Origin of the sequence: Mycoplasmopsis alligatoris A21JP2, from assembly GCF_000178375.1 — a bacterium.
GTDB classification, from domain to species: domain Bacteria; phylum Bacillota_I; class Bacilli_A; order Mycoplasmatales; family Metamycoplasmataceae; genus Mycoplasmopsis; species Mycoplasmopsis alligatoris.
On record NZ_ADNC01000007.1, the window covers coordinates 1 to 115,343 of the forward strand.

The following is a 115,343-nucleotide window of genomic DNA, read 5'->3' on the forward strand; positions in this document are numbered from 1 at the left end:
ATAAAGATGGCAACAATGTTGAACAATCACTTTTAGGTTTAACAGATTTGCCAAAAAGCAAAAAAATAAATTTTTTTACAGGAATTTTAATCGTTATCGGTTCATCAATGGGAGCAGGTATATTTTTTAAATCACAATCAGTTTTAGAAAGTAATAATTACTCGCTATTTTTAGCAATATTCTCCTGAATAATTGCATCATTAGCGATTGTTTTAATGGGTATTTCACTGCTGGATATAAGTGCAAAGAACAAAGGAAATTTATCTATTGTTGGATGAAATCATCGCTTCAATACATGAATGACTTATCAAATGTCAAAAAATTTTACGCTTTATATAAATATAACTTTAACTTATTTTTTTATGCCACTTTATGCAATAATGTCTTTTCAAGATGGAGCCAGAATCTTTGGTTTTTATAACTTTAACACTCAAGCTGATTGGGCAATATGAACAATTATTATTTTAGTCATAAGTGCCTATTTTATAGTCACTTCTGGTCTAAAGGCAAAATTAGCAACAATTCAAAATGCAATAACACTCGGTTTTAAAATTTTTGCTTTAGTAGCAACAATAATTGTTGGATTTAGCATTTTTATTATAGAAGTAAAAAATGGTAATAAATTGGACATACATTGATTTAAAAAAATAGAAATTTCTGACCCTACAAAACCAATGAGTTTTTCAAATATTATGCCTTTTGGTGGACTTTTTATTTCTTGAGCCGGAATCTTTTTTGCTTATGATGGATTTTATGTTTCAACAGGAATTAGTAATGAATTAAAAGATCCTAAAAAAACACCTAAAGCATTATTAATTGGTTTAAGTGTTGTAACTATTATTCATTTAATTGTTGCTTTAGCTATGTCACTAAATGGAAGAGGTGATTTTAAAGAATACTCTAACTTTTTATCGAAAAATAATTTAGCTTGAATTTATGGCTTAATCAACTTGTCTATAGGAATAGGTGTAATTGGAATAATTAATGGTTTTAGTCTTTGAATACCTCGTTTTATTGAAGAATTAATTCAAATGCATGATGTACCTTTTTATAAAAAATTAGTTAAAAAAACTAATCAATCTTATCCAGTAGTTGGAGTTGTTTACTCACTTGTTTTAATTTTACCAATCGTTTTAATTTTTTGTATTTTAGGAGCAACTTTATATTATCCGAAAGAAGATCCAAGTGGATATTATCAACTATACGGTAGTGGAATGAGTAGTTTATACAATTTTGCGGATTTAATGTCAAATTGAATTTCTTTATTAGTTTTTGCTTTTATGGCTATAGCTTTTTTTGGAGCAATTTTAGAATCAAGAAGAACACCAAAGAAATTTTCAAAACGTTTTAAAGTTGTCAATATTATTGTCACATTATTCTTATTTGTAGTTGTTTTTGTAAATTTCTTATATCCAATAGTTGATTTAATTTTAATAATTAGTCAAAAAAATACACTTCAAGAAGAAATTTATCAAATAGCTTTTCGCGGACGTTTATTATCATTTCTAACTTTAATATTATTTTTAGCGATTATAATTTTACCTCCAGTTTTTATAAATGTTTTCAAGAAAAAAAGATCAAAAATCATAAAAAATAACCAATAATTAACTTTAAATTTCTTCTTATATTTTTTTAAAAATGCTTTAAAATATATGCATATAATCAATGCAAGGAGCAACTATGAAAACAATGATCGATTTAGCAATAGAAGTTGTAAGTTCAGACAAAGATAGATGATTTACATTTGAAGAAATTTTTGAGCATGTAGAAAACAATTTAAGAGAGTCTTGAACAAATAATTTTGTTAACGAAAAAAATGATTACGAACAAATCAAAACTAAAAAATTAGGTGAACTATATCGTTTTTTAACTGTTACAGGTAGCTTTAGCAGAAATTCAGATGGTTTATGAAAAATAAATGTTCATAAATTTAATTAATTAGTTACTACAAATAGGAGAAAAAATGGCATTAGTAAACGCAAAAAAAATGCTTGCAGAAGCAAAAAAAGGAAAATACGCAATTCCTCACATTAACATCAACAATTTAGAATGAGCAAAGGCTGTTTTATTAACAGCACAAGCTGAAAAATCACCAGTTATTATTGCAACAAGTGAAGGTGCTTTAAAATACATGGGAGGATTTGAAACTGTTTCAGGAATGGTTAAAGGATTAATCAAGGATTTAAACATCACAATCCCTGTAGCTTTACATTTAGACCACGGTTCATACGAAGGTGCTTTAAAGGCTTTAAAAACAGACTACACATCAATTATGTTTGATGGAAGTCACTATAAATTTGACGAAAACTACTCAAAAACAGCTGAATTAGTTAAACTAGCTAAAGAAAGAGACATGTCATTTGAAGCTGAAGTTGGTACAATCGGTGGAGAAGAAGACGGTATCGTTGGAAATGGAGAATTTGCAGATCCAGAAGAAGCTAAAAAAATGGCTTCATTAGGAATTGATGTTTTAGCAGCAGGAATTGGGAACATTCATGGTCCATACCCAACATCATGAAAAACATTAAGTTTTGAAACTTTAGAAAAAATTTCTAAAGCTGCAGGAGTTGGAATTGTTTTACATGGTGGATCAGGAATTCCAAGTGACCAAATTAAAAAAGCTATTAGTTTAGGAGTAACAAAAATTAATGTTAATACTGAATTACAACAATCTAACCATAAAGCATTAAGAGCTTACATAGAAAGTGGTAAAGATTTAGAATCTAAAAACTTTGACCCACGTAAATTATATAAAGATGGATTTGATGCTATGTGTCAAACTGTAAAAGAAAAAATTTATGAATTTGGTTCAAACAACAAAGCTTAATAAATAATAATTAAAATCGCTTAGGCGGTTTTTTACTTTTTTTGTTCACTTTAAAATACAAGAGAATATTATAATATGAAAAAAATATATTTATTATTATTGATATTTGGATCACTATTTTTTGTTTCCTGTCAAAAACAAATAAGTCCAAATACAACACTTAACACAAAAAATAAATTTTATAATGAACCACAAAAAGAATTAATAAAAGTACTTGAAGTATATGATGGCGACACTTTACTAGCTATAAAAAATGACAAACAAATAAAAATAAGATTATATGGTCTTGACACGCCAGAAACATTAAAAGAAACTAATAAAAATTACCTTGCTAAACTCGAAAACATATACGCTTTAAAAGCTAAAGAATATTTATCATTTCTTGTTCAAAATACAAATTTTGAATTATTTTTACAACAAATCAGCACTGATCATTACGGAAGAATTGTAGGTGTTTTAAGCGATTTATATGGTACAAATATAAATCTTAAAATAGTAGAAAATGGCTACGGTATAGTTTATTACATAAATAATAAAAAAAATAGTAAGTATTTTTCTACTAAAAATAAATATCAAGAAAATTTTTACTATCAATTAATTAAAGCGCAAAATTTAGCTAGATTAGATCATATACAAATATGGCAAGAAAAATACCTAAGTGATGTTTTTTATAAAAGAACAAACATAAATTTTGATTAAAAAAAATATTGGATAACCAATATTAATTTCTTGAAAATATTCCTAAAAATCTTATTAAGTAATACAACATCATTACATAATTGAAGAAAAGTCTAATTCCAAAATAAACTGAAATTTTTACCATTTGTTTTTTATCGTGATAAATTGCTGTTTCAAATTCTCTTCTCATTACATAAAAATCTATTGATGTTCCTAAACAAATAAGAATTAAACCAACAACTGTAATTAACATGTGTAAAGAAGGCCCATAAATAAAGAATGATACAATAACACATATTAAAAACACAACTCCTAATACCATTGAAAGTCTTGAAATTTTTGTAATATCTATTAATTCATAGTATCCAATAATTCCAAAAATACCCATAATAACTACTGGTGCTGCAAACAATAAAAAGGTTCATTGTAAATTTAAATTAGGAAGATAAAATGCTAATGAAGTCCCTATTAAAAAAGCTAAAAACGGTACTGAAAAGAAAAATCCTAGTAATAAGAAAAAGAGGTTCATTCGACTTCCAAATATAGAAACCACAAAAAATGAAATTAACCCTATAATAATTACTACTAAAAAAGCTGTAGGATTTTTTGAAATTGTTTCTGTAAATCAACTGTTTGTTGCTCAATAAAAAAATGTTAGTAGTCCAATAAAAAATAAATAGTCCTACTGATAAAACTAATGCTACTAAACCATAAAATGATTTTGTAGAAGTTCTAATTAATCTTGCTTCTGTCATATAAGTATTTTACTATATGTATAATAAAAATTAAATTTTTAATAGAATGAAAATTATACTTTTTTCCTTTTTATAGGCTTTTCAAAAAAGCAAAAAAAAAACGACTAATCGTTTAATTCTGTGCGCGGGAAGGGACTCGAACCCTTATGCCGTAAAGCACTAGAGCCTAAATCTAGCGTGTCTGCCAATTTCACCACTCGCGCTTGTGCTTATTTATTATATATTAAAAATTAATAATTCAAAATGATTAAATAGAGTTTTTTATTCAAATTTATCTTCTATAAATTAATAAAAAAAAACAAAATTTTAATATGAAAAAAATTTCATATGTAGTGTATTTTTAATTCAAAAAAAATTAGCAATTATGAAATTTTTTTATTAAAGCAACATAAAAAATAATTATTTTTTCTTAAGAATAGTAATTACAATGAAAAATATCATTTGTTTTTATGTATTAATTATATTTAAAATATTTGAAAATATCTATTTTAAAACACTCAAAAATATTTAAAAATAATGCCTTTATTCTTAAAAGTAAAATAATAATGAAACACATAAATGTTTCTTTGGAGAAAATATGAAAAAAAATAAGAAATCAATTATTCTTACAATTGGTTCAATAATTTTTGCAGGAGCTTTTCCTTTAATTGCTCTTTCTTGTGGAACTACTGCAAGTAAAGATAATAACGCAGGAAATAAAGACAACAATGCAAACAATGATGTTGATAATAAAGACAATAATTCAAATACAAATGTTGAGACAGATATAAGAAAAACACCATTTGATTTTGCATCATTAGAAAAATCAATGTCAGAAAAATTAACTGCACTTAAGATGTTAGATGAAAAAAATGAAAAAGAGAAAGCAGCTGCTAGAAAAGTTTTAGCAGATAAAAAAGAAGCTGAACAAAAAGCATTATTGGCAGAATTTTTTACTCAAAAAGACGGTTTATTAGAAGAAGCCATGAAACGTGAATATACAATTAATCCTAAGCCGCAAGCAATTAAGTATGAAGATAAGGCGTTTTACTTAACAAAAAATGTGGATGTTACTATTAGCGAAAAAATTAAAGATAAATATTTAGAAAATTATTTAGGAGAAACCTTTAAAACTAGGGGATTGGTTAAATCAACAACTGCTAACGAAAAAAATACAAAACTTATTATTGTGGACACAGAAAACAAAACTGAATTAGAAAAATACAAAGCAGATGCAACTGTAGACTTTACAAAAATAGATGCTTATTCTTTAATCATTAAAGAAGGAAAAATTGTTTTATTTACAAAAACTAAAGAAGGTGCTTTTGCTGGACTTTCAACATTGCAATGAATTTTAGAAGACTCTAAAAATGCAGCGGTAAGGCAAGTAGTTATTAATGACTATGCTGATACAAAAATAAGAGGATTTATTGAAGGTTTCTACGGAGTACCTTGAACTTGAGAAGGTAGACAATCATTAATGAAAATGTCTTCTAAATATAAGACAAATTCATACATTTTTGCTCCTAAGGATGATCCTTATCATGCCGGGAAATGAGATGAAAAATATCCTGAAGATCAACTTAACGATATTAAACAGACAGTTGAAGTCGGACATAACAATGGTGTTGAATTTACATGAACAATGCACCCTTGAATAGGAAAAGATAACGTTATTGATCTTAGAAATAAATTCGATGAAGAAATGGTAAAAGTTAAAGCCAAATACCAACAATTATATGACGCAGGAATTAGACAATTCGGTGTTCAAGCAGATGATGTTGGTAATCAACCAGTAGAATTAATTGCTAAAATGATGCATCAATTAGTTAAATGAGGAAAAGAAGATGGTAGAAAAGTTAAACTCTGAACATTCTGTCAACCTAAATATGAAGGAACAGGTAATACATGAAGTGGTTCAGCAGAAAGTTTAAAAGAATATCAAGAAAAGCTTCCAACTGAAGATCTTTACATGTGTTTTACAGGAACATCGGTTTTAGCGCCGGTTACCAAACACTCAACTGATTGATTTAAAAATAACTCAAGTGCAAAAAGACAAGTAATGTTTTGATTAAACTGACCAGTTAACGATCCTGATTACACTGCTATTAATTTAGGACCAGGTACAATGCTTGAAGGTGATGTTGATCCAAGTTCTTTAGGTGGAGTTGTTACTAATCCAATGCAAGAGTTTGAAATAACAAAAGTTGCGGTAAGTGCTATTTCAGCTTATACATGAAATATTAAAGGTTTTGATGCTTGAAAAGTTTGAGAAAACTCATTTAAGAAAATAGAACCAAACGCAGCTGAAGCATTTAAACAATTATCAAGACATATTACTTCAACAAAACATCCTGATGGTAAAAGCTATTGAGGAGTTAACATCAATGATGAGTCAAAACATATAAGAACTGAAATTGAAACTATTAAAAATAATGTATCTTCATCAACTAATTTAGATCAAACAGCACTTAAAAAACTTCTTGATGACATGAAAAAAACTCAAGATGCTTATGAAGAATTTATGAATAGTTCTCAAAATGAAAGACTTATTAGTGAATTAAAATTATTTGGAAAATCGCTTAATTATTTAGCAAAAAGTATTGAGTTAGGATTAGAAGCTTATAAATCATATAAAAAAGCTGAAGCAGTTAGTGATCCTAATAATGAGCTTAAAATTTTAACAAATTTACAAGCTCAATATTATGCAACTCAAGCAATAGAATTATTCGATTTATCTCAACATATTGAAAGATTTGATTTATTGCCTGGTTCTAAACCAGTAGGACAAAGAAAATATGTTAAACCAGGTAGAGATTACCTAATTCCACTAGGTCAAGCCATAAAAGATGCAGTTTCAAAATTTTTAACAGCAACTAAATTACCTGACAAATCATTTGTTGAAGAAGGAATTATAACAGGCGGAACCTTAACAAGTTCATTTGATAGCTTCCATGAAAACAAAAACTTAACATTTGGTAATGATGGCAATCCAAAGTCTTCTACTTGAGCAAATCGTTCAGGAAAAGCTGAAGATTTTTATCAATTAACCTTTGAACAACCAATAAACATTTTTAAAGTTAATTTATTTACAGGAAATGCTATAAATGAAGATGGTGACTGATTTACAGATGCTAAATTAGTATATTCATCTGATGGAAAAACATGACAAGATGTTCCAAATGGACAAGTTAATCGACTAGAAAAAGGTAAAGATAATAATAGAATTTTAAATATAAATATTAATAATGTAAAAGCTCTTAAAGCTGTTGCACTTAAAAATGATAATAACTGAATAGCGCTAAGAGAATTTAGCGTTTATGGAATGTTGGCTACAAAATTTGACAATAGTTTATTTGCAAATAAAGAAGTAAATCAAGGTGTTATTTCTAACATCGAAAATAAAGATAAAGTTGGTGGATTTATTAAAAAAGGAAATGTCTTTACATACACCCCTACAAAAGCTAACGAAGATATTACTTTAAATAAAAACGATTATTTTGGACTAAAACTTGACTACATTTCAAAAATAAAAGGTTTAACATACAAGTTTAATACACCTTCAAAAGATTTAAAGGTTCAATATTCACATGATCAAGCAGTGTGATTTAACCTTCCAGGTTCAACTGCAACAAGCGATAAGTTTGCTCGTTATGTTAGAGTTATCAACCAAGGAGAAACACCACTAAAATTTAAAGTAGAAAAATTTGAACTTGAATTAGTTGATCAAAACAATTACTCAATAACATCAAGTGATAATAAAAATGATGAAGCTTCTTTCTCTAAATTAACAGTTAATGCACCAACACCATTTGTTTCACACAATAAAACAGGATGAATTCAATACAGATCTTCATCTTTAAAAGAAGCTGAATACAATAAATTATATTTAGTTCAAGAACCAATTCAAATATCAAATGCAATTGTAACAGCAGAAGTTTACAACAAAGAAACAAAAGAATATAAAGAAGTACTTTTAGGAACTTTAAATAAAGCTATAAATATCTTTAAATTACAAAATCCAAATGAATATTTACTATCATGAAAAGTAACTTATAAAGATACCGGATTAACCTTGCTTGAAGTAATAAAAGAAAAAAATAACGATCCAGTAAAAACTGATAAATTAAAAGCAATGCTAGAAGAAATAAAAACACTAAATCTAAAAAACTTAAGTGAAGAAGAAAAAATTAAATTTGAATTAGCTAAAGAAAGAGCAAGCCAATTATTAAAAAATGATATCGGTGATCAATCAGAAATAGATTCAGTTTATCGTGAATTAAAAATCTTATCAATTAAAGGAAAATAATATTTTTAAAATAGACCATCTGGTCTATTTTTCATTATTTTTAAATGCTGTTTTATTTAAGAATTCATGAAAATTTTTCTAATTATCTGCGTGCATTTTTATTTGTAAATGACTTAAGTTTTTTACTGTTTTTTAGTGAAATTTTGTTTAAAAATACAATTAAATTTTTCTAATAAATATGAAATATTTTTCATAATTGATGTATTAAAAATTCAAAAAATTTTAAAAATTTTTATTTTATTTAACTAAACATATATTTGAATAGATATTTTTTTCAAATATAAATAAAAAATATGAAAAAATATTTATTTTTTAAGGAATTAATTATATTCATCTTAAAAATAAATTTACTAATAATTTCAATCAAAAAACTATTAAGAAAAATGCTTGATTCTTAAAAGTAAAATAATTATGAAACATAATCAGTTTCTAGGGAGCAAAAATGAAAAAAACTAATAAAATATAATTCTTTCAATTGGATCTGTTGCTTTAAGTACAGCATTTCCAATTATTACAATTTCATGTAAAAATAATTCTAATTCTTCTAACGATACTATAGTAGATAAAAAAGAAAATGATTCTAAAAATAATGAACCAGATCAAAATGATAAAGATAATAAACAACAAATAAAAACAGAAGATGAATCTAGCTTCTTTGAGCATAAAAAAGAATGATTAGAAGAAGCGATACGATACCAGCATACAATAAATCCACAACCGCAAAACATAAAATATGAAATGAACGCTTTTTATTTAACTAAAAATATTAATGTTTTCTTAGACAAAAACATAAGTGATAAGCATTTAGAAAATTATGTAGAAACAACTTTAAAAATTAAAAATTTAAATAAAGCTAATAAGTATGATGACAAAAATACAAGTTTACACATTATTGCCAATAATGATAAAAGCCCAGAAACGGCAAGCATACTTCACAAATATAAAAAATATGTAACAGTAAATTTTAATAAAATAGACGCTTATTCATTAATAATTAAAGATAACAAAATTGTTTTAATTGTTAAGGATAAAGCAGCAGCTTTTTCTGCTTTAAGTACAGTACAATGAATTTTAGAGGAACTAAAAAATTCTGCGCTTAGAGAAGTTATTGTAAATGACTATGCTGATACAAAAATAAGAGGATTTATTGAGGGTTTTTATGGCGTTCCATGAACCTGAAAGGGTAGACAATCGTTAATTAAAATGTCATCTAAATACAAAACAAACTCATATATTTTTGCTCCTAAAGACGATCCATATCATGCTGAAAAATGAGATGAAACATATCCAAATGAATCTTTAGCTAATATCAAAAAAACTGTCGACATAGGACATGATAATGGAGTTGAATTTACTTGAACAATGCACCCTTGAATTAATAAAAATAATGTAATTGATTTAAGTAATGACTTTAATAATGAATTAATTAAAGCTAAAGCAAAATTTCAGCAATTATACGATATTGGAATAAGACAATTTGGAATTCAGGCTGATGATGTAGGAGGGCAGCCGGTTAATTTAATTGCCAAAATGATGCATGAACTAGTAAAATGAGGAAAAAGTGAAGGCAGAAAAGTCAAACTTTGAACATTTTGTCAACCAAAATATGAAGGCACATGACTTTCTTGAAGTGGATCGTTTTTAGACCTAAGAAAATATCAAGATCAATTACCTAAAGATGACTTATTTATGTTTTATACTGGTACGTCAGTTTTAGCTCCTGTTAGCAAATATTCTACTGAGTGGTTTAAAAACAATTCCGATGCAAAAAGATCATCATTATTTTGATTGAATTGACCTGTAAATGATCCAGATTATACCGCAATAAATTTAGGTCCTGGAACAATGCTTGAATCTGATGTTCAAGCAGATTCTTTATCCGGAGTTGTAACAAATCCTATGCAAGAATTTGAATTATCTAAAATTTCAATTAGTTCTATTTCATCTTATAGCTGAAATATAAAAGGATATGAACCTTGAAAAGTATGAGAAAATGCATTTAAAAAAATAGAACCAGATGCACATGAAGAACTTAAACAACTAGCAAAACACATTACTTCAACAAAGAATCCTGATGGTGGATATTGAGGAGTAAATATAGATGATGAATCAAAAGATATAAGAGAAGAAATTGAAGTTCTTAAAAATAATATATATTATTCAGAACTATTAAACTCTCATGCTTTTAAAAAAATAAGTCAAGATATGATTAAGACAAAACAGGCTTATGTTAACTTAATGTCTAAATCTAAAAACGACCAATTAAAAAGTGAAATCAAACTTTTCGGACTATCGTTAAGCCAGTTAAGTGAAAGTATAGATCTTGCTTTAAAAGCATATCAAGCTAAAAAAGAAGCTGATCAAATTAATACAAATAACAAATTAAAAGAAGCTAAAATGAGTGAAGCTAAGTTTTATGCTTCTAAGGCACTTGATTTATTTAACTTATCTCAAAAAGTAGAAAGATTTGATTTACTTGAAGGTTCAAAACCTTTAAATCAAAGAAAATTTGTAAAACCAGGAAGAGATTATTTAATACCATTTGCAAAAATATTAAAAGAAGCTATTTTAGAATTTGGTTCTGAAACTAAATTAGCTCAAAATTCTTTTAAAGAGTCTGGAATTGTAAATACGGGTAATTTAACTTCATCATTTAGTGAATTTTATAACGATAAAAAACTTAATTTAGCTACAGATAATGATACAAAAACTGCAACCTGATCTAATAAAAGTGCTAGCTCAGAAGATTTTTACCAATTAAATTTTGATTCTGCAACTAATATTACTCAAATTAAATTATTTACTGGAAGTGAGCATAAACAAGATTCAAATTGATTTAAAAAAGCAAAAATAATTTATACAAGTGATAATAAAAATTGAATTGATGTTCCTAATGGAATAGTTGACAGATTAGATTCAGGTATTAATAATAATAGAATTTTAAAAACCAATTTGTATAACGTTAAAGCTTTAAAAGTAGTACCTTGAGAAAACGATGCAAATAAAATAGCGCTTAGAGAATTTAGTATAAATGGTAGATTAACTGATAGTTTTGATGTAAACTTATTTGAAAATAAAAATATAAATCAAGGTCTTTATTATAACGGCGAAAACAAGGAAAAATTAGGAGCTTTTGTTAATAAAAACAATTTATTTACTTATGTAGCAACAAAAGAAAATCCTAATATTTCATTAAGTAAAAATCAATATATTGGTTTAAAATTAAATCATATTTCGTTACTTAAAAATGTTGAATTTTTAGCAACAGGGAATAAAGATAAACTTAAAGTTCAAATTTCTGAAAACGAAGTAAATTGAACTGATCTAAATAACACTGACACTGCAAAAAATAAACTTGCTAAATATATAAGAGTTACAAATGAAACTGAAGCAAAAATTGAATTTAAAATTTCTAAATTTGTCATTGAATTAGAAAATAGTGATAATCAGATTATCACTTCAAGTAATAAAAATGATCAAATAAATTATGAAAAATTAACAAATAATTCAACTCCTTTTATTTCAGATTCAAAACAAGGATGAATTGAATATAAATCAACTTCACTTATTGAAGCAGAACAAAATAGATTAATTTTTGTTCAAGATCCTAATAAAATATCTAATGCTTTAGTAAGTGCACAAGTTTATAATAAAACCACAAAAAAAACTAGACAAGTAAACTTAGGGTACTTAGATAAAATCTATAATATTTTTAAACTTAAAAAAGAAGATGATTTGTTATTATCCTGAAAAATTACTTATGAAAATGACCAATTGACCTTGGTACAAGTTATAAAAGAAAAAGATAATTCTCCAGTAAACATTGAAAAATTAAAAAAATTAAGTGATTCATTAATGACAATAGACACATTAAAAATAGAAAAAGACAAACTTAAAAGAATTCAAGAATTAAAACAAAGAGCAACACAATTATTAAAAGAAGATATTGGTGATCAAAGTGAAGTAGATAACATTTTATGAGAACTAGAATTTTTAAGTGTTAATCTAAAATAATAAATAAAAAATAGATCTCAAATCGATCTATTTTTATATATTTTGCTTATTTAATTACGTCAAAAAAATAAAAAAAACTAGCTTTGCTAGTGTCTGGTGCCGTCTATAGGACTCGAACCTACGACCTACTGATTACAAGTCAGTTGCTCTACCAACTGAGCTAAGACGGCGTGGTGGAGGATAGGGGACTCGAACCCATGACATTCGCCTTGTAAGGGCGACGCTCTCCCAACTGAGCTAATCCTCCAAAAAAATGGCAGTCTGTACGGGGATCGAACCCGTGTATGCATGGATGAAAACCATGTGTGTTAACCGCTTCACCAACAGACCAAATATGGCGCCGATTAATGGGATTGAACCAATGACCAACTGGTTAACAGCCAGCTGCTCTACCGCTGAGCTAAATCGGCGTGATTTGCTTAATTATTATAACAACAAAAAATAAATATCAAATAAATTTTTTATTTTTTTTTATTGTGATTTTTTAAGTTTAATTTTTCATAAAAAATCACTAATTATTTTAATTAAGAAAATATTTTTAAGATATATAGATTATATATAATAAAGGAATAAAAGAGGTGAATATGATTAAGAAAAAGTTTATTTTAAAAAGTTTATTAACAAGTACTGCTATTAGTCCATTTATATTTATAGCATCTTGTTCATCATCAAATATTAATACTGATAACTCAACAAACAAGTCTAACGAAAAGAATTCAGAAGTTAAAAAAGAATTAGAAAATTTTGATATTAAAATAGCATATTCAGGACACGAACCACAACCTACAGTTTATGCCAACGAACCTTTAACTAGTGATTTTAAAAGTAATTTAAGTGATGAAATTTTAAGCAAATATAAATTTGAAGTTATAGGATTATTAAATCCTAATGCTAAAGAAGGAACAGTTGAAGTAAAATATAAACTTGTAAATTTAAAAGATTCAAACGACTCTATTGAAAAAGTTCAAGTTGTTGGAGGTTTTTTTAAACATCCATTTGGCGTTTTTAGAAATGGTGATATAAGTAGCAATCACAAATTAGCAATTACAGAAGGTGAATTGTTAAAATACACTTCTAAAACAAGACTTGAAAGATTTAATGAAGACAATGCTAAATATATGGAATTGTTAAAAAGACAAGATAGAGCTGCATATTTAAAAAACGATTTAAGTGATGAGCAAATAGCAAAATTAGATAAACAAGCTTTTGAAAATAATCAAGAAACGTTTAAAAACGCTATGTACAAGGGATTTTCTGTTCCTTATTTAGATAAAAGTGGTAAAGCAATTGGTCTAAATTTAAATATGAGTGTTCAAGTTGGAAAAGGTCCTTCGCTAATTGATGAATATGTTGATGAGCCTTATTCTTTAGGTTTAGCTAGAACTCTACCAAGTAAAACGTATAAACAAATTGGTTTACAAACTTATTCATTATATTTTAACAACCCAGGGGTATCTGCACAACATGGAACAACTTGAATTTTAGACTTTAAAAAACCAGAAGCTGGTAAATACCCAACAACATGATACTTTGCTACTAATGTGCATGTGGCTGATGGAATGAAATTTGTTGATGATAAAAATTATCCAACTCGTTCTAAAAAAGTTAAAACTAATACAGTTCAATTTTTAAGATTAAAAAACGATGTTGGAACTAGAACTACTTTTAGACCAACAAGATTTGGTGATGAATATGAAAACTGAGCATTTGGCGTTGAGAATAATCCTTTTAAAACAATTTATATGGGATTAAACTTTTTAAAATCTTCACCTAAAGAATATTTAGCACCAGATTCTCCTTTTGCAGACACCGAAGAAATGGCTGATTTTGCAGTTTTTGAAGTTGACTTTACAAAATTTAACTTAAATGAAGTACGAGTTTATACTGCTGGAAAAGAAGTTGCAAAGAATTATAAAACTCATGAAGAACTAGCTAAGGATATGACAAACGATTATGCTACCAAAACTAACGAACATATTAAGTTTTTATCTACTTCGTACTTAAAAGATTATGACAAAATCGGTCGACCTTTTGCAAATCATCCTAAAGATCCTGTTTTTGCTAAAAATGGAAATAAAGTAATTGATGGACTATTTGCTTTAGGTTATCCTATAACCGGATTAGGTTCATGATTAGATTTCTTTCTTGATAAATATGAAGATGCAAATGATCTTTCAGAAGCAAATAATTCATTAAGCTTATGAGTAAATGGTTATAGAAAATGATATAAAAAACTAGGCACAAGTGAAACAGCAGCTAATACTGGACTAAAAGATGAAGAACTTGACAAAGGAAATACTTTATCAACTGAATTAGGTTATAGAAGCTTTATTACTAGACCTGGAATTTTAGACATGATGATTGGTAGTCCTTTTAGTAATAAAAGTCCATATGAATATCCAGCTGATGAAGATAAAATAAATGAATTGCCAGATTCATTTGCTACTACAGACAAGCCAAATAATTTTAAAAATCGTTACTTATCTTATGGTATAAATTACTTTTTAAGACACTTTGCAGCTGGTGGTGGCGCAAGTGGAACTAGTGTTAGAAATCAAAAAAACGAACTAGTAGGAATTGTACATAGTTCAAGTCAATCGGCTCGAACATCGTTAGCATCAGCATTTAGAAGTGAAGGTGTAACATATAATGGTTATTATGGACCATATCAAATGGAAGAATATGATTTAATTTATGGTGGTGGAAAAAATCAAAGAAGCTCATATCGTGAAGCTTTACAAAAATTATATGGAGATTCATATCAAACCAATTTATTTGACAAAGGTTTAAAACTAGAAAATGTTCCTCAAGAGTTCAAATTGTCTGATAAAAAAATAAATCCTAGTGAATTTGATAATTCCATTTAAAAAATCACTTTTTACCAAAATAGCTTTAAGACAGCAAAATATGTAAATTTAAAAACTAGAAGTTAAAAAAATACCTTCTAGTTTTATTTATAAAAAATATTAAACAAAACTTAAGATTTATGAAAAATTATAAACCTATAAAACGTTTATTTCAAAATTGTCTTATCTGGCTATTTAAGCAAATTTTATTTTTAAAAATAAAAGCAAAAATATATAATACGCTTAAATATAAGAGTTATGAGGTAGATATGAAATTTAAAAAGAAAAATATTTTAACTTTAATAAGTGTTGGAACTTTATTGTCGGTTTCAACTTTATTTGTTGCTTGTTCAACACCTGATACAAGTGCAACTAATAATGGAAAAGAAACTGAAAAGCAAGATGGAAAAAATGAAAAATTAAATTCAGGTGTTGCAAATAATCAAAATGAATCATCAGAATTTAAAGACTTGAATGTTGATATTGAATACAAAGCATTTGAACCTATTCCACAATTGTATGCAAATGAAACTACGACTTTTAATTATCAACCAAAAGCAGATGAAAAAATTTTAAAAGATTATGATATTTCAATTATTGGACTATTAAATCCTAGTGCAAAAAATGGAACTGTTGAAGTTAAATATAGAATAACAAGTAAAAAAGATAATACAAAATTTATTGAAAAAACTAAATTAATTACTGGTTTTATGACAAATCCTTTCGATAAGTTTCGTGGTGAAGATATTAGTTCAAATGATAAACTAAATGTATCTGAAAAATATAAATATGCTTCTAAAACAAGATTACAAAGATTTGATGAAGATAATGAAAGATATATGAATTTACTAAGAAGACAAAGAAGTTCAACATATACAGAAAATAATTTAAAGCCAGAAACAATAAAAGAATTAAATGAAATGGCTTTAAAAAATAATCAAGATACTTTTGAAAATGCAACATACAAAGGATTTTCATTACCTTTTTATGATGAAACAACAAAAAAAGCAACTGGTTTAAGCGTTAATAAATCAGGAGAAACTGGAAAAGGACCTTCAAAAGTTGATTCATATTCAGATCAAGAATTTGCAGGCGGATTAGCAAGAACATTACCTAATGAAATCTATAAAAAAATAGGTTTACAAACTTTTTCACTATATATTAATAATCATGAATCAGGGAACAAATACAAAGCAAATTATGGAACAACTTGGATCTTAGATTATCAAAAAAGAGAAGATAATAAATACCCAACCAAATGATATTTTGCTACAAATGTTCACGTTGCTGAAACTATGAGATTAAAAGATGAACCTTTATATAAAACCAGAACTGGAGAAACAACGAAAACTATTCAATTTTTAAGATTAAAACCCGATACTGGAATTAGAACAACTTTAAAAACTAGTGCATATGGTGACATGTATGAAAATTTTGCTTTTGATACTGTTAATTCAAAAAATGAATCTGCTTTTAAAACAATTTACATGGGGCTAAACTTCCTTAAAACTTCTCCTAAGGATTACTTAGAACCTAACTCTCCATATAAAGATACTGAAGAATATGCTGATGTTGCTATTTTCGAATTAGACTTTGAAAAAATTGATTTTGGTTCTGTAACTGTTGCAACAGCAGGACATAATAATGGTAAAAAATATACTAGTGCTGAAGAATTAGCTAAAGATATGACAAATAATTATGCAAATACTCCAGATGCTCAAATTAAATTCATTAAAAATTCATATTTAAAAGACTATGACAAGATAGCTGTTCCTTTTGCAAACAATCCAGTAGATCCTGTTTATAAGAAAAATCCTACTAAAGAATATGATTCATTATTTGCTTTAGGTTATCCTGTAACTTGAAGTGGTTCATTCTTAGATTACTTTTTAGACCAATATGCAGATGAAGCTGACTTAAAAGCTGGTAAAACTTCTGTAAGTTTATGAGTAAACGGGCGTAGAGGTTGATACGGTAAAATGGGAAAATCTGAAACATCTGCAGCTTCGGGAGTTGATGAAAAAGCAGCATCAAGAGGAAATTATCTATCAACACAAATTGGTTATAGATCATTTATTGATAAACCAGGTATTACTGATATGTTGATTAGTTCTCCAGTTAGTGGATATCATCCTTTTGAATACCAAGCAAATGAAAGTAAAAAGACTGATTTACCTGAAGAAGCTAATGGAGTCAAAAAACCTGATGGATTTAAAAACAGATACTTAAAATATGGAATTGATTATATGCTAAGACACTTTACTCCAGGTGGTGGTGCAAGTGGAACAAGCGTTAGAAACCAAAATAATGAAGTAGCTGGAATTATTCATACCGTTAATCCAATGGCATTAGTTGCTTTAGCAGATGCATTTAGATCTGAAGGAGTTGATTATGGTGGATATTATGGACCATATGAGATGGAACAATATGATTTAATTTACGGTGGAGGAAAAAATCAAAGATTTTCTTATCGTGAAGCTTTAAAAGAAATTTATAAAGGTAAAAAAATAACAACAAATCTATTACCAAATGGATTAGAAAAAGAAAATATTCCTGAAGATTTTAAGTTTAAAGATAAAGTAAAATCTTCATACAACCCAGAAAATAATTAATTTAAAAAGGTGCATTGCACTTTTTTGATTGCCTTATTTATCTATAAACAAGGAAAATAAAGAAAAAAAATTAAAATATTTTAAATATTAATGATAATTTTTATAGTTTTAAAATACTAAGTAATATTTTATATAATAAAAAAAATAAATACTTTAGATTAAGTAAGGAGTTTTTATGAATAAATCAAAGAAAAAAATATTAGCAATTTTTAGTGCATTAACTTTGAGTGCATTACCTATTTTTGCCATTGCATGTACAAGTGAAAAATTAGATACTAATAGTTCAATAACAGAAAAAGGCGAAGAGTCAAAAGAAACCAACTCTTCAACTGAAGGTAAATCAGGAAACACAAGTGAACTTGAAAAACTAGATCTTAAAATTAAATACAATAGTTTTCAACCAATAGCTTCATTAGATCCAAGCGAACCTTTAACAACTGATTTTAAAATTGATGCACCTGAAGATATTGCTTCAAAAGTAAAAGTTGAAGACATTAGATTGTTAAAACCTGACTACAAAGAAGGTACTTTAGAAGTTCACTATAAACTTGTTGATGCAAAAAATCCAAAAAACTTTATTAATAAAGTCGAAAAAATAACTGGATTTATTAAGAATCCTTTTGGTGTTCCTAAGGGCGCTGATATTAGTGGAAATCACAAACTTGATCCAAAAAGTTTAACTTCTTATGCTAAAAAAACTCGTCTAGAACGTTTTGATTTTGATAATGAAAATTACATGCCATTTATTACACCTAGAGAAGGTGGAACCGGTAGTTCAGTTTATACTAAAAATGATTTAACTGAAGACAAAATAAAAGAACTAGATAAAAAAGCAAGAGAAAATAATCAAGATTCTTTTAAAAATGCTAAACTGAAAGGATTTTCTATTCCTTTTGTAGATGAAAAAGGCGAAACTAAAGGGCTAAACGTCAACATCGGTACAGAAGTTGGAAAAGGTCCATCATTAATAGATTCTCACTCTGATGAAAAATACTCACTTGGTTTAGCTAGAACTCTACCAAATGATTTATATAAACAAGCTGGTTTACAAACATTTTCACTATATATTGTTAATCACGATAAAGGAAATGAATTTACAAGCAATTATGGAACAACTTGAATACTAGATTATCAAAAAAGAACTGATGGAAAGTACCCAACGAAATGATATTTTGCTACTAATGTACACGTTGCTGAGGCAATGAATATACAAAATGAAAAAATTTATAACACTAAATCAAAGGATAAATCATCAACTTCTTTCCAATTTTTAAGATTAAAAAATGATGTAGGAACTAGAACTACTTTTAGAACTAGTGCTTACGGTGAACAATATGAAAATTGATCATTTGGTAATGAAAAAGATGCTTTCAAGACTATATATATGGGATTAAATTTCTTAAAGTCATCTCCAAAAGATTATTTAGAACCTAATTCACCTTATAAAGACACTGAAGAATTTATAGATTTTGCTGTTTTTGAAGTAGATTTTGAAAAGCTACCAATTAGTCCTACAGTTTGGAGCGCTGGTAAACCGGTAGAAAAAAAATATACTAGTCATGAAGACTTAGCAAGAGATATGACTAATAACTATGCTGATGATAAAAATAAAGATAAACAAATTAAGTTTTTAAGTAACTCTTATTTAAAAGATTACAACAAAATTGGAGTACCGTTTGCAAATAACGATGTTGATCCAGTTTATAAAAAAGATCCTAATAAAACTTACGATTCTTTAATAGCAATTGGTTATCCTCTTACACAATCAGGTAATTTTGCAGATCACTTTTTAAGACCATATATTGATGAAGCCGACCTAAATGCCGGAACTCATTCGGTTAGTTTATGAGTTAATGGTAGAAGAAAATGATATGACAAAATGGGTAAAAGCGAAACAGCACTAGCATCTAGCGTCAACGAAAACGAAGCTTCAAAAGGAAATTACTTATCTAGTGAGATTGGATATAGATCAATAATTAACAAACCAGGATTATTAGATTCAATGATCTCTAACCCGTTTGTTAATAAAGGACCTCACACATACCCAGCATCAACAGAAAATAAAGGAAAACTTCCTGATAATTATAATAATAGCCCTAATGCTCCTGAAGGGTTTAGAAATAGATACTTAGGATATGGTTTAAATTATATGATCAGACACTTTGCACCGGGTGGAGGTGCTAGTGGTACCAGTGTTAGAAATCAAAACAATGAATTAGTTGGAATACTTCATGTTTCTCACTCTAGCGCACTAACAAGCCTAGCAGCAGCATTTAGATCTGAAGGATTAGACTATAACAAGTATTATGGGCCATATAACATGGAACAATACGATTTAATTTATGGTGGAGGAGAAAACCAAAGATTTTCTTATCGTGAAGCTCTTAGAGAAATGTATAAAGAAAACAAAGAGTTAAAAACCGCTTTATTCCCTGATGGTCTAGACGATTCTAAAATACCAGCTGAATTTAAATTTAAAGACAAAGTAAAAGCTTCAGACAATCCTGAAAAATAATACAAATTAAGATGTGCTTAGCATCTTTTTTGTTTATTAGTGATAAAATAAAAACACTATGAACCAAGACAAAGAATATGAATTAAATAAAAATTTTTATTTAGCACAAAAAAACTTTTTAAATGAAATAAATAATGACATCGCAAAAGAAAATAATAAAAAATATATTAAAAATTTAAAAACAAAAAAAGATGCATGAGTAGAAAAAAATAAAAAACTAATTTTATTAGTTGAAAAAAATAATAGTCCGGAAGACTTAGAAAAGTACATAAAAGACTATCATAAAGTTAAAAACGAATATTTAATACAACAATATATGTGATTAATTATTTTAATTGTTGTTATTGTTGCATTAATAATTGGTTTAGCAACTTGGTTGCTTAAAATTTAAGAAGTAGTTCTACTTCTTTTTTTGTTAAATATCTTCATTGACCAGGTTTTAATGTTTCATCTAGTTTTAAATTATTAAATTCAATTCTTTTTAAAAATGTTACATTTAAGTAATGAGTTTTAAACATTCTTTTTACTTGGTGAAATTTTCCTTCTTTAATTGTTAAATAGCATTTATTGTCAGAAATTATTAGTAATTTAGAAGGCAATACTTTGTCGTTTTTATCTATAATAAAGCCATTTAAGAAAATTTCTACTAATGAAGTGGGAATCTTTTTATCAACTTCGACATAGTATTTTTTTTCAACATGATGTTTAGGAGAAAGGAGCTTGTGTGAAGATTCTGTATCATCACTAATTAGTAATAATCCTTCAGTATCTACATCTAAACGACCATATGCTATTAAATTCTTTCGTTTAGCATCGCTTACTAAATTAAATAAACTAGGATACAATTCGTCCTTATGTGAGGTTATATAATTTTGTGGTTTGTTTAACATAATATAAACATATTCATCGGTGTTATAGGCTATTTGGTCAATTACTAATTTTTCTACTTTAAAGTTAATTGAATCACTTGTTACTAAATTATCATTAATAAAAACCTTCTTTTCTTTTAGAAGTTTTTTAATTTGGCTACGAGTTAAATCAGTAACATTAGAGATAAATTTTTCGAGTTTCATAGAATAATTTTATCAAAAAGATGCCTGCACTTAAGCAGACATCTTATTTAAATTATGAAAGGTATTGTAATTAAAATAGCTATAAAAAATGTTATTAAGATAAAATATCATCCTAAATTCGATTTGTAAGTTTTAGCTTTTAATTCTTGCTCTTCAACTTTTTGTTTGGCTATTTTATGTGCTCTTAGTTCGGTTGGATTCATTTTTTTCATTCTTAATTCATCACTTCTTTCTTTAGAGTTTTTTCTACCTTCTTTAAAACGGCTAATTGAGTTTCTTAAAAAACCTCATTTAAACATTAAACATAATAAGTCAAGTAGAAATGTAACCATTAAAGAACTAAATAATGAATCAGAAAATTTTAATTTCGAATAAAAATGTGAAAGAGTTAATATAATAGCAAATAATATCAAGAAGAAAAGAACTATAAAATAGGTATATTTGTATTTTAAACCAAATTTTACATAATCAATAATCCGAGAAATCCCAAACTTTTTCATTAGTCTTTTTTAAGTCCTGTTGCTCTAAAGTGATCAGCTTTTAATCATTGATCAATTTGTTTGCTTGTTCCATAAACAAAGTGTTTTGGTTCAACTTCTTTTTGCTCAGGAACGTTTGGATAAACTTGTTCTTCTAAGTATGATAATTCAAATGAAACGTTTTGGAATTTTTCTGTTGCATTTGAAATTTTTGGAATAGCTTTAAATAAGTTGTTTGTGTAAGGGTGGATTGCTTTTTCATAGATTTTATTAGTATCTCCAGATTCAACAATTTTTCCTAAGTGCATTATTTGAACTTTATCAGCAACATATTCAATCATACTTAAGTCATGAGCTATAAAAACCATTCCGATATTTTTTTGTTTACATAAATCTTTAAGTAAGTTAACAACTTGGGCTTGAATTGAAATATCTAAACTAGCTATTGGTTCATCAGCTACTATAACTTTAGGGTTAGTTATAAGCGCACGCGCAATAACAATTCTTTGTCTTTGCCCACCTGAAAATTCATGAGGGTAACGATAAGCAAATTGTTTTAATAAACCAACATCTTCAAGCGATTTATAAATAGTATTTTTAATAAATAATTTTTTAATTGAATTAACTGAAAAAATTCTAAACATTCTTTGCCCTGAAGCTGCAACTTTAGAATTGCTTAGATTTCTTAGTGCTAAATCAATTTCATGAATTCCTAATAATTTAGAAATATTATTTAAATCAGTATTTATATATTTTTTTTCTATGTCAAATGATTTGATCGAATCAAGTCTTTGTAGAACGTTTGTTTTGTAAACATTTAATTCTATTTTTAATTGTTTATAAGTTTGAGTGTGCTCATTTTTTCTAAAGTATTTTACTAAACAGAATTTTTTGTAATTTCCGTTTTTATCACTTAAACAAGCAATTTTGGCAGGATTAATATAACTTTGTTCGAAAAATTTAATGAATTTTTCATGCGTTTGTTTAAATCTTTTATCAAGTGCATCTAGTTTAATTTTGCACTCTTTAATCATTTGTCTTTTTGCTTCTACTTCACTTTCAAGTTGAGCAATTCTTACTTTGAATTTTTCAAGGAATTTTTCTAGTTCCTTATTATGAACTACTTGTGCATCTAGTAATTTAGCTTTTGAAGCTCTTAACTGATCTTGATTGATTGCAGGCACTGAAGTATTTTTAAGTTCATTATTTAATTTTTCAATCTCTGAACTAGCTTTATTAATCAATTCTGAAAAATGTTTTTTTCTTGTATTTGAAAGTTTTAAAAATTTTGAAATATTAAATTTAAAGTCTTTTTTAGTGATTTCTGACATTAATTTAATAGATTCATATTTAGACTCATCAACTTTTAAATTTTTGTCATAAAACACTTTTAAGTATTCTTCAAGCTCATTTGCAAATTCTTTAACTTCTTCAAATGATAAATAGTTTAAAACTTTTTGTGATTCGTGAGTAGTAACTTTTGCTGCTCTTGAAACTATTTCTAGTTTTTTCGAGTGGAAATAATAGTTTAATTCTGTTGAACTTCAAGCATTATTCTTACGATATTTTGTATCATTTTTGTATACATCAATAAAGCTTTTAAAAGCATTTTTGTTGATAATAAGTAAATCTTTTTCTTCTTGTTTTAATTTTTTAAGTTCTTCTTTTTTAGTTTCTAAAAGTTCTTCTTTTTGAATATGTTCACGTGATTTTGTTGATAATTTTAAATTAAGTTCATATTCTTCTTTAGCTTTAACCAAGGCTTCTTCGTCAAAATCAAGATCGACTTTGAAACGATATTCATTTTGTTTTTTTTCAAAAAACTTAACAAGTTTATCAGTGTTTGTATAAAGTTTATTAATAACTGTTGAATTATCATTGTTTTTTTCTTCTAGATAACTATAATAAGCATTAAAATTATCGTCATTGCTTACTGAAGTACTAAATTCTAGAGCATCAAATTTCTTATTTCACTCTTGAATAAACTTTTGGTGTAAGTTTGTAATTAATGTTAAGTTTTCTAATTCTCATTTTTTAGCATGTTCTAAAAATGAGTAATGAAAGTTTTCTTGAATATCTCCTCAATCTTTTTTAATATCCTTAATTTTGTCACTAATAACTCCATTAACAACTAAAGGTTCTTTTAAGATTGAAAATATTGTTTTTTGACCATTAAGTGATGCATGTGGATCTTGGAAAATCATTTGAATATTTTTATGCATAAATTTTTTTCTTGCACGAGTAATTCTTTTACCTGAAATTATTTTTCCATTAAGAGTAATAAATCCGTCAACATCATCATATAAACGTAATAATGAACGACCGACTGTAGTTTTACCTGAACCACTTTCTCCAATAAGTCCAACTATTTCCCCTTCGTGGACATTAAATGAAATACCGTCAACAGCTTTATTTATTGTTGAACGATTAATAAAATATTTTTTTAAGTTTTCAATACCTAAAACTACTTTTTTATCTGTTTTCATTAAATACCTTCTTAAAGATTGCAAGTCTTGTTTTTAACTCTTCCGTAAGTTCTACTTTTGGAGCATCCGGATGCAACAATCATGTTGCAGCAGAGTGGGTTGGGGAAATTTCAATAAGTGGTGGTTCTTTAACATAATCAATTTCTAAGGCATAATCATTTCTAGGAGCAAAAGGATCACCTAATGGTAAATTGGTCATATCTGGGGGAGTTCCTTTAATTGAATAAAGTCTATCTTCTTTATTTTCTGGAATAGCAGAAATTAAAGCTCAAGTATATGGATGTTTTGGTTCGGTAAAAATATCTTTTTTAGTACCACGTTCAACAATTCTTCCAGCATACATAACATAAATATAATCACAGAATTTAGCAACAACAGAAATGTTGTGACTAATTAAAATAATTGCTATGTTCATTTTTACTCTTATTTCTTCAAATAAGGCTAATACAGAAGCTTGAACAGTTGGATCAAGAGCAGTTGTAGGTTCATCAGCTATGATTAAATCTGGTTTTAAAGCTACAACCATTGTTATTACAACTCTTTGTTTCATTCCACCACTAAGTGTGTGTGGATACATATCAAAAATTAATTCAGCATTTCTTATTCCAAATTGTTTTAAAAGTCCAACTAAATATGTTTTCTTTTCTTCTTTAGTTTTTTCTTTTCAATCATGATTTTTATTCAACGCATCTAAAAGTTGTTTTCCAATTTTACGAGTTGGATTAAGTGAGGTTAAAGGATCTTGAGGAATATAACCTATTTTGTGTCCTCTAACTTTTTGTCAATCCTTATTAGTTTTTAATTTGTTTAACTCAACATCACCAAGAGTCATTTTTTGAGCACTAATAAAAGTATTATCATTTATGTTTAAAAGAGCCTTAGAAGTAACTGATTTACCTGAACCACTTTCTCCAACTAGACCTACTATTTCTCCTGGTTTAATTTCTAAATCGACACCTCTTACAATGGTGACAAATTTATCTTTTTTAATTTTAAATGAGACTTTTAAGTCTTTAACATTTAATAATCATTTATTTACTTGTGACATAAAAGTCTCCTTATTTTATTTTAATTACTTTTGGATCAAGTGCATCATGCACTCCGATTGCTACAAAGTGTAGCGAAACTGAAATCGATAAAAGAATAAGCGATGGTAATAATAATATTCACACGTTGTTTATCGCTTCAGAAGTAGCATTAGATAATAATGCTCCTAAGTTAGCATCATCTGATTTAAAGAATCCTAAAAATGCTAGAGATGACACTGACATAATTATGCTTGGTATTGAGTGTACATAATTAGTTGCAATTTTACCAATAATTGCTGGTAAAGCATGTTTGTAAATTAATCCTGGTTTTGAACGACCAATCGATTGAGAAGCTAAAATATATTCTTCGTCTTTTACTGTTATTATAAACATTCTTGTTGAACCAACACTTCCGGTTCAACCAACAAAAACTAAAGCGGTTCCAAGTGTTAAATCACTTGTACCAAATAGTGTTGCAAAGATTAATAATCAAATAAGTGTTGGAGGTGCAACGAAAATATCTATAAGTCTCATTATTACAGTATCAATTCATGTTCCAACATGGAATCCTAAGTAACTTCCTACTAAAACTCCAATTAGTGTTTGTAATGTGGCCACAATAATTGCAAGTCTAATTGCTTGTCAAGTACCAACTCATGAACTTGTTCAAATATCAGTTCCATTTTCGTTAGTCCCTAAAAATGTTTGCAAATTAATATCTGGGTTTAATTGTCTTAATTTAGCTACAGCAGCGGCAGTTTGTTCAAAAGTAGAGTTTTGAGCAACGCCTGAATTACTTAGTAAAATTGACATTGTATTTGCTTCATAAAAACGATAAGCATTAATTTCAAGATCTTTTGTAATAGGATCAACTTTAAAACCTATATTGTTTCCACCTAAAATTTCTTTAAAGATAAATCCACCATAATAGTTTGGATCATTTCATAGCTTAACGTTTCTTTGTCATGTAGGCAAGTCAACTAGTAAACTATATTTAACAAATGAATCATATTTTGGTGGTAAGTGTTTAACAAAGATAGATGATCCACCTGTATAATCTGAACCATCTAGAAGTTTTAAATCTATTGATTCGTATATAGGTTTTACAGCATTATATTTAGCTGAGGCAGTAACAATTATTGATGTTAAAAGCACAATTAAGAATAGTACTAAACAACCCATTATTACTCAGTTTGTTGCAAAACGTTTAAAGATTTCCACAACCATTTTTTTAGGTTTTCCAGCAACGTTATTAAAATTTTGATCGTTTTGTGGAATATATTTTTTTAATGAACCTTCAACTAGCGAGTCAGAAAGGTCATATTTTTTATTAAATTCTTTTTTTGTCATATTTCCCTTTCTTCCTATGCGCTAGGTGATTTAGCCAATTCAGCAAATTTCTTTCTTCTTATTTGAGTAGCTTTTAATTGTTTTACAATACTATGTTTTGAAGCTGCTGAGTATTTAATTCTAGGATCAAGAAAGGCAAATGATAGATCGACTAAAATTGCTGTAAAGACTCCTAAAATTGTAAAGAAGAATGTATTAAACATAATTAAGTTTATTTCTCCAGTAGGAAAAGCTGCGGCTATTATTTTTGATGAACCTGGAACTTTTCAATATGTTTCTATAACTATTCCCCCACTTAATAAACCAATATATGATGGAATAATCATCGCTGCTAAAGGTATAGAAATATTTCTTAAAACGTATTTAAAGAAAATTTCTGCTTGACTTAAACCTTTAGATTTAGCTATTAAAACATAATTAGAAGTTAAAACTGTAATTACTTGGTTTCTTGTATATGTAATGTATCCACTTAATGAACCTAAAACAATTATAAATATAGGCGGTAATCAAGAAAGTAAAATTCTTCCTCATCCATCTGTAGCAATTGTTTGATCACTTGGAACATAGAAAATTGGCGGAATGTTTTGTGTCAATAATATCGAAATTAAAATTGGCGCAATAACAAACGATGGCAATGCTATAAAGAAAAGTGAGAAGGCATTTATAGCACTATCAAATATACTTCCTCTTTTATAACCAGCAAATATTCCTAATGAAATACCTAAAATAGCTGAAATTACAAACGATGGAAGAGTTATAATAACTGAATATCTTAAAAATCTAAAGAAGAAATCTGGAATATTTTTAGCTCCTGCTGCTTGTAATAAAGACTCGTTAAATGGTAACCCAAAAGGGGTTTTTTCATGAAAAATGTCATTTATCCAGTAACCAAATCTAATAATTGGATTTTCCTTAATAAAAGTTCATTTTCCACCTAAGTAGACGTCTGGATTGTCTACATCAGGAATTAAGTGAAAATTAATAGACTTAATAATAAATTCACGTTCAGCATCAGGTCTTGCAGTACCTGTTTCTAAAAACTGTGTTGCAAATGTATTAGTACTAAATTGTGCTACTAAAATGTAAACTACTAAAATAATAATAAAAATTGTTAGTATTGCAAAGCCTATTCTTTGTAAAATGTACTTAATCATTTTTTCCTTTCATAATTAATAGAAACAACTAACCAGGGCATGGTTAATTGTTTAATGTTTTTACTAAACTACCTTGTAATCAGCATAAGAAGTAAATCTATCGTATGCTACAGGTCTTACGTAGTTAGGGTTAACAACTACTTCAGTGAATAATTCACTTAATGATGTATGTGATTGGTTTAGAGAAACTCCATAGAAGTTACCGATTTCCTTTGCCAATTGGATTAATTCATCATTTGTATTAGAAATTTGGTATTTTAATCAGAATTGAGCTGATAAGAAGTAACCATCTTCTTTGTCATATAATTTTTCATCTTCTTTTGTTAAATCTACTAATTTACCAGTTTTTTCATCAATTTTATTTCTTCCTAAAGCATGTCCTAAATTATCCATATCAGCTTGATCTAATGTATATCATTTCTCAAATGGTACTGATAATTTTTTACCTTTTAGTTCAGTTTGAAGTGCTTTAGCAGCTCTTACCATTGCTGGATAAGCAGCAAATTTAGCTTCTACATCTGGTTTAGTTGCAATTAAAGCAAATGTTGCAAATAATTCTGATTGTCATGATGAAGCATCAAATCCTCCACCAAGTCCTTCATAGTCGTAACCTCAACCTAATAAGTTAAATGCAGTTTTACCTGATTGTCACTTAACGTCAAAGTCATCTCTATTATTTATTTTTGTAAATGTAAATTTCAATCTTGGATCTAATTCACCATAAACTCTACTTAATAATAAGTTTGCAGCATTTTCGAATTTTTGATCAACTGCTAAAAATCTAGCTGGGAATGTAATTTCTACATTTTTACCAGCAAATTGTTTATTTTCTTCATAAAACTTGTCTAAAAGCTTTTTCATTTCTGCTTTTACTTCAGCAAAAGCTGCAGATTTTAATTTATCATTTGCTCCAGCATTAACAGCTGTTTCTTCTGATTTTCTTAAATCTAATTCATCGTTATTAGCGTATGAACCAAGTTTTACTTTTTTTCCTGTTTCATCTACAGCAAAGTAATTATTGATTACTTCTAGAGCATCACGAGGTGTTTTATATTTTGCAGATTCTTGATCTTTACCATTAATTTTAGCTTCTGTTGCATAACCAAAGTTTCATGGTCTTGTTGGAATACCGGTTGTAATTTGTGTTGCAAATCCGGCTCAGTTAGTTGCAAGTGATAAAAGCGTTCTAAATGCTCTACCTCTACCTGCTGCTGTATATTCTAAAAGATTTTTTTCTGTTCCTTTAGCCATTTTACTTAAATCATCAACGTTAAATAATAATTTAGCAGCAACTTCATTAATCATAGGTTGTGCATTAGCTAATTTTTCATTAACTGCTGGTCTAGGCACAAGTGCTCATCCTGAACGATTTGTGTATGATGAAGTGTTTTTGTCTTGGATATATGTTAATCCAAAGTTTACAGGATCTCTTTTTATAAGATCTTGGTTAGCTGGTTCTTGTCTTGAAAACGAAATTACTGAAACGTCTCCTGATCTATAAGCATTAAATTCGTTTGATGCAAATTGTTTTGCATCAGCTGCTGTTTGTTGGTATCATTCTTGTAATTCTAATAAAGATTTAGGATCTTCAGCATATTCTTTATCTCAATAATTTTTATTTAATTTTGCTGATCAGTATCTTTGTGTTCCATTAAATGGTTGTCCTAAAAACTTACCTGCAAATAAAGTATTTTTTGTTGTCATACCATATCAGTAGTATCCAGCATCTTTAACTAAACCTTTTGTTTTTTGCAATTCTGCATGAACGCTATTAAAGTCAACATTTGCCTTATCTGATTGTAATCCTTTTGCATCACCATATCCTTTTTTAATATATTGACTAGGCGCTGCTACTCACTCATATGAATCTGTAACATTGTTTAAGAATAAATCTCATTTTTGTACTTGTCCTTCAGTACCTTGGAATGTTACATATTCTCTATTATCTTTTGTTGAAACAAATTGGTCTCTTGCTTTAACTTTAGAAGCATCAACTCCATATAATCCTAATAAATATTCATTAGCATATGTTCTACCTTCTGCTAATCAACCAGGATAATCTACTAATTTTTTAGATGCTGCATCTTGTTCTTTAGATCCACCGTTTTCACGTCTAAATTCTTGACCATATAGTTGTGATCTCATGTATCCTATATAAATATCATCTGCTACAACTCTTGTTCCTGAATCTTTTCCATCATATGTAGATCAAACAACATCTTTTCTCATTCTGAATTTAATATTTTTTGTTGTCTTAAGTGCTTCATTAAATTCTTTAGAGTTAATTGATTTAGGGTCTTTTGATAATAATCTAACATATGGGTTAGCAAAGTATCCTTTAGCATCTGGTTGTTCTTCTAAATGATCAACAGCATCCGATTCATAAACAGTTTCTTTACCGCTAGCATCAACTAAAATTAATGCATCAGCTAAGTCTAATTTATATTTTCAAACAGCTGGTCTTAAAACGTATTTATTTGTAACAACTAAACCTTCGGCAGAAGTTGTACTGTTTGTTGCTATGGCTGCTTCACCATAGTTTTCAACCATTAATAATCTTGATGTAGTTGCATCTTTTAAAGGAATTTGGAAAGATCCATATGAAGATGACATATCTCAAGGTAGTCCAGCTGGTTTAAATTCAGCATTTATTTCTCTTTTATAAATTCTATTTTTAGCTAATTTATCAAGATTTCCTAATCCTTTAACAGTACTTTTCTGTGGATTTAAAATATTTGATAAAACTTTATTTGTTTCTGCATGTGGGTTAGCTTTTTCTGGATCAACAGTTGTTATTGAATCTGTAGTACCTGAGCTTGTTTTACCTCCGCCACATGATACAACTGCTGCTACAGTTCCAGCACTTAATAAACTTAATGCTGAAAGGGTTAATATTTTTATATTTTTTTTCATTTCTTTTCCTTATTTTGTTTTTTTACTTTTTTTCATAAATAATTTGTTACCTAGTTTTATTCATTCTTCAACTAAGCCTTCTAGATAGTTAAATCCGTATTGATAAAAACTATCATCATTTAAATCTATACCGATACTTTTTAAGATCTCTAGTGGATAATCTGAACATCCAGAACTTAAAAATTTATCTATATAAACTTGTAGATATTTTTGTCCTTCATTTTTATATTTTTCATAAAAGTACGAGGCACTTAATTGACCTATGGCATACTTATAAACATAAAAACCGTAATAATAATGAGGCACATAAATCGATCCAAATTGATCAATTTCATTGTATTTTAATTGTTTTTTACTTGTTGAGTATTTCTTTTGATTTTCAAAATAAATTTTACTAATTGAATCTCAACTATTGGCTGGTTTTCCTTCTTCAATGGCTTTGTACAAGTCATATTCGTAATTAGCTCATTCAATTTGTCTTCAAACTGTTCCTATAAATCCACTAATAATTGTGTCTAAAATTTTAAACTTTAATTTATCATTATCAGAATGTTTTAGCATGTAATCAAATAACATTGATTCATTAAAAATTGATGCAATTTCAGCTAGAAAAATTGGATATTGACTAAGCTCTAAAGGTTGCCTTGTGTCTGAATAATATGAATGTAATGAATGTCCTAATTCATGTGCTAGAGTTTCAACTGATGATAAGTCTCCATTAAAATTCATTAAAATATATTTTTTATCTAGTCCATAACTACCACCAATTGAATAAGCACCACTGCGTTTAGAATTAACACACATAAAGTCAATTCATGACTCATTCATCGCTTTAGTAATTTGCTCAGAATATTCTTTACCAAATGGCAATAATGCCTTTGTAACAAGCTCTTTTGCTTCTTCAACACTATAATCACTTTTAACATTAACTAGTTCTCTAGATGAATCTCACTTATTAAATTTTTCTTTAAATTTAGCCTCATAAAATTTCTTGTGATAAGCTCTGTATTTAGTTAAAATATGTTTTCTTTTTGATACTTGATCAAATAAGTTTAATAAAGATTGATTAGTCATTTTATCATTTGACGTTAACATCTGCACCGTTGAATCATATTTTCTAACTTTTGCTTCAGTTACTAATTCATTAAAATGTTGATATAAAACGCTAGATAAAGAAGCTTTGTGTTTTAAATATGCTTTAGCATGATTTAAATAAGTATTTTTTCTTACTAATCCATCTGAATGTTTCATTAAAGAAACTCGATTAGCTCTTGTTAGTTTTAATTTCTTACCTTTTGAAATTTTAACATAACCATAATCAAGTTCACTATTGCTTAAAATGCTAAAAATTTGATATGGAGAAGGATTTCCAATGCTTGTTTTAATAACATACTCTTCTACTTCGTCACTTAATTTATGCTTAAAGTTTTCAATATTGTCTTCAATAAAACGTTTATAGTTTTTTAACCTTGAATCTTCTTTTCATACTTTCATTTTTTCAATATGTTTAAAAAACCTATTGTTTTCACTACCAAGTTTTTTGGCTAATTCAGAATTTAATAATTCTCATTTTTGCTCATACGCTAATCATTTAGCATCAACTAAATTAGTATTTAAATTGTTTGAAATGTAGTTAGAAATCCGGAATTCAAGTTTTGTTACTTTGTTTGCTAATTTTAAACTTTCTAAATACTTTTCTAACGTTTCATACTTAAAATCTTTATTTAATATTTGTTCATTAACAAGCTCTTCATATTCCTTTAATAAATCATCAAGACTCTTACCTTCTAAAATGGCTTCTAGATCTCATTTATATTTTTTAGGTACATCTTCATATTTTTGATACTGTTTAATTTTCAAGTCGCCTCCTTATTTAAATTAAAAAAAGTTTTGTGGTATTGCTGCTTAGCACCACAAAACTTATTTATAAATATAAAAATAAGATTGTAATACTATAGCACCAATGGACTTAGTCCAGAGAATAAGAAACTTTTATGTTTTCTTATCAATTAAAATAAATGCCTTTATTTTAATTTCGGCTTTTATACCCTTTCAATAATCTCAAAGCGTGCCCGCTAAATTGTTTACTATTGTTAAAAGCTCCTCTATAGTTTTTTTAATTTTACTTTTAACAATTTAATAAATAATGGCTACAGTTTTTAATCTGCAGCCAAGTTTATATATTGTAAAAGTATAAATTTTATAATATGTAAATCAAGGCCATGATTAAATAACAACTACGTAGAATGAATCAGTAATCATCTTAATATTGTTTTTAATCATAACGTTTTTAAACATAGAATTATTATACACATAAAAAAATTAATGAAAAAAATATTTTTTTAGTTCCTTATATGCGCGCTTTAAATATATATTTATAAAGTGCATGCATTAAATTTTTAAAAAATTATTTTTTATTTGAAATAAAAAAATAGCATTAAGCTATTTTCTGGTACAAATTTCTTGTAAATGGCGCGCCCGAGAGGAGTCGAACCCCTAACCTTTTGGGCCGTAACCAAACACTCTGTCCAATTGAGCTACGGGCGCATTTTAAAGCATAAGTATAATACCAAAATATAAGTATATTAATAAAAAAACATCTATAAAAATTTTAATTTCCATATTTTGCTAAAAATAAGCAAAATAGAACAATAATTAAATTTAAATTAATTAAAATTGATTAAATAAAGTAGTTAATAAATATCTTTATTAAGATAATTATGTATAAAAAAATCATAAATTTTCAAGTCTAAAATTAAGTTATATAATTGAATGGTAAAAATAATAGGAGATTATATGAAAGTAAAATTATTAAAAATGTTAGGAGTACTAGCTACAATGCCTATTGCAATAAGTGCAATAGCGTGTAGTCCAGAAGCAACTAATAATAAAGAGAATACGTCTACAGACAAGGATAAAAAAGAAAATAAAGACAATGCTGGAGCATCAACAAATACCAATACTGATGCAGCAAATGCAAATAAAGAAGAAAAAGAAACAACTGCAAAAGTTGAAGAAGATAAAAGAGCGCAAACTGATATAGATGCTATTGCAAGTAAAGTTAGTTTAAAATTAACTGGAGATATTTCTGAAGATATTGATTTAGATTATTTATTAAATAATTTAGACAAAGCAAAATTAGATGGAACCTTTGAAAATAACTTTACTCCATTAGAAGTTAAAAATGTAAATAAAGCTGAAAAATCACTAGAAGTTGTATTCCAGCTTATGAGTTTAACAAAAAAATATGCTAGTGGATTAAAAGCTGGTTCAGCACTTATTTCAAAAGAAGTTACTCTAAAAGTAACTGATGTAACTTTTGTTAAAGGTAAAAATTCATTAGCAGATGAAACTGAACAAAAAGCACTAGATGAATTGGCTAAAAAAGTTAAAGTAACATTTACTAAACCTGTTCCTAAAACAATTAACTTAGAATATATAAATAATAATTTAAGTAATTTAAAACTTGAAGGTAATGAAGGCAAATCAGTTATTTTTAAAAGCGTCGGTCAAGTAGATGCTGCTAAAAAAACTGTTGCTTTAAAACTTACACTTGCTGATTATTCTAAAACATATAAGAGTGGTGATAAAAAAGATTCACCTTTACAATCAAAAGAAGTTGAATACGTTGTTCAAGGTGTAAACTTTACTGATGCACCAGCAACTGACGCTTCAAAACCAGTAGAATTATCACCTGATGATAAAAAATTACAGGAAGAAATTGATAAAGTGGCAGAAAAAATAATAGTAACAATCAAACAACCCGTTAAAAAAGAACTAACAGTAAGCTACTTAGCATCAAATTTGGATAAATTAGAAATTAAAAATTTCGACAATAGCAAATATACATTTTTAATAGGGAAAGTGGAAAATGTTGATGTTTCTAAAAAAACAGCTACAATTACAGTTGCTATAGCTGACTTAGTTAAAAATTATAACTCTGGTGAGTTAAGAGGGCGTTCAATAACTTCAAAAGATTTAGTGCTAAATTTAACAGAAATTAAATTTATTGATAGCACAACCGAAACAACACCAACCACAAGTAATGATAAAAATGAATTTGAAGCACTTAAAAAATTAAACGAAAAAACAGGATTTAAAAAAGAGGGCTTATTAAGTATCGAAAACTTTAAATGAGAAGAAATTTCAAAACTTGAAACAAATAAATTTATAGAGGTTAAATACGAAGGGAAACAATTTAAAACAGAAGCCGGAGTAGTTCTTACTGATGTTTTAACTGGTCATACAGTTGTTCCAGAAAAAACATATAATCACAAAACTAAAGCTGAAAATAAAGCATTGTTATACAAAATGTCAAATGATGAAGTTTATATAATTTATAAAACTTCACCTGAAGTAACCTTAATTAATTATGTGCATGCATTTAATTTAAAATAATTTAAATATTGGTCAAAGACCAATATTTTTTTTAAAAATTCACATATAAAAAATTTCTAAAAGATAATATATAATAAAAATATCTTTATTAAGGAGAAAATATAATATGAAATTATGAAAATTAATTGGAGTTCTTGCAATAGCTCCATTAGCAGTTATAGCAGTTTCTTGTGCAAGTAAAAACACAAATACTACTACAAATGAGCCAAATAAGGAAAAAGAACCGGTTGCTAAACCTGATACCGCTGTTAAACCTAATCCAGGTGCTTCTACAAGCACTCCTGGTGATAATCCTAACTCAAGTAAGGATGATAAAGCAGTATTTGATGCTATTCCAAAAAACAGAAAAGCTGTTTGAGGAACAAATCAGTTGGACCAATCATCTGTTTTATGAGATGAAATTAAAAAATTACCGAAAAATAAATTTATAGAAGTTGTTTATGAACCAGGTGCTCAATCATTTAACTTTATTTACAATGGTACAAAATTATTACAAGCAGCAAGTGCACATGGTGCAGTTCATGAAACACTTTATGCTTATAATTCAACTAAAGAAAAAACTGCTACATTGTATATTGAAGGAAGTAAAATCACATTCTTTGGTTCATTATCACCAAATGAAAAAGCTTACCAAGCTTTCTCAACAACACAATTAGATTTTAATTAAACAGCAAACGCTGTTTTTTTAATGCATTTATAAATATGCTTATATAATTTTGATATTATTTATATTAAAAGAGGTAAACATGGATAAAAAATATGAAAAATTAGCAAAAACACTTGATACATTTATGAATATTGAAGCTATGAGTAGATACGAAGAAGTTGTAGTCCAAGAGATATTAAAACAAGTTGATACAAGTAAATTTAATGTATCAAGAGATAAATTAGGATCTGTTATTTTACACAAACCTTCAAAAGTAAAAAATGCACCTAAAGTTATGTATGCAGCACACATGGATGAAGTTGGATATTTAGTAAGAAACATTTCAAAAGAAGGAATGTTAATGGTTAGTCCAGTTGGAGGAATTTGACCAAGTACAGTAATTGGAACAAGAGCTAAAGTTGTTACAAACAAGGACAATAAAGAATTTTTAGGAGTTTTTGGACATACATCAGTGCACATTTTAGAAAGAGAAAAAGTAACTAAAGCTATGACTAATGATGAACTTTATGTTGATTTAGGATTCTCAAGTGAAAAAGAAGCTAAAGAAGCTGGAATTGAAATGGGTGATAGAATTTACATGTCAGGTGAAACTTTACATTTTCCTAACAACATTATTGCTGGAAAAGCAATGGATAATAGAGCAGGAGTTACATCATTAGTACACATAGCTAATAATGTAGCAAATCTTGACCTAGCTGTTGATTTATATTTGGTAGGGACAGTACAAGAAGAAGTAGGATGTAGAGGAGCTAAAACATCAGTTTCTTTAATTAATCCTGATATAGCTTTTGCTGTAGATACTGGTGCAAGTCATGATACACCAAATTGTATTACTGGAATTCCTAAATTAGGCTATGGAGCAGCCGTTTTAGTAAAAGATTCAGGTACATTAATGGATCCTTTATTGGTAGAAAAAGTTATGGAAGTTACAAGAAAAAATAATATTCCTGCATATAAATATATTGCTGAAGGTGGAGGAACTGATGCTGCAAACTTACAGTTTGGACAAGGAGGAGTTGCAACATTAACCCTTTCAATTCCACAACGTTATTTACATAGTCCAATTGGTTCAGCTTCATTAGTAGACATTCAAGCTGTTATTGATTTAGGAACAGAATTTGCTAAAGCTATGAGTCCTGAAGAATTCAAGAAAATGCAGTACAAATAAATTATTGAATGATTAATAAAAATCACTCGTATATGCGAGTGATTTTGTTAATTAAATTTTAAATTATGATCTGGATTTCTATACTCTACTTTATAACCTCTAGAAGTTAAATCTTCAAATAAAGCTTTATTTTCTGGATCAACAATAATTCTAGCAAACATTCCACGACCCATTTCTTTATAGAATGTTTCAAGATTTTGAGTTCCTTCTGAACTTAATTTTCCTTTTCCGGATAAATAAATTCCATCAACTTTTACTCCACCTCTAAATTTAAGTCTTTCTTCACCTGGATTAGGAGGTCCTTCTAAATGCATAACTTTGTAGAATTGGCTATCGTTCATTTCTTGAACATCGATTTCAAAGTTTTTTTGATCACTATATAAAATTAAACGTCTCATTTTTCTATCAAAACGCTTTCCTTCTTTAACAAAAGAAAATTGCATTCCTTTTAAACTTTTTAAATCAGGTATTCTTGATAAATCAAGTCCGGTAGCATAAGAGTTACCGCCTTCATTGTGATCTGGTTTTAGTCCCGGACCAAATCCACCTTGGAAAAATGGTTCATTATTTCTTACAAATAAAGCCATTCTTAAGCCTAAATTAATTTCTCTAAAAGCATCTTCTGCGCCTTTTTTATAGTTAACCGGGTCAAATGCAATTGAGTCCATTGTTATTACTGTAGGAATTTTAGCTCCTCTTGGATAATCAGACGATACATTATAGTCTAATTTATTAATAAAAGCTACATTTCTAAGAGCAAATGGATTGAAACTTCAATCATCTAAAAGTGAGTTTCCACTTGTGTACAAGCTTAATTCGTCAATTTCTTTATCCTCTAAAGCTAAAATTGCAGAGGTATTTGTACTTTCAAAAAATAACTCAAGTTGTGGTAATTTTTTAGGTAAGGTTTCAAAAATTTTGTAAAACTTTTGTTCACTATCTTTAGCTCCAATATTAAAAATTCTATATGAAGTAATTTTTTCTCCAGAAGCATTTAGTTTTTTAATAAGCTCAAGAGTTTTAGCATAACCTTTTGAATTACCTGCATTAATTTCAACTACAATACCACCATTATTTTTTCCAAATTCTGGTTTGTCGTTAGTTAATTTAAAGAAATTTATTCCGTCTTCTTCTGGTTGAACATCATATTTTTTACCATACTCTTCAGAAATCATAACTTTATTTCACCCTGGATAAGTACCTTCTAAAACCGATCTAGGACTTCTTGTGTAATATGAATCATACCCAAAAGTTCTTTTTTCTTTGTTATCACGAGTCATTCTACTTGTAACAGCATTATAACCTGGTAAAGGACTAAATGCATAAGAATCAAATTCACCATTTGCATTAATATAAACGTTATCAGGGCTAGTAGTCATTCCTTTTGCTAAGTAATCTTCAACATTTTTTGAAGCTTGTATTTTGTTTCAATCAACATTACTTAATAATCAACCATATCATTGGTATTTAGCGTTTTTATATTCTTCTTTTTTCTTATCAAATTCTTTTTGAGATTCAGTTTTTAAAAAATCTTTTATATCAGCTCTATTTAAAAATGCTTCATAAGATTTAAATTTATCTTTAGCACTTGGATTTTGATCCAATCATCTTTCTACACTAAAAGTTTCTGATTCTTTTTCATTAAAAACTCTAAAGGTATTATTTACTTCTCATTCAATTTTATCAACGACTTTCTTTTTATTATCTCCTCTAAAGCCTTCTGTAACTTCAACTTTGTTAATATCTGGAATTGTATTATTAATATAATCAACTCTATTCGTAATTCTATTTTCTACATCGCTTTTGTATTTAACACGCTCTGGTTGTTCAGTGATGTTAGCATTTAATTTCAATCCATTATATTCAATAATAATGTCTTTAGGTTTAGGATCAGGTCTAGATTTATCAAGCGCTACTTCTTCTTCAGGTTCTTTATTAATTGGTTCTTCTTTTTCTTTTTCTTTTTCTTTTTCGGCCGGTACTAAGCTTAATTTGTCATCATCCTTAGGATCATCTTTTAATTCTTCTTTAGGTTTATCAATTGGAACACTACTTACAAGAGTGTTAGAATTATACGGATCTTCTTTAGGTACAATAACTGGTTTTGGTTCATTATCAGTGATTAGTTTTAAATGATTGTCTATATTTGAAATAGAATTATAAGCATCAACTGCTCCATTTTCAATTAAACTATTTTGTGGTATAACACGAAAAGCAACATTTAAGTTGACTTTATCACTATGTATTTTTACATAGAATGGAATTGCTGCTACTTGAGTTACAACAATTGGACTAACAACTGCAGCTGTTATAATAAAAATCTTTTTCTTTTTAGCTTTAATCATATTAATACCTCTTGATAATTTTCTATATTATATAAAAATCAACCTTAAAATATTAAATTGAAAATTATTTATTTATAAATAAAAATTAAAGATAAAAGCCTATAAAACTTTTATCTTTAATGGAATTTTTTAGCAAAATTAATTGATTGGAAGAGTCTCATCTTCTGATATAAATTTTACTTTATATCCCATGCCTTTTAATTGATCAAGTAATGCTTGATTATTTTTATCAACTAAAAGGACTAATGAGCTATCAAAATAAGTACGTCCTACATGTTTAATAAATGTTTCTAAATTACTTGAACCAGCTCCTTGTAAAGTTCCTGTTCCACTTAAGTGAATATTTTTGACTTTAGGACCAGAAAATCTCAATCTTTCTTCACCTGGATTAGGCGGTCCTGGAATATACATAACCTTATTAAATTGACTATCAATCATTTCTTGAACACTAATTTCAAAAGTTGGTTTGTCACTATATAAAGTTAAAATTCTAACTTTTCTATCAAATTGTTTTCCATCTTTAATAAATGAATATTGAAGACCTCTTAAACTTTTCATTTCTGGTACTCTTGATAAATCTAAACCTACTGGATATGAATTCCCACCTTCATTGTGATCTGGTTTTAGACCTGGACCAAATCCACCTTGGAAAAATGGTTCATTATTTCTTGTAAATAATGCCATTCTTAAAGCTAAATTCATTTCTTTGTATGGATCTTTTTCACCTTTTTTATAGTTAACTGGGTCAAAAGCTATAGCATCAAATGTAATTCTTGTTGGTATTCTAGCACCTGGTCTATAAGACTTGGAAACATTATAATCTAAAGTATTAACAAATGCTACATTTCTAATGGCAAATGGATTTATACTTCATTCCGGCAATAAACTGTTTCCTGTTGTGTACAAGCTTAATTCGTCAATTTTTTTATTTTCTAAACCTATAAGTGCTGCTGTGTTTGTACTTTCAAAAAATAATTCTAATTGTGGCAATTCATCAGGTAATTCTTTCATAATATCAAGGAATTTTTGACTACTATCTTTAGATCCCATATTAAAAATTCTATAAGAAGTAACTTTTACATTATCACGTTTTAAACTCTTAACAAGATCTAAAGTCTTTTTATAACCAGATGCATTTGAAGCATCTAATTCAACAACTAATCCATTGTTATTCTTTTCAAATTCCTTGTTATCATTTTTTAATCTAAAGAAATTAATTCCATCAGTTTCAGGGTTTACATTATATTTACCTTTAAATTCGTCATTTGCCCTAATTTTTTCTCAACCTTCATATGTACCATCATAAATAGATTTAGGTGATCTTGTATATCAATTGTTATAACCAAAAACACGTTTTTCTTTATTGTCTCTAGTCATTCGATTTGTAACTTTATTGTAACCCGGAAGTGGACTTGAAACGTGTGAATCAAATTCACCATTTTCATTAATATATGCACCATTAGGTTGAATAATGTCTCCTCTTGAAAGTGCTTCTAGAGCATTTTTTGAAAGAGGAATTTTACTTCAATCGATGTTTGCTATCATTCAACCATATAGTTGGTATTTTTGTTCAGGTTTTGAAAATTCTTTTTTCTTGTCTGGATAAATAGGTCTGGCTTGATCGAGTAAATAATCAGCAAAATTTGGTTTGTCAAGTAAATTTTTCTTTAAAACATTGAAATAATATTCAACATTTGGATCACCATTTACTTTAAATCAACCTTCAACACTAAACATGCTAGATTGGGGAGTTCCTATTATACTTGCAGTTCTTGCAAACTCACCTTTAATTTTATCTCTTACTGCTCCTAATGTTTTTTTAACAAATGGTTCAGTTACAACAACATTTAAAACATCAGGTGTAATATCAGCTATATACTCAACTCTATTAGCAATTTTGTTTTCAATGTCACTTTTGTATCTTGTACGTTCTGGTTGATCACGAACTGTAACTTTTAAATCTTCTCCATCAACATTTACCGTAACATCTCTAGGTTCAGGATCAGGTTTTGTTTTTTCAAGTTTTTCTCCTTCAACAGGATCTTTATTAACTTTTTCTTCTTCGTCCTTTTTTTCATCTTTAGCAATAATTGCTACTTCTTCATCAGGTTTTGGTTTTTCTTCAACCGGTTGTGGTTTAGGAGTAATACTTGTAACAATACTATTTGCATGTGGATCGATTTTTGGAGTAATTGGTTTAACCACTTCATCTTCTTTAATTAATTCTAAGTGATTATCAATATTTGAAACACTATTATCTGAAGATACTTTTCCATCTTTTATTAAAGATAGTTCTGGAATATAACGAGCTTGTACAGTAATATCTACTTTGTCTGAAAAAGACTTTATATAAAATGGAACCGAAATTAAATTCGGAACAATTACTGCGGCTGCTATAGTGCTAGCTACTATAATTAATCTTTTCTTTTTTGCTCTTATCATTTAAACCTCTTCTAATTTCATTTATTATATAAAAAACACAATTAAAATAGTGTTTTGAAAATAATTATTTAAAATAAAAATAAAGATAAAAAATTTAGTTTCTTTTATCTTTAATACATTTTTTATGAATAATTAGTTAATTTTTAAAGAATCATCCTTAGTTATATAATGAGCGTTATAACCCATTCCTTGTAATTGTTTTAATAAAGCAGCGTTGTTTGGATCAACTAAAATTTTGGTATTTGTATTGAAATATGTACGACCAACTTGTTTAACAAAGGTTTCTAAATTAGATGCACCTTCGTCTTTTAATGTGCCTGAACCTGATAAATAAATATTTTTAACACTAGCACCAACAAACTTTAATCTTTCTTCACCTGGGTTAGGAGGACCGGGAATAAACATTACTTTGTGGAACTGACTATCAATCATTTCTTGTACACTTATTTCAAAATTAGGAGTGTCACTATATAAAATTAATTTTCTAACTTTTCTATCAAATTGTTTTCCGTCTTTTATAAATGAATATTGAAGACCTTTTAAACTTTTCATTTCAGGAATTCTAGATAAATCAAGTCCGGTAGGATATGAATTGCCACCTTCATTATGATCAGGTTTTAGTCCTGGACCAAATCCGCCTTGGAAAAATGGTTCATTATTTCTTGTAAATAATGCCATTCTTAAACCTAAATTAATTTCAGAATAAGGATCAGATGTTCCTGGTTTATAGTTCTGTTTGTCAAATGCTACGGCATCAAAAGTTATTCTTGTAGGAACTCTTGTACCTGGTCGATAATCACTTGAAACGTTATAATCTAAAGTGTTAACATAAGCAACATTTCTAAGAGCAAACGGATTAATACTTCAGTCAGGAAGTAAACTATTTCCACTTGTATACAAGCCTAATTCGTCAATTTTTTTGTTTTCAAGTTTTATTAATGAAGAAGTACTTGTTGATTCAAAAAATAATTCTAATTGAGGTAAAACATCAGGTAAAGCTTCCATTATAGGAATAAATGCTTGATTCCCATCTTTTGAACCCATATTAAAAATTCTGTATGATGTTACTTTTGTACCATTCTTTTTAAGAGTGTTAATTAATTCAACCGTTTTAGCATAACCTTTTGGATTAGCAACATCTATTTCTACAACTAAACCATTGTTATGTTTTTGAAAATCAGGATCGGTATTTGTTAATCTAAAAAAGTTAATTCCATATTCTTCATTATTAGGAATAATGGTTTTAAATTCAGTATTTGCAGAAGTTTTGGTTCAATTTTCAAAAGTTCCTGCATATAAACTGTCAGGGCTTCTTGTGTATCATGACTTATATCCAAAAACACGTTTTTCTTTATTATCACGTGCCATTCTGTTAGTTGTTTTATTAAATCCAGGAATAGGTCCAGTAACTCTTGAGTCAATTTCACCATTTTCATTAACATAAGATTCACTAGGTTCTATAATGTTTCCTTTTGCCAATTCGGCCTTTGCCCTAGGAGATAAAGGAATTTTTCTTCAGTCAATACTATCTATTAATCAACCATAAAATTGAAATTTTTTATTTTCATCTTTATATTTTTCGCGCATTTCTTTTAGTTTAGGTCTTTCTTCATCTTTAAGAAAATCTGCAATATTTGGTTTGTCTAATAAATTCTTTTTTAACAAATTAAAGTTATATTCTGCCATTGGATTTCCATTAACTTTAAATCACTCTTGCGCATTAAATAAACGAGATTCAGGAGTTTTAAAAACACTAGCTATACGTATAAAATCACCTGAAACTCTATCTCTAGCAGCTCCTAAAGTTTTTGCAACAAATGGTTCAGTAACAACAACATTTAATAAATCTGGTGTTATATCGTTAATGTATTCAACCCTATTAGCAATTTTATTTTCAATATCACTTTTGTATTTAGTTCTTTCTGGTTGTTCTCTTATTGTCGCATTCAATTCTATTCCATCAACAGTAATTGTTACTTCTTTTGGTTTAGGATCTTCTGCTTTTTCAAGTTTTTCACCTTCTACAGGATCTTTATTAACTTTTTCTTCTTCTTTTTTTTCTTCAGGAGCTGCAACTATTGAAACTTCCTCATCGGGTTTTGGTTTTTCTTCAACTGGTTGAGGAGTTGGTGTAATACTAGTTATTATGTGATTAGCATGAGGGTCAACTTTTGGTACAACAGGTTTAACCACTTCATCTTTTTTAAGTAATTCTAAATGATTATCAATATTTGAAATACTATTTAAAGTATCAACTTTTCCATCCTTAATTATTGAATTTTCAGGAATATGACGAGCAATAGTTGTTACATCTAGTTTATTACTTAGTTGTCTTAAATAAAATGGAATACCAATAGCTTGTGGAATAATTGCTGCCCCTGCAACAACACTAGCAATAATAATTAATCTTTTCTTTTTAGCTTTTATCATTTTAAACCTCTAGTTAAATTAACTTTATTATATTAAAAAAGTTAACAATTTTAGAGTTGCTTCTAAAATATTTAAAACGTTTATAATGCTTTGTGTTTTTTACATATTTAGCTGTGACAAAGAAAAAAACGGTTTATTCCAAACCGCTTTTATTTTTAAATTGTAATTTGATTGGACATCCAGTAAAATCAAATGTTGATCTTATTTGATTTTCTAAATGTCTTTGATATGAAAAGTGTAAAAACTTTTTATTGTTTACATAAAAAACAAATGTTGGTATTTTGTCAAGAGTTTTTCTTACAAAATAAATATTTAATCTACCACCATTATATGGTGCAGCAGGTTGAATCATTTGAGTTTCCATTATAAATTTTGATAATAAAGCTGGTTTAATATCTCTATTTAAATTTGTTCTAACTGTTTCAATTGTTTTTATTAATTTATCTAAACGTTGGTTAAATTTAGCTGAAATAAATACAAAAGGAACTCATGGTACAAAATGAAATTTAAATCTTAAATTTTTTTCATATTGTGCCATTGTATTAGTTTCTTTTTCAATTAAATCTCATTTGTTTATAACAACAACAATCGGTTTATTATTTTCTAAAGCATAACCAATAATTCTTGAGTCAAAATGACTTATTTGACTAGTAGAATCAACAATAATTAATGATAAATCTGCCTCATTTAAAGAGTCCATTGCCCGCATTAGTGCATAATGATCAACACTTTCAACTAAACGGCTTTTTTTCATAATACCCGCAGTATCAATAATATTGTATTTTTGACCATTTATTTCAACAATAGATTTAACCGAATCACGTGTGGTTCCGGCTATTTCGGAAACTATTGAACGATTTTCTTTTGCTAAATTGTTTAATAATGAACTTTTCCCAGCGTTAGGTTTTCCAATAATAGAAAGTTTAAATTCTTTATCTTCTTGTGCTTCTGAAAAATCTAAATATTTTAAACATTCATCTAAAACTTCACCAACTCCTTCACCATGTAGTGCAGAAATTGCAAAAATATGATCGCTTCCAAGTTTATATCAAGAATAATCAAATTGTTGATTTGATTCTAGTTTATTAGCAACTGTAATTATATGTTTGTTACTTTTTCTTAGTATGTTCATGATAAATAAATCATCATTTGTAATTTCGCTTGTTCCATCAAATAAGAAAATTATGACATCAGCTTCTTCAATAGCAATTTTTGCTTGTATTTGAATTTGCTCTTGAAAAGGTTTGTTTTCAATCTCAATTCCACCAGTATCAATGAATTTTAACTGTTTTCCAACTCAGTCAACATTTTCGTATAAACGATCACGAGTAACACCTGGTTGATCATAAACTATTGAAACTTTACGTCCAATTAATCTATTAAAAAAAGTACTTTTACCTACATTAGGTTTTCCTATTATTGCAACTTTATTTTTCATTATTTGCCTTTACTATAGTTAAATCAACTATTCTAATTATTTCTAAAACTACTTCTTCAAAACTCATGTTTGTACAATCAATTAATGTTGCATCTTCTGTTTTATGTAAAGGATCTACTTTACGATTCATGTCTTGTTCATCACGTAATTTAACATCTAATAAAACTTCATCATAGCTAGTTTTAAATCCCATTGTTTCATTTTGTAGTTGTCTTCTTTTAGCTCTTTCTTGTGCATCCGCTCACAAGAAAATTTTAACTTCTGCATGTGGCATTAATTTAAATGTTGTATCACGTCCATCAATAATAAAACCTTTGTTTGCTTTAGTCATATTTTGAATATAACTTACAACAAATTCACGAACTTTTTGATATTTTGCAATTGTTGATGATCCATGTGAAATATGTTCAGCTCTTATTGCATTTGAAACATCGCGACCATTAATTCAAACACTTTCATCAAGTTTTAATTCAATTTCGACTGATTTTAAAGTTTCAGTTACACTATTTTCATTATCTAAATCAACATCGTGCATGATTGCATTATAAGCAATTGCTCGATACATACTTCCGCTATTAATAAATGTGTATTCTAAACGTTTTGCAATTTCTTTTGAAACAGTTGATTTACCTGCTCCTGCTGGCCCATCAATAGCTATATTTACTTTTTTCATACAATCCTCTCAAACAATAATTTACATTATATTAAATTTTAATTTTATTAATAACAACTCTTGTGGTTTTTGTTAAGTCTATCATTTCGTTTTTATTTTCTGTTAAATCATTATTCTCTTTTAAAAGTAATAAAACATTATCTAAATGATAATTTCTAAATGACTTTAGGTCAAGAAAAAAACTACTGCTTTGTAAGTGTTTAAAATCACTTAATTGTGCTTGCAAATCAATAATTTTTGAATATAAGTTATTACTGTAATCAAAATTTATTTTTTTTGTAAATAAACTATTTGGTAAAGTTGATTTAATTTGACAAGAAAAATTTTTGAACTTGGATTCAATTCATTTTATTTCGTTTTGTAATTCTTCATTTGCTTGTGCATCAAAGTCAATTAATTGCTCTAAAGTTATATTTTGAATATCCATAAATTTAATTTTATATTATTAATTAATAAGTAAAATATATATTATGGGAATTTTTAAAAGATTAAAAGAAAAATGATTCGGACGTAAAGATAAAAGCGTTGAAGAATTAACAGAATTAAATGAGCAAAAAGAAGTTAAAAAACTACTTAAGTCAAAAGACATGGAAAAATATGAAACTGGACTTTCTAAGTCTAGTTCATTTGGTAAAAAACTTTTAGAGTTACAAAATAAATACACAAAAATAGATGAAGATTATTTTGATGAATTAGAAGAAATCTTAATCATGTCTGACATTAACACAGAATTAGTTTTTAAAATAATAGAAAAAATTAAAAAAGAAGTAAAAACAAACAACATTGATGATCCAAAATTAATCGGCGAAATTGTAGCTGATCAAATGTTTTTAATTTATACAAATAAAACAATAGTTAATACTACTTTAGATATAAAAAATGATCGTTTAAATGTTATTGTGATGGTCGGGGTTAATGGTTCTGGAAAAACAACTTCTATTGCCAAATTAGCCTATAAATACAAGCAATTAGGAAAAAAAGTAATTATAGCTGCTGCTGATACTTTTAGAGCTGGTGCTGTTAATCAATTAGATGTTTGAGCACAAAGAATTGGTGTTGATATAGTAAAACCTGATAAAGAAGGCCAAGATCCTTCATCAGTAGTTTATAAATCACTTGATGTAGCAACTAAAAATGATTATGATTTATTAATAATTGATACCGCTGGACGTTTACAAAACAAAATTAACTTGATGAAAGAACTTGAAAAAATGTTTAGTGTTATTCGTAAATTTGTTGAAAGTGCCCCACATGAAGCGCTTTTGGTATTAGATGGTACTACTGGTCAAAACGGTTTATCGCAAGCTAGAGTCTTTAAAGAAGTGTGTGAATTATCTGGAATTATTTTAACTAAAATGGATGGAACATCTAAAGGTGGAATCGTTTTATCAATTAAAGATGAGTTTGATTTAAACGTTAAATTCTTAGGTTTAGGTGAAAAATTGGATGATTTAAAAGAATTTGATTTAGATATGTTTATCTATCAAATGACAAAGGATTTAATTGAAGCTGATGGAAAATAAAAGAAGTATTGAAAGTATTGAAAAATACACCCATTTATTTGAAAAATATTCTTCTTTTCTTACGCAAAGTCAAAAACAGGTTTTTCAGTTATTTTATTTTGAAGATCTATCTTATGCTGAAATAGCAGAAATTTTAGCTTGTACACGCACCAATGCTTACGATACACTTAAAAAAGCAGTTGCAAAACTAGAAAAAATTGAACAAAAAATGAACTAATTGACAATAAAGCATCCAAAAAATGCTTTATTTTAAATATTTTAAATATTTATTAATCTTATTTAATAATCTTTTTAAAAACGCATTGATTTTTAAGCTTTTTTAGTATAATTTTTTATATTTATTTCTTAAGGAGCAAACAATGGAAAAAGCACACAATTATGACGCAAGTAATATTAAATTTTTAGAAGGTTTAGAACACGTTAGAAAAAGACCTGGAATGTACATTGGTACAACTTCTAAAGATGGTTTACATCACATGATTTGAGAAATTGTAGATAACTCAGTTGATGAATGTATGGCTGGTTTTGCTAGCAAAATTTTTATAACTATTACAAATGATAACCGTATTATTGTTGAAGATAATGGGCGGGGAATTCCTGTTGGAACTCATGAAAGATTTGGAATTAGTGCTTTAGAAGTGGTTTTAACTAAACTTAACGCCGGTGGAAAATTTGAAAGTAATGCTTATAAAGTATCAGGTGGATTGCATGGTGTTGGAGCCAGTGTTGTAAATGCACTTAGTGATTCAATGAAGGCTTGAGTTAAACGTGATGGAAAAATTTATCATGCAGAATTCGCTAATGGTGGGCATACTGTACAAGCTACCCATGTTATTGGAGAATATGAAGGTAATGAAACTGGAACTAAAATCGAATTTCATCCAGATTTTAGCATTATGGAAAATGTACCTTTTGATAAAGAATTAATTATTGATCATGCTAAACAAATTGCTCATTTAAACAAAAGCTTATTTGTAAGCGTTAAAGACTTAAGAGATGATTCATATGAAGAATTTAAATATGACAATGGAATTATTGATTATGTCCGTGAATTAAACGAAGGTTATAGCCCAATAAATCCTGAAATAATTTTTGCCGAAGGTGAATTTTTATCAGTACACAATGGACAAGAAAGACAAATTGGTGTAGAAGTTGCTGCTCAATACCTAAGCGATTTTCCACGTAGTAATATTATTTCATATGCAAACAATATTTCAACACATGAAGGTGGAACACACGTTTCTGGTTTCTATGATTCAGTTATGAGAATAGTAAATAATTATGCTATTGAAAACGGAATTATAAAAACAGATGCTGAAAAATTCTCAAGAGAAGATTTAACAGAAGGATTAACAACAATTATTTCAGTTAAACATCCAGACCCACAATTTGAAGGACAAACTAAAGGTAAGTTAGGTTCAAAAGATGCAAGAATGGCTGTAAACAAGGTCTTTTCAGAAGTTTATGAAAGAATGTTAAACGAAAATCCTTTAATAGCTAAAAAAATAATTGAAAATGCAATTTATGCTCGCAAAGGAAGATTAGCTGCAAATGCTGCTAGAGATAATGCAAAAAGAAAAAGTGCTTTTGATAATGGTGGATTACCAGGAAAATTAGCAGATTGTGCTACAAAAAATGCCGAATTATCTGAACTATATTTAGTCGAAGGTAACTCAGCGGGTGGTAGTGCAAAAATGGGTAGAGATAGAAATACTCAAGCAATTTTACCATTACGTGGAAAAGTGTTAAATGTAGAAAGAGCAAGACAAGATAAAGTTGTAAATAATGAAGAAATTATGTCACTAGTTACAGCATTAGGAACAAGTTTAGGTGATACATTTAACATTAATAAATTAAGATACCACAAAATAGTTATTATGACTGATGCTGATGTTGATGGTGCTCACATAAGAACATTATTATTAACATTCTTCTATCGTTACTTTAAACCATTAATAGAATATGGATTTGTTTATATTGCTCAACCTCCTTTATACAAAATTCAACAAAACAAAACTGTTGAATATGCCTATAATGATGCTCAAAAAGAAGAAATTACTTCTAAATTAAATCCTAATCAAAAAATAAATATTCAACGTTATAAAGGACTTGGAGAAATGGACCCTGATCAATTATGAGAAACAACAATGGATCCAAAAAATAGAAAAATGCTTCAGGTACAAATTGAAGATGCTTATAAAGCTGATTGAGCATTTTCTACTTTAATGGGAGAAAATGTAGAACCAAGAAGAGAGTTCATTGAAAAGAACGCTAAGTACGTTAAAAACATTGACTTATAATAAAAATAGATCACACATTTTAGTTGATCTATTTTTTTCTTTGACTTACAAAAGCAATTGCTTTATGATTGATTTTTTGCCCTTTAATAAGTTCTATAGCAAAATATTCATTATTATCATAAACAATAGCTATTCCGTTTTCTGGTGCAAAATTAGTATCTTGCATTAATCAAATTTTATAAAATTGGGTTAAATAAATTAACGACTCACCTTTAATTATAGGTTTAACTTTATAATCTAAGTCTTTTATACATTCAAGTGCTTTATTAGTGTGTAATTCTCTTTTATTACCCTTATCATCTTTTCGATTATAGTCTCAAAAACGATAAGTAATATCACTAGGTTGTTGTACTTCTAGTACCGTGATACAGGCTTTTTTGGTCGTTCCTATCCCATGAACTAAACCAGCTTCAATATTTATAAATTCTCCTATTTTAGGATTTATAATTTTTAAATTATCTTCAATTTTATTTTCTAATAGTAATTCTTTAATATAATTTTTATCATGATTTTTTAAACCAACAATTAACTCTGAATCTTTTTGTGTCTCTAAAATAACTCAACATTCACTTTTACCATTTTTTTGATTCTCAAATTTTTTTGCTAGTAAATCATCTGGATGCACTTGGATAGATAAAGGATCATTAGCTTTAATAATTTTAATTAAAGGTCCGTCTTTAACTACTTGATTAGTTCCTTCATAAAAAGTTGGCGCTTCTTTTAAAGGAGAATAAAGTCACAACTCATAACCTCAAATTTTTTCATGTTTAACTGCAATAATTTTTTTCATATATATATCATATAGAAATAAGTAAAATTAATACCTATTTATCTAATTAGATTATTTAAAATAAAACCTTAAAATATCTATTTCTAAAAAAATTATTTTGTTGTATAATGAATAAGCAATTATTAGCTAATATGAAAGGAGCTCCAAATGTCAAGAGTAGACGTACTAACAGGTAGAGGACCTCAATCAGGAAACAAACGTTCACATGCGTTGAACGCTACCAAAAGAAAATTTAATGTTAACCTACAAAAAATTAAGTTAAACATGGACGGCCAAAGAGTTACTGTAAGAGTAAGCGCTAAAACCATCAAAACACTTAAAACAAAAGGTTTAGTATAATAAAAAAACGTGTTCTGATCAAACATGTTATGCCAAGCAGTGCTTGGTTTTTTTATACTTTTAGTTAAACAAACTTATTTTTTATAATTGAATGAAATATTCAATAAAATAATTAATTTTCCATTTTTTCCACATTCATTTCATAAAAATTTTTAGTTTTTGCTTAAATTATTCACATAAGCAATGTGAAATTGATTCCTTATAGAATAAAGATATATAGATCAAAAGTGATTTAAACGTATTAACTACAAGGCAAAAAAATATATTAAAAACTTTAATTTACATAACCTATAAGTTATTTTTTTATTCACTATTTATATAAAAAATTTATAAGGGAGAGTTTATGAAATTAAAAAAATTAATTTTAATTACATCAGTATTAGGAATTACTTCAGTTGCAAGTACTATTGCTATTTCATGTAATATAACAACTGAAAACAATGAGTTAAGTAAAGAAATAAATAAAATAACAAATTCTGAAAATACTAACAAGGAAATAAGTGAACTAAAAGATAAAAAAGTATCAGATTACTTTAAAAACGTTACTATTTCAAATGATAAATATAAAAATGCTAAAGAGTGAATTGATTCTTTAAATAAAGCTTTAGAAAATAAAAGTGATACACAATTAACTTTTAATAGATCAAAAGAAGAAGATCAAGTAGATATACAGTTTTATGCCAATTCATCTTCTAAAATGAAAGACATCATAAATGTAGAATTTATAAAAAATGCAAATAATGAATTCTCTTTAGCTCTTTTCTACAACTTAAGAGCAACTATTGATCAAACGGAAAAAAATAAAATAAACTTAACAATAGGTATGTATAATTCATTTTCTCAAGAAAATAAAATAACTGAAATGACTGTGTCATACTCATTTATGGAAAAAGTAAATACTGAAAATAGCTTAAATAATTATGAAAAAATAAGTCCTGTTTTAAAGGTAATTAGTTCTTATTTAGAACAAACATCTACACATAAAAATGAAGAAAAAATAAAAAACTTATACAACGAATTAGAAAAAGCAAAACAAGAAGCACAAAAAGTTATTAATGAAAAAATAAACGATCTAACTAAAATAGAAACTGTTATTAAAAACTTAAACGATAAAAAGATAACTTTAGAAAATGCTTTAAAAACAGACAAAACAATGATTACAACAAGTCCTGAGCTAAAAGAATATGAAAAGATAACACCCGTTCTTAAAGCGGTTACTGACTTATTAGAAGCTAATAAATCATCAAAAGAAAAAGAAAAAATTAAAGCTCACTATAATGCATTAGATACTTCTAAAACAAAAGCACAAGAAGCTATAAATAAAAAACTAAATGATAAAGTTAAAGTGCAAGAAATAATAAAAGAATTAAACGATAAGAAACTTGCTTTAGAAAATGCTTTAAAAGTAGATAAACCAACAATTACAACAAATACTGAAGCAAATAAAGAAACTAAAGAATATGAAAAAATAACTCCTATTTTAAGTGGTATAAAAACTTATTTAACTGAAAATGATTCATTAAAAAACGTCGCTGAAATTAAACCATTATTTGATAAATTAAGTGTATCTGTTAAGAAAGCAGAAAAAGCGGTTACTGATAAAATAAAAGATCCTACACAAGTTCAAGCAATTATAAAAGAGTTAAATGATAATAAAAAATTGTTAGAAGTTGAAATTAATAAACACAATTTTAAAGGTTTAATTACGTTGATAAAAAATATTGAATCCAACTATGCTGAATATCAAAAAGATGAATCTATACCTAAAATAAAAAAACTGATTGATGAATTAAAGAGTTTAATACAAAGCGCTAAAGAGTTTATAAATTTAAATAAATTTTCCGAAGAAGTAAAAGCATTACATATTAAAAACATTAATAATAAAAAATTAGAATTAGATAAAAACATTAACGGGTTAGAAAAAGAACTTGATAATTTACTTAATAAAATAAATGAAAAAATAGTTGCTGAAAGAACAAATTTTAATGTAATGCCAAATTCAGCAAACGCAACTGATTTTAAAATAAAAAATGAACACAAGTTAGAAGGATCTACTCTAAAATTATCTCTACATCCTAACAATGCATTTGGAAGATTATCTTTATCTGGTGAAATAAAATATGGAAAACTAAATAAAAAAATTACTGAGTTTCTTACAAAAGATAAATATTCTAGAAACAATTATTTAGAAGCTACATTTGAAAAAAATATGCTTGGGGATTTATACAACATAAAAAATACTACATGAAACTCTCTTTCTAAAGAAATGAAGGATATAGAACTATTTAAAACTAAATTAGATTTATTGTTAGCTCATAATTATGCTCAAGATGAAATATTTATAAAAAATAATAATGTTATTTTGTTCGCTGCTGCGTTTAATTGAACTGAAAAAAAAGATGCTGACATTAAACAAATAATAAAAGAAATTAAATCGGTTGTTGACGACACTAAAAAATCTAAATTAGAATATTTCCAAGAATATAAACGATGAAACTCTATTAGAAAATTTATAAGAATTTTTTCATATGCAAATAATAACAAAACAGGCATGTCAGATAATTCATTAAAATACTATAGAGAAGATAAAACAAAACAATCAACATTAAAGTTTTTTACAGATTTAATTAACAATTATTTCAATGATAAAACAGAATTAGATAAAGGAAAATGAGCTCTTTTTGAATTTTATGGTCCATTTAAAATTTTAGAAATATTTAATTTATTAGAAAAACAATTAACCGAAGATGACAAAAACAAAACATTCAATGCTTTAAATAAATTTGTTGCATCAGTTGCAAAATATAGTAAAAATACTGGTAACTTAAAAGATACATATTTAAATAAACCAATTTACTTACAATATACATTTATTGTAAAAAATTATGTTTCTTTATATACACAAAACATTGAACAAGCAATAATAGATGCTACTGATTACTCACTTTTATTAGAAAACTTTGATACTGAAAAACTTTTTGACTTAAAAAATACAAAAGAATTAGAAAAAGATCTTGAAAAATACAGACAATTTACAAATTTCTTTATAGATCTTTCTAAGATAGAAAACCTATCAGACTTTGGAGTATATAAAAAAGTTAATCTAGAAAAAATTTCTTCATGAGTTGCAACTAAATTTCTCGAAGGTGTTACAATGACCACATTAAATCAAAATAATGGTCAAGAAAAAATGTTACACATTGGTTTATTAAATAGATTTTTACAATTAAATCCAAAATACTCTAAAGTATTTCAAGATTCAATAAAATCAAAAATAATAATAAATCATAAAGAAAATGAATTTACTAATCTATCTAAGATTAAATGAGATTTTATAAAAAATGATTGAAAAACTTTTTTCAACAAATAAACTAAATACAAAAATCAAGCCAGAAGTGACTTGATTTTTTAATGAATTTTTATTCAGCAGACATTTCTAATTTACGAATTAATTCATCGTATCTTAGAATTTCTTTGTCAGCATTTTGTTTTTTCTTAGCTGCTTTTTCAATGGTTTTTTCTAAAGCAATTAATTCTTTAAATTCTGGTGTTAAAGTATGTCATGAAAGATTAGTTATGTTTTTCTTGTTAGGGAAGATAAATGAAGTCAAGTATCCTACTAATAAAGTAACAAAGAATCCAAACACTCCAACTCATCCACTATTGAATTTTACAAATTCCTTTCCTCCAACAAAATCCGGTGTAGAAAAGATTCATATAATTAATCCTACTAAAAATCCTGTAACCATTCCTATTAAGGCTGAAATTCATGATGTACGTTTAGTAAACATACCAAGCATAAATATAGCAGCAGTAGGTGCTCCGAATAATCCAACAACTCCTAAGAAATAGTTAATTATGTCACCTAAATTAGTTAAAGTAAATGCTATTCCACATATAACTCCAAAAGCACCAAATGCACCAATTAAAATTTTTGAAAGTAAGAATAATTTCTTTTCATTATTTGAAAACTTTTTAGCAAATACTTTTACAAAGTCAACAATTATTGAGTTTACTAAACTTGATAGAGATGAAGACATTGTTGATTGAGATGCTGCAAAAACAGCTGAGATAATCAGTCCTGCTATACCAGTAGGTAGTACTGTAAAAATAAAGTAAGGAACTAATTGATTTGTGTGTTTAATAGCTGGATCTATTTGAGTAATTGCCATTCCATCATAGTATGTATATAAGGCTGAACCAGCTCCATAGAATAATAAAATTGTTATAAGAGCTAATCCGGCATTAATTCAAATTGATTTGTTAATGTTAGTTGTTTTTTTAGAAGCTTTGTAACGTTGTACAACATCTTGTCCTCCAACATAGGTATATATAACTTCTATGTATCTTGAAACTAAGATTAAAGGAATTCCAATTCCTACTAATGTTACATGTAAGTCAGAAGCCTTAAGTAACTGTGCGTACTTAATTGATTCTTTTCCATTTGTACCATTTCCTGTTCCAAAAATGTTGTATAAACTAAAAACAATAATTAGAACAATTCCTAATAACAAGATAATTCCTTGAATTGCATCTTGTCATAGAACTCCTCTTTGTCCTCCCAAATAAGTAGTAATAACAACAACTACTCCCATGATAATAACTAAAACTCATGGATCAAGAGGAACAACTAATGATAAGGCATTAGCTGGAATATAAAGAACAATTCCCATTCTAAAAATATGGAATAAAATAAATAAAATTGATGAAAATGCTCTTAATGCATAGTGAAATCTAGCATGTAAATAAGCATAAGCTGTTGATTCTTTCATTCTTCTAAAGAATGGAATAACAAACTTAATTAAGACCGGTGCAAAAATAATGATTGTTAATTGTGAAAAGGCAAATAATCACCCATTATTATATGCATTCGCCGGTAAGGCAATAAATGTTATGGCACTAAGAGTTGTAGCTCAGATTGAAAATCCAATAACTCAAGTAGGAATTTTACTTCCACCAGTAAAATAATCATCACTGTTGGTTTCTTTTGCTTTTTTAGCTGCAATAGAGAATCAAATTCCCATCCCTAAAATTGCAAGAATGTAAGCTGCCATAACAACAAAATCTAAAGCTGTAAAATTTGATTTAGCAATCAGTTTTTTTGAAGCTTCTTTTACAATATTTGCTGTGTCAACCATTGTATCCTTTCTATTTATAAAGTAAGTTCAAATACTTTATATAGTATTTCGCTAGCTAGTCCTTTATCGGTATTAGTATCACTGTTAAATCCAACTCAGTCTAGACCAGCATTTTTTATTTGTGAACATTCGTATAAAAGTGCAAATGTTATTTTTTTATCATTTTTTTCTAAAATAGCAATAGTGCTATATCCAAAAGAATAATTATCTTTATCAACATCAAATTTAGCAAGAGGTTTGTTAAAATCATTAGCATCAAAAACAAATATTTTTCCGTTTTTTCTATCTTTAGTAGTTGGTAAAGATAGTAAAACATAATCAATGTTATTGTGACTAAAAGTGCTTATTCCATGCATAATTTGGCTATTTAAAGGTTCTATTTTATAAAGACTTAAACTCTCATTATTATTTTCTAAAGCACTTCAAGAAATTCCTCCATCTATAGATTGGCTGATACATAGATGATCCTGATTAGGATTTCTTAAAAATGCTAAAATTTTTCCATTACTTAACTCTATTAATTGAGTTTCACTAGTTCAAAATCAATTTTTATTGGTTTTAGAATTGAGGTATGTGCTGTTTGTTCAATTCATTCCATTATCATCTGATGAACTTACAAAAACATGAAAGGGGAATGCATAATTAACCTCATAAAAAGGAAAAATAATTTTATTACTGATATATTTATTGATTTGATTTTGTAAGTATAGACCTTGACCAGGACCTAAAACTAAACAATTCATTTTTGAATTTTTAGTTCTTATTTGAGCTGTAATGTCGTTAATTAATTCTCAACTTAATCCATCATCTTTAGAAACAAATAATTGAATATAAGCCGTTGAATCAATGAAGTATTTTGGTTTTTTATATTCTTTACTTGAATTTTCAAATCCGTCTCAAATTGAGCATATTGGTTTTTTATTATTTAAGTCTTCTAATTTATCTATATTTTCATAAACAGAACCTTTTAATAAAGATGTTTTAGAATTAAAACTTTTGTCAACATATATTTTAGTAGCAACTAAGTTTGACTCGTTGGTATTGTTAAAATTTTTGTCTTTTAGTAAAAAAGCTTGATAAATAAATTTTTGAGTAGTTTCTCTTAAAATATAATTATTGTTATAAAGATCATATAGTTTTAAATATTTGTCCTTTGTGTAACCTAAATCACTGTTGCATAGTGGATTAAGTTCTTTACATAATGGCATCAATCCAGATCCACCAGGAAAAATATCAACTGCTAAATATAAATAATTATTTTTTATATCTTGTACTGTAACACTGTCAATTGCGCTTGCTTTTGCAGTGCTAAATTTTTCTAATTTTAGAATTATTTTTGCTTCTGATCAAGTTCTTCCATTATCAAAACTTTCTCTAATCACTTGATTTATAGATGAATAAGGTGCATCAAGTTGACTATTTAATCGCTGATCTACTATTGCTATTAGCTTACCTGATTTAAGTTTTAATAACGTTGGAATTCGATAAGAATGGGAATTTTGATAATTTGCTTTAAAAAGATTGATATTAAATAATTCTTTTAAATTCATTTTAAACACTTTCCTTTAAGAACAAACATGCTCCTATAAAACCAGAATTATTTAAATTCATAGCTTTTGATATAGTGGTTTTATAAGGAGTGTTAAGTAAATTTTTGTTAAATCTATCTATAAGTAAGTTAAAGATGGATGGATCTAAATGTGATATTCCACCTGAAACAAAGATGTGATTTACATTATAATAAATTGCTAAATTACTTAAAAAATCACCAACTTTATAAAGATAAGATTTAAGAGTTTTTCTTAGTAGTTCATTTTCAAAGTATTTCTTTATAAAGTTATTATCTTTAGTTTCTATTTCAAACTTACTTAAAAGTATTGAATTAAAACGACTAAATGACAAATAAGTATCTAAATTAGTTCTTGCTATTTTTAAATATCCTATCTCGCCACTAAAATGATTTGATTGTTTTGTATCAAATACATTAATTAATCCACAACCAACGCCAGTGCCAAATGTTACAGTTAGGTTTTTTTTGTAAATACCTTTGCTATAGTGATTTTCAGCAATAGCAGCAGCGTTAGCATCGTTTAAAATTGTTAGTTTAACATTGTATTTAGATGCTAAATTAGCAAAATTAGTTCCTTTATAAACTAAAGCTTTTTGATTAGTATAAATAACTTCTTTTTTAGAGCTATCTATTACTCCCATACTTGCTATAGCAACATAATTAAAATTATATTTTTCTTTATTAGAACTAATTATTTTTTCTACATCTGACTTAATTGAGGGTAATTTTGTTTTAAATGAACCTGTATAAATAATTTCTAATGTTTCAAATTTAACAATTGCATATTTAATGTGCGTTCCGCCAATATCAATTGCTAAGATGTTTTTAGAGTTCATTTTATTTACTTAAATATTCCTTTTTAATAAATTTAGCGTATTCTTCAAGTTCTTTTTCGTCAATTTTTCTGAAAGGTAACTTGTTGTATCCAGCTTCAATTCCTTCTAATCTCATAATTGCTTTAAGAGTTTGCATTAATCCTTTTGAAACAACTGCATTAATGTAATCGTTATAAACATGCATTTTTTCTCTTAATTTATCAAATTTAGCAGCATTAAATAAATCAATCATTTCTCTTACTGCTAAAGCATTTACGTTGTATGTTGAACCGATAAATCCTTTTGCTCCAATTAATAATCCACTTGCTAAAGCTTCATCTCATGCAAACATAAATACTTTTTGTTTTCCGTATTTAGCTATAAGCCGTTCAAACATGTAAACATCAGTAGCGCCAAATTTACATCCTACAACATTTTTAATTCTTAATAATTCTCCAAATTGTTCAATTCCTAACTTAGAACCCGCTAATTGTGGTAAGTAGTAAATAAACATTGGTAAAGAGCTAAATTCTGAAATTTTTTGATAATATTGCTTAACTTCTTCAAAACTAAATCCATAATAATATGGCGTGATTGCACTAATTGCATCAAATTCTAGTTTTTCAGCGCATTTTGTCATTACTTCAACTTCGTCAACATTTAATGTTCCAACTTGTGCAATAAGTGTTACTCTTTTTTTATTTGCTTTTGCTACTGTTTTAAAAATTTCACATCTTTCCTGAGCTGATAATAACAAGAATTCACCTGTACTTCCAGTTAAGTAAATACCATCAACCTTTTGTTTTTCAATTAAGTAATTAACAATTTTTTCCAGTGCTCCATGATCTACTTTTCCATTTTTATCAAATGGTGTAACTAGAGCCGGAAAGATACCTTCGTATTTTTTCATATTCTCCTACATTTCTATTTTAATAACTGCTTTAACTATTCTGCCTTTTCCAAGTACCATTTTTGGAGCATGAGGTTCTCCTGGTAAAAAGATGACAAATTCATTTTTTTGAAGATCTAATAGGTTTCTAGGGCGTTCTAATCTTGTTAGAGCCACATCGTTTTCCTTGTCAAATTCTTTGCTTGCAAAATCAGTATTTTCATAATTTTCATAAGCAATGAATTCACCAAATTCATTTGTAATTATATGCAAGTCGGCATATCGTTGATGAACTTCATATAAAGCGTTTGTTTTATTATATGGTTCAATATCTAAAATATACATAAACACTTTTTCACCATCAATTGTGTGTTTTCCTGGTTTAAATTTAGTTACATCATTGTTTTTTAAAAAATCAATTGCTGTAACTAAATTTGGATGAAGTCCTTTATATCTATAAAGATTTTCAATTTTGTCTAATATCACACTACTCCTTTTTGACTACGTCTTTAATAGCATTATAGAATTGCTTAGTAATAAAATCTGGTCTAGTAATAGCACTTCCTACTACAAGAGCATCTGCTCCATGTAAATATGCTTGTTGAGCATCGAGTGGAGTATTAAATCCACCTTCAGCTATAAGTAAGCATTTTTGGGAAGATGCACATAATTTTTTAGCTTCTTTTAAAAACTCATAATTATGCTCTGTATTAGAAATTCCTAATGTTTCATAAGTATAACCTCTAAGAGTAGTACCAATAAAATCAAATCCCAATTTAATGGCATTTTTTATATCATCTAAAGTTGAACAATCAGCCATTAATAATTGATGATCTTTTTTGTTTGCTTGAAAATAAGCAACTATTTGTTCTAATGATTCTTTTGGTCTTTTTCTTAAAGTTGCATCTGTTGCAATAATATGTGCATTTGTATTAATAAGTTCTTCTACTTCTTTAATTGTCGGAGTAATAAAAACATCGTTGTTTTGATAAACTTTTTTAATAATCGCTATTAATGGAACATTTAAATTTGCAACCATATCATTTATGTTGTGCAATTGTGATGTTCTAATCATATCTGCACCATTGTCTATTGCTGCTTCAGCCATTTTTAGCATTATATGCTCACCATATAAGTATTCATGTTCTAAAGCCTGACAAGATACAATAAATGGTTTTTTCTTTTTAAAAATATCAAAAACTTGATTTTTAGAAAATTTTTCCACCGTTACTCCTTCTGTGATTTGATAAGTTTTCCTTATCATTTAAATTATAAATGTAAAATTATTTCTCTTTTTTATCAATAAAAAATAGTTAATGATTTCACAAAAATGTTAAAATAATCTTGTTAAAAAGTGAAATAATTTCTAATTTTATTAAAAAATATCTAAAAATTATTTCACAAGGAGTCAAAATGAAAATTATTTCTAATATTAAACATATAAAATTATCAAAAACTGAACAAAGTATAATCGACTTTTTAGAGGAAAATCCAGAAAAATTTTGTCTTTTATCAATAAATGAATTAGCTGATAATTTTTTTATTTCTATGTCTATTATTTCAAGACTATGTAAAAAATTAAACTTCAAAAATTTTTATGAATTAAAAAGTTATGTTAATAAATGATCTAGTAAATCTGAACTTAACAACTTATTAGTTGAAGATTCAGTAGATAACATAATTCATAATTTAAGAATTTTTAATCACTATGCAATCGAAAAAACTAAAGATAATATCGATAGAAAATTAATAGAAAAAATTACAGAAAACATTGATAAAGCGAGTAAGGTTGTTATTTACGGAATTGGTAGTTCTTATATAGCGGCTTTAGATTTAACTTCTGGTTGCACAATTTTAAATGTCAATGCTATTAGTACAAATTCAATTCATGATTTAGCTCTCTGATTAAACAATACTAATAAAGCAGAAATGTATACAATAATATTTTCTAAGTCAATGGAGTCAAGGGAAAATAAATATATTTATAATTTATTAAATGAAAATGGATATAAAACTTGCTTGATAACACAAAACAGAAATTTTAAGTCAAGTAAAATAAGCGATGTAATTTATTTTGATTCATTGCAACAAATAGAAAGAATTTCAGCATTAAGTAGTCGAATTTCAGAGTTTTTTATTTCAGATATTATTATCAAAACTTTAGCTCTTAAAAGACAAAAACCTCATTCAAAAATTTATGAGTTATTTAAAGATAGCTGAAGAAAATAATTTATTATTCGACTTGTGCATAGACAAATACGAAAAAAGTGAAAAAAATAAAAGCTTTGGTAAATCAAAGCTTTTATTATGTTTTTATTAAATTTTGTTTTTACAGTCGTTTGTTTTTAAATATTCTTCAAGATTTTCATAAGAAATTTCAATCATATTTAAAGCTGCTTCGTCAGTATAAGAACCTACGTGAGGAGTTAAAACGAATCTTGGATAAAAGTCCATTAATTCTTCAATTGTTTTATCTTCATATTTATCTAATTTTTTAAAGAAGTATTTTCCTTCTTCGTTTAAAACATCAGTAGCAATTGCTGCTAGTTTATTTGTTTTTAAGGCTTTAAGCAAGGCTTTTTCGTCTTGAATTTGTCCACGAGCACTATTTACTAAAATAGCACCAGTTTTCATTTTTGAAATAAATTCATCGTTAATCATTTTGTCATTTACACCAGGCATGTAAGGTGTGTGAACTGATATAACATCACTTCTTTTTAATAATTCATCTAATTCAACGAATGTTACAACTTCTTTTGCTTGTTCTGATTGGTATGGATCATAAGCAATTACTTCTTTTGCAAATGCTTTAAACATTTTTGCACAAGCTAAACCAATTTTTCCAACGCTAATAATTCCTACAGTTGAATTTTTAAGTTCTTTTGCAAAACCAAATGCATCAACAGTATAATCTTTATTTCTTCCTTTTTCAGCAAAATGAAGTGTTTTTCTAGATAGTGAATGTGCTAGAGAAAATGCTAATTCTGCAATAGCAGTTGGTGAATAAGATGGAACTCTAGCCATTTTAAATCCAATTTTATGTGCTGCTTCTAAGTCAATATGATTAGTTGCAACTGTTCTAGTTAATAAATATCTAACTCCATAATCTCAAATTGTTTGTAATAATGAAGCATCCAAATTATCATTTGCTCTAACTATTAAACATTCATATCCTTTTACCAATTCAACATTACTAGAGTCTAATCCGTGTGGATAATATTTTAATTCATGTCCGAATTTTGAGTTAACTTTATCAAAGATTGCTTCTTCAACTTGTCTAACTCTAAATGTTACTATTTTCATATTTTTCTCCTATAAAAGCCCAAAGACAACTTCACATAGTACAACTCAAACTGGAATCATAACAACGGCACATAAAGTTGAAATAGCTGAACAACGCGCTGCTAAATTGGCACATTTGTTTTCCCCTAAACAGAATGCTACTGCAACTGTTGCTGGTGGTGTAGCGGCAAATATAACCATGGCTATAGCAATATTTTTTGGCATACTTGGGAATTTAGGATCTGTTGGTAATGAGTTTGTTGCAAGTAAAATTGCAAATACTCCAAAGATTAATGCTGGTAAAGCAATTAATTTTAATAACGAGTAAATTCATGCTCATTTATCGCTAAATGCTTCTTTAAGTTTTGTACCCGCAAGTGTCATACCAATAACTAATCAAATTAATGGTGAACATAATGCACCAAGCACATCTACTGTTTTAAAGATTCAAGGAGCAGTTACTGAGAATTGGAATCAACCAACGTTTTGTTTTGGTCCAAATGAACTAGCTCCTGGAATTAATTGACTTAATCATAATACTAACCCTAATAATGTAGCAATAATAATTGGGTTAACAAATGTTGATTTAAGTGAAGTTTTCATGTTTGCTTTATCAAGTTTAAGTCCTTTAATTTGCATAAAACAAACTGAGTATAAAAAGATTCTATATGGAATATTTCACATATTAGCAGCTAAAAGACCTCCGTCTTTATATAACTGACTAATAATAGGAATTCCAAAGAATGTAGTTGATCCAAAAATAATAAGCATTCATAAAACTAAAGGACGGTGTTTTTTGTCAATTTGTTCTTGACTAAGTCCTGATGCTTGACCTAATAATGAATCTTGAGTTGCGTTTTTTACGCTATTAGGTAATAATTTAGGTAAATATTTTACTCATAACATTGCAATAATTAATAATGAGATATAAAAACCAAAAGCAATTCCTAAAACAATTGCTTGCTGTTGTAAGTCAACAATACTATTTTTAGCCATAAATCCTTTTAAGGCTAATGCTGGCAATCCAACTTTCATAACAACTTGTGTTATTGCAGTTTTTCATTCCATTTTAAATCACTTCATTTTTATTAGTACATAACCTAGTGAAATTATTAAAACACTGGCTAAAATTGCACCTCATAAAGTTTGATTTGATAGAACGCTAACTAGTACGCTTTTTACGTCTGGTTGGCTAGCGCTAACTGCTGGAGTTGGAGCTGCTGATAATTTAACATCAATTGATGAAATCATTTTTACTCCTTAGTGTAGTGTAATTATCTACATTTAAATTTTATCATTTTTCTTTTTTATGCTATGAATAGGCAAAATATGCAAAAAACCACTAAAAATTAAATTTAATCTAAATTTTTATGTTATTTTGGTATTTTTTCCACATTAGTGTGTTTTTTTAAAAAAAATTTAGATTCCAAAAAAATAAAAGTTTCTTTTTTATGATTTTTTAAGTCAATAAAAAAACAAAGTTGTGGCTAGCAACTTTGAATTTTATAAAACACTTTTAAGCGTTATTAAGGTCTCTTCATCTAAAGTAATTAATTTTTAATTTATTATTAAATTTATAGTTAGATAAATAAACTGCAAGTCCGAATAATAAACCAATAAAAGCAACAGCTATTCCTAAACCTAAAATGATTTGGTAACCACCTTGAGTTGTTGTTTTAGTAATTGGATCTTTGTAGTTTTTAGAAACTTCACCAGCTATTTGATAGAATCATGCATCTGAAGAAAATCCTATGAAACTTAATACAGCTGAAACAGCACCATATGAATTTTTAGGACGATAAATTTCTGCAGTTTGAGCATATCTTAAAGTTACCATTATTCATGATAAAAATGCAGAAGCGAATAATAAAATAACCATTAAAACCATAGCAGCTTGTTTGTACTCATCAGAATATGTGGCAAACGAGTTAATTGTAGGGTCACTTGAGACACCAGGTAAGAAAATAAAAATTGTTACTAAAATAAATCCAACAAATAAAACTCCTATTAGTAATAATGTTATAGATTTAAATTTATCAGCGAATCTTCCAACAAATCCGCTTATTGCCATTCTAAGACCATATAGTCTAAACCCGGCAATAATTGTTAAAGCTAAAGTTGGTACTAAAACAACATTAGCTAACATTTGGTTTAAATAGTATGAAAATGTTGATTGGAACATGTACATACCCATAACAAAGAAGCTTAAAGCTCACACTTTTCAATCTTTCATAACATTGAAAAGTGTTTTTGTGTTAATGGCAAATTTTTCTGAAGTTGGTTTTTCTTCAACAAATATTCAAGTTAGAACTCCCAAAATCATTAATAATGCTGCAATCATAAATACAAATGTAGCAAAAGGTACATATTTATAACTTGTAGAAGCAAATTTTGCAGTTAAAACTGTTGCAACTGTTCCTAATATAGCAATAAATATAACTCCAACAAAACCATTATATGAACCTTGAAGTCCATAAGCTAAACCTTGGTCTTCTTTTTCAGTTTGTTGAGAAACTAATTTTCATAAAGGTGTTCAGAACAATGGAGTAGTTGTAACACCTCATAGTGCAAATATTATGTAATATTGTGAAGCTAATGTTTCATTATCAACACCAGCACCATTAAGTGCTAAAAATCCAAATCAAATGGTTAATATCCCTGTAAGAAAGACGGATATGGAAACCATTTTACGAGATGAAAACTTATCGGCTAGTCATCCTCCAGGAAGTTGTGTTAAAAGAGTTACACCTCCTAAAATAGCTGTCATTGTTGAAACTTGATGTTCTTCAATGTGTAAGTATTGTTGTAAATTAGGTACAATACTTTTTAAATAATATGGTGCTGCAATCATAAAAACGTCTGCAGCAGCCAAAATGAATAAGGCTAAATTTCTTTTTCAACCTAAATGTTTCATTTTTGAGAAAGTTGATTTAAAAAAGTTCATTTTTGAAAACATCCTTTCTGTATTTTGAACCTACACATTGAAAATGAATATCACGTGGTGTAGTTACTGACATGACTAGATCTATAAAGTAAAATCCAGCAGCACTTGAAAAAATTAAAATTGATCAAATGATCATAGCATCGGGATAATTTTTAAAAGCATAATTATCCAGTCCTACTCATAAATAAATTAATATTGGCGTTAAAACACTAATTAATAAAAGTTTTGTTGCGGCTGATATTTTTTTACCTAAATACCAACGGTCAATTCCTAAAAAGCCTAGTAGCAAGCTTAATAAGATAACAACAGTTTTATTTTTATCTGATTTATTTTTACAATAATAAGTAGGAATTATTTTTTCTTTAATTTTATTTTGTGAATAAAGCTCTTGAACATATTGATGCTCTTTTTTAATTTCTTCATCACTAAAAATTAATTTAGTTTTTTTCATAATCTCCTTAATATTTGTAATTGCTAATTTGTGCAAATACGTTTTTATCGTTTTTGTATTTATCAAAATTTTGTATTGATTTTATGGTCCATAAGCAAAACTTTTTATTTCATGACAAATACAATTCTTTGTCTTTTTCATACATAGGTAATCATGGATGTAGAAATTCGCAAAATGATAACATTTCAGAAACATTAATGTTTTTTAATTGCGATTCTTTTCATCACAAGAACCCATATCTTAATTTAGGATTTAAAACATATAAACGTCTTAGTGAGTTGTAATTAAATGAAGAAAAGATAATTTTGTTTCAATGTTTTTTATATTTAGACATTAAATTATTAATATTTTCTTCTATTCCTTCATACTCAGTAACATCCGTTTTTATTTCTATATTAAGATATTGAACATGTTCTATGTATAAATCCAATAATTCTTCAAGAGTTAAAATTCTTTGAATTGGTAAATTTTTGCCCATAAATAATGAGTGATCATCTTCAAGTAATTCTTTATAAGTAGACTTACCTACTGTTCTATTTGATTTTGCAGTTCGATTAGTTGTTTCATCATGAATAACAACTAAAACATTATCTTTAGTTTGATGAACATCTATTTCAAATCCATCAAATCCAAATATTAATGCCGCATCAAAAGCAAGCCTTGTATTTTCAGGTGCAATACCACTATATCCTCGATGAGCTAGTAAAATTTGTTTCATATACCTCCTTAATTGGATAATAAAATTATATATTCGAAACTTGTTTTAAAAAATATGATATGTATATATTTCCACATTTTTTTACTTATATTTTTTTAAATAAAACTAATAAGTGAAAAAAGTAATAAAAACACCGATTTCTCGGTGTTGTAATTTTGTTATTAATTTTGTTTTGATAAATGATCTGAAATACTTTTAGCAGCAATAGCTCCATCGGCAGCAGCAGTAACAATTTGTCTTATGTTTTTAACTCTAATATCACCAGCTGCATAAACACCAGGTACTCTTGTTTCCATTTCTTCATTTGTTTTAATAAATCCTGTAGGTTCTAAAACTCCTAATCCTTGTGCAAAATATGCAGCGGGTTCAAGTCCAATATATGGGAAAAATGAAGCAATTTCTAATGATGTAATTTTTCCGTTTTTATCTTTAACCAAGGCTTTTTCAACCATGTCGCCACCTTGTAATTCAACAATTTGGCTTTCTCTAAAAATAGTTACATTGTCTAGTTTTAATAAATCATCAACTAATCTTTTTTCAGCATTGAATTCAGCATCTTTAATAACTAAATAAACGTGTGAAGCAATTTTAGATAAATAAACCGATTCTTCAACCGCTGAATTTCCTCCACCTAAAACTAATGTAGGATTTTTTCCAAAAATTGGTCCATCACAAATAGCACAGAAACTAACTCCACGATCTATAAAAGTTTCAACGTTTTTAATAAATGTAGGAATTCTGTTTTTCATTCCTGTTGCAATAAGAACTGATTTTGCACTTAATGTTTTACCATCTTTTAAAACTATTTCTTTGTCAAATTCAGAGTGGCTAATAATGTTTTCAACTTCACCATAAACATATTTAGCTCCATATTCTTGAGCGTGTCCAAAGAATTTTTGAGCCATTTCTCAACCTTCCATGTTTCCAAAACCTAGTCAGTTTTCAATTTTTGAAGTAGCTGATAATTTACCACCAGGTGCACCTTTTTCTACAAAGGCTACTGATAAGTTAGCTCTTGAAGCATACAAGGCAGCGTTAAGTCCTGCTGGACCTGATCCAATAATTACTAAATCATATTGTTGTTTTGTCATAATTTCTCCTAAATAATTTGTGTTGTTCTTTCATTCATTTTTCTTTTAATTATATTTTTAATATTTGTTCTATCAACTCATTTTAAATATTCTTCTTCTCTTACGTATGAATATTCAAAGTAATATTTGTTTCAAACTTTTTTGTATTCAACACGGCATCAAAATTCATAATAAATAAAAATAATTGTTCCTAAAATTATGAATAATAAAGCTGTTATAGAATAAATTGCAAACGATTCTTGTCTTAAAGGTTCCATTGCTAAACGAACTAACCCATATCAAATAAAGTAGAATCCAGAGGTTGAACCAGGTTTGAATATACCAAATAAGTTAAATATTCAAACAATTAAAATGTATCCTACTAAGTTTGCTAATCCTTCATATAAGAATAATGGGTATCTAAATGCACCTTGATTTTTTCCTAAAAGTTGTTCTGAAAAACTATCAATAATAAACATATTTTGGGCAAATGATTTTCCAAATATTAATGATGAATTTCCAGTTCAGTCTATTTTTCCATAAACCTCGTGGTTAGCATAGTTTCCTCAACGACCAACAAATTGTCCAATTAAGATTGTTGGAATAATATAACTTATACATTTTCTCACATCAACTATGTGACGGTTAAAGTAAACATAAATTAAGTCACAAGTAGCAGCTAAAATAATTCCACCTTGAATTGAAAGTCCCCCGTCTCAGGCCGCATATCAGGCACTACCGGCAAATGGATTAGGACTATAAATTAATTCTTCAATTACATAACCTAATCTAGATCCAAAAATAGACATAGGAACTGTTATTAAAATAAGTGTTAAAAATACTTCACTTTTGTATTTTTCTCTAGTTCAGAAAAAAGTAATTGTCAAAATAGAAGCAAGAATACCCATCATAATCATTAATGAATATAAGTGAAATTGGTAAGAACCAATTGAAAAAAGGATTGCACTATCTCCAGATTTAAAAGCAAATTCTGGAATTCATGTTGGTGTTTGCATTATTTTTTACTCCTTTCTGTAATTTCTTTTATAACATCTAAGCCATCATGTCTAGCTAGATATGAACTAACTGCTGCTTCAATAAGTGAGGCAGTTGAGCCCCCGTCTTTAACAGGAATTTGAATTTTTTTGATGTAAGTTTTATTAATTGGATATTTTAAAAAGCCTATACCAATGCGATCTAAGTCATTTTGGTGTTGTTTTTGAACAAGTTCAACTACTAAGTTAATTTCACAATTTCTAGCTACAGAGGTAATTCCATAAGTATATTTAATATCAATAATTCCAATTCCGCGAACTTCTAAAAAGTTACGTGTAATCTTTGGCGATGAACCAACAAAATGTCCACCAGTGTCTTTAATTAAAACAGCATCATCTGCTATAAAAATATGTCCTCTTTGAATTAAATCAAGAGTTGCTTCTGATTTACCAGAGCCACTTGGTCCTACTATTAAAACTCCAACTCCTCCGATTAAAACTAAACAACCATGTACTTGAGTTTCTTCTAAATAAAAATTATTTAAGTAAGAACCAATTGTCGTAGTTATCACTGCTGTAGATGAATTGGGCAAAATACAAACTGGAATTTTGTATTTATTAGCTGTTTCAATAATTCATTTTGCTGGTAAAGAACTAACTCCACGAGACAAAATTACAATAGGTGGGTGATATCTAAATATTGAATCTAAAGCTTCAATACTTTTATCTTTTCCAATTGAAACAAATCATTTACTTTCTGTTGTTCCTCAACAAATAACATTGTGACTAATACGAGCGTTTTTAATTTGTCCAGTTAGTTCTAAACCAACTCTTTTGATGGCAGGACTTAAAACATCTCGATTAATAGGATGAGCATCTTTGTTAGTAATTTCTAAACCAAAACGCTCAATGATCATGTTAATATTAACTGCTTTTTTAATCATTAATACCTCTTAATTTCTTTTAAATATTTTACTTTATTATTTAAAATTAAGAATGTAATAATTTAGCAAGAAATTGACCAGTATAACTATCCTCTTTTTGCGCTACTTGTTCAGGTGTTCCACTTGCTACAACTCTTCCACCATTAATTCCACCATCGGGTCCTAAATCGATAAGATGGTCACAACTTTTAATTACATCTAAATTGTGTTCAATAACTAAAACTGTGTCTCCGTTATCAACAATTCTATTTAGAATTTTAATTAATTTTGCAACATCATGAGTGTGTAATCCAGTTGTTGGTTCGTCTAAAACAAATAATGTCATTCCAGTTGGTTTTTTTTGTAAATGAGCTGCTAGTTTTACTCTTTGTGCTTCTCCACCTGATAATGTTGTAGAGTTTTGACCTAGTTTTATATAACCTAAACCTACATCAAATAAAGTCTGCAATTTAGTTAAGATTTTTGGTTTATTAGCAAAAACTTCAAGTGCTTCTTCTACTGATAGATTCAAAATATCATAAATGCTTTTATTATGATACTTAATTTCTAAAGTCTCTCTGTTATAGCGTTTTCCGTCACACTGGTCACAATTAATGTAAACATCTGGTAAAAAATGCATTTCAATTTTTATTAAACCATCACCTTGACATTTTTCACAACGTCCACCAGGAACATTAAAACTGAATCGTCCTTTTGCATAACCACGAGCTTTTGATTCTGTTGACATAGCAAATATATCTCTTATTTCATCAAAAACTCCAGTATAAGTTGCTGGATTTGAACGAGGTGTTCTACCGATTGGACTTTGTGTTATTTCAATTATTTTGTCAATGTCAAAAGCACCTTTTACTGAATCAACTAAAGCTTTTTTTCTAGGTTTAAATGATAAACTATAAGGATTTAAATCTTCCATATTCAACTCGTTAACAATGATATTTGTTACTAAAGTAGATTTTCCAGAACCACTAACTCCAGTAACTCCAACTAATTTTCCAAGTGGAATTGTAACATCAATATTTTTTAAATTATTTTCTCTAGCACCTTTAATTACTAATTTTTTACCATTCCCACTACGACGATGTCTTGGAATTGGAATTTCTCATTCTTTTGATAAATATTTACCAGTTATTGATTGCTCTGATTTGCAAATATCATCAACGCTTCCTTGAGCAACAATTTGTCCTCCATGAATACCTGCTTCTGGTCCTATATCAACTATATGGTCAGCAGAAAAAATTGTTTCATCATCATGTTCTACAACTACTAAAGTGTTCCCTAATTCAACCATTTGTTTAAGCGCATCAATAAGCATTAAGTTATCTTTTTGGTGTAATCCAATTGATGGTTCATCTAAAATATATAAAACACCAGTAAGTTTTGAACCAATTTGAGTTGCTAAACGAATACGCTGGGCTTCTCCTCCTGAAAGAGATTCAGCGGTTCTAGATAAAGTTAAATAATCTAATCCTACATTTTTTAAAAAACTTAATCTGTTTACTAATTCATCTATGATTAAGCGAGATATATTTTTTTCTTGTTCATCTATTTGTGCATTTTCTATTGTAATTAAGGCATCAGCAACAGACAATAAAGTTAAGTCATAAATATTTTTATTATCTATTTTTATAGCTAAACCATATTGATTTAATCTTGAACCTTTACATTTTGAACACGCAAAAGTACCCATATATCTTTTTAGTTAATCTCTTATTCTTTCACTACTTGTATCATAGTAAGATTTTTCAACTTTAGTTAAAACTCCATCAATATATCTAGAATAATTTGAAATATTACCACTTGAACTTCTTAGAGAAAATGTTATTTCTTCTTTTGAACCATATTTTATAATTTCAATTTGTTCATCTGTTAATGTATTAATTGGCTTGTCTATAGGTATATTGTATTTTTTTAGCAACACTTCAAATTCTTGTCATTCTAAATTTTTAGTATTAACAGTGTTTTTAAAAATGTCTATTGCACCTTGTTCTATTGTGTAATTATCATTAACAATAATTGCATTAAAATCAGGTTTAAATTCAACTCCAATACCCTTGCAATTTTCACACATTCCATATGGTGAGTTAAATGAAAAAAGTTTAGTTTCAATTTTAGGAACTTCAAAATCTTTATAAATACAACTATGGTTTTTAGAAAAGATTTTAACTTCTTTTGTTTCAACATTTTCAACCTTGATGTGTCCACCAGCTTTTTCTAAACAAATATCAACAGATTGTGCAATTCTTTCATAATTTTCTTCACTTAGAGCAATTCTATTAATTACCAAATCAATAGAATGACGGGCATTTTTGTCTAATTCTATGTCATCATTTAATTTATATATGACTCCATCAATTTTTACTCTTAAAAAACCTTCTTGTTTTAATTTAGTTAATAAATTTTGGTGAGTTCCTTTTTCTCCTTCAACTAAAGGCGCTGAAAATATCAACATTGTATTTTCTTTATATTTATAAATAGAGTCAATAATGTCTTTAGTTGTTTGTGAAGAAATTTCTATATTATGTTTTGGGCAAAATGGTTTACCAATCCGAGCAAAAAGTAATCTTAAATAATCATAAATTTCAGTTACTGTTCCAACAGTTGAACGCGGATTATTATGAACGGTTTTTTGTTCAATAGAAATAGCTGGAGATAAACCTTCAATACTATCAACATCAGGTTTTGAAGTTCCACCCAAAAACATTCTTGCATAAGAACTTAAACTATCTACATATCTTCTTCTTCCTTCTTCGTAAATAGTGTTAAAAGCTAATGAAGATTTACCAGAACCACTTAATCCTGTAAAAACTACTAATTTGTTTTTAGGAATTGTAAGAGAAATATTTTTTAAATTATTTTCTCTAGCTCCTTTGATAATTAAAAAATTCTGTAAATCTTTATTTGCCATTTTTTTCTCCTATAATGGAGCATCACACCCATTAAATGGATGAAAAATAAAAGTCATTTTATCTAGTAATTCTAATGTTTTTTGGTCAAACAAGTTAAATTCTAGTAATGCAATTAAGTCTTTTGATGTTCCATCTAATTTAAATAAGTGAAACAAAGTTCCAATAGCTTCCATGTTAACTCTAGGTCCATATGTTTCATAAACTTTTGCTATAAAATCTTCTAAACTTTTGCTTTCTTTAACTTCTTTGCTAACTTTAGCTGCTTTTTCAGGTAATTCTTTTGTGTATTTACCTTCGCTAAAAAGTAAGTAAGCAAATAAAATTGAAAATTCTTCTAAATTTTTTCTAACTCTTGAAGAGTTTGGATTTAATTTAAATTCTAACAATTTAGTTTCTAATTCCTTATTTTTAAATTGATGATATTTTAACATTTTAATCAAATCTGCAAAAATATCATAAACATCTAAACTCAAGTCATTAATAATGTCTGTGTTTTGTTTTATTTCTTTTATTGTGTAATTCATAATACCTCTTTTCATATCTATTTTAGCAAAAAGTTAAATTTTAGTTAAAAAAATACTAAAAAATTAACTTTTTAGTTTTTTTCTATCTCTATTACTAAATCTCTAAGCTCAATTGCTCGTTCATAATCAAGATCTTTTGCTGCTTGCTTCATTTGTATTTTTATTTTTTTAATCATTTCATCTTTTTCTTGTTTTGAAATTTTCTTATTTTTAGATAAAACTAACTCTAAAGAATTGTCTATTTCATGTCCTTGAATAGGTTCTAAAATTTCTTTATATATAGTTTGTGGAATAATATTATGTTTTTTATTGTAAGCGATTTGAAGATTTCTTTTATATTCATTATCTTTAAAACATTCTTTTAAAGATTTTGTTAAAACATCAGCATAAAATATAACGCGCCCATCTTTGTTTCTAGCTGCCCGTCCTGCAATCTGGATTAAACTTGATTTGTTTCTCATAAACCCTTCTTTATCCGCATCCAAAACCACAACTAAAGAAACTTCTGGTAAATCAATCCCTTCTCTTAATAAATTAATTCCTATAACAACATCATAAATTCCTTTACGTAATTTTCGTAAAATATCATTTCTTTTAAATGTGTCATAATCAGAGTGAATATAAGCTGACTTTACCTTTCTTGTTTGCATATAACTAGATAATTCTTCAGCACTACGTTTAGTAGTTGTTAAAATTATAGCTCTTTGGTCTTTAGTTATTTGTCCTTGAATTTGATCAAAAATATCTTCTATTTGATTTTTTGTAGGTTTAATTTCTAAAATTGGATCAAGCAACCCTGTTGGTCTAACATAAAGTTTTGTAACTAGTCCTTCTGATTTATCGAGTTCATATTCATTTGGTGTTGCTGAAATATAAATTCGTTGATAGTCAAATGAATTTTCAAATTCTTCAAACTTTAAAGGTCTGTTTTCAAGAGCAGAAGGAAGTCTAAAACCATAATCAACTAGAGTTTGCTTTCTAGCTCTATCACCTTTATACATCCCATTAAGTTGAGGAATCATCATATGTGATTCGTCCAAAAATAAAATAGTATCACTTGGTAAATAATCAAATAAAGTAAATGGACGTTGACCAAAATTTCTACCATCTAAATACATTGTGTAATTTTCAATTCCAGAGCAAAAACCGTATTCAGCCATATCATCCATATCATTTTTTACTCTTTCAGAAATTCTTTGTGCTTCTAAAAGTAAGTTGTTTTCTTTAAAATACTTTTCTCTATTTTCCATTTCTTGCTTAATCATAGGGAGAATAGTATCAAAAACGCTATTTGAAACTGTATATGCTTCTCCTGGATAAATAAAATAAGTTTTAAAAGTTTTAATCACATTTTTAGTTATTTTGTCAACATGACTTATTTCTTCAATAGTGTCACCAAAAAAATCTATTCTTAATAAGTAGTCTTCACTGTCTGCTGGAGAAATTAATATTGTATCTCCTTTTACACTAAAACTACCTGGTGGATTATCAATGTCATTTCTATCATATTTTATTTTTACTAATGTTCTTAAAAAATCTTTGAAAACAAAATCTAAACCAACAAAAATTTCTAAAATTCCTTTTTGATATTCATTAGGATTTAAAGCTCCATAAATAGAACTAACTGATGCTACAACAATAACATCACGACGTTTTAAGAGCGAATTAATTGTTGACATTCTTAGAAGTTCAATGTCTTGATTTGTCTTAGAAGTTTTTTCTATGTAAGTATCAGAAGTTGGTAAATAAGCTTCAGGTCTATAGTAGTCAAAATAACTAACAAAATACTCCACAGCATTATGTGGAAAAAATGATTTTAGTTCACTATATAACTGACTTGCTAAAGTTTTATTATGTGAAAGAACTAAAACAGGACGATCAAAGTTTTGAATAACATTGGCAACAGTAAATGTTTTACCAGACCCAGTTACTCCTTCTAAAACTTGATGTTTTAAACCTTCAGCAATTCCTTCTGAAATTTCTTGAATTGCTTTTGGCTGATCACCACTTGGTTTATAGTTTGCTCTTAATTGAAAAATAGACATAAAAAAATTATAAATTATGTTTTTATAATTAGTAATTTTTAAATAAATTTTAATGTTTCTTTTCTTTACAAAAAATATGTTTAAAATAGTAATATGAATGAATTAATTGTCAAAAAATCCAGGTTTATTTCGCAAGCTTATTCAATCAATTCTAAAGAGCAAATTTCTAAAATAATTGATGCTTTGTGAGTTGAAAATAAAAAAGCTCGTCATATATGTTATGCCTTTTTATATAAGGATCAAGAGGGGATTATAAACGGTGGATTCAACGATGATGGTGAACCAAAAAACACTGCAGGTAAAGCTATTTACGATTTAATAAATTTAAAAAAAGCTGATAATTTACTTGTTGTAACAATTAGATATTTTGGTGGAATAAAACTTGGAGCAGGCGGATTAATTAAAGCTTATCGAAAAAGTGCTTCAATTGCCATTGATTCATTTTTAAAAGGAGAATAAAATGTTAAAACTATATACAAATAAAAGAAATAAAGATATGCTTTTTAAAATAGCATATCAAAACGGTAATTTTCCTACTTATGTAAGCAAAAAAAATGCTTCACTAACAAGTAATGTTGAATCAAATGAAGCTTATTTATATGTAGATAAGGAAAATTCAAATTATTATTCAGTTGCTAAATTACTTTTAAATGCACTAAGTGATCTAAAAAGAAGTTATCAATTGGACGTAGCATCATTAGTAAATGAAAGCATTTCACTTAAAGATGCTGTCCAATTAGCCTATAAAGCAGTTGAATTTGCTACTTTTACTCTTTTTGCAAAACATCAAAAAGAAGAAAAAAATAAATACTCAATAAGCTTTTATTTAGATAATAATGAACTAAAAGAATTTGCTCAAGAACAAATTATTATTAATCAAGCAATTTCACAAACAAGAAATTTACAAATTATGCCTGAAAACTTTTTAAATTCAGAACAACTTGCTGAACATGTTGTTTCAGACTTACAAAATATTAAAAATTTGAGAGTAAAAGTTTTAACAAAAGCACAAATAAGAGAGCTTGGAATGAACTTAATTTTATCGGTAAACAAAGGAAGTACTCATGAACCAAGAGTAGTTGTTATTGAATATACTGGGGATAAAAGTTCAAAAGAAAAAATAGTTTATGTAGGAAAAGGAATTACATTTGATACTGGTGGTGTTAACACAAAAGGTTATCATATGGAAGGCATGAAATTTGATATGTCTGGTTCTGTTATTGTGGCATATTCACTAAAAAGCATTGCACAATTAGAGCTTAAAAAGAATGTTAGTGCAGTTATGTGTATTACCGACAATAGACTAGATGGCGATGCTTCGTTACCTGAAAATGTTTATCAATCAATGTCTGGAAAATGAGTTGAAGTAACTGATACAGATGCTGAAGGAAGACTGGTTTTAGCAGATGGTTTATACTATGCAGCCGATATTTTAAAAGCAACAACAATCGTTGATGTTGCAACACTAACTGGTTCATTAATGTATGCTTTAGGAAAAGTTTATACTGGAATTTGATCAACCGATGATAAAAATTGAGAAAAATTTTGTTCTGCTGCAAGTCAAGCAAAAGAAAAAGTATGAAGAATGCCAATGCATAAGGATTTCCACAAAACTAATACTTCAAGTAAAGTTGCTGACTTAAATAACTGATCAGGATCCTCAAAAGCTGATCATAATTCAGCAGCAATGTTTTTAAAAGAATTTACTAAAGATGTTCCTTATATTCACTGTGATGTTGCCTCAACAGCCGATGTTAATGGAGAACCAATGGCAGCCATGGTTCATACATTAGTAGAATTTGCAAAATAATTAAAAAACACGTCTTGCGTGTTTTTATTATTTTATCTGTTCTTTTTTGTAATAAAACTCAATGTTTCAATATGACTTGTGTTTTTAAATACGTCATATCCTTTAACAAAATTTATGTCATAACCAAAACTATCAAAAATAGTTATATCTCTTATTAAAGTCCCTAAATCACAAGATACATAAATAATTTTATCTGCATTATTATTTACTAAAAAATCAATTAATTCTTTATCTAGACCTGACCTTGGTGGATCTAATAAAACAACTTTGTTATTAAGTGTAATATTTTTTTCTTTTATAACTTTATAAACATCTCCACAATAATAAGTAGCATTGTTAAACTCATTCAATTTTGCATTTTCTCGAGCATTTTCTATTGCTTGTTTTACTATTTCAATTCCTATGATGTTTAATTTTTCTAAACCAGTAGATATTCCTAAAGAACCTACACCACAGTATAATTCTAAAACATTATCTACATTAAATAATTTTAAAATTGATTTTATATCTTCAGAAATCCTTTTAAAATTTCAAGTGTTTGTTTGAAAAAATGAATAATAATTAACCTTAAATTTTTTGTTATTTAATTCCATATAAAAATCTTTTAAATTTAAAAACTCATAAAAATAGTTTTCTGCTTTAAAAGCTACTTGTAACACTAGACTTTCAAAATAAATATTATTATGCAATTGATCTAAATCTGATTTATTAAGTGGCTCTAACATTGTAAAAATAATTTGATATTCTTTAGCACTATTTTCTCTGATAGTCATTTCTAAAAACTTTTTGATTAAATCTTTAGACAAATAACTATTTATTTTAAAAACTGTATTTTGGATAATTCTATTCATTTGATCTGAACCTAAAATATAGTTTTGACTTTTAATTAATTTATTAGTTTTAAAAATATGCATTCCAGTTATTAATTTTCCTCTTTCATAAATAAACGGAATTTTTAACTTATTTCTTTTTGCTAATTGTTCATCTAATAATAAGTCACAATCATTGCTTGTTGGTTCAATAGAAATAGAATCTATATTTTTAAATATTTTAATGTTATTTAAAGGTAGTTTTTGTTCAAAAAAGATTGGTATATGCGGCATTTTTCATGATATTCATTTTTTAAGTAATTCATATTTAAATTTAAATTGTTCTGAATATTTTAATGATGCTAAAGGTAAAGAATTTGAAATTAGTTCACTTTTAGTGGGACTATATATTCTATTTTCAGATGATTCTAGAAGTTCTTCAACATAACCAAAAGCATGATTTTTATTTACCTTTGTAATTTTAACAATTCCTTTTTCGCCTGCAAGCAAGCCAGATACAAAAATTTTAAAATTACTTTTATAGTTGCAAGTTCCTAGTCCTTCATAACTTAATTCATAAGCTTGTAATTCTAAAATTTGATTAATTTGCAACTTCATTATTATTTTTTATCCTTTTCACCTAATGAACGATTAATTCTTTTTAATAATTCATCAACATTAAGTTCTAAGGTATTAATTTGCTTTTCTGCTTCACTAAATCTTTTTTCCTCATTTTGAACTTTTTCTTTTTCAGTATCTTCATCATCAAATTCAACAAAATTATTCAATAAATCTGAATCATATTTCTTAGTGATTTTATCTCCTAATTTAACTTTTAAATTCTTTTTGAAAGACGCATTTAAAAAACTTGGTGTATTTATTTTTATAAATCCTTCATCATTTTTTGAAAGTTTGTAACCAAGTGAAGATTGTAATAATATTTCATTTGTTTCAGTTTTAATTCAAAATTCAGTTTCGTTTAAACTTGAAAACATATCAGTAACAAAGAAAGGATTTAGTTTTCGATTTTTAAAAATTTCTTTACCTTTATTTGTTTTAGGTACATATAAAATATCTTTTGCTTTCATTTTTTTAAAATAACCATCATCGGTTAACATAGAAACAGTATCGTTAAATTTAACCATTTCAAATGATGCTACATAATCTTTATTACTTAAATAAACTGCTTTTGAACCTTTAGCTTTAGGACCATAAATATTTAAATCATTTTCATTATATTTAGAAGTATAACCCATAGCTGTTACGATTAAAATATCTTTTGTTCCATCACTTAATGCAACGTTTACTATTTCATCGTTTTTATCTATTTTTAATGCAGTATATGATTTATTGATTCTAGAAACTTCAAAATCACTAATTAAAGTTTTTTTAGCGTAACCTTGTTTTGACATTATAACTACATAATCACCAACATTTCAATCTTCTACATCAATAACATTTACAATTGATTCACCAGGGTATAAGGCAACAAAATCACTTAAATGAGTACCCAAATCTTTTCATTTGCTTTCAAGTATTTTATAAACAGGAATAATTGCATAATTACCTAAATTTGTAAAAATAAGAATATTGTGCATTGTATTAGATTTATCAAAAAATACTAAATTATCTTCTTCTTTTAGCATGTAACTTTCAGGAGAATTACTATCAATTATTTTTTGGCTTAATCTTTTTATATAACCATTTTTACTAAAGGAAATATTGACAATTTCCTCTTTAACCAAGTCTTTTTTGTCATGATTAAATGAAAACTCTTCAGCAACTATTTGTGTTTTTCTAGGAGTTGGAATTTCTTTAATAATACCTCTTAAAAGCTCTATTAAATAACCTACAAATTTCTTTTCATCACTTAATAACTCTTTTATGTTTGCTATATTTTTTTCAAGTTCTGCTTTTTCAATTAAAAATGCTTGTTTATCAGTTTTACTCAAACGGTATAATCTTAATTCTGCAATTGCCGTTGCTTGGTTTTGGCTAAATCCAAAAGATTCCTTTAAAGCTTTTATTACACCACTTTTTGATCCTTCGCTATTTCTAATTACTTTAATAACTGCATCTGTTATTTCAGCAACTTTTAAAAATCCTAAAACTATTTCCAATCTTAATAAATATTTATTGTAATCATAAGTTAACGTTTTAGTTTTTACATCTTTTATGTGCGCAATGTAAGCATCTAAAAGTTCATTTAAATTCATTAACTTAGGCGAATTATTACTAATAACTACATTATTATATGAGTAATTTACTTGCATAGATGTTTTTTGAAGCAAGAAGCTAATGATACTTTCTTCATTAGCATCTTTAGATAAGGTAATTACGATTCTAATTCCTTCTCTATCGGATTGATCTTTTATTTCTAAAAGCCCATCAATTGATTCATTATTTATTAAAACATCAATATCATAGACTAATTGAGATTTTACAACGCCAAAAGGTATTTCGGTTATTTCAATTAATTTATTTTTGTCTGTTTGTTTAACTGTGTAATTACTGAATAATTTAATTTTTTCTTTATCTAATTTACCGTTATAAAATGCTTCAAAAATTCCTTTATTTCCGTAGATTATACCGCCAGTAGGAAAATCAGGGCCTTTTATATGTTCCATTAAACCATCTAATGTAATTGTTGGTCTTTTTAATTTTGCGATTGTTGCTTCTAGAACTTCGTTTAAATTATGAGGTGGCATTTCAGTTGCCATCCCTATCGCAATTCCAGTAGTTCCATTAACAAGTAGATTAGGAAAAATTGATGGTAAAACCGATGGTTCTTTTTCAGAATCATCAAAATTAGGAATAAAACTAACAGTATTTTTTTTCAAGTCATCAAGCATATAATTACAAATTTTTGACATTCTAACTTCTGTGTAACGCATAGCAGCAGCAGGATCATTATCAAGTGATCCAACGTTTCCATGCATATCTAAAAGTGCTATACCATTTTTTCATCACTGAGACATATTTACCATTGCATCATAGACAGATGTGTCACCATGAGGATGGTATTTTCCTATAACATCACCTACAACTCTTGCTGATTTTTTATAAGGCTTATCACTTGTTAAACCAAGCTCTGACATAGCATATAATATTCTTCTATGTACTGGTTTTAATCCATCTCTAACATCAGGCAAAGCACGTTGCTGAATGATGTATTTTGAATATCTACCAAATTTTTCAGCCATTATTTTATCTAGTGAATTGTTTATTATTTTTTCTAATTTTTGTTGATTTTCTTTGTTCATAAATTACCTTTATTTGTATTTTATATGCAAAATAAGAATAATTTAAAAAATAATTAAATATCTTATAAAAAAATATAAAATTACATTGTAAATAATTATTTTACTTATAGCCCTTTTAAATAGGCTTAAAAGATAACAAGATTACTCTAGAAAGGAAATCTAATGACCAAAAAAGAATTCGTAATGAAAATAGCTAACAAAACTGGATACACAGTTAAAGAAGTAAATAAATTTTTCGATGCATTCGTGTTTTACCTAAAAGAAGAATTAATTGGTGAAGAAAAAGTACAACTATCAACTTTAGGAACATTCTCTACACAAATTAAACGTAAACGTGAAACAAAAAATGCCTTCACAGGTGAAAACATATCAATTCCAGAAAGACGTGTGGTAAGATTTAGACCTTCTAAATATTTACGTGAAATAGTCGATCTTAAATAAGAAATTTTATTAAAGGTAAAAAATCTAATATTCCAGGAAATGTAACTTCTACATTGATGGAATATTTTTTTATATCTTCTTTAGTTATACTTCTTGGATTTTTACTTATTAATCTATGGTACACATTAATTGGTAAAATGTAAAACTCATTATACTTGCTAAAAAATATTACAAAAAGCGCATATCCTCCTGATTTGTGAATTAAATTCAAGTACTCTACTTGGTGATCTTTTATGTTTGAAATTTCTAATTTTTCACTATTTGTACTTTTTGCTTCAAAAGCTAAAAAAGCTCCATTATAACATCCGATATAATCAACAGTTGACTTTGAAGACACAACAGCATTATCTAAACTTAATTTTCCATTTAAATTACTTATAGATTTAAAGGTAATTGGTACCTGTTTTTTTTCAATATAAGCTATATTGTTTGATCAATAATAATTGATCGTTTTATTTAGAATTGTTTCTAAAAGCATTCCTCTATTTTTATACATAACTTTAAATTAATAAAAAAATGTTCATTTACAAAAAATGAACAAATAAAGGAAAGTTGGTATTTAAAGTCAAGGCATAAAAACAATTAATGAAGAAATTATTCCGAGTAAAATTATGTAAAAAAGTGAAATCTTTTTTTTGCACATATAAACTGAGATCAAACAAACTACCGGAAAATAGATAAATAATGCAATTCTTCTTCAACCACTAAAAAATTGTGCCTTATCATTTAAAAAATCAATTGAAGCATAATTTGAAACACTTTCATTAAAACTAATAAAAGGGAACATAACCGAAATTAACAATTGTAAAGCGATACTTATAATTATTCCTGCAACAATCGGTTTCATGTATAACATGGTTTTTTTGATAATCATTTTAGACTCAAATTTTTTTATATATTTCATTGTTGATAACATAACAATTATTGCTGGAATACAAAAAATTACATAAGTTAAAAACATCGCAAGGTAACCTCACCATTCTCCACCAGCAATTATATAACCGGTAAAAAAAGCAAATTTAGTTGAAACTACTCCTGGTGTTGCATTAGAAACCACAAATATTTTATTAATTTGTTCTTGAGTTATATTGGCATTAAAAACTTCTGCTAAAAATTCTCAAAATCATTTAAAGACAGGCATAAATACTTGTCCACCACCAAATACTGAAAGTGATATTAATATTAAAATAGGTAGAGATACTAATAAAATAATCATTATTTTTTACCTCTCTTTGTTTTATTTTTATTTATTTTTAAAACGACCATTTCAAAAATAAAAATAAAAATAAATATTAAAATCATAATAACAATTGGCACATTATAAGGATTAGGTATAAAAAAACAAAAAGCAAATGTTAGTAGAAAAAGGCTTATTCATAGTATATTTGGTAATCTAAGCTTTGACATTTTTAAGTATCTAAGTGCAAAAACAATTAAAATACCCACTATCACACTTAACACTCCTACTGAAATGACATATAGATAATTAATTGGTAATAAATTGATTAGAAAGTAAAATAAAAATGCTATTCCAACATGTGGTAATATTGCTATTAATGTTATAAAAGTACCATTTCATTTGCCAAAAAATCGTACTGCTATATAGTTTAGTGATTGAATAACCGAAGGGCCAGGAAGCATATTAGTAATAATAACCATGCGATCAAATTCCTCTAAAGTTAATCATTTTTTCTTTTCTACTGCTTCAGATTTTATAACCGGCATTAGCGCATTACCGCCACCAAAACCTATTAAACTTATTTTTAGTATAAACCAAAACATTTCTAAAAAATCTTTAAAAGTTTTTTTCTCATTTTTCATAAATAAATGATAAAGAAAAACTAACAAAAATTGCAATATTTTTAAAAATTTTGTTATATAATACATAAGCAAAATGGCGAACGTGGTGAAGTGGTTAACACAGCGGGTTGTGGTCCCGTCATTCGCGGGTTCGAATCCCGTCGTTCGCCCCATATCATTAAAACAACGTAATTGTTGTTTTTTTGTTTTGTTATTGTTTATAATTAAACAATGAAACCAGAAATTTTAGAGAGATACAAAAGATTAATTGAAAATTTAAACAAGTGAAACAATGAATATTATAATCTTGATACACCAAGCGTAACTGATGAAGTTTATGATCAAGAATATCAAGAATTACTTGAAATAGAAAGTATGTACCCTGAAGCAATTTTAGAAAATTCGCCTAGTCAAATAATAGGTGGTTTTGCATCAAATAAATTTAGTAAATATAAACACAATAAACCTATGTTATCCCTAAATAAAGCAAATATAAATTCAGAAATTGAAAAGTTTTACCAGGATATTTTTAAGGTTGTAACTGATCAAAATAAAGGATTTTTTCTTGAACCAAAAGTAGATGGTTTATCAATATCTTTACACTACAATAATGGTAAATTAGTCCGCGCTGTAACACGTGGTGATGGAGTTTTTGGTGAAGATGTTACTGAAAACATTTTACAAATTAAAAGTGTAAAATTAAAAATAGATTTTTTAGAAGAAATAGAAATAAGAGGTGAAGTTTATTTATCGAAAAAAAACTTTGAAAAATTAAATAAAACATTCTTAGAAAATGATCAAAAATTATTTGCAAATCCTAGAAACGCAGCAGCTGGAACGTTAAGACAATTAGATAAAAAAATAGTTAAGCAGCGTAATTTAGATGTAGTTTTATACGAAATAGTTCAACCAGAAAATTATAATATTTCAACTCAAGAAGATGCTATAAAATTTATTAAAAACCTTGGGTTGAATACTCAAAAAAATAACCAATTACTATTCGAGTTAAGTGATATTTTAAAAGCTGTAAATGATTTTGAAACAATGAAAAATACACTTGAATACGAATGCGATGGATTAGTTATTAAGTACAATGATTTTACAAAATGAAATCTATTAGGATTTACTTCAAAATTTCCTAAATACGCTATAGCATACAAATATAAAGCAGAACAGGCAATAACAACAATAAGACAAATTGATGTAAGTGTAGGAAGAACCGGAAAAATTAATTATGTAGCTAATGTTGAACCAGTTAGTTTAAACCAAAGTACAGTTTCAAAAGCTACTTTACATAATTATGATTACATTAGGGATTTAAATTTAAACATAAATGATGAAGTAGTAATTATAAAAGCTGGTGAAATTATTCCTAAAGTTATTTCTCTACACAAAAAAAATTCATTAAACTCTTTTGAAAAAGTTTTGAATTGCCCTTCATGTAAGAGTGTTTTAGAGACTATAGATGGCAACGTTGATCAATACTGTTTAAATTTAAATTGTGAAGAAAAAATAATTAACTCAATTATTTATTTTGCTTCAAAACCTTGTTTAGATATCAATGGTCTTGGCGATAAAATAGTTAAGATTCTTTACGAAAATAACATTATTAAAAATATCCAAGACATATATTTGTTAAATAACAAAGTTGAAGAAATAGCAAAATTAAGAAGCTTTAAGGATAAAAAAATAGAAAACTTACTGACTAGTGTTGAACAGTCAAAAGGCGCTTCAATAAGCAAAGTTTTATCGTCTTTAGGAATAAAAAATATAGGTGCAAGAGCATCAAAGTTAATTGCTAAAAAAATTGATAAATTAGAAGATTTATATTATTTAAATTTAAATGACTTAGAAGACATTGCAGATATAGGTCCTAAATCAGTAGAGTCAATAAAATTGTATTTAGAAAATGAATCTAACAAAGAATTAATAATGTTTTTAGATAACATATTTACCTATGCACATGACAAAAAAGCAAATAATGAAGGTAAGTTAAACTTGTTAAGTTTTTCTATAACTGGTAAATTAGAGCATGAAAGAAATTATTATATTAGTGCTATTGAGCAGAATGGCGGAGAATTTCATACCGTTCCAACTAAACAAACAAGCTATTTAATAGTTGGATTAAATGCCGGTGATTCGAAATTAAATAAAGCTTTAAAAAACGGAACAAAACTTTTAACATTAAAAGAATTTGATAAATTAATAAATTAAAATGAACAAGTATGCTTGTTCATTTTTAATTCAAAAAATATATTATTGTTTATCATCTCATAAAATTGATTTTTCAATTCATGATTCTAAAATTTCACGAGGATAATATTCATAACCTTTTTCTAAAACGTCTTGACCTTTTAAAACGATGTGTGTAGGAACTCTTAAAACTTTTCATTTTGTATCTGGATTTCTAAATAATTTAGCTTCTTCAGCATCTACTTTGATAAATGAAATGTTTTTATTATTTTCATATTTTTTAGAAATTTCATTAATAACCGGAGCCATCATTTTACAATCTCCACATCATTTTGTTGTAAACTCTAAAAATATTAAATTATCTTCTGAGTTATTATCAATTATTTTTAAAGCTTCTTTTCATTCAAGTTCTTTAATCATTATTTCTCCTTAGATTGACCAATAAAAACACTATCTAAAAATTCTTCAACCTTACTTAATTTTGTAGAAATTTTATGCGATGTTTGTTTTTCTGGTTCAATTTGTTTATTTAAAATATTATCATTCATTATTTCTTTATTTGGCTGTGGTACAGCATTTAAAGGTTCATTAATTTTAGAATTGTTACTTAAATATGAATCATTTTTATTTTTGTTTAAGTCCACAATTTGTGTATCTTCAATTTCATTAAATTCAAATTCATCACTTATTTTTTCATTATATTGCGATTTAATTATATTGTTTTTTTTATTAATATTAGAATTATTTATCGGTTGCGATTTATTTGAATTTGATTGATTTTGTTCAGAAAAATTGATGTTTCCATTTTCTTTAAAATCAACTGCTTTAGCACTTCTAATATCAGGTCCTATTTTATTTTCTTCTAAGTCATGTTCTATAAATTCAACAAATTCTGATTTGTTTTTAATTTCAACTTCTTTAGTTGTAAAAAAGTCATCATCAAATTCTTCTTTCTTTTTAAGATTAATAGGATCAATTGTAATGTTTGCTGTTTGACTTTTGATCAATTTTTCAGAATCACTAAATGCTTCTTCTTGGAATAATTGACCAATTATAATTTCGTAATTAATTTTAGCTAAGTTAGCTAAAACAGATTTTTGTAACTTTTTAAAAGGAACAGTTTCAACGCTTAATTGCATAATTTTTCCTGCTTCTATTATAAAGTTAAAATATAGTTCAATCGATTTTGTCATATAAAACATTGAGTTTCTATGATGTAAATTTTTAATTAATTTTTTAGCTGGCAAATTATATGAATAATAGCTAAAATGCTTTTTAATTCCATTAAAAAATACTTGTAAAAAGGTCAAAACTATAATTGTTATTATTAGTAGCCCAGGTAAAATAGGAGATAAAGTAGGATAATATAAAATATTATAAAGTGTGTCTAATAAAAACCCTATATTATTATTTACATTTGGTCCATCTTCATTAAATCTGGCATATCAACCATTAGTAAAAAGAGATCGTAAAGATTCATTTGAAGTGTTAAATGAAAAGCTTGGATTATAGTAAAAATGATAAATCATATGTTCGATTAAACTTAAACAAATAAATAAAGATGCAAGTATAAGATAACAATTTTTCTTTATAACAAAAATACTTGTTTTTTTGAGCCTAGAAAAGTACGTAAACGCCTTGTTCTTAGTCATAAAAGAAAAAAAGTGAACTAGAAATGCTAAGTATCCAATTACTGTAAATAAGTAAATTAAGTTACCAAATAAAAGTCCAAAAGAGTACTGATATATTAATTCTAATCAAGTCCCTTTTGCTTGTGACATTAAGATAAAAAACACTACGATTAAGTTAAATAAGACAAACTTTATTATTTCTAAAGGTATATTTACTTTTGGATGCAAGACCTTGTTTTCTTCAGGTATATTTTCTACAAAAGGAACTTCTAATCTTTTAAAAATATCTTTTTTACTATGTAGTTTTTTTGTTATTTTTTTTGCTTTCATTTTCCTCCATTTTTTAATTTTTTTATAGTGTGTTAAATGTTAAAGAAACCATCGGTTCTTTGTCAGTAAGTTTGAAAACTTTTTTACGAATTGTTTTTCTTAATTTTTCTTGTAAGTCTCTTAATCCATTAAATTGTTCATTTCTAATTACTTGAATAATTATTGAATTTATAGTTTCGCTAATTTCTTTTTTCTCTTCTTTGTCAATAACTCCAATATAGTTGATTTGAATTTTTCCTAGCAACTCTTTAGATTTAGGATTATATAAAACAGAAATTAAGATTACTCCTTCACGTCCTAGAGTTTCTCTTTCACTAATAACTTCTGCAGAAATATCTCCAACACCAAAACCATCAATAATTGTATCTCCTACAGGTTTTACTCTTCCGTTTACTGAAAATAATTTATCATCAACAAAGTGAGCTATTTTTCCATTTTGCAACAAGATACAATTATTATCTTTTAATTTGGTTGCATTTTTTACATATCTTGTAACATCAACTAAATATCTATATAAACCTTGTGCTGGAATTAAGTACTTAGGTTCTAAAACTTTAACCATATTTATTAAGTCTTGACGCGCTGGTTTATGTTTGTAATATTCATTGAGAGAAATTTCTACGATTTTAGGAGTAATTCTTGCCACTTCATCTAAGGCCACAGCGGCTAATGATTCTAAACCATTTATTGGAGGAGCAATCATAATAACAATGTCAGTTTTTTTAAGTTTTAAAAATACATCATTATTATCAGTAATTCTTAAAAAACGAGAATATAGTCTTTCAACAGCTCCTGTAACCAAAACAACTGCATTTGGATGTTTTGAAATTGTTTTATAATCAACAATTTGCGGTAAGGCCAAGTTTGAATTCACAAGTTTAACTAAGTGCAATAATTGACCATATGTTTTTCCATAAGTTACTACAGGACGGTTATATTTAATAGCTAAATCTAAAATTTCATGTATTGAAGTCATTTCTTCATCGTAAGCACCAATAATGATTCTTTCATCATTTTTGGCTGTTGCAAAAACATCTTTAACGTTTTTTGGTAGTCCAATTTTGTCAATAGCTCTACCTGTATAATTAGAAAAACCAGCATCAACAACTATACTTAGAACTTTTCTAGCACCAATTTGTTTTTTAATTTCTTCATAAGAAGTTCTTCCATAAATTCCTAAATTTCCTTCAACAAAGTTAAATAAGAATAAAACATCTCCTGACTCAGTAATAAAATCAAAACCAATTGTTCCCATCATTGAACCTGCTAATTGAAGCGGCATAACTTCTAAAGATCCAATTTTTGTTTTCTTGTTAATAATTTCAATTGAGTAATTTTGTGCATCAATTTTGTATTTGTTTAATCTATCAATAATTATTATTTTGTTAAATGATGAAGTATAAACTTTTATGTTTTTTAATGACATTAATAATCATGGCAATGCACTAAAACTTTCATTTTTAACATCAGTAATAAATATACCTTTAATACGGTCCTTGTTGTTTTCTAAGTACTCAAAATTAGGAATTAGTGTGTCAACTCCATTTGTTGAGGTAATAGGAATTTTAGCTCCTGAATTAATAATATAAATTTCGTTATTATATTCAAGCACATACATGTTTTTACCATTTTCGTCTAATCCACCTAGTGCAAATAAATTTAAGTGATTCATTTTTCTCCTTTTAATTGATTATTATTTATAAAATTTTGCTTGTTAAGTTTAATCAACCATTAAAACATATTTTATATTATTTAAATGTATATATTTTAAAAAAGAAAAAAGTAGCATAGAACTACTTTAGAATTTTTCTTTTGGTAGATAAATATAACCATCAATACTTTTTATTTCAGAAATAGAAATAAAAGCATCGGTATCAACTTTTCGCACATTTTTTATGATTCTAGGAACTTGTTTAAACAATGCAACAGAAGTAACAACATTTAATGCCTCGCCTTTAAATCCACCTTGAGCGGCAAATAAAGTTACACCATTAACAGTTTTAGCATCAGAAGCAACCGCTTCTTTAATTTCTTCAGAGTACATTGAAAAAATTTCAACTCTAACAAGTTTAAACTTAGGAAATAAACGGCCTAAAACCAAAACAAAAATAACATTAGAAACAATTGTAGCTACAAAGTTTGGCGATAAATATAATTCAAAACTTCATGCTTTTTTCAAAACTAATGGAGTTGCTTGAGCAAAAGGGTTTAATGAATAAACTTTAGAGGCTTCATTTATTAGTAATGATCCTGGTATGTATGAACCTATTACAACACTTACTAAAATAATTGTTAAATTAATATAACCATTTATACATCCAAAACTTTTTTGAGTTTTATTTGAATATCATTCACCAATAATTCCAGTTACTCCAGCAGTTCCACCAATAATTGCAATTACTGCAAAAACTATAGCAAGCATAAATCCATAAAAAATAGAATAAACTAAAAGCGCAATTGTATTTCCTCCATCCACTCATAAAAGCGGAATAATAGAAGATAAGTCTTTTTTGTAATCGCTTAAGTTTTCTTTAACCGAAGAATTAGAAAAATCACCAATTAAATAAAGTCCATTTACATCAGGAATTTGACCAATTCCAAATGAAACAAAGGAAGAAACAAACAAAAAGATAACAGTTAAAAGTGTAAATACTTTTCCTATTTTTTTATAACCAAAAATAAATAATGGAATGCTTAAAAAAATATAAGCATTTCAAAATATTGCTTGGTCAATTAAGTTTCTAATCGATTCACTTATTCCTGAGTTTTCTGGAATTAAAGTTATTATTAATCTAGCAGCCGATTGACCTATAGCAGCTAGACCAAAGTTATAGATACCAACGTTTTTAACAAAAAAAACTGAAATAACTCCAAAAAATATTGCCATTAAAATAGTGATTATAATCATTTTTCTAAGTGACATTGGCGTATATAAATAAGCAAATTTAAGTCCAAAATTAGACATTTTGGTCCGACGATAAACTGTGTTCTTTTTAATTACTTTACGATTTGGATTTTTTAAAATAAAATCACTAGTTTTATTTACTTTATTGTCTTTTTTCAAAAAAACCTCCTTAATTATTTGCAGAATAAAAAATTAATAAAGATATTTCAATCAATATTTTTATCTTAAATAATTTTACTATATAATTACAATATTTATTTACTTAAAGGGGATATATGAAGAAATTAGTTATTATCGGTAACTGAAAAATGAATAAAACTTTTAATGAATCAGTTTTATTCATGGATAGTTTTGCTGAATTATATGAAGCAAACAAGAAAAAAATACATGAAAACACAGAATTTGCTGTAGCTTTACCATTTACCAATTTAGCTGCACACAAGACAAATAAAGTAAAATATTTATCACTAGCAGCACAAGATGTTTCAGTACATGCTAAAGGTGCTTACACAGGTGATATTTCTGTACAAATGCTTAAAGATTTAGATGTACATTACGTTATTCTAGGTCACTCAGAAAGAAGAGCATACCACAACGAATCAAGTGAATTAGTAAACCAAAAAGCTAAAGTAGTTTTAGAGGCTGGATTAGTTCCTGTAGTTTGTGTTGGTGAAACTCTTGCAGAATATGAAGCAAACCAAACAAAACAAGTCGTTAAAAAACAAGTAGAAGAATCATTAAAAGGTTTAGATTTAAGCAAAGTAGTGTTAGCTTATGAACCTATTTGAGCAATAGGAACTGGAAAAGTTGCAACACCTCAAATTGCTCAAGATGTTTGTGCATACATTAGAGAATTAACTGGAAAAGAATTAGTAATTCAATACGGAGGAAGCGTTAATCCTAAAAATATTGAAGAATTAAGTTCTCAAAAAGATATCGATGGATTTTTAGTTGGAGGAGCAAGCTTAGAGGCTGAAAGTTTTGTTTCTTTATTAACACTAGGAAAATAATTTTAAAAAAAATCAGGATTTTAAACCCTGTTTTTTTTATATTTTCATTAAGTCTGATTCTTTTTCTTTAGTAATTTCGTTAACAAGTTCCATATATTTATCTACTTCTTTTTGAATAGCATCTAGATATCTTTTTTCGATGTCTTCTGATAGTTCTTCATCAGCTTTAATGGCTTTATTAACTTCTTGACGAGCATTACGAATACCTATTTTTGCACCTTCTGTTAATTTAGATAAACTTTTAACCAATTCTTTTCTACGATCAGTAGTTAAAGTTGGAAAAGTCATTCTAACTTGATGCCCTTCATCAACTGGTAAAATTCCTAAATTAGCTGCAGTTAAGGCTTTTACGATTTCTTTAGTACTTGAAGAATCATAAGGTTTTATTAATAATTGTTGAGGTTCTGGAACTGAAATAGTTGATAATTCTTCTAATGGTGTTAATGTCTCATAATAATTAACTCTAACACCTTTAATAACTTGTGGATTTGCACGCCCTGTAGACATTTTTGACAATTCAAATTTGTAATGATTGATAGCTTTATGTGCTACTTCATCAAGTTCTAATAAATATAAATCTAATTCCATTATTTAACCACCTCTGTATGTGTGATTTCTCCTTTGAGTGCTCTTAAAATGGCATCTTTTTCTGCTATGTTAAAGACAATTAAGGAAATGTTGTTGTCTCTAGCCATACTTGTAGCAGTTAAGTCCATAACTTGTAGTTTTTTCTCAAGAATCTCATCATAAGTGATATGATCAAATCTTTTTGCTTCTGGATTTAACTTAGGATCTGAGTCATAAACTCCTTCAACTTTGTTTTTACCCATTAAAATAACCTCAGCTTTTATTTCAGCTGCATATAATGTTGCAGCTGTATCGGTTGTAAAATAAGGGCGACCTGTACCTCCAACAAAAATAACAACTTCTCCACTTTCTAAGTATTTTAATGTTTTTTCATTAACGTAGTTTTCAGCTACTTTAGCATCAATGCTAATTGAACTTTGAACTCTGGCTTTAAGTCCAACTTTTTCAAAACCACTTCTTAATGCTAATCCATTCATTATTGTTGCTAGCATACCAATATAATCAGCTCTGTTTCTTGGAATTCCATTTTTTTCAGCAGAAGCACCTCTTCAAAAGTTTCCACCACCAATAACAACTGATACCTGTACTCCCATTTCAACTATTTCTTTAAGTTGATAAGCAACATTTTCAACTAAATTGTAATCAATTGATAAATGTTTTTCTTTATTTACTAAACCTTCTCCAGAAAGTTTAACTAAAATTCTTTTGTATTTCATTTTTAACCTCATTTTTTATATATTATAAATTAAATATAAATGGATAAAAACAATAATTGAAAATACATTAATTCTAAACATAAAGTTGCTAGTAAATTGATGATCAATCTTATAAATAATTCATTAATGAAAAGAACTAAAGTACAATAAGTATTTTTTTTGTTCATTTTTTGATTATTTTTGAAAATATAAGAACAAAAGTCTAAAAAGATGTATTAATAATTCAAAGAAACTTGCTATTTTTTGAAAGTAATATAATCAAAATATAGATAGAGGTAATTATGAAAAAATTTTTAAAAATAGGTTTATTAAGTATTACAGCAACACCTTTAATATTGGTTGCTTGTGCTAATAATACTAATAGCGCTACAGATAAGGACAATTCAACAAATTCAACAAATTCAACAAATTCAACAAATTCAACAAATTCAAACAAATTTGATGAAAATAAAGAAACTTTAAAAAGAGTTGAAAGCGTTTATAAAATACATGATTTTTCAAAACGGGATGTAAGTTTAAATAATGACTGAAAATTCATTAACAAGGATGTTATAGATGCTTACAAAACTGATTTTGATGATAAGGATTGAACAAATGTTGATGTTCCTGATGATTACAGCATTAATACAGCTCATAATTTTGAAAAAGGTGAAGGTGAAAGTGCTTATAAATATGACGATAAAGCGTGATATAGAAAACATTTAACTATTCCAAAAAACTTATCGGATAAGAAATTTGTTTTGAATTTTGACGGTGTTTATAATAATGCAACTGTTTATGTAAATGGTATAAAACTAGGAAATCATCCTTTTGGTTATTCTTCTTTTTCTTATGATATTAGTAAGTTTTTAAAGTTTGATAAAGAAAATGTTATAGCTGTTTTTGTTGATTATTTATTTCCTACTTCTAGATGATATTCAGGTGCTGGAATTTATAGAGATGTAACTTTAGAAGTTAGTGATAAAGTTTCATTTCAAAAAGATGGAATTGTTTTAACAAGTCCAAAACTTAAAGATGAATTTAATACAAAAACCGAGTTAAATGTAAAAGTAAAAATAGAAAATAAAACTGATAAACTACAAAAAGCAGAACTAAAGACATTGGTTTATGATAAAAATAATACATTAGTTTCTGAATCAAAAAGCTCTATGATAGAGATAAATAATAAAAAAGTGAATGCATTAGAAAACACTGTTTCGGTTCAAAAACCTAATTTATGAGATGTCGATAATCCTTATTTATATAAAGTAGAAAATCAAATAATTGTTGATGGCAAGGTAGTAGATTCAATAAGTATTGATTATGGATTTAGATATTTTGAATTTAACAATAATACCGGATTTAGTTTAAATGGTAAAAAAATGAAATTACAAGGTGTGAATATGCACCATGATAATGGTTCATTAGGAGCAAAATCTTATAAAGATGCAGTTTCAAGACAAATTGATATTTTAAAAGAAATGGGTACAAATGCAATCCGTGTTTCACATAATCCTCCATCAAAATTATTAATTGATTTAGCTAATCAAAAAGGAATGCTTTTAATGGCTGAAGCTTATGACACTTGAACACATCCTAAAAACTTTAATACCCAGGATTATTCGATTGTTTTTAACAAAAAAATTGAAGATGATAATTTAATAATAGGCAAAGAGTCAAACGAAATGACTTGAGCCGAATTAGATTTAAAAACAATGGTCAGAACAGGAATTAATTCACCAGCAATAATTATGTGATCTATTGGAAATGAATTAGTACAAAGCGAAGGAGAACCTTATTTAACTGAATACCCAATGATTCTTAAAAAAGTTTTAGGTTGATTAAATGAAGTTGATAGAACTAGACCGGCTACTATAGGTGAAAATCATTTAAGAGTAAGACGTCCTGTTTCAGTTATACTTGCTAAATTAATTCATGAAAATGGTGGAATAGTTGGTTATAACTATGCAAATAAAGGTCAATTGGAAAATGGACGCAAAATAAATCCTGAATGAAAAGTTTACTCCTCAGAAACAACTGCTGCAACAAACAGTCGCGGAATTTATAATGTTCCGGGTAATCCTGATACTAGACAACCAAAAACACCATCTAAGAATTTAACTTCATATGATCGCTCTAGAAATTATGGATTCGTTGCAACTGATGCTCTAGAACCTGTTTTAGTTCATGATTACATGGCTGGAATATTTGTGTGAACTGGTTTTGATTATTTAGGTGAACCTGGCGCTTGAAATGAAATGAAACCAACAAAACCAGAAAAAAATCCACCTCGTAGTTCTTATTTTGGAATTGTCGACACAGCGGGTCTTCCTAAAGATAGTTTTTATTTATATCGATCTTTATGAGTGAATAAAGACACTACACTACACTTATTACCTGCTTGAAAAGAAGAAATGATAACAAAAGATAATAGTGGTAAGGTTGATGTTGTCGTTTATACAAATGCACATAAAGTTACCTTATTCAAAATAGAAAATGGAAAAGAAGTGCCTATTGAATCAAAAGAGTTCAAAGAAACTACTACAGCCGCAGGTTATAAATATAGATATTATGAAGGATCTGACAAAAGTAGGAAATCTTCTGCAAATCTATACTTTACATTTAAAGTTCCATTCTTTAAAGGTAAAATTGTCGCAAAAGCCTATGATAAAGATGGAAAAGAAATTTCTAAGACAGTTGGTAGAAATATAATTGAAAACTTTGATAAAACCGATAATGTTGATGTTAAAGTTTCCAAGACTGAATTAAAAGCAAATAATACTGATTTATCTTACTTAGAAATTACTCTAGTAGATAAAGATGGAAAAGAAGTTGCAAATGGTACTAATAATATTTCAATAAAAACTAAAGGTAAGGGAATAAAATTAGCTGCAATGGACAATGGAGTTCAATATGATTATGAACCATTCAACAGTGGTAAAAGAAATGCATTTAGTGGAAAAGTAATAGGAATTATAAAAGCTACAGATCAAATTGATAATAATAAAGTTGAAATATATTTAGATAACAAATTAATTAAAACAGTTGATATAAAAACAACAACCCAAGATTTTACAAGAGAAGTTGAAAAAATTTCTTATGTTAAATATTATGTTGGTAAAAATAGTAAAGAACCAGAACTAGAAAAAACCGTTTTACTGACATTTAAAGATGGAACAACTTATGAAGATGAAATTGTATGAAATAAAATAGATTTCAATTTAAATAATGATAAATATGTTTTAAATGGTTATAGCAAAAAATACAAAGTTGATTTACAATCAGTAATTGAATATAAATAATTTAATAAGAAAATCACGCACAGGCGTGATTTTATTATTAATTTAAATTTTTTGCGTTTATGCAAATATATGATAAATAAGAAAAGGACATGTAAACGAGTAATGCTACAAAACAACTTAAACATAAATATGAAATAAAAATTAATTAAAATAAATATTGAAAAAAGTTTTTATAAGATTATAAATTTTGAATATTTTAGAATTTTTTGTTTTTTGATTAGATTATAAAATTTTATATAGAATTTTGATTATTTGATTTTTGATTGTGTTCTGTTTTTTTAAATTGAGTTTAATATAATTTTGGGCGTAAATACCTAAAACATATAAATGGTATTTACATAAAAATTATAACATATGTTAATTTATATTAAACAAAATATATTGAAAAAAACCTATATTTTATAAGATTTTTTTCTTTACATTTTCATCTAAGTATACTCTTATAAATAATGAAAAAAGTGCTTTATAAAAAAAATTTATGTATTATAATAGATATGCAAACATGGGGGGATAGCAAAGCGGCCAAATGCGGGTGGCTGTAACCCACTTTCTTACGATTCGGGGGTTCGAATCCCTCTCCCCCCACCATTTTTGCCCCATAGCCAAGCGGTAAGGCAGTGGGTTTTGGTTCCACCACGCGTTAGTTCGAATCTAACTGGGGCAGCCATATCACCATTAGGTGATTTTTTTTATACTTTTTTTCTTTAAAAACTGGTCTTATAAAGTAAAAAGTGCAAAATGTGGAGTTTTTTCCATATTTTTTGGTTAATTTCTTTCTTTAAATATTTAAAAGAATATAATTATACCTATGAAAGAATTAGAAAAAATAACACCCCTGGAGACGGATTTTGCCAAGTGATATACTGATGTTGTTAAACAAGGTAATTTAATTGCATATGGTCCGGCTAAAGGAACATTGGTTTTTAAGCCAAACTCGTATGGAATATGAGAATTAATCCAACAAAATTTGAATGAAATTTTTAAAGAGAGAGGTGTTAATAATGTTTATTTACCATTATTAATTCCAGAAAGTTTGTTTAGTTTAGAAAAAGATCACATTGAAGGTTTTAATCCTGAATTAGCAACAGTTACTCATGTAGGTAACAAAGAATTACAAGAAAAATATTATATTAGACCTACATCTGAAGTTTTATTTGCTGATTTATTTAAAAATTCAATCGATTCTTATAACGATTTACCTCTTGTTTATAATCAATGAGCAAATGTTGTAAGATGAGAAAAAACAACAAATCCATTTTTAAGAAGTCGTGAATTTTTATGACAAGAAGGTCATACATGTCATGCTGATCCAATTGAAGCTAGAAAATTAACAAGATGTATGATAAGTACATATGCTAAGTTTTTAAAAAACTTTTTAGCTATTCCAACAATAGTTGGTAAAAAAACTCCTTATGAAAAATTTGCTGGTGCATGTTCAACTTATACAGTTGAAGCGATGATGAAAGATGGACGTGCTTTACAAGCAGGAACAAGTCATTATTTAGCACAAAATTTCTCAAAGCCATATTCAATAGTTTTTAAAAATAAAAACAATGAATTAGAAAATGTTTATCAAACTTCATGAGGAGTTTCAACTCGTTTAATTGGTGCTTTAATTATGACACACGGTGATAATCGTGGAATAATAATTCCTCCTCGTGTTGCTCCAATTCAAATTGATTTAATTGAATTGTTTGGAGCTAAATCAGCCAAAGTTAAAGAAGTTAGCCAAAAGCTATATGAATTACTTAGAAGAAAATGAAGAGTAAGAGTAGATGCAAGCGATAAACAACCTGGTTTTAAAGCTGCCAATAGTGAAATTCAAGGTGTTCCTTTAAGAATTGAAATTGGACCTAGAGATTTAGAAAATGATATGGTTACAATTGTAAGAAGAGATACACTTGAAAAAACATTAGTAAATTATAATGATGTTAAAAAAATTATTCAAAAAAAATTGGATGATATTCATGATAATCTTTATAAAAGTGCTAAAGATAGATTAGAAAGTAAAACAGTTTGAGTTGATACCTATGAAGAATTTAAAAAAGAAATTCAGAAAAATAATTTCGTGGTCGCACCATTCTGTTGTTTGGATGAAGCAGAAATTAAAATTAAAGAAGAAACTGGTGCTACATCGAGATGTATTCCTAAAACTTTAGATAAACCTAATAAAAATAAATTGTGTATTTTCGATACATGTAAAACCGAAACAAATCGTTACGTTATTTTTGCAAAAGCTTATTAATAAAATATAACCACATTGCGCTTGTGTATAGGTAAATGTGGTTTTTTTGTGCTTTTTAATTAATTAATAATTTTTTAAAAATAGACAAATTAATCTATGAATAAGGCAATTTAGTAAAATTGATATTAAAAGCAAATAAAAAGACAAGAATGGAATCTTGTCTTTTTATTATGATTGAATTTGTCTTATAAAACTTCGACTTTACCACCAGCTTTTTCAACAGCATGAATAGCTGTTTCTGAAGCTTTGTGAACTTGAACGTTTAATTTTTTACTTAAAGTTCCTTTTGCTAATAATTTAATAGGTAAGTTACGTTTAACAATGTTAGCTGCATATAAAGCTTCAATTGTTACTGTGTCATTTGCTTTGAAGTTTGATTCTAATTGTGATAAGTTAACAACTTGGTATTCAACATGGTTAACATTGTTAAATCCACGTTTACCAATACGACGGAATCAAGGAGTTTGTCCCCCTTCGAATCCTAATCTGTGTCCGCTACGTTTGTTTTGTCCTGATTGACCTTTACCAGCTTGTTTTCCTTTACCAGCAGCATGTCCACGACCTTTACGGTGTTTATCTGGTCTTGATCCTGGTGTTGATTTTAATGTATGTAATTTAATAGCCATTTTATAATAAATCCTTTACATCTTTATCTCTAATTTGAGCGATTTGTTCTGGTGTTCTTAAGTTTTTTAAAGCTTCAACTGTAGCTTTAACTGTATTTGATTTTGAACGTGATCCGTATGTTTTAGTAACAATATCTGTATATCCTGCTAATTCAACAACTGCTCTAACTGTTCCAGAAGCTATAAGCCCTTTCCCTTTAGGAGCTGGTTTTAGCATAACTTTTGATGCTAAGAATTTTGCATGAACTTCGTGAGGAACTGTTCCGTTTGTAACAGATACATTGATAAGGTTATTTTGAGCATCTTTGATAGCTTTTTTAATAGCATCAGGTACTTCATTAGCCTTTCCATGTCCAAAACCTACACGACCTTTTTTGTTTCCTACAACAACAAATGCTGAAAAGCTGAATCTTCTTCCACCTTTTACAACTTTTGTTACACGAGCAATATCAACTACTTTTTCGCTGAAATCTGGAAATGCATCTTCTCTTTGACGATTTGGTCTTGAGTCTTTTCTTTGACGGTTTGGTCTTTGGTTTGTTGCACCTGGACCTTTATTTGTAGCCTGGTTGTTGTTTTCTTTGTTTGCAAGAGGTTTTCTTGGAGCTCTTAGTACTTTTGTACCTTCTGCTTTAACTTCTTGAACTGGTTTTTTTGTATTTTCCATTAGAACTTAACTCCTTTTTCTCTTACTGCATCAGCAAATGCTTTAACACGACCATGGAATAAGTATCCACCACGGTCAAAAACAACTTCTTTAATTTTTAATTTGTTGATTTTATCACCCATTAAAGCACCTAAGTCTTTAGCAGCACTTACGTTACCTCCATAGGTTTTTGAATTTAGAGTTGATACTGAAGCTAATGTAGTTCCTGTAGTATCATCGATTAATTGAGCATAGAAGTTTTGGTGTGATTTAAAAACGTTTAAACGAGGTCTTAATGCTGTTCCTGAAATGTAGTGACGTAAACGTTGGTGTTTATTCACTCTAGCTTGATTTCTTGATAATTTAGCCATATTTTACCTTTTCTACAACTTCTATTTAGAAGCTGTTTTTCCTTCTTTACGTCTAATCACTTCACCTTTGTAAGCAATTCCTTTACCTGAGTAAGGATTTGGTGTTCTAATTGCTCTAACAACGGCTGCGAATTGACCAACACTTGCTTTGTCAATTCCACTTACTAATACTTCTGTTGCTTTTGGAACTTCAACTTTAACATCACTTGGAATGTTAACGCTTACTGTGTGTGAATATCCAGCAGAAACTTCTAAAGTTGTACCTTTAATAACTGCTTTATATCCAACTCCTTTAATCTCTAAATCTTTTTTAAATCCAACTGAAACACCTGTCATCATGTTTGAAATGTGAGCATTTGTTGTTCCATGTAGTTGTTTTGTGTGTTTTTCTTCGTTTGAACGAACTGTTGTAACTTGGTTATTTTCTATGTTAATTGTTATTTTTGGACTGAAAACTCTTTCTAAAGTACCTAATTTACCTTTTACAGTAACTTTTGTACCTGCTAATTCAACTGTAACTCCAGCTGGAATGTTTAGTACTCTATTACCAACACGTGACATATAAGTACCTATCAAATGTAAGCGATAACTTCACCACCTACATTATCCTTTCTTGCTTGTTTTTCAGTCATAACACCTTTAGATGTTGAAATAATTACTGTTCCGTATCCTGATAATACTTTTGGTAATTCTTCAGCTTTAACATAAACTTTAAGTCCTGGTTTTGAAACACGTTTAATACCAATAATAGCTGGTTGTGCTCCTTTGTATTTTAAAGTAACAACGATGTTTTTTGTTGCTAATTCACCTTCAACTGTATATGAAGAAATATATCCTTCTTGTTTGATAATGTCTAATATCTTAACTTTTTTATTTGAGTATGGAATTGATACAGTTTTATGTTTTCTTTGACTTGCGTTCTTAATACGAACGATCATATCTGAAATAGGGTCTGTTATAAACATAATTATCAGCTCGCTTTCTTCATACCTGGAATTTTACCTTCATGTGCAAGGTTTCTAAAGCAGATACGACATATTTTATATTTTCTTAATACAGCATGTGGACGTCCACATAATTCACAACGTGTGTAAGCACGAGTAGAGAATTTAGCAGGACGCTTTGCTTTAACGATAAGCGATTTTTTTGCCATTATTTATCTCCTTTTTTCTCGAACGGTACACCTAGTAGTTCTAATAAACTTCTAGCTTCTTGGTTTGATTTAGCGCTAGTTACTACTAAAACATCTAAACCTTTAATACGACGAATTTTGTCAAATTCAATTTCTGGGAAAATGATTTCTTCTTTAATTCCTAGAGCAAAGTTTCCACGACCGTCGAAAGCTTTAGGATTTGCACCACGGAAATCACGAATACGTGGCATTGCAACATTGATTAATTTTTCTAAAAAGTCTCACATTTTTTCTCTACGTAGAGTAACTTTACCCCCCATAGGCATTCCTTCACGTAATTTTCATGAAGCGTTTGATTTTTTAGCTACTGTTTGAAATGGTTTTTGTGCTGTAATTAAGGTTAATTCGTTAATTACTTCTTCGATTGCTTTTGAGTTTGATACTTCTTTACCTGCAGTCATATTGATCACTACTTTTTCAATTTTTGGAACTTGCATTATTGATGAGTAATTGTATTTTTTTTGTAAAGCAGGAACTGCTTTTTCTAAATAAACTTTCTTTAAAGACATATTATATTTCCTTCTTAGTTTTTTTAGCTATTCTTACTTTTTTACCATCTTTAAATGTGTATCCAATTTTTGAAACTTGAGCAGGAGCATTTTTAACAGCTTTTTTTGTTAAGAATGCAACATTTGAAACGTGAATAGCAGCTTCTTTTGAAGATATTGATCCTTCTGTATTTTGTTGTGTTGGTTTGTTGTGTTTTGTTACCATGTTAACATCTTTGATAATTACTGTTTGTGCTTTATGATTAACAGCTTGAATTGTTCCTGATTTCCCTTTGTTTCTTCCTGTTGTTACGTAAACTTGATCATTTTTCTTGAATTTAATTTTGTTCATAATTTCTAATCTCCTTTACTATAAAACTTCAGGTGCTAGTGAAACGATTTTTGGGAATTTTTCACGAATTTCACGTGCAACTGGTCCAAAAACACGAGTTCCACGAGGTGTTAAATCTTCTTTTAATAGCACAACTGCATTGTCATCGAAACGAATGTATGATCCATTGTCTCTTGATGTTCCATAACGACTTCTAACAACAACTGCTTTAACAACTTGACCAGCTTTTACCGCTCCGTTAGGAATGGCTTTTTTAACTGAACAAACAACTATGTCACCAATTTTAGCAACTTTTTTCTTACTTCCACCTAATATACGAATAACACCGATTTCTTTAGCACCTGAGTTATCAGCTACATTTGCTCTTGATAATTCTAAAAGCATTATTTAGCTCCTTCAATTGCTGCTTGTTTAACTGAAACTAATCTAAAGTGTTTTGTTTTTGAGTATGGACGAGTTTCCATAATTAAAACAACATCGTTTAATTTTGCTTCGTTATTTTCATCGTGTACTGCGAAACGTTTTGTTGATTTAAAACGTTTAGAGTATAAAGGGTGTTTTTTGTAAGTATCAACTGCAACTATAATAGTTTTTGGTGTTTTATTAGCTGAAACAACTGTTCCAGTTAATGTTTTTCTTGAATTTCTTTCCATAATTAGTTAGCTCCTTTTTCATTTAAAGCTGTAAGGATTTTTGCAATATCTTTTCTTAATTCATTAATTTTGTGTGATTGGTCTAGTGATCCTGTAGCATTTTTGAATCTTAATGTTCAAAGTTCAGCTTTAAGGTCGACAATTAATGTTCTTAATTCTTCAACGCTTTTTGATTTGATATCTTTATATAACATTATTTATCTCCTTCTGTAGTTGTAACTTCTTTTTGAACAATTCTTCATTTAACAGGTAGTTTGTGTCCTCCAAGACGTAATGCATCACGTGCAATATCTTCTCTAACACCACTAACTTCAAACATCATTGTATTAACTTTAACTGCTGTATATCATTTTTCAGGTGTTCCTTTTCCTGACCCCATACGAACTCCGATAGGTTTAGAAGTTTTTGAAAAGTGAGGGAAAATACGAATAATAACTTGTCCTTCACGTCCCATTCTTCTTGTAATAGCAATACGAGCACTTTCAATTTGTCTAGCTGTAACTCATGCACTGGTTATAGCTTGTAAACCAAATTCTCCAAATGAAACTTTGTTTCCTTTGTGAGCAACACGTTTATCGTGTTTTACCAAGAAAGGTTTACGGTATTTAGTTCTTTTTGGTTGAAGCATGTTTATCATCTCCTTCCAATATTTCACCTAGTGAAACTCAAACTTTAACTCCAATAGCTCCGTATGTTGTACGTGCTGTTGCAGTTGCATAATCAACGTTTTGTCTTAATGTATGTAGTTTCATTTCTCCTTCAGAATATCCTTCTGAACGAGCCATGTCAACTCCATTTAAACGACCACTAACGCTTGTTTTAACACCTTTAGCTCTTGAACGCATAGCATTTCTGATTGCCATTTTTTGTGCAGTTCTGAAGCTTTCACGGTTTTCTAATTTAACAGCGATCATTTCAGCAAGTAATCTTGCATTTAAATCTGGATTTTTTAACTCAACAACTTTAATGTTTAGTTTAATGTTTTTGTTTTTGATGAACTTAGTTAATTTTGTTGTTAATTCAACAACGTTTTTTCCTTCTTGTCCTAAAACTAAGGCAGGTTTAGCACTTAATAATGTAACAGTTACATGGTTATTTTGTGTTCTTTTAATTTCCACTTTACCAATTTGGTATTGACGTACTAACTTATCGAAAAATTTATAAATTTTGGCATCTTCAACTAATTGATTACCGAATTGAGCTTTATCAGCAAATCATGTTGTATTATGTGCTTTAGTAACTCCATAACGGAATCCATTTGGATTAACTTTTTGTCCCATTAGTTTCTTTCCTCCAATGTTATAGATAAGTGTGATGTACGTTTGAAGATTGAATAAGCTCTTCCTTGGCTTCTTGGTTGAAATCTTTTAAGTGTCGGTCCTTCATTAACCAATACTTCTTTAACAAATAATTTTGATGCGTCCATTCCATGGTTGTTTGTAGCATTAGCTACTGCAGAATTTAATAATTTTACAAATAATGGAGCAGCTTTTTTAGCTGTATTTTGTAATATACCTAAAGCTACTCTAACATCTTTTCCTCTGAAAAGATCTGCAACTAATCTTGCTTTACGTGCAGAAACACGTTGTAATTTAACAAGAGCTTTTGCTTGTTGTACTTGAATTTCTTGTTTTGCCATTATTTCTTCTTACCTTTATCTGATCCATGTCCTGTAAATGTTCTAGTAGGTGAGAATTCTCCCAATTTGTGTCCTACCATATCATCAGTAACATAAACTTCGATAAATTGTTTACCATTGTGAACAGAGAATGTTAAACCAACAAAACTTGGGAAGATTGTTGAACGTCTTGATCAAGTTTTAATAGGTTTTTTAGGAGCTTTTCCTTCAACGATAGCATCAACTTTTTTTAGTAAATGATCGTCAGCAAATGGACCTTTTTTAAGACTACGTGCCATTATTTAGCATCCTTTCTTCTTCTAATAATTAATTTGTTTGAAGATTTCTTAGTTTTTCTTGTTTTAACTCCAAGAGCTTTTTTACCTCATGGTGTAAGAGGAGCTTTACGTCCGATAGGTTGTTTACCTTCTCCCCCTCCATGTGGGTGATCTACAGGGTTCATTACTGATCCTCTAACTGTAGGTCTAACACCCATGTGTCTGTTTCTTCCGGCTTTACCTAAATTAACTAATAAGTGTTCTTCGTTACCAACAATACCAATTGTTGCACGGCAACGTGCTAAGATACGACGTGTTTCACCGGATTTTAGTCTTAACACTACGTATTTTCCATCATCATCTTTACCTAAGATTTGAGCTGAAGTTCCGGCACTACGTGCTATAACTCCTCCACCTCCAGGTTGCATTTCAATGTTATGAACATATGTTCCTTCAGGAATTGCTGATAAAGGTAATGAGTTACCTACAATAATATCTGCATTTTCTCCTGAAAATAAAACTTGTCCTACTTTAATCCCTTTAGGGGCTAAAATATATTTTTTTTCTCCATCTGCATATGCTAATAAACAAATGTTTGCTGATCTATTTGGATCATATTCAATTGTTTTAACTACAGCTGGAATATTATCTTTGTTACGTTTGAAGTCGATAAGTCTATAAAATCTCTTAACTCTTCCTCCGTGGTGTCTAACAGTAATTTTACCTGTATTGTTTCTACCTGCATTGTTCTTTAATATAACTAATAAAGATTTTTCAGGTGCATGTCCACTAAGGTTTTCTTTGTAGTTAAGAGTAGACATGTTACGACGACCGTTTGTAGTTGGCTTATAATGTTTAATTGCCATTTTGTCATACTCCTTGCTTAAAAATAGTTGCGGATCTTTCTTTTAAGCTTATAAATTCCGCTTTGTAACAAACTTTTAAAAGTTTATTTATTTGGTGATTATTCTCCACCAACTTTTCTTGTTGTTGTTTTTTTAGTAGCAACTGATTTAACAGCTTTTGAAGCACTTGCTTTTTTGTTTGCTAATTTTGCTGCTGCTCTTTTTTCAACATCGCTAACTTCTTTTTTAGCAGGTTTTTTAGCTTCTGCTTTTTCGTCAGCTTTTTGTGCAGTTTCTTCTGTTGGGAAGAAATTAATTGTGTTTCCTTCTACTAAAGTTACAATAGCTTTTTTGTAACGGTTTGTAAATCCATGGAAACGTCCAACACTTTTAGGTTTTTTGTCAACTTTAATTGTGTTAACTTTAGCAACTTTAACTTTGAAAATTATTTCAACTGCGTTTGCTATTTGATGTTTGTTTGCATCAAAAGCAACTTCAAATGAATAAACACCGTTTTCCATTTGTGCATAGGTTTTTTCGGTTAAAACTGGTTTTTTAATGATATCTGTTAATTGCATTATTTTGCCTTCCCTTCTAACACTTTAAGACCAGCTTGTGAAATAACCATAACGTCTGCTGAAACTAATAATTCAACTGAAAGTGAATTTGGTTTAACAGTAACAACGTTTGCTAAGTTAGCTGCCGATTTGAAAACTAATTCATCTTCTGTTACCACAAGAACGTGTCTAACATCGTTTAATTTTAGTTTTGTTAATTTAGCAACTAAATCTTTTGTAGAAATTTTTGATAATTTTAAATCATCAATTGCTACAGCTTTGTCGTTTGCTAATAATGTAAGTGCTGATACAAATGCAGCAAATCTTACTTTTTTGTTAACTTTTAATGAGTAGTTTCTTTCTGATTGAGGACCAAATGCTCTACCTCCACCTACGAATACAGGTGTTCTAAGAGATCCAGTTCTTGCTCTACCAGTTCCTTTTTGTCTTCAAGGTTTTTTCCCTGTTCCACTTACTTGTGCACGGTTTTTAACTTGGTGTGTACCTTGTCTTCTTGAAGCACGATCTGATAGGATTGTGTCAAAAATTGCTTGTTCGTAAATCTTTTCACTTGCAAATAATTCTGCAGGTAATTTAGATTCAAATGTAACTTTGTTAGCTACTGATTTAACAACTTCAACTTTTTGTGATTTTGCAACTGTTGGTTTTGCTTCTTTTTTAGGAGCAACTGGAGCTTTAACTTCTTTTTTAACAGGTGCTTTTGTTACAACTTCTTTTGCTTCTTTTTTAGGAGCAACAGGTTTAGCAACTTTTTTAACTGGAGCAGCTTTTACAGGAGCTTTTGCTTTAGGCGCAGCTTCAGTTTTTGTAGTTTTAACAGGAGCTTTTTTAGCTGTAGCTGTTTTTGTTTTTACTTGTTCTGCCATAACTATTTATCTCCTTCTTTTGCTTCATTTGCTTTTGCTTCAGTTTCTGCAGCTAATTTAGCTTCAGCAGCTTCTATTAAAGGTAATAATTCTCTTGAATTCATTCCAGCTGTAACTTCAACTTGTAATTTTTTAGCTTTTTCAACTAATTCGTTCATTAATAGAACTTCGTTGATATCAACTAAAACGATTGGGTTGTGGCTTGGCAATCCTTTAACACCTTCTTTAACCATAACAAATGATTTTTTAGGTCCTGGGATTGATCCTTTAATTAAAAGTAAATTGTTTTTTAAATCAACTTTAACAACTTCTAAGTTTTGAACTGTTGTTTTAACATTACCTAATTGTCCTGGCATTGTCATACCTTTAACAACTTTATTTCCGGCAATATCTCCAAGTGATCCTGTTTGTCTTACGGGTTGTGATCCACCACCTCCCCCGTGAGATTTAGGTCCTATGTGTTGATTGTGTCTTTTAATTGTTCCAGCAAATCCTTTACCTTTTGATGTTCCTGTTACATCAACAAGATCACCTACTTTAAAAATGTTTGCTTGAACAAGTTGTCCAAGTTCATAACCTGACATGTCACGAACTTCTTTTACGTAGCGCTTAGGTGTTGTATTAGCTTTTGCAAAGTGACCTGTTTCAGGTTTGTTTGAACGGCTTGCTTTCTTGTCAAAAACAGCTAATTGTGTTGCCACATAACCATTTTTGTCTGAAGAAAGAACTTTAGTAACAACATTTGGTTGAACTTCAATAACTGTAACAGCAACTCTTGTTCCTAATTCAGTATAAATTTGAGTCATACCAACTTTACGTCCTAAGATTCCTTTCATATTTTCTCCTTATGTTTAATATATAAACTTATTTTGTTTTAACTGTAACTTGAATCGCTACCCCAGCAGGTAGTTCAAGTCTTTTGATTTTGTCTGTAGTAGCATCAGTAACTTTAGTAACTACTATAAGTCTTTGGTGTGTTCTACTTTCAAATTGTTCACGACTTGGTTTATTAACGTGAACTGATCTTAAGATAGTGATTTCTTCTCTTTTTGTTGGAAGAGGAATTGGTCCACTAACTTCTGATCCTGCAGCTTTTGCAGCGCTAAAGATTTTTTTTGCAGCTTCATCTACTAAAGCGTGATCAAAACCTTTAACTTTGATATTTAATCTACTCATTGTTGTCTCCTTTGTTCATTTTGAACTTAGCTCCTCATAAAAACCTTATACGTCCTCAACAACTATTTTGGCGTATTAGCAACCTTATGAATCCGGGCTAGTTGCTTTTTAATTATAAGGATAAAAAAAATTTTCGGAAACAAATTTATCAAGATTTTTTTTGGTGTTTTATTCTAACAACTCTTTTTGGTGTATCGAATTAAAAACTAATTTCTAAAAAGGTTATTTTTTATTAATTTTTGTTCAATATTCTTATTTATTTATATAAATAGTTAAATAATATAAAATGTTAATATGAATAAAAAAATCTACAAAATTGCCCATCGAGGTTATTCAAGTTTATATCCAGAAAACACAAAGTTAGCTTTTTCAAAAGCTTTAGATTCTGGTTTTGACGGTGTAGAAATTGATCTACATTTGACAAAAGATAATCAAATTGTTATTATTCATGATAATAATACTAAACGTTTAACTGATAAAAATTTAGTAGTTAAAAATTCTAATTTAGAGGAATTAAAAAAATTAAATTTAGCAGCTAAATATAAAGAAATAGGTTTGTTTGAACAGATTTTAACTATTGAAGAATTTTTAGAATTGTACGTTAATAAATTTGACTTAATTAATTTAGAAATAAAAGTAACTAAACAAAAGATTTGTAAATTTGTCAAAATTCTTTTAAACAAATTATCCCCTTATTTAAATAATATAAATAAATTTGTATTTAGTTCATTTAACTACGATGTTTTATATGAGTTAAATAAAAATGATAAAAATTTAAAATTAGCTTTTTTATGCAAAACTAAAAAAGCTTTATTAAATATCAGTAAGTTTAATTTAAAAATAATTACTTATTTAGCACCTTCATTAAATTCATTTAGAATTAATAAAAAATTCTATGATTCATATAATAAATATTATTTATTTTGAACATTAAAAACTAAAAAGAGTTTTTTAAAATACAGTAAATTTTTAAATACATTTGGATTGATTTTACATAAACCATTCTGATATAAAAAGCAAAGAAATAATAAAAAATAAGAGAATTTTTCAATAGTAAATAATTTAGTTAAAATTCATATTCATCTTGTACATAGGTAAATATGTATTTTTATGTTGATTAACTTGGAAAGCAGATTCAAATAAGTTATTAAAAAATACACCAATAATTCTGGTGTATTTATTATTATTGTTTGGATTTTAATCATTCTTTTTACGTTTACTTCAAACAGTTGTTTCAATATAATTAATTTCTTCATTTGATAAATTATATTTTTTATAAAGTTTTTCATCGGTTCAAGTTTGATCAAAAGAAACTATTGGTATTAATGAAAAAACATTCGGTGGTACTTGTTGAGTAAATTTAAGTTGACCAAGTAAGAAATGGAAAATTTGGTATTCATATAACTGTAACAGCTGTTTCTTTCTTCTTCATTTTTAAAAGGCCCAACAGTTTGAAACGTTTGTGTACAAATTGATTCAAATTCGGGTTTTATTAAGTTTAATTTATCCTTATTTACATCTCCTTCTCCAACTGCTTTTCTCATAAATAATTTATATGAATTCATCAAGTTTTTATTCTTTGTAAAAATGTCTTTTTTTACGTATCCTACAAATTCTTTTGCATATATTTTTACATAATTATTATTTACTTTTACACTATTATATTCACTAAAATTTGAAAGTAATCCGAAAGGATTTTGAGATCCTATTAAAGATGAAAAATTCTCTTTTAAAAGATCATTAAAAACTTTTTTGATTATTGGTCTTGAATTTGAATATCTTATAACTGCTCCAATATTAAATTCATCAAGTTCTCTAAGGTCATAATTATCAATATTTTTGTCAATAAAATGGTATTCTGTTTTTTCTCATTTTTTTGTTTTTCAAAAAGTAAATAACAAATACCACCTTTTATTTCAACATTTGTAAATAGATCTGATTCTTCTTTATGATCAAAAATAGTTTTCAAATTTTTTGACTCTAAAACTCTTTTTCTAAATGTAGAAATTTCACTTTTTCCTCCGGTCATTCATCTAGAAGGTACAACCATGCTTTCGTATCTTGTGTTCAAGTCTAAACCTAATTCAATAAAATGTCCATACAAGGAGCTTGCATTATTTTGATTGTCTAAAATTGTGTTTTTTTCTTGATATGGTGGGTTTCCATCTATAACACTAAATCTCATATTGCTTTCTCCTTCTTCTTTTTGAAATATTTTACCTTGATGCATTGAATTTATAAATTCTTTTTTTGTATTTTTGCCTTTTAAAATTTTAGACAAATCAGTTTTATACCTAATATTAGTAGGTTTTTTACGATATCCAATTAAAGTTTTTTGAGTTATCGAACGAGCCATTTCAGAATTAGTAAGAACAAAAATTTGTTCTTTAACTATTTTATCTCAAAGTTCTATTCTCTGTTCTACATCTAAATCATTTTTATATACTTTTTTAAGTTCATTTTTATAAAAAGTATAAGTTATATATAGAGGATATAATCCTGTTTTAGAACCTGGATCAAGTATTTTTTCCCCTTGTTTAAAGACATTTTCGCTAAATCCTTGAATATCTTTGTAAACAGGTTCCTCAAGTTCTTGACTAAAATCATCATTAAAGAAAGTATATCCACCAACTGTATTGCTTAAGTGCATATTAACAACTCTTCAAGGTGTTAAGACAGTTTCTTTATCTGGATTTCTAAAGCTTGAGAATAACTCAGCTATTTTTTTAATTCTTTTAGTTGGTTCAAATTTATCAGCTAGTTCAGCTTTTTAACGAATATTATTTCCAGCACCAATAAATACTGTTTTGTCAAAATAGTACTTAATCTCTTTAAAATTTTGTTTTGTAACGCCTTTTGGCATAAATTCTTCTCAAAAATCATCTTTGATTAATTCGGTAAGATTGCTTAAGTCAAAATTTTCATCTAAGTAGTCATCCTTTCCATAAAACATTAATGGAAAACGAACTGCAATTGATCTTAATACTAATTTACTGTTTCTAATTTCTTTTAGTCTTTGATTTCTTGCTTTTTCTTCCTCTGTTTTAGGATGTTTTATTATCTCTAATGAATTTACAGTTTCGTTTTCAGAAATATTATTTTGATTTATTACTATAGATGTCTTAGGTTTATTACGTATAGAAGATTTAGAAATAGTATTTCCTATTCTAGTAATTAATTCTAAATCTAGATCAAATTCAATATTCTCTTTTGAAAAAATTCTATCATCATCAAAACTATTTGATGCAACACGATTAATAAGTGATCTTTTTATTTCACTTAAAATATATTTAACATCAGCATTTTTCATTATTGAACCTTTAATAGCTATTACAGGACAGAATTTTAGAAATTTAGTAATGTTCTCTTCTACTAATTTATCATTAGATCTATTATTATTTAACAAGTTAGCTGTTTTATTGCTTGCCATATCGTAAACAATTTTTAAAGCACGATCTGGAGAAAAATCAAAAACATATGCTTGTTCTTTTATAAATCCATTTACTTGTCATGGACTTTGAACTCTAAATATTGTTTGTAAATAACTTATTGCACTTGTGTTTTGTCCACCATACAACATAAATACCCCAGTTCAAGGACGAACAGTTACACCGGTGGTTAAACGTCCACACGATAAAGTAATTGTTCTTGTTTTTGAAGGATCATTTCCTATATGCGCATTTAAATTGTCTAAATGTTTTTTTTCAAGTCGATCTGCTTTTTCATCACCATCTCCAGCCACATTAATAATTTCAAACAAACTAAATATTTCATGTTTTTTTAATAGATCAGCTAAAGCTTTTGCTTCTTTTACACCTGGAAGCATTCATAAAGTATGCTTAAAGTACTCTCTAAATTCTTCAGTAGAAAATGGATAATTAGTGTTATTTTTAGTTTCTTTAAGATTGTATTGTCCAACTAACAAATCTAAGAAGGCTTTAACATCTTTTTGATTAATGAATTTACCAATGTGTTCTTGACTAGGTAAAAAAGGATCATCTTTGGTATAAACTTTAAAAAATTGTGTGAAGTTAAAATACAAGTCTTTTGTACTTATATAATCCATAAAATAGTCTTCTAAACCATAAGTTAAAATGTTTAAATTAGGAAGTGTTTCATATGGATTAGGATCTAAACTTTCTTTATATCAATTAAGTTTAGCCTCTTGTTCATCAATGTAATCATAAGTAAATCTTTATTCAGGACTAAAATCATTAATAATATTAAAAGGTGTTCCAGATAAATATATAAAGAATAATTTAGTTTTGAATTTTTTATCATTCTTTTTTAATTCTTTGTTTCTTTCTACTAAGGCTTTTATAACCTCAGTTCCTTTTTCGCTATGTACTCCTTCATGAGCTTCATCGATTAAAACTAAATTTCAAGGAATATTAAAAGCATATTGATTTTTATTAAATGCTCCTTTAGCTATTTCTGAACCTCTCAAATCTTGCATAGAAGCAAAATAAACAATTTTTTTATCTTGATTATCATTAACAATTTTTTCTAAATTTTCTTTACTATTTTTTCCTAAAAAAATATAGTTTTTAAAACCTAACCCACATGAATCAAATTCTTCTTTTCATTGTGTTTCTACATCAGGTCTATGAGTTAAAATTAAAGTAAATTTAGGAGCAATTTTTTCAACAGCATTTAAAATTGAAATTGTTTTTCCAAAACGCATTTTAGCGTCAAGCAAAAATTTATCATACTTATCATGATAACATTTTAAGATTTTTTCAACCGCTTCTCTTTGAGGCTTACGCAAAATAATAGGATTTGGCATTCCAGATATTTTCTTTTCAATTATTTTAAATTCATTCGATTTTGCAGAGTTAATAGCATTTAAAACATCTTCAAGTTTACAAATAAATCATTCAGTAGCAGAAGAATTATCAAAAATTTTACGTTTAAAATTTGACATTTCTAAAATTTTATGAATTTTTTTATCATCAAAAGTTACGATATTGCCACTATTGTCTTTATTGTTTAAAATTGCTAATTCAGTATGAAATAAATGATAAGTATTACCAGCAGTTCCGGTTTGTTCCAAAATCCTTTTATTTGCAACTTTGTTTAATATTTCATTATTAGCTTCAAGTTTTCAATCCCCTTAAAATATTTCAAACTAGTTTTTCCTATTTTTAAGCAACCTTCATGTTTATTATCATCTATTCAATAAACATAAATAACATTTATCTTTTTAGAAATAGGACTTTTAATAATTGAATCTTTTGTTTTTAATTTTTCTAACATATTATTTTTGTCCTTTATTTATGTAATTAATGTTTAAATTTAGTTTGTTAACAGATCTAGTGTTTTTAGTCATTATTTTCATCATACTGCATCCTAGTTTTAAAATATATAAATATTTTATCATTTTAACGAAAAAACGCCATAAATAACTATTTTATAGGCAAATTTAATTAAAATTCTCACATTGTTATTTTATAGTTAAATTTGCAATAATCTTCTTTTGATACCTCATTTAACTAGAGTTTAGTAAATAAGTAAATAAAAAATAAACTCCATAATCGACTATGGCATAGTCAATTAAGAGTCTATCGAATTAACCAATTTAAATTATTATTTTAAATCTTTAGGATCAGCAATTATTCTTTTAACTTCATCTCATAAGTTTTTATATGTGTTTTTGAACCCAAATGGTTCTAATCAACCACCATATTCAGAATTACCTGAAATTAAAACATATGATTGATTTCACTCTAAATCACTTCATACACCTTTTGTATATTTACGTCCTTTAGCTCCAGTTGGGCTTAAGAATAAGTCTTTCATTTTTGCTTCACTTGATTCAAATAAAGCTACTCTTTCATCGTTTGATTTTCCTTTAGATGCTTCATCAAAAAAGTCATTAAAGTTATCACCAATCTTCATCATTACACGAAGTTTAACGGCATCACCATCTTTTTCATCGCTAAAGTTTCAACCTACAGTATTATCACTAACAGCATTCATTCTCATATTTTTTAAAAATTGTTTTCCAATTCCTTCTGCTATTAATGTATTAGGTCATGAAATTCATGGTTTAGCTTCAAATTTATCTGTTACTTCAATTTTTGCCACTGCTTTTAATTCATCTTTAGTAACTTTTGTAGCTTCTTCAGATTTCATTGTTTTATACTTATCAAAAATTGTTGCTTCTTTAGGTACATAAGGTGTTGCACCTCTCATTCAGAATTGTCAATTTTTTAGATATTCTTTTTTAATTCCAGCTTTTTCTAGATTTAATTTTACTGCATCTCTAACGGCTGTAGATTGTGACATATCTGAGTTATACATTACAACACCACCTTTTTCAAAAACATGGTTAATAAACGCAATAGCACCAGGTGTTGCTTTTCTTATTCCTTTTAAATCATATTTTTCTTTATCAGCCGGATTAAATCCTCCAACAGTCATAGCATTAGCTTCTGTAAAGTCATTGCTTAAAACTGTTTCATCAATGTCCATAAAAACTACTGGAATGAATTTACCATTATCTGGGTTAGAAACTTTACCAGTTGTTGAATCAACTTTTGCTAAATCTAACATTGATTTCATTTTTTCGTCTTTTATCAAATTATCAAATTTGACTTTAGCAAAAGCATAATCTTGTTCTCTTCCGATTCTTGATTCAGCACTTTTTATGTATCAAACTACTGATCCAATTTGTGCTGCGTCTTTATTTAATTTATCTATTAAAACTGCTTTTTCATCTGCACTTAAAACACTTTTAATATCTAAACTATCAATCAATTGTGCTTTTTGCACTTTTGATAATTTTTCAATTTTTTCATTGACAAATTT

General features: G+C 27.6%; 96 protein-coding genes, 9 tRNA genes, 1 pseudogene and 1 riboswitch (1 of these 107 running past the window's edge). Of the genes and pseudogenes, 30 read left to right on the forward strand and 76 right to left on the reverse strand.

Annotated elements, in window-relative coordinates; genetic code table 4:
• From MALL_RS00790 to MALL_RS00805, 4 genes are all read left to right on the forward strand, one after another.
• Nucleotides 1–1,604 (forward strand): amino acid permease (locus MALL_RS00790; protein WP_005683269.1); only part of this gene is annotated, 1,604 nt, incomplete at its 5' end.
• Between the two features lie 76 nt (nucleotides 1,605–1,680).
• On the forward strand, nucleotides 1,681–1,938 hold the full coding sequence (gene rpoE, locus MALL_RS00795) for a DNA-directed RNA polymerase subunit delta (protein ID WP_005683321.1): 258 nt from the start codon (nucleotides 1,681–1,683) through the stop codon (nucleotides 1,936–1,938).
• Between the two features lie 25 nt (nucleotides 1,939–1,963).
• Nucleotides 1,964–2,827, forward strand: a complete 864-nt coding sequence (gene fba, locus MALL_RS00800; protein ID WP_005683389.1) for a class II fructose-1,6-bisphosphate aldolase — start codon at nucleotides 1,964–1,966, stop codon at nucleotides 2,825–2,827.
• Between the two features lie 75 nt (nucleotides 2,828–2,902).
• On the forward strand, nucleotides 2,903–3,526 hold the full coding sequence (locus MALL_RS00805) for a thermonuclease family protein (RefSeq protein ID WP_005683384.1): 624 nt from the start codon (nucleotides 2,903–2,905) through the stop codon (nucleotides 3,524–3,526).
• Between the two features lie 22 nt (nucleotides 3,527–3,548).
• Here the strand turns inward: MALL_RS00805 and MALL_RS00810 are convergent, their stop codons facing one another.
• Together MALL_RS00810 and MALL_RS00815 are read right to left on the reverse strand one after the other, a co-directional pair.
• Nucleotides 3,549–4,181: an MAG0110 family membrane protein gene (locus tag MALL_RS00810; protein ID WP_408634340.1), complete on the reverse strand. Its 633-nt coding sequence runs from the start codon at nucleotides 4,179–4,181 to the stop codon at nucleotides 3,549–3,551.
• Nucleotides 4,182–4,381: 200 nt separating this feature from the next.
• A tRNA-Leu gene (locus MALL_RS00815) sits at nucleotides 4,382–4,463 on the reverse strand.
• Nucleotides 4,464–4,837: 374 nt separating this feature from the next.
• On the opposite strand from MALL_RS00815, the gene MALL_RS00820 reads away from it, so the two are divergent.
• The gene (locus tag MALL_RS00820) at nucleotides 4,838–8,548 is read left to right on the forward strand and encodes a beta-N-acetylglucosaminidase domain-containing protein (protein WP_005683279.1); all 3,711 of its coding nucleotides are present in this window, start codon (nucleotides 4,838–4,840) and stop codon (nucleotides 8,546–8,548) included.
• A 452-nt stretch (nucleotides 8,549–9,000) separates the two neighbouring features.
• Here MALL_RS00820 and MALL_RS04410 read toward each other — a convergent pair whose 3' ends face one another.
• Nucleotides 9,001–9,276 (reverse strand): hypothetical protein, encoded by a 276-nt coding sequence (locus tag MALL_RS04410; RefSeq protein ID WP_156785612.1) that lies wholly within the window; start codon nucleotides 9,274–9,276, stop codon nucleotides 9,001–9,003.
• 10 nt (nucleotides 9,277–9,286) lie between these two features.
• On the opposite strand from MALL_RS04410, the gene MALL_RS00825 reads away from it, so the two are divergent.
• Nucleotides 9,287–12,562 carry a beta-N-acetylglucosaminidase domain-containing protein gene (locus MALL_RS00825; RefSeq protein ID WP_005683354.1) on the forward strand — a complete coding sequence of 1,092 codons (3,276 nt, stop codon included), beginning with the start codon at nucleotides 9,287–9,289 and terminating at the stop codon, nucleotides 12,560–12,562.
• Nucleotides 12,563–12,656: 94 nt separating this feature from the next.
• Here MALL_RS00825 and MALL_RS00830 read toward each other — a convergent pair.
• The 4 genes from MALL_RS00830 to MALL_RS00845 form a co-directional block, all read right to left on the reverse strand.
• Nucleotides 12,657–12,732 (reverse strand) — tRNA-Thr (locus MALL_RS00830).
• Nucleotide 12,733: 1 nt separating this feature from the next.
• A tRNA-Val gene (locus tag MALL_RS00835) sits at nucleotides 12,734–12,809 on the reverse strand.
• A gap of 7 nt (nucleotides 12,810–12,816) precedes the next feature.
• A tRNA-Glu gene (locus MALL_RS00840) sits at nucleotides 12,817–12,892 on the reverse strand.
• Nucleotides 12,893–12,897: 5 nt separating this feature from the next.
• Nucleotides 12,898–12,972, reverse strand: a tRNA-Asn gene (locus MALL_RS00845).
• A 174-nt stretch (nucleotides 12,973–13,146) separates the two neighbouring features.
• On the opposite strand from MALL_RS00845, the gene mip (MALL_RS00850) reads away from it, so the two are divergent.
• From mip (MALL_RS00850) to MALL_RS00865, 4 genes are all read left to right on the forward strand, one after another.
• On the forward strand, nucleotides 13,147–15,429 hold the full coding sequence (mip, locus tag MALL_RS00850; protein ID WP_005683319.1) for an Ig-specific serine endopeptidase MIP: 2,283 nt from the start codon (nucleotides 13,147–13,149) through the stop codon (nucleotides 15,427–15,429).
• A gap of 248 nt (nucleotides 15,430–15,677) precedes the next feature.
• The gene (mip, locus tag MALL_RS00855; RefSeq protein WP_005683322.1) at nucleotides 15,678–18,020 is read left to right on the forward strand and encodes an Ig-specific serine endopeptidase MIP; all 2,343 of its coding nucleotides are present in this window, start codon (nucleotides 15,678–15,680) and stop codon (nucleotides 18,018–18,020) included.
• Between the two features lie 175 nt (nucleotides 18,021–18,195).
• On the forward strand, nucleotides 18,196–20,535 hold the full coding sequence (gene mip / locus MALL_RS00860) for an Ig-specific serine endopeptidase MIP (RefSeq protein WP_005683397.1): 2,340 nt from the start codon (nucleotides 18,196–18,198) through the stop codon (nucleotides 20,533–20,535).
• Between the two features lie 58 nt (nucleotides 20,536–20,593).
• Entirely contained in the window at nucleotides 20,594–20,926 is a 333-nt protein-coding gene (locus MALL_RS00865) for a hypothetical protein (RefSeq protein ID WP_040545468.1), read from the forward strand.
• Here MALL_RS00865 and MALL_RS00870 read toward each other — a convergent pair.
• The 9 genes from MALL_RS00870 to MALL_RS00910 form a co-directional block, all read right to left on the reverse strand.
• Nucleotides 20,916–21,608: a pseudouridine synthase gene (locus tag MALL_RS00870; RefSeq protein WP_005683366.1), complete on the reverse strand. Its 693-nt coding sequence runs from the start codon at nucleotides 21,606–21,608 to the stop codon at nucleotides 20,916–20,918. The two genes, MALL_RS00865 and MALL_RS00870, sit on opposite strands and share 11 nt — an antisense overlap.
• Before the next feature lie 47 nt (nucleotides 21,609–21,655).
• On the reverse strand, nucleotides 21,656–22,108 hold the full coding sequence (locus tag MALL_RS00875) for a hypothetical protein (RefSeq protein ID WP_005683282.1): 453 nt from the start codon (nucleotides 22,106–22,108) through the stop codon (nucleotides 21,656–21,658).
• Nucleotides 22,108–24,573 (reverse strand): ATP-binding cassette domain-containing protein, encoded by a 2,466-nt coding sequence (locus MALL_RS00880; protein ID WP_005683348.1) that lies wholly within the window; start codon nucleotides 24,571–24,573, stop codon nucleotides 22,108–22,110. The genes MALL_RS00875 and MALL_RS00880 overlap by 1 nt, the downstream gene beginning before the upstream one ends.
• The gene (locus MALL_RS00885) at nucleotides 24,560–25,621 is read right to left on the reverse strand and encodes an ABC transporter ATP-binding protein (protein ID WP_005683289.1); all 1,062 of its coding nucleotides are present in this window, start codon (nucleotides 25,619–25,621) and stop codon (nucleotides 24,560–24,562) included. The genes MALL_RS00880 and MALL_RS00885 overlap by 14 nt, the downstream gene beginning before the upstream one ends.
• A gap of 10 nt (nucleotides 25,622–25,631) precedes the next feature.
• A complete protein-coding gene (locus MALL_RS00890; RefSeq protein WP_005683311.1) occupies nucleotides 25,632–26,951 on the reverse strand; it encodes an ABC transporter permease in 1,320 nt (439 codons plus the stop codon).
• A 14-nt stretch (nucleotides 26,952–26,965) separates the two neighbouring features.
• A complete protein-coding gene (locus tag MALL_RS00895) occupies nucleotides 26,966–28,105 on the reverse strand; it encodes an ABC transporter permease (protein ID WP_005683365.1) in 1,140 nt (379 codons plus the stop codon).
• 63 nt (nucleotides 28,106–28,168) lie between these two features.
• Nucleotides 28,169–31,018, reverse strand: a complete 2,850-nt coding sequence (locus MALL_RS00900) for an OppA family ABC transporter substrate-binding lipoprotein (RefSeq protein WP_005683331.1) — start codon at nucleotides 31,016–31,018, stop codon at nucleotides 28,169–28,171.
• 9 nt (nucleotides 31,019–31,027) lie between these two features.
• The gene (gene pepF, locus MALL_RS00905; RefSeq protein WP_005683359.1) at nucleotides 31,028–32,878 is read right to left on the reverse strand and encodes an oligoendopeptidase F; all 1,851 of its coding nucleotides are present in this window, start codon (nucleotides 32,876–32,878) and stop codon (nucleotides 31,028–31,030) included.
• Nucleotides 32,879–32,965: 87 nt separating this feature from the next.
• A riboswitch (Lysine riboswitch) is annotated at nucleotides 32,966–33,134 on the reverse strand.
• A 354-nt stretch (nucleotides 33,135–33,488) separates the two neighbouring features.
• Nucleotides 33,489–33,565 (reverse strand) — tRNA-Arg (locus MALL_RS00910).
• Nucleotides 33,566–33,814: 249 nt separating this feature from the next.
• On the opposite strand from MALL_RS00910, the gene MALL_RS00915 reads away from it, so the two are divergent.
• The 3 genes from MALL_RS00915 (at nucleotide 33,815) to MALL_RS00925 (ending at nucleotide 37,251) form a co-directional block, all read left to right on the forward strand.
• On the forward strand, nucleotides 33,815–35,416 hold the full coding sequence (locus MALL_RS00915; RefSeq protein WP_005683271.1) for a hypothetical protein: 1,602 nt from the start codon (nucleotides 33,815–33,817) through the stop codon (nucleotides 35,414–35,416).
• Between the two features lie 106 nt (nucleotides 35,417–35,522).
• Nucleotides 35,523–36,083, forward strand: a complete 561-nt coding sequence (locus tag MALL_RS00920; protein ID WP_005683339.1) for a hypothetical protein — start codon at nucleotides 35,523–35,525, stop codon at nucleotides 36,081–36,083.
• A gap of 79 nt (nucleotides 36,084–36,162) precedes the next feature.
• On the forward strand, nucleotides 36,163–37,251 hold the full coding sequence (locus MALL_RS00925; RefSeq protein ID WP_005683391.1) for a zinc-binding metallopeptidase family protein: 1,089 nt from the start codon (nucleotides 36,163–36,165) through the stop codon (nucleotides 37,249–37,251).
• Between the two features lie 47 nt (nucleotides 37,252–37,298).
• On the opposite strand, the gene MALL_RS00930 is transcribed toward MALL_RS00925, so the two are convergent.
• The 6 genes from MALL_RS00930 to MALL_RS00955 form a co-directional block, all read right to left on the reverse strand.
• A complete protein-coding gene (locus MALL_RS00930) occupies nucleotides 37,299–39,596 on the reverse strand; it encodes a putative immunoglobulin-blocking virulence protein (RefSeq protein ID WP_005683423.1) in 2,298 nt (765 codons plus the stop codon).
• A gap of 138 nt (nucleotides 39,597–39,734) precedes the next feature.
• Nucleotides 39,735–42,038 carry a putative immunoglobulin-blocking virulence protein gene (locus MALL_RS00935; RefSeq protein WP_005683307.1) on the reverse strand — a complete coding sequence of 768 codons (2,304 nt, stop codon included), beginning with the start codon at nucleotides 42,036–42,038 and terminating at the stop codon, nucleotides 39,735–39,737.
• A 132-nt stretch (nucleotides 42,039–42,170) separates the two neighbouring features.
• Nucleotides 42,171–44,468, reverse strand: coding sequence for a putative immunoglobulin-blocking virulence protein (locus MALL_RS00940; RefSeq protein WP_005683422.1), 2,298 nt, complete (start codon nucleotides 44,466–44,468; stop codon nucleotides 42,171–42,173).
• A 133-nt stretch (nucleotides 44,469–44,601) separates the two neighbouring features.
• The gene (gene der, locus MALL_RS00945; protein ID WP_005683280.1) at nucleotides 44,602–45,906 is read right to left on the reverse strand and encodes a ribosome biogenesis GTPase Der; all 1,305 of its coding nucleotides are present in this window, start codon (nucleotides 45,904–45,906) and stop codon (nucleotides 44,602–44,604) included.
• On the reverse strand, nucleotides 45,896–46,579 hold the full coding sequence (cmk, locus tag MALL_RS00950) for a (d)CMP kinase (protein WP_005683415.1): 684 nt from the start codon (nucleotides 46,577–46,579) through the stop codon (nucleotides 45,896–45,898). Before cmk ends, der begins: the two co-directional genes overlap by 11 nt.
• Before the next feature lie 31 nt (nucleotides 46,580–46,610).
• A complete protein-coding gene (locus MALL_RS00955) occupies nucleotides 46,611–47,006 on the reverse strand; it encodes a hypothetical protein (RefSeq protein WP_040545471.1) in 396 nt (131 codons plus the stop codon).
• A 43-nt stretch (nucleotides 47,007–47,049) separates the two neighbouring features.
• Between MALL_RS00955 and ftsY the strand changes: the two genes are divergently transcribed.
• The 3 genes from ftsY to MALL_RS00970 all read left to right on the forward strand — a co-directional run bounded on the left by ftsY (nucleotide 47,050) and on the right by MALL_RS00970 (nucleotide 50,402).
• Nucleotides 47,050–48,102 carry a signal recognition particle-docking protein FtsY gene (gene ftsY, locus MALL_RS00960; protein WP_005683374.1) on the forward strand — a complete coding sequence of 351 codons (1,053 nt, stop codon included), beginning with the start codon at nucleotides 47,050–47,052 and terminating at the stop codon, nucleotides 48,100–48,102.
• Entirely contained in the window at nucleotides 48,092–48,319 is a 228-nt protein-coding gene (locus MALL_RS00965) for a sigma-70 family RNA polymerase sigma factor (protein ID WP_005683424.1), read from the forward strand. The genes ftsY and MALL_RS00965 overlap by 11 nt, the downstream gene beginning before the upstream one ends.
• Before the next feature lie 142 nt (nucleotides 48,320–48,461).
• Nucleotides 48,462–50,402 carry a DNA topoisomerase subunit B gene (locus MALL_RS00970; RefSeq protein ID WP_005683363.1) on the forward strand — a complete coding sequence of 647 codons (1,941 nt, stop codon included), beginning with the start codon at nucleotides 48,462–48,464 and terminating at the stop codon, nucleotides 50,400–50,402.
• Between the two features lie 28 nt (nucleotides 50,403–50,430).
• Here MALL_RS00970 and MALL_RS00975 read toward each other — a convergent pair whose 3' ends face one another.
• Complete coding sequence (locus MALL_RS00975; RefSeq protein WP_005683275.1) at nucleotides 50,431–51,192, reverse strand: class I mannose-6-phosphate isomerase; 762 nt, start codon at nucleotides 51,190–51,192, stop codon at nucleotides 50,431–50,433.
• Between the two features lie 147 nt (nucleotides 51,193–51,339).
• Here MALL_RS00975 and rpmB point away from each other — a divergent pair, with 147 nt between their 5' ends.
• Together rpmB and MALL_RS00985 are read left to right on the forward strand one after the other, a co-directional pair.
• On the forward strand, nucleotides 51,340–51,531 hold the full coding sequence (gene rpmB / locus MALL_RS00980; RefSeq protein WP_005683417.1) for a 50S ribosomal protein L28: 192 nt from the start codon (nucleotides 51,340–51,342) through the stop codon (nucleotides 51,529–51,531).
• Nucleotides 51,532–51,874: 343 nt separating this feature from the next.
• Entirely contained in the window at nucleotides 51,875–54,901 is a 3,027-nt protein-coding gene (locus MALL_RS00985) for a hypothetical protein (RefSeq protein WP_005683367.1), read from the forward strand.
• A 49-nt stretch (nucleotides 54,902–54,950) separates the two neighbouring features.
• On the opposite strand, the gene MALL_RS04550 is transcribed toward MALL_RS00985, so the two are convergent.
• From MALL_RS04550 to MALL_RS01015, 6 genes are read right to left on the reverse strand one after another with little or no spacing between them, the layout of a single operon-like run.
• On the reverse strand, nucleotides 54,951–56,669 hold the full coding sequence (locus MALL_RS04550) for a sodium:solute symporter family transporter (RefSeq protein WP_005683302.1): 1,719 nt from the start codon (nucleotides 56,667–56,669) through the stop codon (nucleotides 54,951–54,953).
• A gap of 14 nt (nucleotides 56,670–56,683) precedes the next feature.
• A complete protein-coding gene (locus MALL_RS00995) occupies nucleotides 56,684–58,219 on the reverse strand; it encodes an exo-alpha-sialidase (RefSeq protein WP_005683351.1) in 1,536 nt (511 codons plus the stop codon).
• 1 nt (nucleotide 58,220) lies between these two features.
• Nucleotides 58,221–59,075, reverse strand: a complete 855-nt coding sequence (locus MALL_RS01000; RefSeq protein ID WP_005683277.1) for an ROK family protein — start codon at nucleotides 59,073–59,075, stop codon at nucleotides 58,221–58,223.
• Nucleotide 59,076: 1 nt separating this feature from the next.
• On the reverse strand, nucleotides 59,077–59,964 hold the full coding sequence (locus tag MALL_RS01005) for an N-acetylneuraminate lyase (RefSeq protein WP_005683426.1): 888 nt from the start codon (nucleotides 59,962–59,964) through the stop codon (nucleotides 59,077–59,079).
• Between the two features lie 6 nt (nucleotides 59,965–59,970).
• Entirely contained in the window at nucleotides 59,971–60,429 is a 459-nt protein-coding gene (locus MALL_RS01010; protein WP_005683312.1) for a YhcH/YjgK/YiaL family protein, read from the reverse strand.
• A 1-nt stretch (nucleotide 60,430) separates the two neighbouring features.
• A complete protein-coding gene (locus MALL_RS01015; RefSeq protein WP_005683432.1) occupies nucleotides 60,431–61,168 on the reverse strand; it encodes an N-acetylmannosamine-6-phosphate 2-epimerase in 738 nt (245 codons plus the stop codon).
• 188 nt (nucleotides 61,169–61,356) lie between these two features.
• Here MALL_RS01015 and MALL_RS01020 point away from each other — a divergent pair, with 188 nt between their 5' ends.
• Nucleotides 61,357–62,172: a MurR/RpiR family transcriptional regulator gene (locus MALL_RS01020; RefSeq protein ID WP_005683360.1), complete on the forward strand. Its 816-nt coding sequence runs from the start codon at nucleotides 61,357–61,359 to the stop codon at nucleotides 62,170–62,172.
• 87 nt (nucleotides 62,173–62,259) lie between these two features.
• Here MALL_RS01020 and MALL_RS01025 read toward each other — a convergent pair whose 3' ends face one another.
• The 11 genes and pseudogenes from MALL_RS01025 to uvrB all read right to left on the reverse strand — a co-directional run bounded on the left by MALL_RS01025 (nucleotide 62,260) and on the right by uvrB (nucleotide 75,822).
• Complete coding sequence (locus tag MALL_RS01025) at nucleotides 62,260–63,246, reverse strand: NAD(P)-dependent oxidoreductase (RefSeq protein ID WP_005683327.1); 987 nt, start codon at nucleotides 63,244–63,246, stop codon at nucleotides 62,260–62,262.
• Between the two features lie 9 nt (nucleotides 63,247–63,255).
• Nucleotides 63,256–64,476: an AEC family transporter gene (locus MALL_RS01030; RefSeq protein WP_005683414.1), complete on the reverse strand. Its 1,221-nt coding sequence runs from the start codon at nucleotides 64,474–64,476 to the stop codon at nucleotides 63,256–63,258.
• Nucleotides 64,477–64,741: 265 nt separating this feature from the next.
• Nucleotides 64,742–66,169 carry an MFS transporter gene (locus MALL_RS01035; RefSeq protein WP_005683337.1) on the reverse strand — a complete coding sequence of 476 codons (1,428 nt, stop codon included), beginning with the start codon at nucleotides 66,167–66,169 and terminating at the stop codon, nucleotides 64,742–64,744.
• The gene (locus MALL_RS01040; RefSeq protein ID WP_005683409.1) at nucleotides 66,156–66,620 is read right to left on the reverse strand and encodes an NINE protein; all 465 of its coding nucleotides are present in this window, start codon (nucleotides 66,618–66,620) and stop codon (nucleotides 66,156–66,158) included. The genes MALL_RS01035 and MALL_RS01040 overlap by 14 nt, the downstream gene beginning before the upstream one ends.
• Before the next feature lie 7 nt (nucleotides 66,621–66,627).
• Nucleotides 66,628–67,338 carry a glycerophosphodiester phosphodiesterase family protein gene (locus MALL_RS01045; RefSeq protein ID WP_005683291.1) on the reverse strand — a complete coding sequence of 237 codons (711 nt, stop codon included), beginning with the start codon at nucleotides 67,336–67,338 and terminating at the stop codon, nucleotides 66,628–66,630.
• 161 nt (nucleotides 67,339–67,499) lie between these two features.
• Entirely contained in the window at nucleotides 67,500–68,429 is a 930-nt protein-coding gene (locus MALL_RS01050; protein ID WP_005683375.1) for an NAD(P)/FAD-dependent oxidoreductase, read from the reverse strand.
• Nucleotides 68,430–68,437: 8 nt separating this feature from the next.
• Nucleotides 68,438–69,424, reverse strand: a complete 987-nt coding sequence (lgt, locus tag MALL_RS01055) for a prolipoprotein diacylglyceryl transferase (protein ID WP_005683362.1) — start codon at nucleotides 69,422–69,424, stop codon at nucleotides 68,438–68,440.
• The gene (hprK, locus tag MALL_RS01060) at nucleotides 69,424–70,347 is read right to left on the reverse strand and encodes an HPr(Ser) kinase/phosphatase (RefSeq protein WP_005683320.1); all 924 of its coding nucleotides are present in this window, start codon (nucleotides 70,345–70,347) and stop codon (nucleotides 69,424–69,426) included. The genes lgt and hprK overlap by 1 nt, the downstream gene beginning before the upstream one ends.
• A 46-nt stretch (nucleotides 70,348–70,393) precedes the next feature.
• Nucleotides 70,394–73,252 (reverse strand): annotated as a pseudogene (gene uvrA / locus MALL_RS01065) (excinuclease ABC subunit UvrA).
• A 9-nt stretch (nucleotides 73,253–73,261) separates the two neighbouring features.
• The gene (locus MALL_RS01070) at nucleotides 73,262–73,777 is read right to left on the reverse strand and encodes a hypothetical protein (protein ID WP_005683357.1); all 516 of its coding nucleotides are present in this window, start codon (nucleotides 73,775–73,777) and stop codon (nucleotides 73,262–73,264) included.
• A 71-nt stretch (nucleotides 73,778–73,848) separates the two neighbouring features.
• Nucleotides 73,849–75,822 (reverse strand): excinuclease ABC subunit UvrB, encoded by a 1,974-nt coding sequence (uvrB, locus tag MALL_RS01075; protein ID WP_005683263.1) that lies wholly within the window; start codon nucleotides 75,820–75,822, stop codon nucleotides 73,849–73,851.
• A 93-nt stretch (nucleotides 75,823–75,915) separates the two neighbouring features.
• Between uvrB and MALL_RS01080 the strand changes: the two genes are divergently transcribed.
• Nucleotides 75,916–76,281, forward strand: a complete 366-nt coding sequence (locus tag MALL_RS01080; protein WP_005683297.1) for an IMPACT family protein — start codon at nucleotides 75,916–75,918, stop codon at nucleotides 76,279–76,281.
• Between the two features lies 1 nt (nucleotide 76,282).
• Nucleotides 76,283–77,632 (forward strand): M17 family metallopeptidase, encoded by a 1,350-nt coding sequence (locus tag MALL_RS01085; protein WP_005683295.1) that lies wholly within the window; start codon nucleotides 76,283–76,285, stop codon nucleotides 77,630–77,632.
• A 32-nt stretch (nucleotides 77,633–77,664) separates the two neighbouring features.
• Here MALL_RS01085 and MALL_RS01090 read toward each other — a convergent pair whose 3' ends face one another.
• Together MALL_RS01090 and MALL_RS01095 are read right to left on the reverse strand one after the other, a co-directional pair.
• Nucleotides 77,665–79,059: a class I SAM-dependent RNA methyltransferase gene (locus MALL_RS01090; RefSeq protein WP_005683433.1), complete on the reverse strand. Its 1,395-nt coding sequence runs from the start codon at nucleotides 79,057–79,059 to the stop codon at nucleotides 77,665–77,667.
• 2 nt (nucleotides 79,060–79,061) lie between these two features.
• Complete coding sequence (locus MALL_RS01095; RefSeq protein ID WP_005683343.1) at nucleotides 79,062–81,704, reverse strand: DNA topoisomerase IV subunit A; 2,643 nt, start codon at nucleotides 81,702–81,704, stop codon at nucleotides 79,062–79,064.
• Nucleotides 81,705–81,866: 162 nt separating this feature from the next.
• Here MALL_RS01095 and MALL_RS01100 point away from each other — a divergent pair, with 162 nt between their 5' ends.
• On the forward strand, nucleotides 81,867–82,145 hold the full coding sequence (locus tag MALL_RS01100) for an HU family DNA-binding protein (protein ID WP_005683382.1): 279 nt from the start codon (nucleotides 81,867–81,869) through the stop codon (nucleotides 82,143–82,145).
• Here the strand turns inward: MALL_RS01100 and recU are convergent.
• The 3 genes from recU to MALL_RS01115 all read right to left on the reverse strand — a co-directional run bounded on the left by recU (nucleotide 82,138) and on the right by MALL_RS01115 (nucleotide 83,966).
• Nucleotides 82,138–82,641: a Holliday junction resolvase RecU gene (gene recU, locus MALL_RS01105; protein WP_005683306.1), complete on the reverse strand. Its 504-nt coding sequence runs from the start codon at nucleotides 82,639–82,641 to the stop codon at nucleotides 82,138–82,140. The two genes, MALL_RS01100 and recU, sit on opposite strands and share 8 nt — an antisense overlap.
• Nucleotides 82,642–82,704: 63 nt before the next feature.
• On the reverse strand, nucleotides 82,705–83,361 hold the full coding sequence (locus tag MALL_RS01110; RefSeq protein WP_005683372.1) for a chromate transporter: 657 nt from the start codon (nucleotides 83,359–83,361) through the stop codon (nucleotides 82,705–82,707).
• Nucleotides 83,361–83,966 carry a chromate transporter gene (locus MALL_RS01115; protein ID WP_040545478.1) on the reverse strand — a complete coding sequence of 202 codons (606 nt, stop codon included), beginning with the start codon at nucleotides 83,964–83,966 and terminating at the stop codon, nucleotides 83,361–83,363. Before MALL_RS01115 ends, MALL_RS01110 begins: the two co-directional genes overlap by 1 nt.
• Nucleotides 83,967–84,042: 76 nt before the next feature.
• Between MALL_RS01115 and MALL_RS01120 the strand changes: the two genes are divergently transcribed.
• A tRNA-His gene (locus MALL_RS01120) sits at nucleotides 84,043–84,118 on the forward strand.
• A 58-nt stretch (nucleotides 84,119–84,176) separates the two neighbouring features.
• A complete protein-coding gene (gene ligA / locus MALL_RS01125) occupies nucleotides 84,177–86,159 on the forward strand; it encodes an NAD-dependent DNA ligase LigA (RefSeq protein WP_005683383.1) in 1,983 nt (660 codons plus the stop codon).
• Between the two features lie 42 nt (nucleotides 86,160–86,201).
• Here the strand turns inward: ligA and MALL_RS01130 are convergent, their stop codons facing one another.
• From MALL_RS01130 to MALL_RS01145, 4 genes are all read right to left on the reverse strand, one after another.
• Nucleotides 86,202–86,558 carry a thioredoxin family protein gene (locus MALL_RS01130; RefSeq protein ID WP_005683326.1) on the reverse strand — a complete coding sequence of 119 codons (357 nt, stop codon included), beginning with the start codon at nucleotides 86,556–86,558 and terminating at the stop codon, nucleotides 86,202–86,204.
• On the reverse strand, nucleotides 86,558–88,099 hold the full coding sequence (locus tag MALL_RS01135; RefSeq protein WP_040545482.1) for a hypothetical protein: 1,542 nt from the start codon (nucleotides 88,097–88,099) through the stop codon (nucleotides 86,558–86,560). Before MALL_RS01135 ends, MALL_RS01130 begins: the two co-directional genes overlap by 1 nt.
• A gap of 22 nt (nucleotides 88,100–88,121) precedes the next feature.
• Nucleotides 88,122–89,771, reverse strand: coding sequence for a ribonuclease J (locus MALL_RS01140; protein ID WP_005683393.1), 1,650 nt, complete (start codon nucleotides 89,769–89,771; stop codon nucleotides 88,122–88,124).
• A 126-nt stretch (nucleotides 89,772–89,897) separates the two neighbouring features.
• Complete coding sequence (locus MALL_RS01145; protein WP_005683290.1) at nucleotides 89,898–91,163, reverse strand: DUF2179 domain-containing protein; 1,266 nt, start codon at nucleotides 91,161–91,163, stop codon at nucleotides 89,898–89,900.
• A gap of 116 nt (nucleotides 91,164–91,279) precedes the next feature.
• Between MALL_RS01145 and tpiA the strand changes: the two genes are divergently transcribed.
• The gene (tpiA, locus tag MALL_RS01150) at nucleotides 91,280–92,014 is read left to right on the forward strand and encodes a triose-phosphate isomerase (RefSeq protein WP_005683398.1); all 735 of its coding nucleotides are present in this window, start codon (nucleotides 91,280–91,282) and stop codon (nucleotides 92,012–92,014) included.
• Between the two features lie 36 nt (nucleotides 92,015–92,050).
• Here tpiA and frr read toward each other — a convergent pair whose 3' ends face one another.
• Together frr and pyrH are read right to left on the reverse strand one after the other, a co-directional pair.
• On the reverse strand, nucleotides 92,051–92,602 hold the full coding sequence (gene frr / locus MALL_RS01155; protein WP_005683310.1) for a ribosome recycling factor: 552 nt from the start codon (nucleotides 92,600–92,602) through the stop codon (nucleotides 92,051–92,053).
• Nucleotides 92,602–93,318, reverse strand: coding sequence for a UMP kinase (pyrH, locus tag MALL_RS01160; protein WP_005683410.1), 717 nt, complete (start codon nucleotides 93,316–93,318; stop codon nucleotides 92,602–92,604). Before pyrH ends, frr begins: the two co-directional genes overlap by 1 nt.
• Nucleotides 93,319–93,599: 281 nt before the next feature.
• Here pyrH and MALL_RS01165 point away from each other — a divergent pair, with 281 nt between their 5' ends.
• From MALL_RS01165 to proS, 4 genes are all read left to right on the forward strand, one after another.
• Nucleotides 93,600–96,599: a glycoside hydrolase family 2 TIM barrel-domain containing protein gene (locus tag MALL_RS01165; protein ID WP_005683334.1), complete on the forward strand. Its 3,000-nt coding sequence runs from the start codon at nucleotides 93,600–93,602 to the stop codon at nucleotides 96,597–96,599.
• Nucleotides 96,600–97,103: 504 nt separating this feature from the next.
• A tRNA-Tyr gene (locus MALL_RS01170) sits at nucleotides 97,104–97,187 on the forward strand.
• 4 nt (nucleotides 97,188–97,191) lie between these two features.
• Nucleotides 97,192–97,266 (forward strand) — tRNA-Gln (locus MALL_RS01175).
• Between the two features lie 141 nt (nucleotides 97,267–97,407).
• Nucleotides 97,408–98,844 carry a proline--tRNA ligase gene (proS, locus tag MALL_RS01180; RefSeq protein WP_005683349.1) on the forward strand — a complete coding sequence of 479 codons (1,437 nt, stop codon included), beginning with the start codon at nucleotides 97,408–97,410 and terminating at the stop codon, nucleotides 98,842–98,844.
• A 185-nt stretch (nucleotides 98,845–99,029) separates the two neighbouring features.
• Here proS and rplO read toward each other — a convergent pair whose 3' ends face one another.
• From rplO to rpsJ, 20 genes are all read right to left on the reverse strand, one after another.
• On the reverse strand, nucleotides 99,030–99,470 hold the full coding sequence (gene rplO / locus MALL_RS01185; RefSeq protein WP_005683407.1) for a 50S ribosomal protein L15: 441 nt from the start codon (nucleotides 99,468–99,470) through the stop codon (nucleotides 99,030–99,032).
• Between the two features lies 1 nt (nucleotide 99,471).
• Nucleotides 99,472–100,137 carry a 30S ribosomal protein S5 gene (rpsE, locus tag MALL_RS01190; protein ID WP_005683425.1) on the reverse strand — a complete coding sequence of 222 codons (666 nt, stop codon included), beginning with the start codon at nucleotides 100,135–100,137 and terminating at the stop codon, nucleotides 99,472–99,474.
• Nucleotides 100,137–100,487: a 50S ribosomal protein L18 gene (gene rplR, locus MALL_RS01195; RefSeq protein ID WP_005683313.1), complete on the reverse strand. Its 351-nt coding sequence runs from the start codon at nucleotides 100,485–100,487 to the stop codon at nucleotides 100,137–100,139. The genes rpsE and rplR overlap by 1 nt, the downstream gene beginning before the upstream one ends.
• A 21-nt stretch (nucleotides 100,488–100,508) precedes the next feature.
• Nucleotides 100,509–101,048: a 50S ribosomal protein L6 gene (rplF, locus tag MALL_RS01200; RefSeq protein ID WP_005683274.1), complete on the reverse strand. Its 540-nt coding sequence runs from the start codon at nucleotides 101,046–101,048 to the stop codon at nucleotides 100,509–100,511.
• Nucleotides 101,049–101,056: 8 nt separating this feature from the next.
• Entirely contained in the window at nucleotides 101,057–101,452 is a 396-nt protein-coding gene (rpsH, locus tag MALL_RS01205) for a 30S ribosomal protein S8 (protein ID WP_005683332.1), read from the reverse strand.
• Nucleotides 101,453–101,454: 2 nt separating this feature from the next.
• Nucleotides 101,455–101,640, reverse strand: coding sequence for a type Z 30S ribosomal protein S14 (locus tag MALL_RS01210; RefSeq protein WP_005683262.1), 186 nt, complete (start codon nucleotides 101,638–101,640; stop codon nucleotides 101,455–101,457).
• Nucleotides 101,640–102,188, reverse strand: coding sequence for a 50S ribosomal protein L5 (gene rplE / locus MALL_RS01215; protein ID WP_005683346.1), 549 nt, complete (start codon nucleotides 102,186–102,188; stop codon nucleotides 101,640–101,642). The genes MALL_RS01210 and rplE overlap by 1 nt, the downstream gene beginning before the upstream one ends.
• Nucleotide 102,189: 1 nt before the next feature.
• A complete protein-coding gene (gene rplX, locus MALL_RS01220) occupies nucleotides 102,190–102,510 on the reverse strand; it encodes a 50S ribosomal protein L24 (RefSeq protein ID WP_211204445.1) in 321 nt (106 codons plus the stop codon).
• Nucleotides 102,511–102,537: 27 nt separating this feature from the next.
• Nucleotides 102,538–102,903: a 50S ribosomal protein L14 gene (gene rplN, locus MALL_RS01225; protein ID WP_005683353.1), complete on the reverse strand. Its 366-nt coding sequence runs from the start codon at nucleotides 102,901–102,903 to the stop codon at nucleotides 102,538–102,540.
• On the reverse strand, nucleotides 102,903–103,172 hold the full coding sequence (rpsQ, locus tag MALL_RS01230; RefSeq protein ID WP_005683413.1) for a 30S ribosomal protein S17: 270 nt from the start codon (nucleotides 103,170–103,172) through the stop codon (nucleotides 102,903–102,905). Before rpsQ ends, rplN begins: the two co-directional genes overlap by 1 nt.
• 2 nt (nucleotides 103,173–103,174) lie before the next feature.
• Nucleotides 103,175–103,366, reverse strand: a complete 192-nt coding sequence (rpmC, locus tag MALL_RS01235) for a 50S ribosomal protein L29 (RefSeq protein WP_005683430.1) — start codon at nucleotides 103,364–103,366, stop codon at nucleotides 103,175–103,177.
• The gene (gene rplP / locus MALL_RS01240; RefSeq protein WP_005683404.1) at nucleotides 103,366–103,800 is read right to left on the reverse strand and encodes a 50S ribosomal protein L16; all 435 of its coding nucleotides are present in this window, start codon (nucleotides 103,798–103,800) and stop codon (nucleotides 103,366–103,368) included. Before rplP ends, rpmC begins: the two co-directional genes overlap by 1 nt.
• The gene (gene rpsC / locus MALL_RS01245) at nucleotides 103,778–104,452 is read right to left on the reverse strand and encodes a 30S ribosomal protein S3 (protein ID WP_005683283.1); all 675 of its coding nucleotides are present in this window, start codon (nucleotides 104,450–104,452) and stop codon (nucleotides 103,778–103,780) included. The genes rplP and rpsC overlap by 23 nt, the downstream gene beginning before the upstream one ends.
• A complete protein-coding gene (rplV, locus tag MALL_RS01250; protein ID WP_005683373.1) occupies nucleotides 104,452–104,811 on the reverse strand; it encodes a 50S ribosomal protein L22 in 360 nt (119 codons plus the stop codon). Before rplV ends, rpsC begins: the two co-directional genes overlap by 1 nt.
• Complete coding sequence (rpsS, locus tag MALL_RS01255; RefSeq protein WP_005683287.1) at nucleotides 104,811–105,089, reverse strand: 30S ribosomal protein S19; 279 nt, start codon at nucleotides 105,087–105,089, stop codon at nucleotides 104,811–104,813. The genes rplV and rpsS overlap by 1 nt, the downstream gene beginning before the upstream one ends.
• Nucleotides 105,089–105,934 carry a 50S ribosomal protein L2 gene (rplB, locus tag MALL_RS01260; protein ID WP_005683381.1) on the reverse strand — a complete coding sequence of 282 codons (846 nt, stop codon included), beginning with the start codon at nucleotides 105,932–105,934 and terminating at the stop codon, nucleotides 105,089–105,091. Before rplB ends, rpsS begins: the two co-directional genes overlap by 1 nt.
• Before the next feature lie 98 nt (nucleotides 105,935–106,032).
• Nucleotides 106,033–106,491, reverse strand: coding sequence for a 50S ribosomal protein L23 (rplW, locus tag MALL_RS01265; RefSeq protein WP_005683344.1), 459 nt, complete (start codon nucleotides 106,489–106,491; stop codon nucleotides 106,033–106,035).
• Nucleotides 106,491–107,357 (reverse strand): 50S ribosomal protein L4, encoded by an 867-nt coding sequence (gene rplD / locus MALL_RS01270; RefSeq protein ID WP_005683265.1) that lies wholly within the window; start codon nucleotides 107,355–107,357, stop codon nucleotides 106,491–106,493. The genes rplW and rplD overlap by 1 nt, the downstream gene beginning before the upstream one ends.
• A gap of 2 nt (nucleotides 107,358–107,359) precedes the next feature.
• Complete coding sequence (gene rplC, locus MALL_RS01275) at nucleotides 107,360–108,193, reverse strand: 50S ribosomal protein L3 (protein WP_005683392.1); 834 nt, start codon at nucleotides 108,191–108,193, stop codon at nucleotides 107,360–107,362.
• Between the two features lie 28 nt (nucleotides 108,194–108,221).
• Nucleotides 108,222–108,533, reverse strand: a complete 312-nt coding sequence (gene rpsJ / locus MALL_RS01280) for a 30S ribosomal protein S10 (protein ID WP_005683333.1) — start codon at nucleotides 108,531–108,533, stop codon at nucleotides 108,222–108,224.
• 294 nt (nucleotides 108,534–108,827) lie between these two features.
• Here rpsJ and MALL_RS01285 point away from each other — a divergent pair, with 294 nt between their 5' ends.
• Nucleotides 108,828–109,571, forward strand: coding sequence for a glycerophosphodiester phosphodiesterase family protein (locus MALL_RS01285; protein WP_005683272.1), 744 nt, complete (start codon nucleotides 108,828–108,830; stop codon nucleotides 109,569–109,571).
• A 742-nt stretch (nucleotides 109,572–110,313) separates the two neighbouring features.
• On the opposite strand, the gene MALL_RS04245 is transcribed toward MALL_RS01285, so the two are convergent.
• The 5 genes from MALL_RS04245 to MALL_RS01300 form a co-directional block, all read right to left on the reverse strand.
• A complete protein-coding gene (locus MALL_RS04245) occupies nucleotides 110,314–111,183 on the reverse strand; it encodes an Eco57I restriction-modification methylase domain-containing protein (protein WP_005683396.1) in 870 nt (289 codons plus the stop codon).
• Nucleotides 111,184–111,303: 120 nt separating this feature from the next.
• Nucleotides 111,304–112,599 carry a hypothetical protein gene (locus MALL_RS04250; RefSeq protein WP_005683406.1) on the reverse strand — a complete coding sequence of 432 codons (1,296 nt, stop codon included), beginning with the start codon at nucleotides 112,597–112,599 and terminating at the stop codon, nucleotides 111,304–111,306.
• A 129-nt stretch (nucleotides 112,600–112,728) separates the two neighbouring features.
• The gene (locus MALL_RS04255) at nucleotides 112,729–113,586 is read right to left on the reverse strand and encodes a DEAD/DEAH box helicase (protein ID WP_005683350.1); all 858 of its coding nucleotides are present in this window, start codon (nucleotides 113,584–113,586) and stop codon (nucleotides 112,729–112,731) included.
• Nucleotides 113,587–113,609: 23 nt separating this feature from the next.
• Nucleotides 113,610–113,789, reverse strand: coding sequence for a hypothetical protein (locus tag MALL_RS04260; RefSeq protein ID WP_005683268.1), 180 nt, complete (start codon nucleotides 113,787–113,789; stop codon nucleotides 113,610–113,612).
• A 330-nt stretch (nucleotides 113,790–114,119) separates the two neighbouring features.
• On the reverse strand, nucleotides 114,120–115,343 hold the 3' portion of the coding sequence (locus MALL_RS01300) for an HAD family acid phosphatase (protein ID WP_005683266.1). The gene runs 141 nt beyond the window's last position; only the last 1,224 of its 1,365 coding nucleotides appear in the window; the start codon falls outside the window, past its right edge — the gene reads right to left on this strand; the stop codon is at nucleotides 114,120–114,122.